Source organism: Pseudomonas sp. LS-2, from assembly GCF_003605735.1.
Lineage (GTDB): Bacteria > Pseudomonadota > Gammaproteobacteria > Pseudomonadales > Pseudomonadaceae > Aquipseudomonas.
The window spans coordinates 22,554-137,896 of the sequence record NZ_QXTJ01000039.1 but is presented as its reverse complement, the minus strand read 5'-3'; the positions used below and the strand labels follow the sequence as shown (position 1 = coordinate 137,896).

The following is a 115,343-nucleotide window of genomic DNA, read 5'->3' as shown; positions in this document are numbered from 1 at the left end:
CGAAAACGCTTTCGCCTACTGATTCACAATCACCAAAATTGCCTAATGTTGCTGATCGAATTCGGGCAAGGATGCGCTGATGTCCGGTCTTGTCCTTCAAGGACTTCAACCACTTCGAAAATAGGGTGGATCGTTCGAAAATAATCATACGGAAAAGGTATCCCTTGGGATACTTTTCCGATGTCAGGCGAAGCAGATCAAGACGATCGGAGCTTTCGACGCAATGTCGATGACGTCTCTTTACGTTTGGCTAGCGCGCAGAATTTACCCGCAGCTGCGACAAAACCTCTCCGACGCTCCAGAACTCCCGATCTACCTTCGCCAAGGCCGGCCGCTTCAGCACCAGCACCGGTACCCCCCGTTCCCGCGCCACTTCCAGTTTCGGCTCGGTGGCGCTGCTGCCGCTGTTCTTGCTGATCAGCACGTCGATGTTGCGGCGTTCGAACAGCTCACGCTCATCATCAAGATGAAACGGCCCGCGCGCGCCGATCACTTCGCAGCGTTTGTTGCCGGGGTAAACGTCCAGAGCGCGGAGAGTCCAGAACTGATGTTCCGGGATCTCGTGCAAGTGTTGCAAAGGCTCGCGGCCCAAGGTGAACAGCGGGCGCTGGAAGGGGGCGAGGGCGGTGGTCAGTTGGGCCCAATCGGACACCTCGCGCCAGTCGTCTTCAGGCCCGGCCTGCCAGGTGGGTCTGCGCAATGCCCAGCAAGGAATGTCGGTCAGCTTTGCGGCAGCGGCGGCGTTCTGGCTGATCTGTGCCGCGTAAGGGTGGGTCGCGTCGAGAATCAGATCGATGCCTTGCTCGCGTACGAACTGCGCCAGCCCCTCAGCGCCGCCGTATCCGCCGACGCGAACATGACAGCGCAAATCGCTGGGCACCCTGCCGACGCCCGCGAGGCTGTAAATGTGTGGCGCGTCCAGCGTCCGGGCAATCGCCAGCGCTTCGGTCACGCCACCGAGCAGTAATATGCGTTCTCGACTCAAGCAAAGCCTCCCGCGTGCCCGACAATGCCGCCTTGGCGATCAATGGCGAACACCTCCACTTGAACCTGCGCAGGCACCACGCTGCGGGCGAAATCCAGCGCGTGTTGGCAGACGGCACTCCCAAGCGCGATGCCAACTGCCGAGGCCATTGCCAATGCTTGTTGACTGGTATTGGCTTCACGAATCTTGTGCTGCAGTTGCGCGTCGGCACCAACCTCTGCTGCCCATTGCGCCAGTTGCTCCAGATTGATGCTGGAGTGGCGACTGTGCAGATCCATATGCCCGGCCGCCAGTTTGCTGATCTTGCCGAAACCGCCGCACAGGCTGAGTTTATCCACAGGCACCTTGCGCAGATGCTTGAGCACTGCACCGACGAAATCACCCATTTCTATCAGGGCGATGTCGGGCAGCTCGTACACCCGGCGCATGGTGTCTTCGCTGGCATTCCCGGTACAGGCCGCGATGTGTCGATAACCATTGGTTTTCGCGACGTCGATGCCTTGATGAATCGACGCGATGTACGCCGCGCAGGAAAAGGGACGAACGATGCCGCTGGTGCCGAGAATGGATAAACCACCCAGGATGCCCAGACGTGGATTCATGGTCTTGAGCGCCAGCTCGCTGCCGTTAACGACGCAAACCGTGACTTCAAAGCCTCCCGTGTAACCGCGCTCGCTCGCCAGATGCGTCAAGTGCTCGTTCATCATTCGACGCGGAACCGGATTGATGGCGGGTTCTCCGACGCCCAGCACCAGGCCGGGACGGGTCACGGTGCCCACGCCGGGGCCCGCGACGAAGCGCACGCCTGGCGCCGTGATCAGACGCACTTGCGAGTACAGAAGCGCACCATGAGTGACGTCCGGATCGTCACCGGCATCCTTGATCGTGCCTGCCTCAGCCCCACCCTCGATGGGCCTGCAGAACTCCAGACGCATCTGCACCTGTTTGCCCTTGGGCAGGGTGATTTCAATAGCGTCGTTGACTTCGCCTGTCAGCAGCAGCCGGGCTGCCGCCAATGAGGTCGCCGTTGCGCAGCTGCCGGTGGTCAAACCGCTGCGCAGGGGGGTGGGTTGTTCGGCGGTCTCTTCGCGCATCAGGGCTTGGTCGCTTCAAGCAACGTGATGGGCAGGGCCTGGCGCCAGGTGTCGAATTCACCAAGGGGTTTGGAGTGGGCCACATGAATGCGGGTCAGGTCGCCGCCGTGTTGTTCACGCCAGTTGACCAGCATCGCCTCGCTTTGCAGCGTGACGGCATTGGCCACCAGCCGACCGCCGGAACGCAGTCGCTGCCAGCAAGTGTCCAGCACACCAGCACGGGTTACCCCCCCTCCGATGAAAATCGCGTCGGGCTGCTCAAGACCTTCCAGTGCGTCAGGCGCCCTGCCGCGTACCAGTTGCAGACCAGGCACGCCGAGCGCGTCGCGGTTGTGTTCGATCAACTGCTGGCGATCTTCGTGGGATTCAATTGCCAGGGCCCGGCATGTCGGGTGCGCACGCATCCATTCGATGCCGATGGAGCCACAGCCCGCGCCGACGTCCCACAACAGCTCGCCGGGGACCGGGGCGAGGCGTGCGAGCGTGATGGCCCGCACGTCGCGCTTGGTCAGTTGCCCGTCATGGCGGAAGGCTTCATCGGGTAACCCGCCCAGTGGCGATAACAGGAGCGTGCCTGGCGCGGCGCGGCAGTCGATGGCAACCAGGTTCAACGCCGCGATGTCAGGGTCGGACCATTCATTGGCTATGCCTTCGACTCTTCGCTCAAGTGCACCGCCCAGGTGCTCCAGAACAGTCATGTGGCTGAGTCCGAAACCCCGCTCACGCAACAAAGCCGCAATCGCCGCCGGGCTATTACCATCGTTGCTCAGCACCAACAGGCGCAGACCGTGATGCAACTGCGCGTTCAAAGCCGCCAGAGGGCGGGCGACGACGGACAGCGTGACCACATCCTGCAGCGCCCAGCCAAGCCGTGCCGCCGCCAATGAATAAGAGGACGGTGCAGGAATTACCCGCATCTGCTCGACAGGCACTTGACGCGACAGGCTCACGCCCACGCCGAACAGCATGGGGTCGCCGCTGGCAATCACACAGACCGGTTCGCCCCGCTGTTCCAGTACAGCTTGCAATGAGAAGGGGCTCGGCCATTGGCGGCGTTCAGCGCCGATGCACGGCGGGAGTAAATCGAGCTGGCGCGAACTGCCGAACACCTGGCGGGCCTGCAACAACGCGTGCCGGGCATTCCTGCCCAGCCCTTTGTAGCCGTCTTCACCGATTCCCACGACTGTCAGCCACGGCGACATGTATTGCCCTCAGACCCAATGCTTGCGACAGGCCGATAAGTCGACCTGTGGATGTGGATAAGGTCGGCATGATACAGCGCTCGTTCGGACTCGTCGTCGGCACTGCTCATCAGTCCATGGGGGCATATAGTCGTTCGAGGTGATGGCAGTGGCTATCTCCAAACCGTCACCGCCGGCAAGCCGTGCTGCCAAAGAGCGTCGGCTGCGCGACTGCATTTCATTCCATCCGACAGAGCGTCTTTTCATGCCGCGCGCCAAAGCAGGCATAATACGGCGCCTGCAGACACCCACATCTGCTCTCCCGACCCCGATTACACCTGGTGACCCCTTGACCGAGCCGCTGTCCGCTCGACCGCTCGCTACGCCTTTGCGCCCCTCGGCCTGTCCGGGGTTGTTGCGCATCGTCCCGGCGCTGGACGGAGGAATCTGTCGGATAAAGCTGCCAGGTGGCGTTCTTTCGGCCGATCAGGCTTTTGCCGTAGCCGCTGCCGCCGAACGCTTCGCAGGGGGCGTGATCGAGGCGACCAATCGGGGCAACCTGCAGATCCGCGGTATCGGCGCCAGCCATGACGCACTGATCGCGACCCTGCTGAATGCGGGCCTGGGTCCGAAGAATCCCGCCAGCGACGATGTACGCAACCTGATGCTCAGCCCCTGCGCCGGTGTCGATGCTCTGCAACTGTTCGACGCTCGCCCCCTTGCAGAACGCATTCTGCATACCCTCGAAAGCCATCCCCGTTTTCACGAACTCTCGCCCAAATTCGCCCTGTCGCTGGATGCTGGCGAAGGTCTGGCGATGCTTGAGCACCCCCATGACCTTTGGCTGTCGGCGCTGAGGGTGGAAGGCGAGGTCCTGCTGGGGTTTGGGCTGGCCGGGTGCCCTGGGGATGATTCGCCAATCGCGGCCGTAACGCTGGATGCGGGACTGGATCTGGTGATCGGGGTGCTTGAACTGTTCCTCGAACATGCCCGACCCGAACAGACACGCATGCGTCATCTGCTTCAGGAGATGCCAGTGGCGCAATTTCTCGATTGTCTTGGCGAACGCTTATCGGTGCCGCTGAAAATTGATCAGAAAATCACCACCTGGCGTCGGTCGCCGATTCAGGCGAATGCCCATGTCGGTCTTTACCCACTGGCTCGGCCGGGGCTTACCTGCGTCGGAGGGGTTGTGCCTCTGGGGCGTCTCGATCCGTCGACGCTGCGCAGAGTGGCGCAGCTGTCGCTGGACATCGGCGACGGTGAGCTGGCAATGACCCCTTGGCAAAGCCTGATGCTGCGCAACGTCCCCGCCGAACGATCTGCTGTTGCCCTCGATGGGCTGCAAGCGGCGGGCCTGCTGTGTGATGCCGACCAGGCCCTCTCGCAGATGATCGCCTGTACCGGCTCCGCTGCCTGTGGAAAAGGCCAGGCCGACACCAAAGCGGACGCGTTGCAACTGGCCGCCTATCTGCAGAAACACGGGGTCAGTCAGCCTGTTCACCTTTCCGGCTGCGACCGTTCCTGCGCCGCCGCTCACGTGGCGCCGATCACACTGCTTGCGGTCTCTACCAGCCGTTACAACCTGTATATTCGCCACGCCGATCAGCCGGGTTTCGGCGAGTTGCGTGGACGTGACCTCACTATTGAAGCAGTTGGTGCGTTGTTGACCGCCGACTCACGGAGCTACACCGATGATTGATTACATCCGCGACGGCCAGGAGATTTATCGCAACTCCTTCGCGATCATTCGCGCCGAGGCCAACCTCGACAGCATCCCGGCCGACCTGGAAAAACTCGCCGTGCGCGTGATCCACGCCTGCGGCATGGTCGACGCGGTCGATGGGCTGCGTTTCTCCCCGGGCGCCGGTGCAGCCGGGCGCAAGGCGCTGGCAGCGGGGGCACCGATCCTGTGTGACGCGCACATGGTTGCTGAGGGCGTGACCCGTGCTCGTCTGCCTGCCAACAATCAGGTGATCTGCACCCTGAAGAGCGAAGGCGTACCCGAGCTTGCCCGTGAGTTGGGCAACACCCGTTCGGCAGCGGCGCTGGAGTTGTGGCGTCCACATCTGGAAGGCGCCGTGGTGGTCATCGGCAACGCGCCTACTGCGCTGTTCTATCTGCTGGAAATGATCGACGCCGGTGCGCCGAAACCGGCATTGATTCTGGGCTTTCCGGTGGGTTTCGTGGGGGCCGCCGAATCCAAGGACATGCTCGCCGCTGACAGTCGCGGCGTGCCTTACGTGATCATGCAAGGGCGTCGTGGTGGCAGCGCCATGGCAGCGGCTGCGGTCAATGCCCTCGCCACGGAGGTCGAATGATGCAGGTTCGCGGTCGTCTCATCGGTCTGGGTGTGGGCCCCGGTGATCCTGAGCTGATCACCGTCAAGGCGCTGCGTCTGCTGCGCGAATCGCCGGTAGTGGCGTATTTCGTCGCCAAGGGCAAGAAGGGTAACGCCTTCGGCATTATCGAGGCGCACCTGCAAGAGGCGCAGACCCTGATGCCGCTGGTGTACCCGGTGACCACAGAAGCCCTGCCGGCGCCAATGTCCTACGAGCAGATCATCAGTGATTTCTACGACACCGCCAGCGTTGATGTCGCTGCGCATCTGGACGCAGGACGCGATGTTGCGGTCATCTGCGAAGGCGATCCGTTCTTCTATGGCTCCTATATGTATCTGCATGATCGGCTCGCCGGCCGCTACGACGCTGAAGTGGTGCCGGGAGTCTGCTCGATGCTGGGCGGGGCTTCAGTGTTGGGCGCTCCTCTGGTGTATCGCAACCAGAGCCTCTCGGTGCTGTCGGGCGTGCTTTCATCGGACGAACTGAAGCGCAAGCTGATCGACGCCGACGCCGCCGTGATCATGAAGTTGGGTCGCAACCTGCCGAAGGTACGACAGGTGCTGGTTGACACCGGTCTGGCCGAACGAGCGCTGTATGTCGAACGGGCCACCATGAGCAATCAGAAAATCGTGCCCTTGGCCGAGGTCGATCCCATGTCTTCGCCGTACTTCTCGTTGATCATCGTTCCTGGTGAAAGGTGGCAAGGCTGATGGGCGCTTCGAACATCAAGGCGCCGGCCATCGTCATTCTCGGCAACGGTGCGCTGGCGACGGCAAAACGCATACAGCAGATGTACCCGGACGCGCTGATTCACGGGTTGGCTGAACGTGTGGAAGGTGCTGACCGCAGCTATGCGGAGTTTGGCGCGACCCTGCGGCTGTTGTATCAGCAGGACACCCCGATCATCGCTCTGTGTGCGGCGGGCATCGTGATTCGAACCCTCGCCTCGGTGTTGCTGGAGAAGGGCGCCGAGCCACCCGTACTGGCCGTGGCCGAAGACGGCAGTGCCGTGGTGCCACTGCTGGGCGGGTTGGGCGGGGTGAATGTCATGGCCCGGGAAATCGCTGCCGGCCTGAACACCGCGGCGGCCATTACCACCAGCGGTGAACTGCGTTTCGGGACATGCCTGCTCAATCCTCCTTCCGGCTACGCGCTGGGCGATCTGGAACTGGGCAAGCGTTTCGTTTCAGATCTGTTGTCCGGCGAGAGCGTACGGATCGAAGGCTCCGCGCCCTGGCTTGCTCAAGCGCAGTTGCCTGAAGATGATCGCGCTCAACTGGCCATTCACGTGGGCTATGCCGAGCGCGAGCCGTCGGCCAACGAATTGCTGATCTATCCGCGCAATGTGCTCGTGGCGGTCGATGCGTCAATCGCCAACGTTGCCGATGTCGTCAGAGCTGCGCTGCATGATTCGCGCATTGCCTCGCAGTCGCTGGCCTGTCTGCTCGCCAGCGAAACCGATATGGCGAATCCTGCGCTTCACGCGGCTGCAACGGACCTTGGGGTGTCAGTGCGTTTCACCTCGCAGGCCTCGGCGATTGATATGGCGCAGCAGGTGCTCCCGCAACTGTTGCCACCAATCAGCCCGGTGGATGGCGTCGCTATCGCCGTGGCACCCGGGCCGCTGGATATCGACCGTATCGGCCGCGCTCGCGGACGTCTGGCCGTGGTCGGCCTCGGTCCTGGTGCTACAGCGTTCATGATTCCAGCTGTAAAAACCGAGCTCGCTCGCGCCAACGACGTACTCGGTTACGAAACCTACGTGCGCATGGCGGGTCCGTTCCGCGCTGATCAAGTGCTGCACTGCACTGACAATCGCGAAGAGATGCAGCGCGCTCGCCATGCATTCGAGCTGGCCGCTCAGGGACGTTCGGTGGTGGTGGTTTCGTCGGGCGATCCCGGCGTGTTTGCGATGGCAGCGGCAGTGCTGGAAGCGCTGCACGATTCCGATAATGCTCATTGGCACGCTGTCGATCTGGAAATCCTGCCCGGTGTTTCGGCGTCGCTGGCGACTGCGGCGCAAGCGGGCGCGCCGTTGGGCCACGACTTCTGCTTGATGTCCCTTTCGGACAATCTCAAGCCGTGGGGCCTCATTGAAAAGCGTCTGGATCTGGCTGGCCAGGCCGACCTCGCGCTAGCGTTCTACAACCCGATTTCCCGTTCACGCCCCTGGCAACTGGGACGAGCACTGGAAATCGTTCGCCAGCATCGTGGCCCCCAAACCCCCGTGACGCTGGGTCGTGACATCGGTCGGCCGGGGCAGACCCTGCGCGTCACCACTCTTGGCGACTTGACGCCGGAGCAGGTCGACATGCGGACCATGGTTCTCATCGGGTCGTCTACTACCTGTGTATTCGACCGAGCCGATGGCCGTCAGTGGGTTTACACGCCGCGCTGGTATGGCGAGAAACCTGAGAAATAAGTAGGCAGGGTTGATTGAAGGTTCGGCCACCTGTGTTGGAATCATCTGGGCATTGATGGAATTCATCTCCACGCCTGGTTTGAAATTTCCTGACTGTCTTGAGGAAGGTGTCTTTGCCGAGCGACGGTCGAAGTGGTCTCTTTCGTTCTTCTTCTGGCAGGCCAGCTAAATAGCGAGTTTCGATGCGCTACTTCATCGTTATCTCTGGAAGGCTTTGTAGGAACGGCGTTTTGCCCGTCACATCCGGCGCTCGTTAGACGCCCATTTTCCCGCCTTCGATTTTCGTTATTCTCGGTTGGGTCCATGAAGGACATGACTTGTTTAAGGGAGTAATCGAAATGAATTTTGAAATAGGCAGGCGTGAAAACGATGTACGGACTTTTATCGCCGAGGTTGAGCTGGCGGACTGTTCCCGTCCATTGATCCAGCAAACCCGAAACATCGACGCTTCAAGCTGGAGGACGCTGGTCTCCGAGTCAGCAGGCGCCGCGGTCGTCGGCAGTAGCCTGTTGACCTTTACCGGTGGGGTATCGCGGCAAAACCGAGAAGACATCATGGATTCCTTCCTGTTCGCGACCCTGGTGGCGAACAAGGCCTTCAATCCTGAAACACACAGCCCCGAGTGGTACGCCAGTTTCTACAATGTGTTGTCGAAGGTGGGTTGGCTTTCGTCGAGCTGGAGTTACGAGCGCCACCAGTCGAGAGACAAGACATTTACCATGGAGCAAGTGGGTCTGGAGATTCTCGCTTCGGCGATTGCCGCCGCTGCATTGCCAGGCCCTGCTTCCGTCGCGATGCTCAAGGTCGCTGGAGAAGCGGTAAAAGCCCTTTCCGCGCAGGAAAAGCCACTGGGCCTTTTCGAGCGTCAGACCAAATCTCACAACGGTGCAAGCTTTCGTATCGGTACCTGCGCCGAGGCTGACGACGGCACGGTCAACCTGGCGATGGGGGCTGTCAACTTCCAGACCTCCTCCCGTGTCACCGATGTGTTGTTTTGGGAGTGGGTCAGTGCTGATGTCAAAACCTTTAGAGGCGAAGACAATCTGGTTCTGAACACGCGTCTGTACGCGGGGCATCGAGAGCTCATCCAGAAACGCTTGAGCAGTAACGCCCAATCCGCCATCGCAGAGTTCGATATCTAAGGAGTGACAAAGGGGCGCCTGGCGTCCCTTTTCACTTGGGAGGTCGTTGTGAATCAAGAAAGCCTGGAAGGGCAGGTCAATGCGGGTTGCCTGCTCTTCATGCATCGCGAATGCCCGGAGCAGCTCAGAAAAGACACTGCCGATTGCATTCTTTACACGCAACTGGCCGCGAGCAAAAAGCATGACCGTTTCAGCGCATCCGTGCAGTGGAACGACACCTGGCGGGATGCGCTGGTCAGGTTCGGGTATGCACTGGAGACCAGCGAGACCTTGAGTCTGCCTGCGAGCGAGAGATTGGACGGGTCGATCTGGGAGTGGCTTGCCGAAAAGCTGCCGCCGTTCATGTCGGCCGCTTTGCTCGCTGAAAGCCAGTCGCTGGCGAGAAGGTCATTGCTCGACTGTCCAGATCCGCGAGCAAACGCTCTGTTCGCTCGGCAGGTACTGCAGCCAGTACCCCAAGTCGAACACAAACTGCTGCAGCGTCACCAGAAGGTCGTGATCCAGATCGGCATGCTTGGGGCGTCATCCGAACTCATGGTCGCGGCGCTGACGCTGACCTGTCGAAAACCCCTCGAGCCAGATTTACTGTTTCAGCCTCTGGCACCAGAGAGCGTCGTCGGCAACATCGAAATGCGCTTCTACTCGATGCAACTGATGGAGAGGGTGTACTCGCAACTACGCGCTGGGGTGCAAGACGCGTTGGCACAGAAGCGTTCAGAACATAGTTGTGCATTGCAAGGAGGCAAGCCATGAAACGGTCGGGTGCACTTGTAGGTAACAGTCTGGTGTCCTTTTCGGCTGATGTAGCTCAACAGGATCGTGAGGATATGGTCGACTGCCTGCTGAGGGTGGATCGACTCGCAGGACAGGTCAGTCGGGAGGCCAATTTTTCCTACTGGACTTATCGATATGGCAAGGGGCTGGAGCAGCGAGGTTGCATTAAATCCTGCGCCATCATTCATCAACCCATCGTGATCACCAGTGCTAACGCGTTGGAAAACATCACATTCGAGGTCATTCGGGCGACGGGGGCTAGCGACCTTGCCAGGCAAGCCGTTGCGTCGTTGCGAGCATTGAAGGTTCAACAATCGGCCAGGTACTTCTTCGAAAGCGGGAGTGGTCAGGGTGACTTCGCCCGCTTTCAGGTCGTGCCGTGCCTGATGAGCGATGACGGGGAGTTGATCGTGCTGGTCTCCGGCATTCAGCTCAGCGGGGAAGTGAGCATCAGGGACTTCGATTTCTGGACGCAGGCTTCACCGGACATGGTGCTACGCATCAGCGGCGGCGCTTATCGCTTTGATCGTGATGCATACGCCGGTCACCGCGCCAGGATCAAACGGGAACTCGGCGAGGCTGCCGAGCAGTCCATCGAGACATTCAGCCTCTGACGGTACGGCTCAAGTTACCAGATAGCCCTTGATGCCTGTGAAGATGATCTGTGCTGCCAGAGCACAGACAAACAGCCCCATCAAGCGACTGACGATCTGCAAGCCCTGTTCACCCAAAATGCGCTCGATGCTATTGGACAGATACAGCACCACGCCAACGGTGAAGCTGGCCAGGGCAATACTCAGAATCGCGGTGAGTTTATCGTCCCAGTGAGGCTGGCTGACCCCCATGACCAGCAATGCACCGATGGTCCCTGGGCCGACGGTGATGGGAATGGTCAGAGGAACGATAGCGATGTCCTGCTGAACGTTGTCGGTTTGTACGCCGGATTTTCCCTGCGCCATGCCGAGCGCGGAAATGAACAGCACGCTGCCGGCACCAATGCGGAAGGCATCGGCAGTGATGCCGAAAACCCCGAAGATCACCCGACCGAACAGATACAGCAATACGCTGGAAACCAGCGTCGCGAAGGCGATCTTCCACGCCAGATAACGGCGTTCCTTGCGCGAGTAACCGCGGCTCAGACTGATGAAACACGACAGGACGAAGAACGGGCTATAAAGCACCAGCATCTTCAGATAAACGCTGAACAGCACATGTAGCATGGTTTGAGCTCGTGGCGGCAGACTCGGACGGGGCAAGTCTATCAGGCGGCGCAGAGGGCGCAGGATCAGTTTTGCTGATAGCGGTCCTGATCGTCCGTTTGGACGCCGGATTGATTACGCGCCCGCTGTTCGACCCAGTACTCCACCAGCTCGCGTAACTGCGACAGCTCGACAGGTTTTGACATATGACCGTCCATGCCGGATTGGCGAGCACGGTCCTTGTGTTCAGCCAGAATGTGCGCGGTGAGCGCCACGACCGGCGTGCGCGCGCGCTGGCTGCCCACTTCCCAGGCACGCAATTGCTGGGTCGCGGAGAAACCATCCAGGATCGGCATTTCACAGTCCATCAACACCAGGTCGTAACGCTGCGCTTTCATGGCTCGTAGCGCTTCCTCACCGTTGCTGGCGGTATCCGGTTGCAGGTTGAGCTTGCCAAGCATGCCACGAATGACCTTGGTGGAAATGCTGTTGTCTTCGGCGACCAGAATGCGGAAATCGTTGGGGACGTTGACTTCAGCGTTGATCGCAGGCGACGCAGGAAACGGCGCCTGACCCTTGTTGCGCTGGTTCAGTTCGTCGGCCAGCGTGGTCTTCAAGGTATAACCCGCCACGGGCTTGGCGAGGATGCGTTTGACCCCGGCGTTACGCGCAATGACCTTGCTCGGCGCGTTGCTGATACCGGTGAGCATGATCAACAGAATGTCGTGATTGAGGCTTGGGTCTTCCTTGATCTTTGCGGCCAGTTGCATGCCCGTCATGCCGGGCATGTTCTGGTCCAGCAGCACGATATCGAAGTAGTCGCGCAGGTGCGCCTTGGTGCGCAGCAGGGCCAGCGCTTCCTTGCCGGAGGGCACGGCGCTGACGTTCAGCCCCCAGGCGCTGCATTGCTGGACCAGCACCTTGCGGCAGGTGTCGTTGTCGTCCACCACCAGTACGCGCGCGCCCTTGAGCGGGCTGTCGAGATCAGAGGGTGGTTGCTCCACGCGCTCGGGATCCAGCGGCAGGCTGAGCCACAGCGTGCTGCCCTGATTGCTGCCGCTCTGAATGCCAAACTCGCCGTTCATCAACAGGATCAGTTGGCGCGCGATCACCAGACCCAAGTGACCGCCCACCTTGCTTGCGGCCAGGAAATTCTTGCTGTGCAGTTCAGCGTGCAGCAGGGCGTCGCGCTCCTTGGCGGTCAGCGGTGTGCCGCTGTCTTGCACGGCGATACGCAGTCGCGGTTTGCCGCCGCGGGAGTCGAGGGCGACGACCAACAGAATCTCGCCCTCGTCGGTCTTCTTTAAGGCGTTCTCAAGCAGGCTGAGCAGGGTCTGTCGCAGGCGGGTAGGGTCGCCGCTGATGACGCGTGGCACCTGCGGCTGGATGAAACTGATCAGCTCGACGCTTTGCTGCTCGGCCTTGGCGCGAAAGATACTCAGGCAGTCTTCGATCATGGCATTGAGGTCGAACTGCACATCATCCAGTTCGATCTGCCCGGACTCCAGCTTGGTGATGTCGAGGATCTCGTTGATCAGCGTCAGCAGCTCGTTGCCGGCGCTGTGAATCGTTTGCACGTAGTCGCGTTGCTTGACCGAAAGCGGCGTGCCCAGCAGCAGTTCGGTCATGCCCAGAACCCCGTTCATGGGCGTGCGGATCTCATGGCTGATCTTGGCAAGGAACTCGGCCTTGGCGTTGATCTCGGCGGTGCTGGCGGCCAGTTCCCGGCTGATGCTGAAGTTGTCTTCGGTGATGCTGCGATGCCGTTCGCTCAGGGCAATGCTCATCAGCAGGCCGCACAGGCAGAACATGCCCATCACTGCGCTGATCAGGGTTTGCGCCGGGACCGTCGTCAGCCAGAGCATGGCAGGCAAGATCACCAGATTGCCAAGGTTGAACACGATCATCGCGATCACGAAAGGGCGCGCAGGGGCGTAACCCTTTTGCAGATGATAGATCGACACCAGGGTAATGGTCAGCGTGGCAAGGGCTACTAGCAGGAAGGTCAGGATGTTCAGCGGCAGTGTGTCAACGAACAGCACCAGCAGGGCGCCAAACCCTACGATCAACAGGATGCTCATCAGGAGGCGGTTGAGCACTTCGATGCCGCGCTGCACGAAGAAGCAATACGTGAACATCAGGCCTGTCGCTGCTGCCAGGAGCAATGCCAAATGAGCGCTTGGGGTTTGAGCGAGGTGCCAATGCGGAAGCAATGGCGCCTGCAGGTTGAGCAGCAGCAGGGCACTCAGACCAAGGAACGCCTCGCACGCCGCCAGCCAGAGACTGCTGACCGAGCGTGATTGAGCGAAGCGGGTGATATTCTGCACGATCAGCATGAACAGCGAGCCGAAGAACAGCCCGAGCAGCAATGGTCGGCGCTCATCGGCCGCGCTGGAGACGGCCGATTCCAGGGAGATGTTGGGGCGTAGTTCCTGTTCGGATTTCAGACGCAGGTACAGGTCCAGCGGTTTGGCGCTCTGGGGCACCGGCAGCAGAAAGTCGATAGAGGGCAGCGGCTGTGAAGCGCGCGGCACCTTGTTCCCGGAGCGAGAATGGTCGATCAGTGTTTCGCCATCGAGGACGTACATGTCCACGGTAGCCAGATCCGGTGCGAAGATGCGCACCAGTTGTTCATGATCGGTCGGGGCCAGGCGGTAGTGCAGCCAGAGCGCGGAGTCGCGACTGGTGGCGCGAACCTTGTCGAGTTCGACCGGGCTGAACTGGGTGTCGTAACGAGGGGAGCGGATATCGCTGAGTTGCAGATTGGCCTGATCGTCGACAAGGGTCGACCATCCTGCGCTGACCTCGGCAGATGCCGTAGGGACACAGAGCAGGGTCATCATGGCGATGATCAAACAAGTGGCAATCCTGAGCCAGCGCACGGCGAAATCCCTTCGTGAATGAAGCCAGTTGACTCTGGGCGGCACCGGATGATCGGCCAATCCTCCAGGAGGAGAATCAGCCGGTTCCAGACTTACTCCAGATGTTCGCCGCGTTCCCGGGCAATGGCACGATAGCCAATGTCCTTGCGGTAGAAACAGCCTTTCCAGTCAATTTTTGCAGCCAGTTCGTACGCGTGCTTCTGTGCATCACCTACGCTGTCACCCAGCGCGGTGGCACACAGAACACGACCGCCCGATGTCACGACCTCACCGTCCTTCAGCGCAGTACCGGCGTGGAAGACTTTACCCGGCAAGGCCGCAGCAGCGTCCAGACCGTTGATCGCATCGCCTTTGGCGTAGTCGGCGGGATAGCCGCCAGCTGCCAGCACGATGCCCAGGCTCGGACGCGGATCCCATTGGGCTTCCACTTTATCCAGAGCGTGTGCCAAAGCGGCCTCGACCAGCAACACCAGGCTCGATTGCAGACGCAGCATCACCGGCTGGGTTTCCGGGTCACCGAAACGGCAGTTGAACTCGATGACCTTGGGGTTACCCGCCTTGTCGATCATGAGACCAGCATAGAGGAAGCCGGTATAAATGTTGCCTTCCTCGGCCATGCCTCTGACGGTCGGCCATATCACCTGATCCATGACGCGCTGATGCACGTCGGCGGTGACCACGGGCGCCGGGGAGTAGGCCCCCATGCCACCGGTGTTCGGGCCGCTGTCGCCGTCGCCGACACGTTTGTGGTCCTGACTGGTCGCCATCGGCAGAACATTCTTGCCGTCGACCATGACGATGAAACTGGCTTCTTCGCCGTCGAGGAACTCTTCGATCACGACGCGAGAACCCGCGTCGCCGAAGGCGTTGCCCGCGAGCATGTCACGTACGGCTTCTTCCGCTTCTTCGAGGGTCATGGCGACGATCACGCCTTTACCGGCGGCCAGGCCATCGGCCTTGATCACGATCGGTGCGCCTTTCTCGCGCAGATACGTCAGCGCAGGCTCGATCTCGGTGAAGTTCTGATAATCGGCGGTCGGGATTTTGTGGCGAGCTAGAAAATCCTTGGTGAAGGCCTTGGAGCCTTCCAGTTGGGCAGCGCCTTTGGTCGGACCGAAGCAGTCCAGGCCTCGGGAGCGAAACAGGTCAACCACACCGGCAACCAGAGGAACTTCCGGGCCGACGATGGTCAGGGCAACGTTCTTTTCGGCGAAATCGGCCAACTGCTCAAGGGCCAGCACGTCGATGGCAACGTTCTCGCATTTGGCTTCGATGGCGGTACCGGCGTTGCCTGGTGCAACGAAGACCTTCTGGACGCGCGGATCCTGCGCGACCTTCCAGGCCAGAGCGTGTTCACGGCCACCGCTGCCGATGATCAAAACATTCATTTCAAAAACCTCGATGACGCTAATTCTGTGAGTGTCGCTGGCGCTGAGCGCCATGCCGCTGCATCCATGATGCTGCGTTGTGTCTGTAGCAGTCCGGCTTGCCGGCGGTGGCGTCAGTGAGATCGCAACCGTCGGCAAGCCGGACTGCTACAAGGGCTGACTGAGTCAGCCCACCGATGAATCAATGACGGAAGTGGCGCATTCCGGTGAACACCATCGCAATACCAGCCTCATCGGCGGCTGCAATAACTTCAGCATCACGCATCGAACCGCCTGGCTGAATCACCGCGGTGATACCGACCTTGGCAGCGTTGTCCAGACCGTCGCGGAACGGGAAGAACGCATCCGATGCCATCACCGAGCCGGCGACCTGCAGGCCAGCATGCTCGGCCTTGATGGCGGCGATGCGCGCCGAGTTAACGCGGCTCATCTGGCCGGCGCCGACACCGATGGTCTGGCGGTTTTTGGCGTAGACGATGGCGTTGGATTTAACGTACTTGGCGACTTTCCAGGCGAAGATCAGGTCGTTGATTTCCTGTTCGCTCGGAGCACGCTTGGTCACGACTTTCAGGTCGTCGGCAGTGATCATGCCGATGTCGCGGCTCTGCACCAGCAGACCGCCGTTGACACGTTTGTAGTCCCACGCCGGTGCGCGCTCGGCAGCCCACTGGCCGCTGGTCAGCAGTCGCACGTTGGCTTTGCTGGCGACGATGGCCTGCGCTTCGGCACTGACGCTTGGAGCGATGATCACTTCCACGAACTGACGCTCGACGATGGCCTTGGCGGTCTCGGCGTCCAGTTCACGGTTAAAGGCGATGATGCCGCCGAATGCCGACTCGCTGTCAGTAGCGTAGGCCAGTTCGTAGGCCTGACGGATGCCGCCTTCGGCGTCCGGACTGACGGCGACGCCGCACGGGTTGGCGTGTTTGACGATGACGCAGGCTGGCTTGACGAAGCTCTTCACACATTCCAGCGCGGCGTCGGTGTCGGCCACGTTGTTGTAGGAGAGTTCTTTGCCTTGCAGCTGGGTGGCGGTGGCGATGCCGACTTCGGCCGGTTTGGTCTCGACGTAGAACGCCGCACTCTGGTGCGGGTTTTCGCCGTAGCGCATTTCCTGGGCTTTGACGAACTGGGTGTTGAAGGTGCGCGGGAATTCGCTGCGACCTTCAGTGCTCAGGGTTTCGGCACTCTGGTCAACGCTGCCCAGATAGTTGGCGATCATGCCGTCGTAGGCCGCGGTGTGTTCGAAGGCCTTGAGCATCAGGTCGAAACGCTGTGCGTACGTCAGGCCGCCGGCCTTGAGGCTTTCCAGCACCTGGCTGTAGTCGCTGGCGTTGACCACGATGGCCACGTCCTTGTGGTTCTTGGCAGCCGAACGAACCATGGTCGGGCCACCGATATCGATGTTTTCGATGGCGGTCGGCAGGTCGCAGCCTGGTTTGGAAACGGTCGCTTCGAACGGGTAGAGGTTGACCGCAACCAGGTCGATCGGCTTGATGCCGTGCTCGGCCATGATCGCGTCGTCGGTGCCGCGACGGCCCAGGATACCGCCGTGGATTTTCGGGTGCAGGGTCTTGACCCGGCCGTCCATCATTTCTGCGAAGCCGGTGTAATCCGCGACTTCTACCGCTGCGACGCCGTTGTCCTTGAGCAGCTTGAACGTACCGCCGGTGGAGAGAATCTCGACGCCCAGCGCTTCGAGTTCACGGGCGAATTCAAGGATCCCGGTCTTGTCGGAAACGCTGATCAAGGCGCGGCGGATCGGCAGGCGGGTAGTCTGGTCGGTCATCTCAACTTCCATCAAAAGGTTCAGCAAAAAAAACGACCGCAGGTAACTGAGGTCGCTTTGTTTGGGGATGCTTACAGCAGGTCGTACTGCTTGAGTTTCTTGCGCAGGGTGCCACGGTTCAATCCCAGCAGCTCGGAAGCCTTGGTCTGGTTGCCCTTGACGTAGTTCATCACGCATTCGAGCAACGGAGCTTCGACCTCCGAGAGCACCAGGTTGTAGACATCAGTGACTGCAGCACCTTCCAGGTGGGCGAAATAATTGTGCAGCGCCTTTTCTACGCTTCCGCGCAGGGTCTGACCCTCTTCGCTCGGCGTGTTGAGGTGCTGTTTCAAATTGACGTTGTCGCTCACGGGTGTTGTTCCACTCACTAAAGTCTCTGTCATCATCGTCATGCGGCCACCTCTTGTTCGTTCCCTGCTTCCGGGCTTTTATCGCGTTCGGCAAAGAACTCCCGAACGTTGGCGCACTGTGCTTCCGTATCTTCCAAACGATTGAAAAGGGCGCGAAACTCCTTGGCGCCCGGCAAGGTTGCGAGATACCAGCCGACGTGTTTTCGGGCAATCCGCACGCCCATCACGTCGCCATAGAACGTGTGAAGCGCGGCCAGATGCTCTAGCAGAATGCGTTCCACTTCAGCCAGCGCGAGCGCAGGGAGTTTTTCCCCGGTGCGCAGGTAGTGTTCTATCTCGCGAAAAATCCATGGGCGCCCTTGAGCGGCCCGGCCAATCAACAGTCCATCGGCACCGGTCGCGTTCAACACGTGCCGGGCTTTTTCCGGTGAATCGATGTCGCCATTGGCGAAGACCGGAATCGACACCGCCTGCTTGATGGCAGCGATCGTGTCGTACTCGGCTTCGCCGGTGTAGAGATCCGCGCGGGTCCGGCCATGTACCGCCAATGCCTGAATACCCGCTTGCTCGGCGATTCTGGCGACTGTCAGGCCGTTCTTGCTCTCCCGGTCCCAGCCGGTACGAATCTTGAGGGTGACCGGCACATCGACCGCCGCAACCACCGCGTGCAGGATTTGGGTCACCAACTGTTCATCTCTCAACAGCGCAGAGCCAGCGGCCTTGTTGCAGACCTTCTTTGCCGGACAGCCCATGTTGATATCGATGATCTGTGCGCCAAGTTCGACGTTGGCGCGTGCTGCGTCCGCAAGCATCTGCGGGTCACCACCGGCGATCTGCACCGAGCGAGGCTCGGGATCGCCTTCGTGAATCATGCGCAACCGCGATTTACGGCTGTTCCACAGGCTCATGTCACTGGTGACCATTTCCGAAACCACCAGGCCTGCGCCGAGTTGGCGACAAAGCTGCCGGAAGGGCTGGTCGGTGACGCCCGCCATGGGGGCGAGGATCAAGCCGTTCTGCAATGTATATGGGCCGATGCGTACCGCCGACATAGGGGGTGACCTGTTGTGGGGCCGAATCACGAGGTCTGGTCCGAAAAGTGCTACCGAAAACGGCGCAGCGGCTCTTCAGACGGGACCCAGAGTATGAAAAAGGGTGGGCATGATACCCGCTCTCGATGACCGGATAAAGGCTGAATTGGATAAAATCTGAACAGTTACGTTCTTATCGCGAACGGTTAGGTTCGAGTACGCGCTGTCATAAAACTGTCGTCGGTTTTTCGCCCGTTGCGCGCTGCGACGTCGTGCGGTGCAAGGCGGCTGGTTCCAGGACTGCCCGCCTTGGAGTTTACTCCGGCGAACGGAAACTCAAACTGTAATTCACCGCCTTCGGACCAGGATCCAGAATGTCCAGCGCGATGTGAATAGGCGTCTGTGGCGGCATTTCGTCCTTACCGGCGAGTTCCCCGCTGAGGTACTCGCCGGGCTTGAACCGACGACTGGCAATCAACTGACCATTGGCGTCGGCGAATCGCAGTTCCAGGAGGGGAAATGGCTGTGAGAACGAAGCACGGTTATAGATGATGGCATCGACGATCAGGGCGCCCTGAAACTCGGGATGACTGCGCACCACCAGATTGCTGCTCTTGAGCAATTTGATGTCGACCCTGGAGGGCACCTTGCAGCCTAATTGCGGGCACAGCTCCTGAAAGTACGGCCGATACTGGTCCTGCCGTGCAAGTTCATCGAAGTGGTACCAGAGATACTGGCCGATCAGCGCGCCCAGTGCGATCACGGCCAGAATCAACCACAACATCCGCCGCCCCCAGCGCGGCTTGGGTTTTTGCCAGGCGAGCTGCAGCGGATCGTCCATCAGGTCCAGCAGGGCTTCATCGCGCAAGGCCGGTTCGTTGCGACCGCGCTTGCCGTTCGGTTGCGGCTGTTCGTCCTTCACGGCTTCATCGTGACTGTCGTGGTGGCGATCATCGTCATCGCCATCCAGCGCCGAGAAGCGTTCGTCGGCGTGTTGTTCGTCAGGATCGGCGTCGGCGTGCAGGCGGTGGGCCTTGGGCGATTCATCGTCGAAGTCGTCTGTTGCCAGCGAAACCGAAGGCTCGGTCCGATGGTGGTCGTGCGGGTCGAGCTCGTCGCCGACAGACGGCTCGTCAAGCGCCTCGTGCGGATCGTGTTCGTCGATGACTTCGGCGCGCAACTCCGGCAGCCGACTGACATCGTCATGACTCAGACCTTTATCCCATTGTTCGGTCGCGATTTCCGGCTCGTCACGACGTGCGCTGAAAGATTCGACTTCATCCCGATCGCGGGGATGACCGGCGTGACCAAACGATTTGGATAGCTGGATTTCCCGCTGTTCAAGTCGGGCCAGTTCTACGTCCAGATCGTCGAGGTCCAGGCTGTTGAGGTCGACGGTTCGATCCTCGCGCTTGACTGGCAAGGGCGCAGGCTCGGTGATCGCAACAGACTGCGGCGCAAGGATCTCGGGCCTGGGCTCGATCAGCTCGGGCGTTGCTTGCTGCGCAGGCCCGGATTGTGCGGCCTTGGCCCCGGCGCTCTGCTCCAGCAGTTGTTTCGCAGCATTGAACACCTGCAGGCAGGAGCCGCAGCGAACCATGCCTCGAGCGACGCTCAGTTGGGTGTGGCTGACGCGGAAACGGGTCTGGCAGTGTGGGCACTGGGTGACGAAGCTGTCGGTCATGCGAGTATCCGGGATTAGCGAGCGCCTAAAGGTTTGCGGCAGGTATCAGCGTCGACGGCCGGTGATCCGCACCCAGCCATCACGATTGGCGATCGGGTCCAGATCGAATGCATCGGCGTAGGCGCCAGCCACTTCATCGCCTTGCTCGGCCAGGATGCCGGACAGGGCGAGGCGTCCACCGGGTTTGACCAGGCTCGCCAACTGAGGTGCCAGCGAAACCAGAGGTCCGGCCAGAATATTAGCCACCAATACATCGGCAGGTTCTTTTGGCAGGTCTTCTGGCAAGTAAAGCGGGAATTTGTCTGCCGGCACGTTGTTGCGCCCGGCGTTGTCGCGCGAAGCTTCCAGCGCCTGCACATCGATATCGGTGCCGACTGCGTGACGGGCGCCCAGCAGCAATGCCGCGATGGCGAGGATGCCCGAACCGCAACCGAAATCGAGTACGTTGCAGTCGCTCAGATCCTGACCGTCCAGCCACTCCAGGCACAACGCGGTGGTCGGATGTGTGCCGGTGCCGAACGCCAGACCCGGATCGAGCAGCAAGTTCACGGCATCAGGCTCAGGGGCCGCGTGCCAGCTTGGCACGATCCACAAGCGCTTGCCGAAACGCATTGGCTGGAAGTTATCCATCCAGCTGCGTTCCCAGTCCTGGTCTTCGATCACTTCATGCATGTGCTCAGGCAATTCAGCGCCGGTCAGCAGTTTCAGGTGGGCGAGCACATGATCGGCATTGGTGTCGGCTTCGAACAGGGCCAGCAGGTGGGTGTGTGACCACAGGGGCGTGGTGTTCAGTTCCGGCTCGAAGATCGGCTGGTCTTCAGCATCCATGAAGGTCACGGATACGGCGCCGACTTCAAGAAGTGCGTCTTCGTAGGTTTCGGCTTGTTCTGGGCTGATGGCGAGACGGACTTGCAGCCAAGGCATGGCGGATTACCTTCGAATTAAAAAATGACAGGCGGCACGACACCGCTAGAGACGGGCAAGTTTACGGGGTTCGGGGAGAAACAACAAAGAGGGTATTGCGTCTGATTCTGGCCGCAGGCCGTAGAAGTCCAGCTTGCTGACGATTGGCCGGGAACCGGCCGCAAACGCTATGAGCGGCGGGTCAGGCTCATTCGGGAAAACTCATTCCACGACTGCTGTGCAGCCGATCGTCGGCAAGCCAAACTCCCACGCCCTCCGGGCAGAAGCGAATCGGTGGAACCTTCGGAAAACAACAAAGCCGCTCGAAAGCGGCTTTGTGGGTCTGTAGCACTTACTGGGGAATCAGTGTTTGTCACCGGCCAGTTTGTGTTCCAGGTAGTGGATGTTGACGCCGCCTTCGCAGAAGCCTTCATCGCGGGTCAGGTCACGGTGCAGCGGGATGTTGGTCTTGATCCCGTCGACCACGATTTCGTCCAGCGCGTTGCGCATGCGGGCCATGGCTTCGTCGCGAGTAGCGCCCCAGGTGATCAGCTTGCCGATCAGTGAGTCGTAGTTCGACGGAACCTTGTAACCGCTGTACAGGTGGGAATCGACGCGAACGCCGTTGCCCCCCGGTGCGTGGAAGTGCTTCACCAGGCCTGGGCTCGGGACGAAGGTTTTCGGGTCTTCGGCGTTGATCCGGCATTCCAGCGCGTGGCCGTGGATCTTCACGTCGTCCTGGGTAAACGACAGCTTGTTGCCAGCGGCGATGCTGAGCATCTCCTTGACGATGTCGATACCGGTGACCATTTCCGAAACCGGGTGCTCTACCTGAACACGCGTGTTCATCTCGATGAAGTAGAAACGGCCGTTTTCGTACAGGAACTCGAAGGTGCCTGCGCCACGGTAGCCGATGTCCACGCAGGCTTTGACGCACGCGGCGAACACGTCTTGACGGGCTTTTTCATCGATGAACGGCGCCGGTGCTTCTTCCAGAACCTTCTGGTGACGACGCTGCAGCGAGCAGTCGCGGTCGCCGAGGTGGATGGCATTACCCTGGCCGTCGGAAATGACCTGGACTTCCACGTGACGTGGGTTGGTCAGGTACTTTTCCAGGTAGACCATCGGGTTGCTGAACCAGGCAGCCGCTTCGGCGCGGGTCTGCTTGGCGGCTTCGATCAGGTCTTCTTCCTTGTGCACCACGCGCATGCCGCGACCACCGCCGCCGCCAGCGGCCTTGATGATCACCGGGTAGCCGACTTCACGGCCAATGCGCAGCGCGGTTTCTTCGTCTTCCGGCAGCGGGCCGTCAGAACCCGGAACCGTCGGCACGCTGGCCAGCTTCATGGCGTCCTTGGCGGAAACCTTGTCGCCCATCAGGCGGATGGTTTCAGCTTTCGGGCCGATGAATGCAAAACCGGATTTCTCGACCTGTTCGGCGAAGTCGGCGTTTTCCGCGAGGAAACCGTAGCCTGGGTGAATCGCCGTGGCGCCGGTCAGCTCGGCAGCCGAAATGATGGCCGGGATGTTCAGGTACGACAGGTTCGCTGGCGCAGGACCGATGCAGACGGTTTCGTCTGCCAGGCCCAGGTGCATCAGCTCACGGTCTGCCGTGGAATGTACCGCAACGGTCTTGATGCCCAGTTCTTTACAGGCACGCAAGATGCGCAAGGCGATTTCGCCGCGGTTGGCGATCAGGACTTTTTCCAACATCGCAGGCTCTCCCCGGTTCAAACGATGGTGAACAGCGGCTGGTCGTACTCAACCGGCTGACCGTTTTCTACCAGGATGGATTCGATGACGCCGCTGACCTCAGCTTCGATGTGGTTCATCATTTTCATCGCTTCAACGATGCAAATGGTGTCGCCTTTCTTGACGGTCTTGCCGACTTCGACGAACGCTGGCGAACCAGGCGCCGGAGTGCGGTAGAAAGTACCGACCATTGGCGATTTGACGACGGTGCCATTGAGCTTCGGTGCCGAAGGGGCTTCTGCTGCAGCGGCAATGGGTGCGGCAGCTGGAGCAGGTGCGGCCGGCGCGGCCATTGGAGCCGGTGCGTAGTACTGCTGCGCTGGAGTCTTGCTGTGACGGCTGATTCGTACGGACTCTTCGCCTTCACGGATTTCCAGTTCGTCGATGCCGGACTCTTCCAGCAATTCGATCAGTTTCTTGACTTTACGGATATCCATTAATCATCAACTCCCAAAGGACGGTCAGGGGTATTCGGTAGCCGGTTCAGGCTGTGTGGCTCAGTACGAAACTGCGCCGCTCACGCCTTCGAACGGGTGGCCAGTTGTTCCAGGGCAGCCTCCAGGGCCAGTCGGTATCCGCTGGCGCCAAGGCCGCAGATCACTCCCACAGCGACATCTGAAAAGTAGGAGTGATGGCGGAAAGGTTCGCGCTTGTGCACGTTCGACAGGTGCACTTCGATGAATGGGATGCTCACTCCCAGCAATGCGTCACGTATTGCGACACTTGTGTGAGTAAAAGCAGCCGGATTGATCAGGATGAAATCCACGCCTTCATCGCGCGCAGCGTGGATGCGGTCGATCAACTCGTATTCGGCATTGCTTTGCAGGTACATCAGATGGTGGCCGGCTTCGCGCGCGCGCTTTTCCAGGTCCTGGTTGATATCGGCCAACGTGATCGAGCCATAGATTCCCGGTTCGCGGGTGCCCAGCAGGTTCAGGTTAGGTCCGTGAAGAACCAGAAAAGTCGCCATCGTGTGTTCCTTGTTGTGTGCGTTGTCGACGCCCGTATCGGGGGCGACCGGTGAATGCGCAGCGACTATGCCGGAAAGCGCAATGGACTGTCCAGTTACCGACCCAGATATCGACAATGTTCAGCACGATGTCCGATGTTCGCGCAAAGTTTGTGACTAAGACGCTAAATTTGGTCATTTGCTCTAGAAAGGCGCTCGGAGAAGCCTTCCACGTCGATTTCGCCGACGACCCGGGCATTTGTCAGCTCGTTCCCGTCTTTTCCGAAAAACAGCAACGCCGGAGGCCCGAACAATTTGTACCGATCCAGCAACGCGCGCTGTTGCGGGGTGCTGTCGGTCATGTCGAAGCGAATCAGGCGAAACCCTTTGAGTTGGCTGACAATTTCAGGATCGGGCAACACTTCATGCTCGATGACTTTGCAACTGATGCACCAGTCCGCATACCAGTCGACGAGCACCGGTTGAGCGGTTTCTTTGGCTTGCGCGAGGATGCGATCGAGTTCGGTGGGCTGGGTCACTGTCTGCCATTGCTCCGTGGGCTTGCCGTCGCTTTCACTGGCCATCTGCGTGGTTTGTGTCCGGCCCAAAGGACGCAACGGGTCTGTCTGGCCGCTGAATGCGCCATACCAGCAGGAAAGAGCGTAGACCAACAGAAACAGACCGAGCAGTTGGGCGAGCCGAGCGCGCGTGGTCTTCTGCGTGAACTCCAGTGCGCCGAGGAACAATGCGACTCCCGCCCACAACAGGCCGATCAGCACAAGGGTGGCTTGTCCCGGAATGACGCGGCTGAGCAGACCGATCGCCAAGCCCAGGAGCAATACGCCAATCGCATTCTTGACCGTGACCAGCCACGGCCCGCTTTTCGGCAGCCAGGCGGCGCCGCCCGTGGCCACCACGACCAGCGGAGCGCCCATTCCAAGCCCCAGCGCGAACAGCTTCAGCGCACCGCCGATGGCGTCCCCGCTGGCGCTTATATAAAGCAGCGCTCCGGCCAATGGCGCGGAAACACAGGGCGAAACAAGCAGGCTTGAAACGACGCCCAGTACCGCCGCGCCCCACAGAGATCCGCCTTGAGTGTTGCCGGCAATGCGGTCGAGCCGGTCATTCAGTGCTCGCGGCAGGCGCAGTTCAAAAGCACCGAACATCGCAATGGCGAACACCACGAAGAACAACGAAAACGGCACGAGCACCCAAGCCGACTGCAGTCGCGCCTGCAAGTTGAGACTGGCGCCGAACATGCCCATCAGCGCGCCGAGCGCCGCAAAACAGATGGCCATCGGCAACACGTAGGCCAGCGACAGCGAGAAGCCGCGTAGCCCTCCAATCTGCCCGCGCAGCACCACGCCGGAAAGAATGGGCAGCATCGGCAGTACGCAGGGGGTGAAGGTCAGTCCGACGCCTGCGAGGAAGAACAGCGCCAGTTGTTTCCAGCTCAAGGGGGTTTTGCTTTCCGTTGATCCCAAGGCGGCATCGGCTGCATCGGTTCTCGAGGAACCACTACCGCCAATGCTCAACCGCTCGGTTTCCGGCGGATAGCACAGGCCTTTGTCGGCGCAGCCTTGATAGGTGACCACCAGTGTGAAAGGGCGTGTATCACCGGACTTGCGCGGCAGATTGACGTCGAGAATGCCGTGATACACCTCGACATCACCGAAGTATTCGTCGTGCTTTTTTTCGCCGTCGGGCAGTTGCGCAGCGCCCAGTCCGACGTCGGCAGGCTCGGTACGGAACTGGAAGCGATGTCGATACAGGTAATAGCCCTCGGTGGCGACAAACTGCAGCTTGATCGATTCGGGCGACGTGTCGATCAGGTTCAGCTGGAAAGCCTGGCGAACCGGCAGGAAGTCCTTGCTGTTGTCGATGGCTGCGCCGCCCAGTGTCGATCCGCCCAACGTAGAAGCCGGCCGATTGTCCAGCAGACTCGCACTGAAGGCGGGCAGGGCAAGCGTCAGCAGTATCAGACAAAGCAGGCGGCGCATGGCGGTCTCGCATCACAAAGGTCCGCGCATGATAGCGGAGTGGCCGATGGCGTGCAGGCAACGCCGATCACGTGCCAGCAAAAGCCCCCAACAGGGATCGGGTTGTGGCATCGATCTGTCGTTCACCGCAAAAGTTGTGGGAGCTGCATCAGTTCACTGGGTCCGGTGTCGAGTGCTTCGACGTGTGGGCAAGATCATCCGCCAACCCGTGCACTTGATTGCGTCCGGCCTTCTTTGCGCGGTACAGCGCATTGTCCGCTTGCGACGCCATCATCAATGCGTCGTCATGCTGGCCTAGCTCAACGACGCCTGCGCTGAATGTGCAGAACAGGTCAGCTGGCTGTGCGGGGTAGTGGATTTCCGCGAAGCGACGACGGATTTCGTCGAGTACGCCGTGGGCCGACTTGAGGTCGGTGTCGGGCATGACCACTGCGAATTCTTCGCCGCCATAACGGCCGATGTAATCGGTCTTGCGAAGGCGTTGCTTGAGAAACAGCGCCAGGCTTTTGATCACTCGGTCACCCATGGGGTGACCGTGGCCGTCGTTGACCTTCTTGAAGTGGTCGATGTCGAGCATCGCGAAACTCAGCGGCTTGTTTTCGCGTCGAGCGCGAAAGCTGCAGTCTTCGAGCAGTTGCAGGATGTGCGTGTGGTTGTACAGCCCGGTCAGGCTGTCGCGCACCATCCGCGCCTTGAGATTACGTGCCCGTGCCGCACGGTTGCGCACGGTGGTGATCAGGTGGCGTGGCTTGATCGGCTTGGTGAGAAAGTCGTCGCCGCCTTCGCTCATCGCATCCAGCTGTTTATCCAGATCGTCTTCGGCGGACAGGTAAATGATCGGCACGCTGACGTAACGGTCGTTATGACGAATCACTTTGGCCAGTTCCGTGCCCGTGCAGCCGGGCATGTACATGTCGAGGATGATCAAGTCAGGTTGAAAATCGGCCAGCTCGGCCATGGTCTTGATCGGATCGAACAGCGTGCGCGTGACGATCCCGGCGCTGTTGAGCAAGCGCTCGGTGTGCGTGGCCTGGGCGCGGGAGTCATCGATGATCAGCACTTTATAGGGCTCGTACTGAGCGACTCGCGTGAGAATCTCGATTTTTTCCAGCAGGCTCGACGCTTCCAGCGTGCCAGTCAGAAACTCTTCGCCCCCGGCACGGACAGCGGCCAGGCGCGTAGGCGTGTCAGTCTCATGATGGCTGAAGAACAACAGCGGCAGCTTTTGCTCGAGCCCTTCCTGCATCTTTGTGGCCAGTTTCAGGCCTTCACCGATACCGCCGAAGTCCACGTCCATCACCACGGCGGCAGGCAACCGCTCGGCCAGGGTGGCGTGAAACGCGTGAATGCTGTCCAGCGATTGTGCGCTCAGGCCGAAGAATTCCAGCTGTTTGGCCAGCCGCTCGCCGCGCTCGTGATCCTGCAACATGACGTAAATGGGCTTGCGCAGCGGCGGCAGAGAGGTGTGTTCCAGTCGATCGCCGTGACGCAAACCGGTGCGCGAAAGACGCTGCATCAGACGGTTCAGGTCAGTGATCAACGCGCTGCTCAACCGCCCGCGATTGGCTTCCACGTCTTGCAGGGACTGACTGATGCCGCGGGCCAGTTGAGCATGGTCAGCCTGCTCAAAGCGCTCGGCGAAACGCAGCAGGCGCTGATTGGCCTCGATGAGTTCTTCCATGTCGACTGCCGACCATTCGCTTTGCTGCAGACGCTGCCAGACCTCCAGGATCTGCCGGGCCTGGTGGATGACGCGTTGGGCGAAATGGTGCTTGAGACGGTCTCGGCTCGGATCTTCTGGTTCGGTCATGTCCTGACTACTTATAGGGGAAACCCTGATCTAGATGCTGGCGCTATGCTAGCACTACTTCTGTTGTCGAAGTGCACCGCAAGTCATTTTGTTGTCATTTTTTCCGGGCTTTTTGCGTCAATTTTTCATCTTTTCAAACGCGTGTCTGTACCGATTTGTCAGAAATATGGAGGGTCGGTTTGTGACTGCTTCGTCAGGAAAAGCCTTAGTCCCGCGTAGGGCGCATCGAGGGTATCTGCCCAAGTGCTGGTATCGATGTCGCCGGGCATGGCGCACATGGACCCGTCGATTACGCAAATGGACCACCCGCTGCGTTCCTGCCAAACGCACCTTGCTGTAAGGTTGCGGTCCTAAGCACTGAATTCCGTGATTGAAAGGACAAGGCCATGCTGGATTGGAAGAAGCGCTCGGGCACTGCGGGCGAGGGTGAGCGTGTCGATGCGAAGCCGGTAGGCAAAGCGCCTCGGGGTTACTGGAGCGGTCTGTTCTTCAGCCGTGCCGTTGGTGCCGTGGTCGGTATCTATCTGGTGGTCACCGTGGTGCTCGGCATCTGGTGGAGCAGCGAGCCCGCGATGTTTCCGGTTCAGCAGCAGGCTCAGGCCGCGGCTGAGCGTGAAGGCAAGCAGATGGTCATCGGCTACACCACCATCGAAACCCTGAAGACCGTGGCCTCGACCCTGGTCGACAAGCCCGGCGGCTATATCTCCAACGACCGTTTCCCGCCAGGCCTGTGGATGGACAACATGCCGAGTTGGGAATATGGCGTGCTGGTTCAGGTTCGCGATCTGAGCCGTGCGCTGCGCAAAGATTTCGCCCGTTCGCAATCGCAATCGACCGAAGACAGCGATCTGGCCCGTGCCGAGCCGCTGTTCAACTTCGACAACAAGAGCTGGATTCTGCCTTCCAGCGAATCTCAGTATCGCGAAGGCATCGCCGCCCTGAGCCGTTATCAGGCGCGCTTGTCCGATCCGAATCAGAAGAACGCCCTTTTCTATACTCGCGCCGATAACCTGAATAACTGGCTGGGCGATGTCGGTACGCGTCTGGGCTCCTTGTCTCAGCGACTGTCGGCCAGCGTTGGCCGGGTCAAGCTCAACAGCACCCTCAAGACCGAAGCCGCTTCCACAGTGCCAGTGAAGCCGGGTGAAGTGCCGCAGGTTGACGAAGAAATCGTCGAGACTCCATGGATGCAGATCGATAACGTGTTCTATGAAGCACGCGGTCAAGCCTGGGCACTGTCCCATCTGCTGCGTGCCATCGAGGTCGATTTTGCCGATGTGCTGGCGAAGAAGAACGCGACCGTGAGCGTGCGTCAGATCATTCGTGAACTGGAAGCCTCCCAGGAGCCGATGTGGAGTCCGGTGATTCTCAACGGTAGCCCGTTCGGTGTGTTCGCCAACCACTCGCTGGTCATGGCCAATTACCTGTCGCGTGCCAACGCCGCGGTCATCGACCTGCGCCAGTTGCTGTCCCAGGGTTGATCGATGTCCGTCTCTGAAAATGAAGTCGCGCATCGCGCGGCTTCCGACGCCGAACTGATTGCCTGGGTCGATCGTCAGGATCAACTGCTGGGTTCGTTGCCTCGTGCCGAGTTGCGCGAGCGTGGCCTGATCGGGCGGGGCACATTCATCCTTCTGTTCAACTCGGCCGGCGAGCTGTGCGTGCACCGGCGCACGCTCAGCAAGGCGATCTACCCCGGATACTGGGACGTTGCTGCGGGCGGAATGGTCCAGGCCGATGAGACCTATGCTGAATCGGCGGCGCGTGAACTCGCAGAGGAACTGGGCGTGTCGGGTGTCGAGCTGACTGCCCACGAGCGGTTTTTTTTCGATCAGCCGGACAACCGGTTGTGGTGCGCGGTATTTTCGGCGGTCTGTGACGGGCCACTGAAACTGCAACCTGAAGAGGTGCTGGAAGCGCGCTTCATCGCGGTTGATCAGGTGCTGCGTGAAACCAGTGAAAAGCCTTATTGCCCGGACTCTCTGGCCGCGTTGAAGCGCTATTTGGCCAACGTCGCAAATGCTCCCTAAATTGGCGCATATTTGCACTTAGCATCGACGCTTTTTGCCGTTACACTGCGCGACCTTTTAAAGCTGGACTGCCGTGTGGTCCAGTAGCGCTGCCCCTGCCTGAGTGGGGCTTCGCGGTCGGCTCCGCAGAGTGGTATTACCCAGCCTGCCCGACCAGACTTTTGGTCCTCAAGAAGAGGATTGCCGGTGGCAAAAAAAGCCGCATCCTTCGCCGCCCTCGGTGGCCTGGTATTTTCAACTGACGCAGGTCGGCATTGTCCCGAATGCCGTCAGCCCGTCGATGCCTGCATCTGCAAGAAGTCCGTTATCCCCGAAGGTGACGGAATTGCCCGCGTACGTCGCGAAAGCAAAGGTCGTGGCGGCAAGACAGTGACCACCGTTACCGGCGTGCCGTTGCCTGAAGATGCACTCAAGGAACTGGCGACTACGCTCAAACGTCGTTGCGGAACCGGTGGTGCGCTCAAGGATGGCGTGATCGAGATTCAGGGCGATCACGTCGAGACACTCTTGGCGGAGCTGGTGAAGCAGGGCTTCAAGGCGAAAAAGTCAGGCGGTTGAGCGGTCCTTTCCACTGCGCCTCACGTTTCTTTGTCGGTCGGGCGCTGGTCCGTTAAACCAAACTCTACAAGGTGTTGCAGGTCTACTGCCGCACAGCGAGCTGGCGCCAAACCGTCATTTCCACTCTATACACTGCGCCCAGCCGGTCAGGCCGGGGCTTTATGACTTCTATACAGGGGACTTCGATGTCCGTACGACGCACACGCAAAGACGATGGCAGCCAATGGACCGTTGCGGACAGCCGCAGTGTCTATGGGATTCGTCATTGGGGGGCTGGTTATTTTGCAATCAACGAAGCCGGCCGTGTTGAAGTTCGCCCCAACGGGCCAGGCAGTTCGCCTATCGATCTCTACGAGCAGGTAGACGAGCTGCGCAAGAGCGGCTTGTCCCTGCCGTTGCTGGTCCGTTTTCCGGACATCCTGCAGGACCGCGTGCGTCAGCTGACCGGTGCGTTCGATGAGAACATTGCGCGCCTGGAGTACCAGAGCAAATACACCGCGCTGTACCCGATCAAGGTCAACCAGCAGGAAGCGGTGGTGGAAAACATCATCGCCACGCAGAACGTTTCCATCGGTCTGGAGGCCGGTTCCAAGCCTGAGTTGATGGCCGTGCTGGCGTTGGCGCCGAAAGGCGGGACCATCGTTTGCAACGGCTACAAGGACCGCGAGTTCATCCGTCTGGCCCTGATGGGGCAGAAGCTGGGCCACAACGTTTTCATCGTCATCGAGAAAGAGTCCGAAGTCGAACTGGTGATCGAAGAAGCCGCCGAGCTCAAGGTCGCGCCACAGGTGGGCCTGCGCGTTCGTCTGTCGTCGCTGGCGTCCAGCAAGTGGGCCGACACCGGTGGTGAGAAGTCCAAGTTCGGTTTGTCGGCCGCGCAACTGCTGTCGGTGGTGGAGCGCTTTACCAAGGCCGGTCTGGATCAGGGCATTCGCCTGCTGCACTTTCATATGGGCTCGCAGATTGCGAACCTGGCGGACTACCAGCACGGTTTCAAGGAAGCGATTCGTTACTACGGCGAGCTGCGTAACCTGGGCCTGCCGGTCGATCACATCGATGTCGGTGGCGGCCTGGGCGTCGACTACGATGGCACGCATTCGCGTAACGCCAGCTCGATCAACTACGACATGGACGATTACGCCGGTGTCGTGGTGGGCATGCTCAAGGAGTTCTGCGATGCGCAGGGTCTGCCGCATCCGCACATTTTCTCGGAAAGCGGCCGTTCGCTGACCGCGCACCACGCGATGCTGGTGATTCAGGTCACCGACGTCGAGCGTCACAATGACGAAGTCCCGGAGATCACCGACAAGGAAAGCCTGCCGGAAACCCTGCAATGGTTGATCGACCTGCTCGGCCCGACCGATATCGAGATGGTCACCGAGACCTACTGGCGCGCCACGCACTACATGAGCGACATCGCCTCGCAGTACTCGGACGGCAAGATCACCCTGGCGCAGAAAGCCTTGGGTGAACAATGCTACTTCGCGGTCTGCCGTCGCCTGCACAACTCGCTAAAGGCGCGTCAGCGTTCCCACCGTCAGGTGCTGGACGAACTCAACGACAAGCTGGCCGACAAGTACATCTGCAACTTCTCGGTGTTCCAGAGCCTGCCGGACACCTGGGCCATCGATCAGGTTCTGCCGATCATTCCGCTGCATCGTTTGGACGAGGAGCCGCTGCGCCGGGCCGTATTGCAGGATCTGACCTGCGACTCCGATGGCAAGATCAACCAGTACGTCGACGAGCAAAGCATCGAAACCAGCCTTCCGGTCCATGCCTTGAACGAAGGTGAAGACTACCTGCTGGGCGTCTTCCTGGTGGGTGCCTACCAGGAAATTCTGGGTGATATGCACAACCTGTTCGGTGATACCGACTCGGTGAACATCTATCAGAATCAGGATGGCAGCGCTTATTCGGCCGGTATCGAAACCCACGACACCATCGAAGACATGCTGCGGTATGTGCACCTGTCGCCCGAAGAACTGATGACCCATTACCGGGACAAGGTCGCCAGTGCCAAGATTTCCCCGCGTGAACGTACCCAGTATCTGGATGCGCTGCGCCTGGGGCTGACCCGCTCTTCGTATCTCTCCTCCTGATACCTGAGCCGGCGTGAACGAAACGGGCCTGAGCGGGCCCGTTTCTTTTTCTCCTACAGATTTTCCTTATCCATCAGTCCACGGCTGTAGGCCATTTCCTGTTCTGTATTTGCCCCCTCTACTTGCTGCACCTTCTGCTCCAGAATCCCGGCCGCCTGAAACTGTCAGCCGAGGTCACACCACACCATGTCACTGTTCGCCAACGCCACACATATGCGTCTGGACATCAGTCGTCCTCACAGCTCATTCCGGGTTCTGAGTTGCAACGCGAATGAAGCCTTCAATCAGCCGTACTCCTTCGAACTGGAGATTCTCAGCCCGGCCGGTCCGCTGGACGCCCATGAGTTGTTGTTCAGTGCTGCATGGCTGTATTCCGAAGGGAGCCGTGCCGGGGTTCACGGCCATATCCAGAGCATCGTGCGCGGCAGCAACGAGCCGGCATCCCGTAACCTCCTGCACCCCTCGGCCACGCGCTATCAGGTCACCCTTGGGCCTCGCCTGGGATTGATGGCCTATCGGCACAATCAACGAATCTTCCAGGAGATGAGCGCCCATCAGATCATCACGCAAGTTCTGGGCGAACACGGGATCGATGAGTCGACTTACCTTTGGCAACGCACGCAACCCTGCGTCGAGCGCGATTTCTGTGCCCAGTACCGTGAGAGCGATCTGCAGCTGTTGCAGCGGCTCTGCGATGAAGAGAACGTGCACTACTACTTCCTGCACACGCGTCATCGGCATGTCGTGGTGTTCGCCGATAGACCGGTTGCGCCTGCGCAGATCGTGCCGCTGGATACAGATGATCCAGTTTCGAAGCCTGCGTCATCCTGCGCCACGGCCGCGACGTCCGCAGGCCTGAGCATGCAACGGGCCCTGTGTGGTCGGTGCCTTGTTCGAGCCGCTGAAGCTCGATCCCAAGGGACGGCTCAAAGTGCGCCTCGATTGGGGAAATCAAGGCGACGGGGCACGCTTCAATGATTGCTGGATCGCGGTCGATGTTGCCCTGTTGCAGGGGAGCAACCAGTGGTGGGGCGGCATGGAAGTGGTGGTGAGCTTTCGAGACGGCGATCCTGGCAGACCCTACATCAGCGACCGGCTGTGGGATCCGGACATCAATCCTGAATTGCAGAGCGAGCCCTTGCAACTGCCGCGCAGAGTGATCACCACGCGTATCGACAGAGAGGCGTTTCTCGATGGCTCTCAGCAGTTTTCGGTCGACGATCAACTGGTCGTGCGCATGGCGCAGAACAACGAGATGCACTTCAGGGTAGGCACGAGCCGCGTGACGATCGATGCAAGGAGTGTTTCGTTGAGTGGCCTGAAGATCATGCTCTCATCGATAGATGAGGCCGAAAGCGAAGAGAATCGAAACGCCCTGAATTCGGGACGCCAGGAAGAGTCGTAGTTAGGCGGCCAACTTTAATGGCGGGCTGGCACATCACCTTCTGGAAGGCCGTAGATGATCAGGATTGCACTGCGAGTATGGGTTGTCGGCGGGTTGTTGAGCCTGTTGATGGGGTGTTCGCCGTTGAAGGTGCTCAATGCCTTTACCCCAGAGGATTCCTTCCATGAGACCCCTGACCTGAGCTACGGCAGTGATCCTCGCAATCGGCTGGATGTCTACACCCCGGCCAGCGGCGCTGCCAGTGCACCTGTGGTGGTCTTCTTCTACGGCGGCAGCTGGAACAGCGGCTCTCGCACCGACTACGGTTTTGTGGGCGAAGCGTTGGCCTCCCGAGGAATCGTTGCCGTGCTGGCAGATTATCGGCTTTATCCGCAGGTGCATTACCAGGGCTTTCTGGAAGACAGTGCGGGAGCGGTGGGCTGGGCCCGGGCTCATATCGCTCAATACGGCGGCGACCCGAGTCGCTTGTATGTGATGGGGCACAGCGCCGGAGGCTACAACGCGGCGATGCTGGCGCTCGATCCGAAGTGGCTGGCCCAGGTCGGCATGAAGCCTTCAATGCTCCGCGGTTGGATCGGTCTCGCCGGGCCTTACGATTTTCTGCCAATCGAGAACCCTGAAGTGAAACCGGTGTTTTTCTTCCCCGACTCGCCGCCGGACTCGCAGCCGATCAATCACGTCAGCGCTGCGTCGCCCCCTGCGCTGTTGATCGCGGCGAAGGACGACACGCTGGTCAATCCTCAGCGCAATACCGGCGGCATGGCGAAACGGCTGCGCGCAGAGGGGGTGTCGGTGCGGGAGTTGTATTTCTCAAGACCAGGACACGCGACGCTCGTCGCTGCGTTTTCCCGACCCATGCGCAGTCTGGCGCCGGTGCTGGATGAAGTGGCGAACTTCGTTCATGCGCAGGATCAGGGGCAGGCGGATCTCACACCGAAGTAGCTGAGTGCTCCAGGCCTTGGGCCAGAATCCAAAACGGATCGGTCTCCACCGCCCTGCATCGGCTCAGCCGTGAAACCATCCCTCACTGCGGTTCAGCCGCCTGGCGATGAACCCCAGGGTCAACGCCCGCAACGCCATGAACAGCAGAAACACCATCCACAAGCCATGGTTGCCGAACGCGCTGGACAGCCAGGCGAACGGCGCTGCGATGAGTGCAGTGACCACCATTGCATTGCGCATCTCGCGCGCGCGCGTGGCGCCGATGAACAAGCCGTCGAGCAGATAACTCCAGACTGCGACCAGTGGCAGCAACGCCAGGTACGGCAGATAGACGTAAGCAATCTCGCGCACTTGCCAAATGTCGGTCTGCATGTCGACGAACACATGGCCGGCGAACAGGAACAGCACCGCGAAGGCCACACTGCAGAGCAGCGACCACCCGCCCGCCACGTTCAGCGAGCGGCGCAGGGCTTCGCGGTTCCCTGCGCCGATGGCGTGCCCGCAAAGCGCTTCCACTGCATGGGCCAGCCCGTCCAGCGCGTTGGCCGTGAGCAGCAACCCGTTGAGCAGCAGTGCATTGGCCGCGACGGTAGCATCGCCTAGTCGTGCGCCTTGTACGGTGATCAGGAAAAACACCGATTGCAGGACCAGACTGCGAATGAAAATGTCGCGATTGACGCCCAGCAGCGGCTGCCAGTTTTGCCAGCGTTTGAGCGCTGCCAGCGCCAGATGGCCGGGGTATTCGCGCAGTCCTTTGTGCGTCAACGCCAGTCCCAGCAGCGCGCCGATCCACTCAGCCACTACCGAGGCCCTTGCGCTGCCGACGACGCCCCAGTCTAGCCCGATGACGAACCAGAGATTGAGCGCGATGTTCACCAGATTGGTGGTCAGCAGAATCGCCAACGGCGAGCGCGCGTTCTGCAATCCCAGGAACCAGCCCACCAGCGCATAGCTCGCCAGCGCTGCCGGAAGGCCGAACAGGCGGGTGTGGAAGAAGTCGCGGGTCAGGTCATTGAGGACGGCGGAGGGTTGCATCATTTCCAGCGCCAGGTGCTGGAAGGGCAGGCCGATCAGTCCCAGCACTACAGAAAACCCGAACGCCAGCAGCAGCCCTTGCAACAGCACCTGACGCAACGCCGCACCGTCGTTGCGTCCAGCGGCCTGCGCGGCAAATCCGGTGGTGCCCATGCGCAGAAAACTCATGGCCCACGCCAGAAAACTGTAGAGCGTGCCTCCGACCGCCACTGCACCCAGTTGATGGGCGTGGGGTAAATGGCCGATGACCGTGCTGTCGACCAGAGTGACGAGCGGAACCGAGATGTTCGACAGAATCATTGGCGCGGCCAGCGCCCACACTTGCCGGTGGGTGGCACGCTGGCGCCAGTCGGTTAAAAAGTTGGACATGAACACTCGGCGGATTGAAGGGCGAGGGAAGGGCGGCATTGTAGCCAGATGAAAGCCACGCCGCCGATCCCATTGTGCAAGCCGGCTTGCTACAGGCGTGACAATAGCGAATGAAGCGGTGCGAACAAACGCATAAAGGCACGGTCTATTCCCGCGCCGCGCTGTGCGATCAGGCTGGCGGTGCTATAACTGCTGCTCCTCATAACAACTGCCGCCAATGAGTGCCTCATGCTTAACAAAGGATTGTTCCTGGCCTGCGCGCTGGTACTGCTCAGCGCCTGTGATTCCTCCACGTCCGATAAACCTGCTCCTGCCCCGGCAACCCCTGCCGCGCCAGCGACGCAGCCGGTAGCAGCAGAGACTGCCAAACCCAAACCCGCGGTGGATATTCCCGCGCTGAGCAAGCGATACGCTGGACGCGAGCTGACGGTGGCCGATGTCTCGGAAATCCAGCTCGACGGCGCGAGTACGCTGTCGCTGAGTTTCTCCGTCCCCTTGAACCCGGATCAGAAATTCGCCGAGAAAGTGCATCTGGTCGACAGCGTCAATGGCAAGGTCGATGGCGCGTGGGAGCTTTCGGACAACCTCATGGAGCTGCGCCTTCGGCATCTGGAGCCCAAGCGCAAGCTGGTGCTGACCATCGATCCGGGCTTGGTGGCCGTGAACGACAATACCCTGGCGGCCGAATATTCGGCGCGTCTGGAGACCTCCGATCTGCAAGCCACGGTCGGCTTCGCCAGTCGTGGCAGCCTGTTACCGACGCGTCTGGCTGAAGGCTTGCCAGTCATTGCGCTGAACGTCGACAAGGTCGATGTCGAATTCTTCCGCATCAAGCCCGACTCGCTGCCTGCCTTCCTCAGTTCATGGGAGGGGGCCTCAAGCCTGCAAAGCTACGAATCCAAAGTACTGCTGCCCATGGCCGATCTGGTCTACGGGGGGCGTTTCGATCTGAACCCGGCGCGCAACACTCGCGAAACCGTGCTGTTGCCGATTGCCGGACTCAAGCAACTGCAACAGCCGGGTGTGTATCTGGCCGTTATGCGCGCTTCAGGCACCTACAACTATTCGCAGCCGGCCACGCTTTTCACCCTCAGCGACATCGGGCTGTCGGCGCACCGCTACAGCCACCGGCTGGACGTTTTCACCCAGGCGCTGGACGGCGGCAAAGCGCTGAGCGGTGTCGACCTCGAACTGTATGACGACAAGGGGCGGGTGGTCGGCCAGGGCAAGACCGATAACGCCGGTCACGCCGAACTGCCACTGCCCGCCAAGGCCGAAGTGCTGCTGGCGCATCAGGGTGAACAAACGAGCATGCTGCGCCTGAACAGCGCCGCGCTGGATCTGGCCGAGTTCGACATCACCGGCCCGCAGGCTCATCCCTTGCAGTTCTTCATCTTCGGGCCACGGGATTTGTATCGCCCGGGCGAAGTGGTGCTGCTCAACGGCCTGCTGCGTGACAACGACGGCAAAAGCGTGAAACCGCAGCCAATCACCGTGGAAGTGCGTCGACCGGATGAGCAGGTCAGTCGCAAATTCGTGTGGGACGCTGAAGCGACGGGGCTGTATCAATATCAACTGCAACTGTCGGATGAAGCACCGACCGGTCGCTGGCAACTGGTGTTCGATCTGGGGGATGGCAAGCCGCAGCTCTATGAATTCCAGGTCGAGGACTTCCTTCCCGAGCGCATGGCCCTCGAACTCAAAGGCAGCGACACGCCGCTGGCGCCCGACGCGCCGTTCGACATCGCCATCAATGGTCGTTACCTGTACGGCGCTCCGGCGTCGGGCAATCGCCTGACCGGCCAGTTGTATGTGCGCCCGCTGCGTGAAGCGGTTCCCGCCCTGCCGGGTTACCAGTTCGGTTCGGTGACCGAAGAAGACCTCAAACAGGATCTGGACGTCGAGGACAGCACCCTCGATGCCAATGGCGAACTGGATCTGAGCATCGACAGCCAGTGGGCCAAGGCCCGTTCTCCCCTGGAGCTGGTGCTGCAGGCCAGTCTGCAAGAGTCCGGTGGCAGGCCGATCACTCGGCGTCTGACGCAGCCGGTCTGGCCTGCGGACAAACTGCCGGGCTTGCGCGGGCTGTTCGACGGCGAGGCCACCGATGGCGATGGCCCGGTGGAGTTCGAAGTGTTGATGGCTGACGCTGAGGGCCACAAACTGGCCGCCGACAACCTCAAGGTGCGGCTGATCAGAGAGCGTCGCGACTACTACTGGAACTACTCCGACAGCGATGGCTGGAGTTACCACTACAACGAAAAATTCCTCAATCTTTCCGAAGAAACCCTCAGCGTGAAGAAGGACTCCACGGCGAAGATCAGCTTCCCGGTGGAGTGGGGCCCGTATCGCGTCGAGGTTGAAGACCCGGCCACCGGCCTGATCAGCAGCGTGCGTTTCTGGGCTGGCTATCGCTGGCAGGACAACGCCGAAGGCGGCGCGGTGCGTCCCGATCAGGTCAAGCTGGCCTTGGACAAACCGGCCTATGCCGATGGCGACACGGCCAAGGTGACAGTCACGCCGCCGAGCGCAGGTAAAGGCTATCTGCTGGTGGAATCCAGCGACGGCCCGTTGTGGTGGCAGGAAATCGACGTTCCGGCCGAAGGCAAGACCTTCGACATTCCGATGGACAAGAAATGGGCGCGTCACGATCTGTACGTCAGCGCGCTGGTGATTCGTCCGGGCGAGCGCAAGGCCAACGTCACGCCCAAACGTGCAGTGGGCGTGCTGCATCTGCCGCTTGATCGTTCGCAACGCAAGCTGGCGCTGACGGTCACGGCGCCCGGGAAGATGCGACCCAAGCAGCCGCTGAAACTCAAGGTCAATGCGAAGAATGCCGACGGCTCGGTGCCCAAGGACGTGCACGTACTGGTCGCAGCGGTCGATGTCGGGATTCTGAACATCACCGAATACGCGACGCCCGATCCGTTCGCCAGCCTGTTCGGGCGCAAGGAGTACGGCGCCGATCAGCTCGACATCTACGGTCAGTTGATCGAAGCCGGCCGCAACCGCCTCGCCAGCCTGGCCTTCGGCGGCGACGCGGCGCTCGCCAAGGGTGGCAAGCGTCCGGAAACCAGCGTGACCATCGTTGCCTTGCAAAGCGCGCCCGTGACGCTCAACGACCAAGGCGACGGCGAAGTCAGTGTGGACATCCCTGACTTCAACGGCGAGCTGCGGATCATGGCGCAGGCCTGGACCGACGAGCGCTATGGCATGGCTGAGGCGAAGACCGTGGTGGCCGCTCCGCTGATTGCCGAGTTGTCGGCGCCGCGCTTCCTCGCCGGTGGCGACCAGACCAAGGTGGCGCTGGACCTGTCGAATCTGTCCGGCAAGGCGCAGAAACTCGACGTGCACGTCCACGCCGAGGGGCAGTTGAGTCTGGCAGAGGGTGATGCCGCCAAATCGGTCAGCCTGACTCAAGGCCAGCGCACTACGTTGCAAATCCCGGTGAAGGCGCAGGGCGGGTTTGGTCAGGGCGTAATCAAAGTCACGGTCAACGGCCTGGACCTGCCGGGCGAGAACCTGCCTGCGTTCAGTCGTGAGTGGACCATCGGCGTGCGCCCGGCATATCCGGCGATGCTCAAGCAGTATCGCGCGGTGCTGAAGGATCAAGTCTGGAGTTTGCCCGAGGGCGCGCTGGAAGCCTTCGAGCCGGCGGGCCGCGAAGCCTTGCTGTCGGTTTCGAGCCGTCCGCCGCTGAACCTGGGCGAGCAGATCCGTGCGTTGAAGGCCTACCCTTACGGCTGTCTCGAACAGACCGCCAGCGGGTTGTATCCGTCACTGTACGCCGATGCTGCGACGCTTAAGCGTCTGGGGTTGGAGGGTGAGCCGGACGAAGTACGCAAGCGCAAGATCGAGGTCGGTATCGAGCGCTTGCTGGGCATGCAGCGCTACAACGGCAGTTTTGGTTTGTGGGGCGCGGACGGCGAGGAAGAATACTGGCTGACGGCGTACGTTACCGACTTCCTGCTGCGCGCTCGCGATCAGGGCTACACCGTGCCGCCTGATGCGTTGAAGAAGGCGAGCGAGCGTCTGCTGCGTTACTTGCAGGAGCGCAATCAGATCGAGGTCAACTACAGCGAGAACGCCGATCACACCCGCTTTGCGGTCCAGGCGTATGCAGGGCTGGTGTTGTCCCGCAGTCAGCAGGCGCCGTTGGGGGCGTTGCGCAGTGTGTTCGACCGTCGCAGCGATGCGCGTTCCGGGCTGCCGTTGGTGCAGCTGTCCATCGCGCTGGAGAAAATGGGTGACAAACCCCGTGCCGATCAGGCGCTGTTGGCAGGACTTGCGGCGGGTCGCAAGGCCAATGACTGGCTGGCGGACTATGGCAGCCCGTTGCGTGATCAGGCGTTGATTCTTTCGCTGCTGGAAGAGAACAAACTGGCGTCCGACAAGGTAGAGGAGCGGCTGTTTGCGCTGTCCGATCAGGTGGCGGCGAGCCGTTATCTCTCGACTCAAGAGCGCAATTCACTGTTCCTCGCCGGACGTGATTTGTTCGGCAAGCCGGAAGCCAAATGGGCGGCGACCTTGAACAGTGGCAGCAACAACCGGGAGTTGAGCAACGATCAGCCGGGCGTGAGACTGGACAGCTCGGTGCTGGCGTCTCCATTGACCGTGCAGAACATGGGCGGCGAATCCCTTTACCAGCAGATGACCATTTCCGGGTATCCGTCGCAACCGCCTGTGGCCGGGGGCGAGAACCTGAGTATCCGTCGCGAGTATCTGGGCATGGACGGCGAAGCGCTGAACCTCAATGCCCTCAAGAGCGGCGAGTTGGTGCTGGTGCATCTGGAAGTCAAAGCCAAGGAGCGGGTGCCGGATGCCTTGGTGGTGGACTTGCTGCCAGCAGGTCTTGAGATCGAAAACCAGAACCTGGCGCAGAGCGCGGCGAGTCTCGAAGACGCCAGCGAATCGGTGAAACAGTGGCGTGAGTCGATGGAGAACGCCGGAGTGAAACACCAGGAGTTTCGTGGCGATCGGTATGTCGCGGCGTTGGATTTGCAAGGGTTCAACACGGTGCACCTGTTGTACCTGGCCCGTGCCGTGACACCGGGGACATACCGCGTACCGCCGCCGCAGGTGGAATCGATGTATCGGCCGAACTGGCAGGCCCTGGGCGAGGCGCCTGCGCAGTTGGTGGTGAAAGGCAAGAAGTGAGGAATGGTCTCGCGTTCCCTGGTCGGAACGCGGTCCCCAACTTTAGGAGCGCGCCTGCCCGCGATTTCGGTGGGTCAGTCGACTCCAGGTCACAGACAGACTGGGTTCGCGGGCAACCACGCTCCTACAGGACGTAGCGTTTCCGCATGTCCGGTCAATGAATAATCCAGCTCAGCAACCACAACCCCAGAAACAGCCAGATGATCCCCATGATGATCGAAGCGCGCATGAAGGCACGGATCGCCGAGTACAGCAGCATCAGGCCAATGATCAGCGCGACGATACTGATCAGTGAGGTGTCCATGCCGAGCGTGCGCGACAATCCCTCGACGAAATTGCCACCGGCATGAGTGAACATGTTGAACAACCAGCTTAACCCGTCGACGACGAAGCGGATCACGGCCCCGATTACCTGGCCGAGCCATTCGAAAACGCTTTCTACCTGCATGTCTGCTTCCTGATGAGGGGTGTGGAACGAAAATGGGACTGTTCGCTTTGGCTATCAATGGGCGGGGCGAGTTCCCTGAAGCATAAAGGCTGTTTGGCATGACACGCGGATTTCTTGTGGGCAAATGGGGGCGTTTTCTGCGCTGGCTCGTCGGTAGCCTGCTGTCGCTCTGCCTGCTGATCTGGCTCGCTGACCGAATCTGGCCGCTGCCGTTGCCCAAGGACGATCTGGCCCGCGTGGTACTGGCCGAGGACGGCACGCCGTTGTGGCGCTTTGCCGATGCCAATGGCGTGTGGCGCTATCCGGTCACGGTCGACCAGGTCTCGCCGTATTACCTTCAGGCGCTGCTGACCTACGAAGATCGCTGGTTCTATCAGCATCCCGGCGTAAACCCCATGGCGCTGATGCGGGCAACGTGGCAGAACCTCAGCGGCGGCCATGTGGTGTCCGGTGGCAGTACGCTGTCGATGCAGGTGGCGCGGCTGCTCGATCCGCACTCGCGCACGCTGCCAGGGAAGTTGCGCCAGTTGTGGCGAACGGCGCAGTTGGAGTGGCATCTGAGTAAAGCCGAAATCCTCGGTCTGTACCTCAATCGCGCGCCGTTCGGTGGCACATTGCAAGGTGTCGCTGCCGCCAGTTGGGCGTATCTGGGCAAGTCCCCGCAACAGCTGACCCGCGCCGACGCTGCGTTGCTGGCCGTACTGCCGCAGGCACCGAGTCGCTTGCGCCCCGATCGCCATCCTCAACGGGCTCAGGCGGCGCGGGACAAAGTGCTCAAGCGGCTGGCCGAGTTTGACGTCTGGCCGCAACAGGCGGTCAACGAAGCGCTTGAAGAACCGTTGTTACTGGCTCCCCGTCAGGAGCCGAGCCTCGCGCCACTGCTGGCCCGGCGTTTGAACCGGCCTGACAGCCCGCCGTTGATTCGTACCACCCTGGATGCGGGGTTGCAGCGACGGCTCGAAGACCTGTTGCTGGGCTGGCGTGCACGACTCCCAGAGCGTACGTCCGCCGCGATCCTGGTGGTTGAAGCGCAGAACATGGCCGTGCGTGCCTACGTGGGGTCCGTCGACATCGGCGACGCCCGGCGCTTCGGTCATGTGGACATGGTCAGTGCGCTGCGCTCGCCTGGGTCCACGCTCAAACCGTTTCTGTATGGCAAGGCGATGGATGCCGGTCTGATCCATTCCGAGTCTCTGCTGCAAGACGTCCCGCGACGTTACGGCGATTATCGTCCGGGCAACTTTTCTTCAGGCTTCAATGGCGCCGTGGCGGCGAGTTCGGCGTTGTCGATGTCCCTTAATCTTCCCGCCGTGCAGCTGCTCGAAGCCTATGGCCCGAAACGCTTCGCCGCAGAACTGCGCAACGGTGGCGTACCGTTGACGCTGCCGCCGTTGGCCGAACCCAATCTTGCGTTGATTCTCGGCGGGGCGGGCAGTCGTCTGGAAGACCTGGTGGGTGGCTACAGCGCGTTCGCACGGGGAGGGCGTAGCGCCGATATTCGCTTGCAGCCGGATGACCGACTGCGTGACCGACCGATGATGTCGCCGGGGGCCGCGTGGATCATCCGACGCATCCTCAGCGGCCAGTCGCGACCTGATCTGGATCCTCACGCCGAACTCGTACAGCGTCCGCAACTGGCGTGGAAAACCGGGACCAGTTACGGCTTTCGCGATGCCTGGTCGATTGGCGTCGGGCCACGGTTCCTGATCGGGGTCTGGATCGGCCGCCCGGACGGCACGCCGGTGCCGGGACAGTTCGGGCTCGCCTCCGCAGCACCGCTGATGCTGCAGGTCCACGACCTGCTGGTGAACCGCGACGCCCAGCGCAATATCCCGCCGCCGGTCTTGCCCGTGCCGCTGAACGTGGGGGTGGCAGCGATCTGTTGGCCGTTGGGGCAGCCCATGAGCAAGAACGATCCCAACTGCCGCAGACAGCGCTTCGCCTGGACGCTGGACAGCACCTCGCCACCGACCTTACAGGCCACCGATCAGCCTTTGGGGTTGGGACTGCTGGAAAAAATCTGGATCAACGACAAGGGCCTGCGAGTCGCCGCCAATTGCCCGCAGGCACAGCCTCAAGACGTTGCGCTGTGGCCCGCACCGCTGGAGCCCTGGCTACCTAAAAGCGAGCGGCGTGAAGCACGTTTGCCCGCCGTCGATCCCGCTTGCCCGCCTCAAGGGTTGGGCCTCGCATCGCCGCTGTCCATCGTCGGCGTGCGCGAGGGCGACCAATTGCGTTTGCCCGCTGGCAGTCAGCAGCAACTGCGCTTGAAGCTGTCGGCCCTGGGCGGCAGTGGTCGACGCTGGTGGTTCATCGACGGCGCCCCGGTTGCCGACACTGCCAATCAGGACAGCTACAGCCATACCTTCACTCGCTTGGGGCGCTATCAACTGAGCGTGCTGGACGAAAGCGGACAGACCGCGCGGGTCGAATTCAGTGTGGTCGATTGAATGGAAACTTCCTGTGGTACATGTCCCCCACAGCCGTCCGGTTTGCCAGCGGTAGCGATTCTGAGTCCGTCGCCGCCGGCAAGCCGGACTGCTACAAGGAATGCGCAGCGGCAGCGGTTGCATGGAATCATGACCGGCTGGGCGGGGGGCATAAGGGCGTGCACGCTGGGTTCAGAACGGTTTAATACCAATTGATGAATTGCGCCGATGCCGGGGAGGGGGTCATATGACAGCCAGCGGTTTGCAGTTTTCGGCAGGTTGCCGAACCCGTTACAGGCGTCTTGGGCGGAAGTCGGGTGCGAACGCGGCTGGCGTCGGCAAGCAGTGCCGGGCAGTGTGGGAACTATCGCGAGTGCGTTGTCCGCGATGCAGTGTTCCTTCTCCAGCGCGCCGCCAGCCGGAGCGTTTCATCCAGCGCCAACGCCTGTTTCAGGCAGGGGAGTCGATGACCCCCTGCCTTTTTTATGCGCGCGAGAATGGAAGTAAGTTACTGCCCGACCTTGTACACCTTGGGCTCTGGAAACAGGTTGTTGAGCGTTTCCAGCAGGCGGACGTGGTAGATCGGTTTGCGGAATAGATCCAGCACCTGCAGGCGCAGCAGATCGCTGACATCCTCCATGTCANCGTGTGCTCGCGCAGTCGCTTGATCAACGAGATACCGCTTTCTTCCGGCATCCGTAGATCGGTGATCACCAGCGCGATGTCCGGGTGTAGGGTCAGCTGCTTAAGCGCCTCCTTCACCGAGGGAGCGGTAAAGCAGCAAAACCCCTCGCCTTCGAGGAGTTCGGCGAGTTCTTCGTTGGCGTCCTCTTCGTCGTCAACGAGTAATAATTGTTGGCGTGTCGGGTGGACGGGCATGTTGAGTACCTTGCCGAATGAGCGTGACCAGTGATGTCTTCATACGGTCTCACCGCAGGAATTCTCAAGGTATGTTGGGCAGATTCAAGGCGGTGAACAGCGCGTTGAACAACCGCTTGACCTCCGTAGCAAGATTGGTCATGAACAGAGCCGCGACAGCCGCAGCCATTGCGACAACGATCGCGTATTCGATAGCGGAGGCGGCTTCTTCATCTTTGACGAAACGGCGGATCATCACTGACAGGAAATTAAGGAACATCTGACTTCTCCTTGCGCAAAAAAAGCGCCTGTATCGAGTAATGCATTAACAATCCTTCGTGCCCACAGCATTGACCCCATTCTCCGACTCCACAATCACAAGAAAGCATTAATCACAAAGTATGAGTGGCAAGCGAAGTCACGCTTGCGTGCGCGACGCTCGGTTGAACGCGTCGTTCGGAAATTTCCGACAGCTGATGGCGTTTTGAATGACCTCGACTACCTTCATATAGCGAAAAGGGTGAATGTTCACAGCCACCTGAATGGCAGGTTGTCTCGTAGCGTTTTCGAGGTTGTAGTCAGGCATGGGAGGGCCGTCATGAGCAGTCGCGTCACAATGGGGCTCGCTGTGCTTTTTTTGCTGGGCGCCTTGTTCGCCGGCTATTGGGGATTGGTGTTGAGCCGCACGCCAGCACCTGCGCCTGTGGCCCCCGTGACCCAGACCGCCACGCCTGCGGCCGCTCCCGTCATCGCTGAACAGCCGATGGAAGATCCGACTCGGCAACCTGTGTTGATCCTCGCCAAAGACCTTCCCGCCCACCAACCCGTCAAGGCTGACGACCTGATCGTCGAGCGCCTGAAAGTCGCACCCGCTGGAAGCTTCAGCAAGCCCGAGGACGCCGTGGGGCGTACATCATGGCGTCCACTCGCGGCGGGCACATGGTTGACGGACAGCAGCTTCGAAGCCGGCGGAACGCTGGCCCGCATGATTCACCCCGGCGAGCGCGCGCTGGCATTGTCCATCGACGAAATCATCGGCGCGGGCGGGCAACTGACCCCCGGCGATTACGTCGATGTTCTGCTCTATCTGCCGCCTGACCAGAACAACACGGACCGCAGTGCGCAAACCGTGGTCCCGGCCCTGCGTGTACTCAGTGTTGGCGCACTGCTGGGGCCGGTGAATCAGGGGCAGGACAGTCTGGGCATCAGTCGCGAGGATCGCGAACAACAACAAAAGCTCAGGACCAATGCGCGCAGCGTCGTGGTCGCAGTGCCGGAAAAACTCCTGAGCCGCTTGATGCTGGCGACCCAGGCCGGCCCGCTGCGCCTGGCGGTCCGCAGTGCCGAAGAGAAAAATCTGGAGCGTTACTGGGCCGGCGACAGCGACATCGCTTTGCAACTGGACACGGCCAATCGCAACGTCACCCACTTCAGCCAGTTGAGCCTCGGTGGCGGGCGCAGCAGCCAGATGAGCACTGGCGCACCTCGCATGGCGCGGACGATTGAGGTCATCCGTGGTAACCAGGTCACGCAGCAAACTCCCTGATCGAGCAAGGACTGCACATTCATGAGTAACCGTTTCAAGCCGGTATTGAATCGTATCGTGTTGGCCATGCTCTGCGCCGGTCTTTATCAGGGCCTGGCGATGGCGGCACCTGCCGGGTGCGCGTCGCTGGCGGCGATGCCTGCCGCCGTGGAGATCGGCCAGGGCGTGCAGCAGGACATTCGCTCGCCGGTCGCGATCACGCGCCTTGCGGTGGGCGATCCGAAGATTGCCGACGTGCACGTCAACGGCGATGACAATGGCGGCTTTCTGCTGACCGGTGTAGCGCCAGGGACCACCAGCCTGATGGTCTGGACGGGCTGTTCCTCTTCGCCTCGTCAAAGCATGGTGTTCGTGCGCGGCGCCGCCAAGACCGCCATGACCGACGCGCTATTGCCGCCGTCAGAAGACCCGTTGCTGCCCAGTCAGGTGCAGACCGACATCCGTTTCGTTGAAGTCAGCCGCACCAAGCTCAAAGAAGCCAGTACCTCTATCTTCGGCAAGGGCTCCAACAACTTCCTGTTCGGCTCGCCAGGCACCGTGCCTGGGGTGACGGTGTCACCGGGAACGGTGGGCGGCACGCGTCCGGCGATCCCGCTGAACAACAATAACTTCAACATCGTCTGGGGTGGCGGCAGCAGCAAGGTGCTGGGCATGCTCAACGCCATGGAAAGCAGCGGCTTCGCCTACACGCTGGCGCGGCCGAGTCTGGTGGCCCTGAGCGGGCAGAGCGCAAGCTTCCTGGCCGGAGGCGAGTTTCCGGTGCCGGTGCCCAATGGAGAGGGCAACGGCATCTCCATCGAGTACAAGGAATACGGCGTGCGCCTGACCCTGACGCCGACCGTGGTGGGGCGTAACCGCATTGCACTGAAGGTCGCGCCCGAAGTCAGCGAGCTGGATTTCACCGCAGGCGTGACGATTGCCGGCACCACGGTTCCGGCCCTGAACGTGCGCCGTACCGACACCAGCGTTTCCCTCGCCGATGGCGAAAGTTTCGTCATCAGTGGCCTGATCAACACCAGCAACATTGCATCGGTGGACAAGTTTCCGGGCCTGGGTGACATCCCGATCCTCGGTGCGCTGTTTCGCAGCTCTCAGATCAACCGCGACGAGCGCGAATTGCTGATGATCGTCACCCCCCATCTGGTCCAGCCCCTGGCAGCGAATGCGCCATTGCCCTCGCTGCCGGGCGAAAGCCTGCGTAACTACGATCCGAATTTCCTGAAGCTGTACTTCCTTGAGAACGGCAATTTCGACCGCCGTAGCGGGTTATCGCAATGAGCCAGGGCCCTAGTCTGAGCCAGACTTTTCTGGCGATCACTCGCAACACTACCGACCTTGAATGGCTGCAAGGCGCGCTGGCGCCGCTGGGGCAGGTGGTCAGTGCCGGAACCGGCAGCCTCGACGAGTTGCTGGCGCTGGTGGACGTGACCTTCGCCAGCGTGGTGTTCGTGGGGCTTGATCGTGAGCACCTGATGAACCAGAGCGCTCTGATCGAAGGGGCGCTGGAGGCCAAGCCAATGCTCGCCATCGTTGCCTTGGGCGATGGCATGGACAATCAGTTGGTGCTCAACGCGATGCGCGCTGGCGCACGGGATTTCGTCGCCTATGGCTCGCGTTCCAGTGAAGTCGCGGGGCTCGTACGCCGCCTGAGCAAGCGTCTGCCGGCGGTGGCGCCCAACCCGAACATGGGTGGCCTGACGGTGATTTATGGCTCTCAGTGCGATGGCGACGGCGCGCTGGTGTCAGCGCATCTCGCACTGGTCGCGCAGCAGAAAGGCCAGCGCACGTTGCTGTTGGATCTGGGCCTGCCGCGCGGCGACAGCCTGGCGATGCTCAGCCTCGAATCCACGTTCAACTTCGGCGACGCATTGCGGCACCTGCGCAGGCTGGATTCGACCCTGATCGACAGCGCTTTCACCCTTCATCCCACCCAGTTACGCATCTTGGCCTATGCCGAGGACGACACGTCCCTGGAGCACACCAGCGCGGCCGAGCTGTACATGCTGCTCAGCGCCTTGCGTCAGCATTTTCAGCACGTGGTGGTGAATCTGGTCGGGCAACCGGACAGTGAGTCACTGCGTACCTTCGTCGCCCATTGCGATCAACTGCTGTGGTACGTGGACCAGAACGTCATTGAATGCCGACGCAATCTGGCGATCCTCAATCTATGGCGCGAGAAGGGCCTGAAACTTCAGCACGCCGGGCTTCTGGTGGACAAGTACCTGCGTCAGGTCACGCCCAATGCCGAGACACTTGAAAAGACGTTTGGGCTCAAGGCCATGGCGGTATTGCCGCTGAGTCCCGAATTGCGCCTGAACGCCAAGAATCAGGGTTTATCGCTGTTCGAGCTGTCGTCCAGGGAGTCGCTGACCGCAGGGCTGCGCCACCTCGGCGAACGTCTGGCCAGCCACTCCGAAGACAGCAGCAAGTCCGCGGGTGGATGGCTCACTCGATTGTGGGGGCGCAGATAAATGAAAGGCGAGAAACTCTTTGGCGTGTCGTCCCGTCCTGCCGAAAGCGGGGGTGACGGGCAGGGCCTGAAACTGGTGTTGCACCGCTACATCATCGACGCCATCGAGGAAAGCGGCCGCAACCTGCTGGAGGGCACGCGCCCGGCTCTGGCGCAGTTCGTGACCGACAAGGTCGCCGAGTACGTCGCCCGGTTGCGTCTGGCGATTTCCCGTTACGAGATGGAGCGTCTGGCCGAAGAACTGGTGGACGAACTCACCGGTTTCGGCCCGCTCGAAGTGCTGTTGCGGGACAAGTCAGTCACGGAAATTCTGGTCAATGGCCCGAACAAAGTGTTCATCGAACGCGAAGGCGTGCTCCATCATTCGGACCTGCGCTTCATCGATTCGCACCACGTCGAGCGCGTCATCCAGCGGATTCTTGCGCCACTGGGCAGGCGTCTGGACGAGTCCTCGCCGATGGTCGATGCCCGTTTGCCCGACGGCAGCAGGGTCAACGCGATCATCCCGCCGATTGCGCTGGACGGTCCCTGCGTGTCGATCCGCAAGTTTCGCAAGGACATGCTCAAAAGCTCGGATCTGGTGGCGATGCAGACCATCGATCAGCCCATCTACGACTTTCTGGAAAGCGCCGTCAGCAAGCGCTGCAACATCTTGATCAGCGGCGGTACGGGCACAGGCAAGACCACCATGCTCAACGTGCTCAGCCAGATGATCCACAGCCAGCAACGGTTGGTCACCATCGAAGACGTCGCTGAACTGCAACTCGGACACCCTCATGTGGTGCGTCTGGAAACCCGCCCACCCAACGCCGAAGGCCATGGCGAAGTGCGTGCCAGCGACCTGATTCGCAACGCCCTGCGGATGCGCCCGGACCGGATCATTCTCGGCGAGATTCGTGGTGTGGAAGTGCTCGACGTGATGACCGCGATGAACACCGGCCACGACGGCTCCATGAGCACCGTCCACGCCAACAATGCGCAGGATGCCCTGTTGCGCCTGGAGACTCTGGTGGGGCTGACCGGGCGGCAGATCGCCGAGAAAACCCTGCGACAGATGATCTGCGCCGCACTGGACGTGATCATTCAACTGACCCGCATGCCCGACGGGCGGCGCTGCGTCAGCGAGGTGGTGGAAGTGGTGGGCACACGTGATGACGTCTACGTCACCAACACCCTGTTCCGGCTGGATCGCCGCACCGGCTTCGGCTTCCTGCGCGAGGCGATCAATCCTGCCGGTGACAAGCTCCGGCAACTGGATTACTGAGCGCGCAAAGGGAGGAAGGCTCACGGTGAGAGGCGCCATTGTTCTGGGTCTGGTTTTCATGCTGCTGATGGGGCTGTCGCTCTATCTGTTCTATCGCGGGCTGAACAAGGGCGCGAACGAGCGGATCATGGCGCGTCTGGTGCTGGGGCAGCCCGATCCCGTGAGTTCAAAGCCTGTATTGGCGATGGTCGAGCGAGCGTTCTTGCGCGCCGGCCTCGGACGACCGACCGCACGCTTGCCATTGGCACTGACAATCTGGTTGACCGCGATGCTGCTGGGGTATCTGGCCTATGACGGGATTGGCCTGGGCATGGGGATCGTACTGCCGATCATCGCGCTCCGGTTCTACGTCAGTTTGCGCTATCAGCGCCGGGTGCGGCGCATGATCGAGCAGCTGCCCCAGTTGCTCGACCACACAGTGCGCAGCCTGAAATCTGGACGAACGTTGGGGGACGCGGTCCTGCACGGTATCGATGCCGCGGGTCAACCGCTGAATGAGGCGATGTCACGTATCAGGCGCAACGTGCATATGGGTGTCGCGCTGCCAGACGCGGTGAAGGACTTCGCCGACCTGTATGAACGTGACGAGTTTCAGCTGTTGGCTTTGGGTTTGAGGGTCAATCACCGGTACGGCGGCAATGCCAGCGAACTGCTGGAGAACCTCATTCGACTGATTCGCGAACGCGAGCAGGGGGCTCGCCAGCTTCGGGCGATGACCGGCGAGACCCGCATGACAGCGGTCGTGCTGGCGCTGCTGCCAGTGAGTATGGTGGGGTATTTTCTGGCCGTGAACCCCGCCTATCTGCTGCACATGTGGAATGACGAGTCGGGTCAGCAAATGCTGATGTTTGCCTTTGCCATGCAGACCCTGGGTTGTTTGGCGCTATGGCGCATGCTGAGGAGTATCTGAAGTGGTCCTGATACTTGGATCGATCCTTTTCGCTGCCGCCGGATTTTTTCTACTGTTGACTATGGCCCGCCAACGCCGGGCGGAGCGAATCGTCCTGTCTCGCTTGCAGGGCGGTAATGCGCGCGACGGTCGCGTAGGAAGCCTGCTACGTCTCTTGGGTGACAGCCGATTCGGGCAACGCTCGGTCAGTCTGGACAGTGAAACGCAGACACTGCTTAACCGTATCGGCTGGCGTCGGGCAAGCCAGCGCTCTCTTTTCGCGGCGTGCCAGATCGGTGTCCCGCTGGTGTCGGTTGGGGTGGCAGTGCTGATTCAGACGCTGTTCTACAACGATGCGCAGTACCCGTGGCTGGTTCCGGTGTTCGCGCTGGGTCTGGGTTATCTGGCACCTAAACGCGTGTTGGCCGCCGCTGCCAGCCGTCGTCAGAAACAGGCGGTGGCTGAAATCGCGACCTTCATTCCGTTGCTGCGCATCCTGTTCGAGTCCGGCATGGCGGTTGAGCAGGCCCTGCGTGTGCTGAGCAATGAAGGTCGGCGGTTGCTGCCGGTGCTGTCTTCGGAACTGAGGGTCATGCTGGTGCGCGTGGATTCAGGCCTTGAAGTGGGCGAGGAACTGAACAAGGCCGCCCTCCAGCTTGGCGTCGATGAGTTCAGCGACACCTGCGTGATTCTCAATCAGTTGATTCATCAGGGCGGCGGGGCGATGAAGTCGCTGCTCGCGCTCAAGCAACTGATCGACGACCGCCGACTGACGCGGTTGCAAGAATACATCTCCAAACTCTCGGCGAAGATGTCGGTGGTGATGATGGTGTTCCTGTTCCCTGCGTTGCTGATCGTGTTGGCCGGCCCCGGTTTCGTCGCCATCAGCAAGGCCTTGAGTTCGCATTAGGGAGAACGCATGAAAGCAGTCATCGCAGTATTGGGGCTTGTTCTGCTCAGCGGTTGTGCCAGTGATGGCAGCGCACCGTGGCTGGCGCAGGCGAACGGCGCCAGTTGCGCCAAGCCGACTTCGGATCAGGAACTGGCGCTGAACATGGCGCAGGACATGGCCGACGAAGGTCGACTGCACGCCAGCCTGGCGCACCTTGAGGGTCTGCCGCCGAATCTGGCGGAGGTTCGACTGCGCAAGGCGCGGGTGTTGCGTCTGCTGGGCAGCAGCGAGGCCGAGCCGCTGTACAAGAGTCTTCTGGGAACCTGCCGAGCCGCCGAAGGTGAGCATGGCCTGGGGCAACTGGCAGCCGCGCGTGGGGACAACAATCAGGCACTGGCACATCTGCAGGCGGCGGTGAAGCTTTCGCCCACCGACGAGAAGATCCGCAATGACCTTGGCGTGGTTTACCTCAATCAACTGAAGCTGGAACAGGCGCGGTTCCAGTTCCTGACCGCCATCGAACTCAAGCAGTCCGACACCCTGGCGGCACTGAATCTGGTGACGCTGTTGATCTATCAGGACGACTGGACTCAAGCGGCAGAACTGGTCTCTCGCACCGGGCTGACACCGGATCAGGTCAACGATGCCCAGGCCCGCGCCGACAAACTCAAGAACGCCCCCGGCAGCTCGCCGATCAGGGCTGACAAGGTGGCGGCCGTGATCGATCCATCCGTCGTTGCTGGGAGACAACCATGAACCGCACATTGCTGACCGGACTCGGTGTGCTATTGGTCAGTGGCACTGCCGCTGCCATCGAGCCAGGCCCGTCCTCTGCCACACAGCAACAGACCGAAACCTGGCTGCAGCTGCAAGTCAGCGGCAAGGCCGCTTCATCCATCGCGCAGCCCTCAAGCCCTATCGAGCGCGACCTCAGCATGCAGCGCTGGCTCGACAGCTATCAGCATCCGATTCCGGATTTCTATGAGCAGAAGAAAGGCGGCAGCGTGTCGAGTGGCAGTTCGGGGGGGAATTGATCGTGGCGGTTCTGCTTCTGTCCGGAGGACGCAGGAGCGCAGCTTGCTCGCGATCTGCCGGGAACCGGCAGCAAGTCCTGAACACTCTCGATTATCCAGTACCCCGCAGGTGCTGGTTTTACTGCCGCTACGCGCCAGATCGCCAGCAAGCTGCGCTCCCACGCCCTCCGGGCAGAGTCAAAAGCTACAGCGATCTAGCTGGGCCCATGCAGTTTCAATGCGCAGTCACACGCCCTCGCGCCGCTGCACTGTTCGGCGACAATGCGAGCGCCAGTTGGGTGCGGTTGTGCATGTGCGTCAGGCGCAGGACCTGTGAGACATAGAGCTTCACGGTGTTTTCGGTGATGCCCAGTTCGCAGGCGATCTGGTAGTTGGTCTGGCCCTTGCTCACTAGCTTGGCGACGTCCAGTTGGCGGGGGGACAGATGTTCGAAGATGGCCGGAATTTCAAACTCTGCTTCGGCGTCAGCAGCCGGTTGAGCGAATTGACGCGATTTGTCCAGGTCCTGACAAAGGTCGTCGATGGACGCCGCCAGAAACTGCAATTTGTCGTTGAGGTGCCCCAGATGCTGAACGTTCTTCACGCGATCCTCAAGCGACTCTTCCTGACGTTGCACGCCCAGAAGCAGTTCGTTGAGATCGACAGGTTTCTGGTAGTAATCGGCAATGCCTGCGCGCAGGGCCTTGATCACGTCCTGCTTCTCGGCGCGACCGGTCAGCATGATGGATTCAAAGATACGCTTCTTGCCCGCCAGCAACTTCATGGCTTCGACCAGCTCGATGCCGTTGAGCCCCGGCATGTCCAGATCGCAGAGTACGATGGCGATGCTGCTGTCATCGCGAAACTGCTCCAGTGCCTCGCGGCTCGAATAGCAAGGCACGCAGCGATAGCCGCTGCCTTCGAGAAACTCGCTGATCTCGTCGACGATGAGGGGGTGATCGTCAACCACCAGAACTTTTATTGCCGAATGCTTGTTCACTCGCGACTCCCTGCTGCGACGACTGCTGAACCGGGCCCGGTGTCATGTGAATCCTTCACGGCAACCCACTGTAGGACTGTGAATGGCCGGGCGTAGGACTAAACCTAGTCTCACTTTCTGACTATGTACATAGCGTGTGATGGCGATTCGACTAGTGGAGCCAGACGACCGTCCCGATAAATCCCAGGAACAGAAAGGGCACGAAAGGCTGTTTGCTTGACGCCTGTGGAGCGAGGTTGGGATAGCGATCTCTAAACCCTTGAGTTACATGAATCCAGATTTTTTGACGCGTCAGCAGCCAGATCACACTGGTCATGCCCGCGCCGATAAACGTCCCCAGTATGTGCAAATGATCACTGGCCAGCGCTACCGCCGTCATGAGCTTCACATCGCCCGCGCCAAGCCGGTTCAGTGCATAACCCGGCAGCGTCAAGACCCATGTCACCGCCAATGCCCACCACGCAAGTTTGGTTGGAGCACCCAGCCAACTGGCGCCTTCGATCAGCAGATACCCGAGCGCTAGCAACGCTCCGCCGAATGTCAGCCAGTTGGACACCTTTCTGCGCCGGGCATCCTGATCGGCGCAGACGGCAAACCACAGCAGTATGAAAAGTAAATTCATCGGGTAATAAACGTCCTGTTTTCCGGAAAGAATCTATGCTCCATGCACGGTAGCACTGTCAGGGTAGACGTCGGCATGCGCAGGTTCCCCCGCAATTTTTCCCCTCACACGCAAAAAGGCGCCGCCGCCATCGAGTTCGCGCTGGTGTTCGTGGTTTTCTTCGCGGTGTTCTACGGATTAGTGAGTTACAGCCTGCCCCTGCTGCTCATGCAATCGTTCAATAACGCCACGGCCGAAGCGGTACGTCAGAGTGTCGCCATCAGCCCCAGCACCGCCGGTTATCAAACCGTGGTCCCCGCTCAGGCCCGGCTTGCCCTGAGCTATCAACTGTCGTGGATACCGCCTGCATTCGCCTTCAACGTGGCCTCGGATGCAGACGTCGTCTTCGACGGCAAACTGCTGCGGGTCAGGATCCGATACCCCAAGAGCAAACTGACGCAGGTCCTGCCTGTCCTGACGCTGCCCGGTATCGGTGACGTGCCGAATCTGCCGACCTACCTCACTGCCGAAGCGAGCCTGCAACTTGCCCCTTAAAAATGAAATCCTCAATCGCTGGCTCGGTCGCGCCGATGCGCCTGCCGAGCCCCAGCCCCTGATCGCCGAGCCCGTGTCGCTCAGCGCCGAGTGGCACATGCAGCTGGACGAGGAGGGCCGTGTCACCGCTATCAGCAAACCATTGGGTGGCGCGCTGGGTATCGCTGCTGCACTGACTCCTGCGCAGCGTCTGCTTGGCTATCTGATGCCCAGTAGCGCGATGGTGGTCGAGGGCGTGCCGCAGGACTGGCTGGGGCACATGCTGGATCTGGATTTCAAACGCCCCAACGGCCATGTGCTGCACACCCGTGGGTGGGTTCAGGCCCAGGGAGACAACTGGCTGTTGCAGTTGCTGGACATCGGCGATCTGATGGAGGAAGCCAATGTCGCCCAGAGCCGACAGCAATGTCTGCGCCTGGCCGGGCAGATCGCTGAGAAGGTGCGCGGGTGTCATGTCGAGCGTTTGCAAGCCGTCACCGCCGAACAACTGGAAGAACTTGCGCAGCAGTATCGCGTGCCCTGTCTGGCGCTTGCACTGGCCGAACCGGGCGGTAGCGGCTGGCGGGTGTATGCGCATTGCAACGCGCACACGGCGCCGCAGTTATGGCAGGACGGCCAGCGCCTGGGCACGGATCTGGATTCACTGAATGCCACGGTCACCCACCAGATCGACTTCAGCGCGCCCAGCCGCCAGGTCCATCTTCAAAGTGCGTTCGGCAATGCCGAAGGTTTTCTGTTGCCCCATCACAAGGAGGGCTCGGTCAAGGCATGGCTGTTGTTCGGTTTTTACAGGGCGGCGCAGCAAGTGCCCGAACTGGGCGACCGCGAATGGATGAACCTGTGTTCGGCGCTCGCGGGGCCGATTCTGTACCGTCATGCCGATCAGGCCCACCGCCATCAGCTCGAGCGACTGGCCGTCTTGCAGGACTTGCTCGGCACCGGCTGGTGGGAGTTGTTGCCGGATACCGAAGAGGTGCAACTGGCGCCGCAGTTGGCGCGCACCCTGGGTTTGCCGGAAAACCATGACGTACTGCCCCTGACGACCTGGCTGCAAATGATTCACCCGGCAGACCGACATGAACTGGACACTCGCCTGAGCCTGTTGCGCCACCACGGCACGCCGATGCTCGCGTGTGTCAGGCTGCTTCAGGAGGATCCGGCTCAGCCAGCGATATGGCTGCGCATTCAAGGCCAGATGCTGGTCAGCGGTCAGGCGCGGCGGGTGCTGGGCTTCATGCTTGATGTCAGTGACATCAAGAATCAGGAAACCCAGGCGGCGGCGGCCCATGCACGGCTGGGTAACCTGATCGCGAGTTCGCCGGCGGTGATCTATGTACTCGAATACGATCACGGCAGCCTGAAACCATCGTTTTTCAGCGCCAGCCTGACGCCCTTGCTGGGCTGGACGCAGGCCGAATGCGGCGACGGGCTGCTGACTCAATACATCCACCCCGAGGACCATGACATCTGGTTTCAGCGCACTCGCCAGCTTCTGCGTGAAGGCGTGGTGAGTTGCCGCTATCGCCTGCGCGACAAAAAGGGCGAATACCACTGGCTGCTGGATGAGGCGCGTCTGTTGCGCGATGACCTCGGCATGCCCGTGGAAGCGGTGGGGCTGTGGCTGGACGTGACGGAAGCGACTCAGGCCACCGAGCGCGTGCGCGAGAGCGAGGAGCGCTACCGGATTCTGGTGGAAGATTCGCCTGCGATGATCTGCCGCTACACGCCGGATCTGGTGCTGAATTTCGGCAACCGCCCGCTGGCCGATTATCTGGAATGCACGCCGGCGCAGTTGCCCGGCGTCAATCTGGGCGAGTGGTTTTCCGTTGAGCAGAAAGAGGCTTTTTTGCGGCGCATCGACGAGCTGACGCCGGAGTCGCCCATGAGCACGGCCGAGATCTGTCTGGAGTTGCCGGGCCGCGAACATGCCTGGTGGATCTGGGCGGATCGCGGGGTATTCGACGACAGCGGCAAGCTGGTCGAGATTCAGGCCGTGGGCCGCGACAACACCGAAATCCGCCGCACCCGCATGCAGCTCAACCAGAGCGCGAAAATGGCCACCCTAGGCGAAATGGCGACGGGCCTGGCCCATGAAATCAACCAGCCGCTCAACGTCATGCGCATGGCAGTGGTCAACGTGCTCAAGCGGCTGAGCAACGGCGACATCGAGATCGATTACCTGACCGACAAGCTCAACCGCATCGACGCTCAGGTGCAGCGCGCAGCAAGGGTGGTCAACCACATGCGCGTGTTCGGGCGGCGCTCGGAGATCGAGCAACAGTTGTTCGACCCCATCGACGCAGTGGACGGCACGCTGAACATGCTCAGCGAGGGCATGAAAGGCAAAGGCGTGGGGCTCAGGATTGGCGAGCCAGGGCCGCGGGTGCAGGTGCGCGGGCATGTGGATCAGCTCGAACAGGTGCTGATCAATCTGATGGTCAACGCCCGCGATGCACTGCTCTCCAAGCGGGAAAAGGATCGAGACTTCGAGCCCTGGATCGCGCTGCATGTCGAGCAGGACGAACAGAGCATCTGGCTGGTGATCGAGGACAACGGCGGCGGGATCGACCCGCGTCTGCTGGAGCGCATTTTCGAACCCTTCTTCACCACCAAACCGGTGGGCGTTGGCACAGGGCTGGGGCTGTCGGTGAGCTATGGCATCGTCGAACAGATGGGCGGGCGACTGAGTGTCAGTAACTCCAGCGAAGGGGCGTGTTTCCGCATTGCATTACCCATCGTGCGGGAGTGATTTGCTCGTCCCACGCAGGGCTCCTGTAGCAGTCCGGCTTGCCGGCGGAGGCGGTCTCGAATAAGGCACCGCCGCCAAGCCGGATTGAGGGTAGGCCTGTGTATCAGATGACCAACTGCGCCTGAGCGGGATGGCAGCTGAGGTTGGCGCCGACATCCACAGTCGCCAGGTTGATCCCCAGACTGACCAGCACCTGGTTGAGCAGGGGGTCCAGAATCGGGCTCAACAGCCCGCCGATGGCACTTCCCAGCAGATCCAGAACGCTGCTCAGGGCACCGGTCAATATGCCAAGCAGCAGGCCGATCAATGAAGCGCTTGCCGGAGGATGGTTGATCAGATGAATACTGCCCAAGGTGTTCTGCAGGCTGCCCACCAGATTGTTGCTGGTAAATGAGTGGTAGGGATCAGGCGCCATTTTAATTGCGGCAGGCTTGGGGAAGACGTAAGCCTGAGTCGCGCCCAGCACCGCGCCGTCCGTGGGACCTGTTCCGCCGATCAGCAGGCCCAGCCCGCCCGCGCCGTAAGGCACCCGTGGCTGACAGCCACCGAAGGGTTTGCAACTGGTAATGCCGAGGTCGAGGATGGGCAGCTCCTGAACCACCAGATCGGTCGAGGCAGAGGTCCAGTCTGAACTGTTGGTGATTTGCCCGACCTTCACCTTCACTGCCGCAGTGGTCGTGGAGGCGGTCAGCGTCTTCGTGTCGTCGCTGGCGCAGGTGAAGTCCGTGACTCTGCTGCTGGCGCTGGCAGCCTCAAGGCTGACATCCAGGTTCGCACCGTTGGGCAGCAGCTTTACATCCACATTGAGCCCCAACGCATTGAGCAGGCCAATGACGGTTGATAACAGGCCATTGACCAGGCTAAGGGTGGCATTGACTGCTCCCAAGTCCACGCTGATCAGCGTTCTGACCTGGGCGGTTCTGACGTAGATCTGATTGGGCCCGGTCGGGTTGGCTTTTGCCAGCGCCGGATTGCCCAGCGCAGAGAGTTGGGGCGGCTCGATGACCTTGAGTTTGATCGTGACCCCGACCAGGCCGAGGACGTTGCCGGGGATGGTGGCGAAAGCCGCACTTTGACTATTGGCAACTTGCACGAACGCTTCGACCAATTGGAACAGATTCAGCTGGGTGTCCAGCGCTGCGGCGGGCAAGCCGGTCTGAAGGGTCAGTAAATCCTTTAGCTTGATTTTCGTCCCGCTGGCGATGGCATTGACGCTCAGCAAGCTGTTGATGGCCGCCTGCACTGCCGGACTGCTTTGGGCCAGGACCTTGGTAGATGTGTTCAACAGTTGTGTCACGGAAATGTCCGTGCCCAGCAGCGATGTGTAATCCCCTGCCTTTACACCGACGTCCACGGCCAGTTGATCGAGATAACTGAGCAGGTTGATGTTGGCATTGGTCAGGCCGTTCCATCCCGCCAGCGAAATATTCAGCGTGCCGCCCAGCAGGCCTCCCCAGATCGCGTTCAGCAGATTGCCTTTGTTGCTGTCGATGGTCGCCAGGGTGCTTTTGATCGTCAGCTGCGCCAATGGCGGTAGCGGCGGGGTGGCTACGGCGACGGCAGTCAGTTGCGCCTCGGTCGGTGTCGGGTTGGTCTCAAACATCGCGCCGATGCCTGCGGCGATGCTGCGCGCAATGGAATGGCTCACGGTGACCTGAATCGCGTCTGCTTTCGTGGCATCCACCGCGAAGCTGCGTCGACCGTTGGCGCCGGTCGTGAGGATGCCGCAACGGGTGATCAGGGTGCGGGTATTGTCGGTCACGGTGAAGCCATTGCGCGTAGCGCTCTGCGTCGCGTACGCGTTGGCGGTGCTGGCGCCGATGCAGTTGCCGTTAAGACTTGCGGCTTCCAGGGCAGCCATGTCGGCGACCCGCTGCAGCGTGCGCTTTTCCATGTACAGCCGACCGCTGTCGACCACGACCAGCATGCACAACAAAGCCAGGGCCATGGTCAGCGCAGCCATCAACCCTATGGCGCCACGCTGCCGATCCCGTCGGGCGCAGGGGTACATCAGGGGAGACATCCAGCACTCCTTCGGCAACGCCGTCGCTACTCACCCGAGATGCAGGGGAGTGTAGTCGGCCTGGCGAATGGCTGGATGAAAAACACCTGTAGGCGCATTCCGAGGTTACGAGGGTCGCGAAGGAGCCGTTACATCCACTGCATCTCGGCCAACCAAGCGACCGCATTCGCCACCGTCGTAACCTCCGACAGCTCCCACATTTTTTTGCGGTGCAGTCCAGACAGATGCCACAACACAATCCCTGTAGGAGCAATCCGAGGTTACGAGGGTCGCGAAGAGGCCGGTACATTCACTGCATCTCTGCCAGCCAAGCGACCGCATTCGCCCACCGTCGTAACCTCCGGCAGCTCCCACATTTTTTGCGGTGCACTACAGATAGATGCCACAACACAATCCCTGTAGCAGTCCGGCTTGCCGGCGGTGACCTCCTTCAGATCGCTACCGCCGGCACGCCGTGCTACAGGCGGTTTGTCAATGCGGCGGATACTGCTGCAGGATTTTTTGTACGGTCTGACGCAACGCCAGTTCCCGAGCAGCCGGGTTGGCGTTGCTGTCGCTCATGACCTGTTCGGTGCTGCCACGCCACACCAGTTTGCCGTCCTTGCCGTCGAGCATGTCGATCTGCAGGGTCGAGACCTTGTAATCGACATTGCGCGTTTCGGTGCCGATCGGGCCGCCCCAGTACCCGCCCCACGGGTTGCCCCAATAGCCGCCACCGCCGTAGTTGGTGGTCACCAGCTGCTGACGATTCTCGACGATCAGCCAGGCTTGTACCTGCACGTCAGCCTTCACGCCCGGGGCGGCCATGCGCAACCCGCGCTGATCGAGCTGCTCACCGACCGATTGGCGAATGCGTTGCTCGGTCAGGTCGCTCTTGATCCTAGGATCATTGGGCTGATACTGCAGAGCCGGTTCTTTCCAGGCCCAGGTTCTATACCCGCCGAAGTCGCGCTGTGCGTCGAAGTCACGATTGACCCGATCGGTCTGGCAGGCGCTGAGCAGCAGGGCAACACACACGACAGCGATGCAGCGGAACATGATGGCTCTCCAGACATGTCAAAAATCGACGCAGCGGGTGCTACGACGGTGGGTAGGCGGTCAAGGCGCGCTGCACGGCCTGGCGCAACGCCTTGGCGCGATCCGACTGATCGCCGCCACTGCCGGTTTCGGCACTGGCGCTCCATACGGGCTGGCCGCTGCGTGCATCGAACATGCTGATGCTCACCACGACCACTTGTTCTTGATAGGTCCGCACGATGGGAACGGTGGCATAACCCCCGTAACCATTGCGGTAACCGTTGCCCCCGTAATAACCGGCCCCGACGCCGGAGCCACCGTAGTACGGGTCGTAATAATCGTCTCGTACCTGGCGTATACGGGTTTCGGTACGGGTGTTTGCGGCGACCTGCAAGTCAGCCGCTTGCGGATTCTGCGACGGCCGCAAGCCTCGCTGATCCAGCCCGTTGCTGACTGCTTCGGCCACCTGCGCCGAATCGGCCCATTGGGTGCCCGGCGGCAACTGGCCGTTGAGCCAGGTCCAGTTACGATAGCGCCCGTAGTCTCGGGGCGCTGCGGGGTAGGCACTCATGTCGATCGCGTTGGCAGCCTGTGGCGGGGCAGGTGGGATCGCAGCAGAAACGGCGGTGTAGGGATTGGGGCTCTGACAGGCGGCAAGGCCCAGGCAGAGGGGCAGCAAAGCGAGGCAGCGTTTCATGATGGTCTCCGCAGATAGCCTCAAACAGGTCGGCACATCCAGTGCAGATAACGTCCCAGTCCGGCAAAACTCGGGTGGCGACGATGCGCGAGTTCCATTTCCAGCAAGTCTGACAGTTCAGCTTTAGTCTGAAACTCCACCGGCATGTAGTCGTGGAAAACCCGAACGCCACTCTGGGTTTCGACTCGCCACAGACCCTCAAGTTGCGCCGCTAATTCGCGCGGATCAAGAGGTTGTTGCGGGGTTAGACTCTGTTTTTCACCCGCCAGGTTGTTTCGGCGCATTTTCTTGAAATGGCCCTTGAGCAAATTGCGATAAATCAGCGCGTCGCGGTTGTAGAACGCCAGCGACAGCCAGCCATCGGCTTTGGTCAGTTGGTGCAGCGCAGGGAGGATCGCGTGGGGTTCGGCCAGCCATTCCAGCACTGCATGACACAACACCAGATCGTAAGGCTCGTTCAACTGACCTGGCAGGTCTTGCCAGGGCGCCTGGATGAACGTCCCGGACTGTCCGGCTTCAGCAAAGCGCTGTCGGGCGCCTTCCAGCATGGGTTCGGCGGGCTCGGCGAGGGTGACGTCATGGCCGCGTTCGGCCAGCCACAGCGACATGTGGCCCAGCCCCGCGCCGATGTCCAGTACGCGCATTGGGCGATCCGGCAGCGACTCTTTCAGGTCCGCCTGTAACACTGCGAGTCGAATCGCGCCTTTCGCGCCGCCGTAGATCTTTTCAGCGAAGCGCGTCGCCAACTGGTCGAAATGACGGTCGCTCATTTGCTGAACCGCCGCTCGCTGTCGGCCAGTTTGGCGCGAACCACTTCATCCATGTCCAGACCCAGTTCGCTGCACATCAACAGCAAATACAACACGATGTCCCCCACTTCCTGACCGGCATGGGCCAGTTCGTCTGGCGGCAACCGGCGCGATTGTTCCTCGGTTTTCCACTGGAAGATTTCCACCAGCTCGGCCATTTCAACGCTGGCGGCCATGGCCAGGTTCTTGGGGCTATGGAATTGCCGCCAGTCGTTGGTATCGCGGATGCGGTGCAGGCGCTGGGTAAGTTCGTCGAGGTTCATGTGCGGGTCTCCTGAAGGTGCGTAGCTTCAGGGGGATGAGCGATTGAAGCAAGCGCTCACGAACGTTGTAGGAGCGCGCTTGCCCGCGATGGCGGTGTGTTTGCTACGACGATGACGGCGCAGTCGCCCAATCGCGGGCAAGCGCGCGTCTACAATGCCTGCGCAGCCGACTCATCACTCCGACGCCGGCTGCCAGCTTCCGAGCATATGCACGATCCCTTCCTTGCCCTCCAGCTTGAGCTGGCCATGGGACCCTGCCGCACTGGCCGACAGTGTCACTTCACTGGGCAGGCGTACCGGCTTTGGAGACTCCCCCGAGATATCCACGTTCGACGCCGGTAGATGATCGTCCAGCGCGGCCAGTGTCCGGCTTTTTATCCACAGGCCATGAGCGATGGCTTTAGGGAAACCGAAGAGCCTGGCGCTGCTGTCACTCAGGTGAATCGGGTTGTAATCGCCGCTGACCCTGGCGTACTGCCGACCGATGTCGGCGGGCGCATACCATGTCGCCAATTCGGTCATGGGCAGCGGTGCAGGTTCATAGGCGCCCTCCGGCTCACCTTCGATCTGCACACCTCGGCAGAGCATGGTGCTGTCTTCTTCCCATAGCAGCCCCAAGGCGTCTTCGATCTGAGTGATCAGGCTGAACGTCGCGCCCTTGGCGTGGGGCTTGAGATTGTCCACCCGCACGCTGACCTGCGCCTTGATCACACTCCCCAGCGGGCGCCGGATGCTGATGCGATTATTCAGATGCACCAGCCCCAACAGCGGAAACGGAAAGTCCTTGTCGGTCAGCAGTTTCATTTGCAGCGGAAACGCCAGCACATGTGGATAAGTCGGCGGCAGCAGACTGCCTGGGACGAAACCACAGACCTTGGCGAACCCGTTGACCTTTTCCGGATCCACCGACACCCAGCAACGCAGGCCTTGATCGGGCAAGTGCGTGCCACTGACCTTGCGCCGCAGCGCGGCCTGCATGAACAAACCTGGCAGGGCCGGGGGAGCATCCAGATAACGCCAGTGTGCACTCATCGAGGTTTCTCCTGTTCTCACCTTCACGTCGTAATCGCACATGCGTTTTTGTTCACTCTGTAGCAGCACGGCTTGCCGGCGGCGACGGTCTTGAAATCGCTGCCGCCGGCAAGCCGCACTGCTAGAGAAAGCAGCGTGGCTTCTTACGCGCCAATGACGCTTTGTCCACAGACCCGCAATACCTGACCGCTCACCGAGCCGGTGCCCGGTTGGCTCAGCCATGCCACGGCCTCGGCGACGTCTTGGGGCACGCCGCCCTGTCCCAGCGAGCTCATGCGACGCCCGGCTTCACGCAATGCGAACGGCATGTGTGCGGTCATGCTGGTTTCGATGAAGCCCGGCGCTACAGCGTTGATGCTGATGCCACGCTCTTTCAATGACGGTGCCATGGCCCGCGCCAATCCGATCAACCCGGCTTTGCTGGTGGTGTAGTTGGTTTGCCCGCGGTTGCCCGCCAGTCCACTGATGGACGCCATGAGAATCACGCTGCCGTTGTCGTGCAGTGCGCCGCCATCGATCAGCGCTTGCGTCAGTACCTGCGGGGCGTTGAGGTTGACGTTGAGTACGGAATCCCAGAAGTCCGCGGTCATGTTCGCCAGCGTCTTGTCCCGCGTGATGCCTGCGTTATGCACCACGATGTCGAGCCCGCCAGGAATCTGCTCGATCAAGCGCGCTGCGGCATCCGGCGCGCAGATATCGAGCACCAGCGCCTGTCCTCCCAAGCGCGCAGCCAGGGCTTCGAGATCGGATTTGGCCTGTGGCACATCCAGCAACACAATCTCCGCGCCATCCCGTGCGAGGGTTTCGGCAATCGCCGCGCCGATCCCGCGAGCGGCGCCGGTCACCAGCGCCTTGCGGCCAGCCAGTGGACGGCTCCAGTCCTGCACCTTGGCGGCGCAGGCGCTCAGGCGAATCACCTGGCCGGAGATGAACGCGCTCTTGGGTGAGAGGAAGAAGCGCAACGCGCCCTCGAGTTGATCTTCGGCGCCTTCTTCCACTTGCAGCAGTTGAACCGTGCCGCCGTTGCGCATCTCTTTGGCGAGCGAACGGCTGAAACCCTCGACGGCCTGCTGGGTGCTGGCGGCGAGCGGATCGGCCTGCGCCTCAGGTGCGCGGGCAAGGATCACAATGTGGGCGCTGTGATCCAGATTGCGCAGGATTGGCTGGAAGAATTCGCGTAATTGGCCTAGCTGGCTGGTGTGCAGTAGGGCGCTGGCATCGAACACCACGGCCTTGATTTTCGAACCCTGTTCGGCTGTCCAAGGGTGCGCGCCGCTCACCTCACTGCCGAAACTGAACAGCAGGTCGGTCATGCGCGGAGCAAAGCCGCTGACCTGTTCGGCCAAAGGGCCGCCACTGAGCAGCAATGCGCCTTCCACGGGACGCAGACGCCCGGCCTGCCAGCGCTCCAGACGAACCGGTGCCGGAAGCCCCACGGCTCCAACCAGTCGGCGACCGATGTCCGAGTTGGCGAAGTCAATGTAGCGATCAGATGCCATGGAACACTCTCCTTGAGTCGGGGTTCAAAGAGTGGACCACATCAGCCTGCAATAAGTCCTACGCTCTTCAGTCGAGCTATTCACACAAGAAAGGGAGATTTCAATGAGTCAGACACGCCGCGTGGCCATCATCGGGGGGAATCGAATTCCTTTCGCCCGTTCCAACGGCGCGTACGCCACTGCCAGCAATCAGGAGATGCTGACCGCAGCGCTGGAGGGCCTTATCGAGCGGTTCAATCTCCATGGGCTGCGCATGGGGGAAGTGGCGGCGGGGGCTGTGCTCAAGCACTCCCGGGATTTCAACCTGACCCGCGAATGCGTGCTCGGCTCGCGGCTGTCGCCACAAACTCCGGCCTACGACATACAACAGGCCTGTGGCACCGGGCTTGAAGCGGCGTTGCTGGTGGCCAACAAGATCGCGTTAGGACAGATCGAATGTGGCATCGCGGGCGGCGTCGACACCACGTCTGACGCGCCCATCGGTGTGAATGAGGACTTGCGACAGATTCTGTTGCAGGTCAATCGCAGCAAAACCACCGGCGACAAAATCAAGGCGCTCAGCCAACTGCGCCCGCACAACCTCAAGCCCGAACTGCCACGCAATGGCGAGCCGCGCACAGGGCTGTCGATGGGTCAGCATTGCGAGTTGATGGCTCAGACCTGGCAGATCCCTCGCGATGCGCAGGATCAACTGGCGCTGGAAAGCCATCAGAAAATGGCGGCGGCCTACGCCGAAGGTTGGCAGAGCGATTTGATGACCCCGTTTCTCGGGCTGACTCGCGACAACAACTTGCGTGTCGATGCCAGCCTGGAGAAGCTTGCATCCCTGAAACCTGCATACGAGCGCAGCGCCAAAGGCACGCTGACAGCGGGCAACTCCACACCGCTCACCGACGGCGCGTCACTGGTGTTGCTCGGCAGTGAGGAGTGGGCGCGCGAGCGCGGTCTGCCAGTGCTCGCTTACTGGCGCGACGGCGAGGCAGCGGCCGTGGATTTCGTTCGAGGGGAAGAGGGACTGCTGATGGCGCCGGTCTACGCGGTGCCGCGTTTGCTGGCCCGCAACGGCTTGACGTTGCAGGACTTCGACTATTACGAAATCCACGAAGCGTTTGCTGCGCAGGTGCTCTGTACGTTGAAAGCCTGGGAAGATGCGGACTACTGCAAGACCCGGCTGGGCCTCGACGCACCATTGGGCTCAATCGATCGCAGCAAGCTCAATGTCAAAGGCAGTTCGCTGGCAGCCGGTCACCCGTTCGCGGCAACGGGCGGTCGCATCGTCACCAACCTCGCCAAGCTGCTCAGTGCCGCAGGGCAGGGACGCGGGTTGATCTCCATCTGTGCGGCGGGTGGGCAGGGCGTGACGGCAATCCTGGAGCGGTAGATGGATGCGGGACGGAGGTTGTTGGCAATTCGCATGAACTTGGCGATCACCTGTAGGAGCGCGCTTGCCGGCGACGGCGGTGGGGCTGGCACGTAAAGGTAATCTGACACACCGCCTTCGCGGGCAAGCGCGCTCCTACAGGTTTGATGTCGTTCTGGATAAACTGCCGTCCACACCACCCAAGGCCCGCCCATGCCGAGCAACGGACATCCTTCGCGCAATCCCGAGACGCTGCGACTCGTTCCCAGCCTCACCGATCTGCCGCGCCCGCTGTACGCTCGCGCCGAAAGCCTCAGCGCAGGGTCATGGACCCCAACCCATCGCCATGACTGGGTGCAGTTTTCCTACGCCATCAGTGGCGTTCTGGGCGTCCATACCGAACAGGGCAGTTTCTTCGCGCCGCCGCAGTGGGGCGTGTGGATTCCGGCCGGGCTGGATCACGAAGTCGTGACCTCCACCCGCGCCGAAATGCGCAGCCTGTATGTGCGCACGCAGGATTCTCTATGGGCACCGGACCGCTGCCGGGTGCTCGAAGTCACGCCCCTGGCTCGCGAACTGATCAAAGCCTTCTGCCTGCTGCCCGCCGATTATCCTCAGCAAGACAGCCATGAAGCGCGCCTCGTTCAGGTCCTGCTCGATCAACTGGCGAGCCTGCCGGAAGTCGGTTTCTCCCTGCCGTTGCCACGTCATACAAAGTTACTGGCCCTGTGCAACGAACTGGTCGAAGAGCCGAGCCAGTCGATCACGCTCACTGACTGGTCACAACGCCTGAACATGTCGGAAAAGACGCTCATGCGCCTGTTCCAGCGCGAAACCGGTCTCAGCTTTCGGGGCTGGCGGCAGCGTGCGCGACTGCTGGCCTCGCTCAATGCATTGGAGGAGGGCGACAGCGTGACCACCACGGCGCTCAACTGTGGATACGATTCCACCTCCGCGTTCATCGCTGCCTTCAAAGGCCTGTTCGGGTTTACGCCCGGAGAGCTTTTCCGCGCCTGATACCAACACCTTGGCCTCGGTCGAGAAAGGTGGACTGCGGGCCCACCTTGAATTCATCCGCAATCAGGCGACAGTGCCCTCGATCGTGACCGAGGTGTCTGTCGTTGATCCTCTGTCGGGGATGGTGATCCCCTTCGAGTCTTTAACGTTGGTAATCGTAATGGTAACGACGGCAGGCCCATTACTGATCGCATAGCTCGTTACAGGAAACGCCTGTCGCGTCGCGCCATTGTCGAACGACACTTCAAGTATCAGGCGCAACGTTGACGCGTCGGCAAGGCCCTGAAGATAGCTGAGCGGAACCTTCGCCGTCTGCGGCCCTGTGCCGGTGATGGGAAACGCCTGCCATGCAGGAAGATCCAGATTGTTCGAGCCCTCCAGGCGCAGCCACAATCGTTGCCCTGCAAGCATCAGTGGCCATGCCGCGACTGTCACGTCGGCATCTGCGGTCAATCCCGAAACGTTGAGCTCGGCCCCTGCAGCCTGAGTAATCTGTGGTGCGGGAAGCTGAGCTGCCGGGATTGGCTGGACCTGAAGGCTCAGCGTCTCGGAAATCGTAGTGCCGTCCGGGCGAATGACCGCATAGAGGACCGGGACGGTCTTGCCGATGGTTGCCGCCACATTGGCAACCGGCACATTGAACGTGACCTTCTGAAAAATGCTTCCGTTCACGGGGGGAAGCGTCTCGTCACCGTTGAAGGACAGTCCGATGATGTCTGAAGTCACCATTGATGGGTAGGTGACTTCCACCTGCACGCCGCCCGAACCCAGTAATGGATCAAGGATGCCGGCGGGGGCCTGGGTTACCGTTGGCGCAGCAAAGTTCGGGTTTTGCAACGTGCTGGTTGAACGGGACAATGTGGCCAATGCAAACGCGGCCGACAAGGCTTGTTTGTGTACTTCGGTTATTTGAGTCATGAGGTTCTTCCCTGGTGAGGTGCAGGCTAAATGCCTTTCATTAGAAAGTTGTCCCACAGCGTCCAGTCATTGTTCTGGCTGGTGATTTCCATATAACGAACCGCATTTCCGGTACTCGTGTAACTGACCTGTTGGTTAGTAAGCTTCTCCAACAGCTGTGAATGCAGCGGTGTCTTGTTGGTGTCCAGATAGCGAATCGCCGTGCTGTTGGCTTCCACTCCATGCACATCGCACACGATGGCCATGCATTGTTTGACGAACTCGATTTCGATCACCTGGGCGCCTATGTTGGCGTAGCTGACCTGAAATACGGGATTCACGAAATTGGCCGACGCCTCCGGAGGAAGAACGTACCCCGGCGCAAAACCCGCTCGTCCTGTCCCTGAAACGAATCGGATCGTCATGTTCGGTGTGCTGACCGTCCCGCCTGCGGTAATGAGATCCCCTGTATGAGTCGAAAAATCGTCGATGATGTCGGCGACGCCCGTCACGTCGTACGTCGTGGCCGGGGAATCGAGACTGCTGGTGCCCCCGCTCGGGGTGACCTGATATTTGATGGTCAGTTTGCTGTCCAGAAGAGGGTCGAGATTGGTCCGGTCCACTTCAAAAGCGTGATCGCGGTTGTCTTCTCCCGGCTGGACGAAATAGTCCTCGGCGTAATTAACGGGCGTCCCGTTTTGTGTGACGCCAGTCCAGATCAGGCTGATCTTGTCACCCGTATTCTTGCCCAGCCAGGGCTTCACGATGACGTGGACCTTGCCATCAACGATGTCCTTCAGATCAATGACTCGTGTGCCATTGGCTTCACGGACGCTAGCCGCCTCCAGCACGATCCCGGTCAGCGTGATGGCGGCCCTCCTGGAGCGACGTGTCAGACCGTTGAGTTGCAGGACGACATAACTGGTTATCGCCGAACCGCCCGCAATCGATTTGAGGTGGGCATTGGGGATGTCGAAGACAGGTTTGGGGTCGAAATCCGGATCACCGACCGGTTCTGGGCCAAGGGTCAGAACAGTCTCTGTAGCCCCAAGCTTGCCCGTCCAGGTGAGGGTGATCAGGTCGCCCTTGGCGGCGCTTGAATAGTTTGGAATCAGCACATGCGCGTCAGCGGTGCCCAGCGCAGTCAAGTCAAGTTCAAGAGTGTCCGGGTGGGCTTCGCGAACACGAGGGGCTGTCAAGGCAGCCGGATCGATATCCACGTCAGCGAACGATGGCAGCGAAGGCAGCGAATAGTTGTCTACGATGTCGCGAATTTCGTAGCTCACTGGCAAGTTCGGATTACTACCGCCTTGTTCCAGCGCTGCTCGAGGGATGAGAACCCGCTGAGGCGCGCCGATTGACGTCAACTTTGGGTGATCGACGCGCACCCCGCTCCAGATCACCGTCAGCTCGTCCCCGATCGCCATGTGTTCCCAGACCGGCACTTCGACATTGACTGTCGTGTCGACGCTGCTGATGACGCGCGGATCAATGATGGCCAGCGCCAGGTTTTCGTTCACGCCTGTCAGGGTGTCGGGGTCCAGCCCGCCCGGTACCAGTCGATTGACCGCAATGGTGCGCACAGGAGAAGTTCGTGTCTCGCCAGCGCTTGGATCATAAAGCGTGTAATACGCCTCGCCCTGATCGTTGCTTCCACTGATCTGTAAGGGAGGCACGCTGAAACTGAGCCAGCCTTTGTCGATTGTCGGTTGATCGAGCAGATACTGTTGGACCTGCACGCCATCCCAGAACAGCGTGACAACGTCATTGATGCGTTTAACATCAGGCAGATGGGCAATCAACGGCACCGGGACCGAAGGGTCGTAGAGCTGGTGGTATCCCAGCCCCCGTCGGGTATTTTCCGGCACGTCATTGATGGAAGTGAACACCAATGGCTGAAGTTCATCGGCCCTCAGATTTTTGCGAGAGGTGTTGATGTCCATGACATTCATCCTTGAATCGGCAAGAAGACCGTCCAGTACTGCATGTTCTGGACGGTGGGTTGTACGGATGGCGCTCTTGTGTGCTGGCTGTCAAGGCAGCGTGCATGTTCCCCCGGAAATGTTGAGTGCGAACAGGATCAGCGTGTCCGGAGCGTTTTTGCTGATGCCTGCTGCGTTTCGGATCGAGTACTTCGTGACGGCCAGGTTGCGGCAGACGTAGTACGACTTGGAGTACGGCAGCGAGATTTCGTAATACCCCCTTGTCATGTCTGCGGCGAGGATGACGTAATCGACCACCGTGATCCGCGATTCGGGGATGATCGGCCCGGAGGGGTCGTTATCGTGACCTGGGCCATCGAGAGGATCGTTCACACCGTAGAAATCGACCGAGATGAAATCGCCGGCCGCCACGTTTTCCAAAGCCGTGCCGGCAGCGTTGACCAACGGGATTCGGAACGTTGTTCCGTCGATCCCCCGAGCGCGTTGAAGCACCCGATAAGGCGATCCGTTAATGGGAGCAACCGTCTCGGGGAAGTCTGCCACCGCCAGAGGGTTCGTGCCCCCCGGAGCCTCACCGGGCGATTGAACCGTGACAGTTTGCAACGGTGATCTGGCAGTGACGAGATTGCCGTTACCCAGGTCGCGAGTAAGCTCGTAGTAGACAGGGATTTCACCAGTGCCCTTGCTGTCTATGAACGCTGCGGTGACCGGGACGATGATATTCGAGGGCTCGTTAGCCGCCGTGATCGGGATCGGGGCCGGGTCAGCTGGAGGGGTTGTACCCCAGAAGACCTGTAGCGTGTCACCCACTTCCCAGATGACGTTGTTGTCTACGCCCGCGCGCGAAACGGTCAGTTTGGCGGCTGATGCATAGGCCTCGGGTGGAATGAGATTGTTTTGGCTGCCCGGAAAGTCACTGAGCACGACCGGCGGCCGCATATTCTCGTGTTCTGGCGTTTCCGGAATTGGATCGGGGTCAGGCCCGCCGGGTGTTTCCAGGTTAACGTTGATGTACTGGATGGGCGACGTCACCGCCGGGTTGCCACTGGCGGGGGATATCCGGTAACTGATCGGAATATTCGGGCCCGGCGTGCCGGCAATGATGGACTGGAAGGGGACTTCGATGTGCAACAGATAGCCGTTTGTAGGCGCATCATCGATGTCATCTTGAGTGACTTGCACGGGCGCCAGTGTCTGGCCGTTCCACAGGACGTATATTCTGTCGCCCACCGCGACGTTGAGGTACGTCGGGATGTGCACGGTCGTTTCAGGATTGGCTTCGGTCCAGATCAGCAAGCCGGTCCCGGGAGGTGCGCCGCTTCCGTCTTCGGGGTTGTAGGGAGCGGCCTCGGGAATCAGCGGTCGTTCGACATCGCCGGGCACTCCTGCCAGGTACACATTGATTGCGGTGGTTTCGGACAAGTTACTGATGTTTCCGGCCCAGTCCGTTACCCGATAACCGAAATACACCGGGTTCGATCCCACTGCCAACAGATCGGCTCGTGGAAATGTCGCATCAAGCCCTGCGCTTGGGTCTGTGATTGCCGGGGGGTTGGAGGTCAGGTAGCTACCCTGCGCCGCGTTGGGGCCTGTTCCGAGCCAAAGCTCTACCTGATCGTCGTAGTCATCGTCGAACCATGCCGAGATATGGACGATCAGTCCGTCCTCTGTCAGATCAAGTTCATCCTCGGTGATGCCATCGAGTTGCGCCGGGGTGAATGCGATTGCTGGCGGCGTGGGCGGGGTTCCACCAGGTGCATGTCTATCGATGATCAGCTGAATGGGTTTTCCTGACGCGTTATCGTTACCGGAGAAGGGGTCGAAATAGCTGTAATCGACCTGCAGGACATCGAACCGCGCAGCGCTGATCGGGGGCAGATCAGTCGGGGATATCTGAAGGATGAATTCACTGCCCGAGGGATCCACCTCGACGGTCGGTCCAACCGGGACGCCATTGAACGACAACTGAGCGACGTTTCCCTCAATGGGAAGCAGCGGCGTGTTAACGATGAAATCGATAGGGGCGGTCAGTCGATCTATCGTGATGCGCCCGTCCCGAGGTCTGAGGTTTTCAATTCGTCCTTGAAACAAATCCGGATTCTGTCTGCGTCTCACCACGCGTGGGAACCAAGTCGCCCTCGTTTTTTTGGGGGGGCGAACGGAAGTCTTGCCCTTTAGATGCACCTCAATCCTGCGAGCGGGCGAAACGGCCGACGTGTTACCCAGTTTGTCCTTGAGTTGATAGCCAAAAAACTGCGGGATATCGCCCAACGCTCCAAGTGCGGTTTGTGGAAATTTGACAGTAACGGGACGTCCGACGTCGTCGGGCTCAATGCTGATGATTGCATCATTCACTAGGCCGCTGGCCGCATTGTTGTCGTCGGGAGGGGTGCTGGCCAGCCAGGGTGTCAAGCTATCCCCAGGCGCCATCTTTTGCCACGGGGAGAGGTTCACTTCCAGATGGCCATCAATGATGTCGGCGGGATAAATACCTTGTAATTGATCCGCGGTGAACCCGAGATAGGGCAACGTGTTACCACCGGGTGGCTCTTTATCGAAAAGCAGAACATACCGGTATTGAGAGATGGTGGTCAGGTCGTTAATCGGGTCATGCACTTGGTAGTTGAGGTCATAATGACCCAGCGGATTGCCGCTGGGGAAGTCACTGCTGGCAATCGTGAATTCATATTTGACGCTGAGGTCACCGGCTTCTGCGGCAGAGACCGTATGCGGATTCCCGTAGCCCACAGTATTGACCATCAGCGTGATCGTAAAACCTTCCAATATGGCAGAGCTGTTGGGTACTAGAACCTGCAAATCCTCGTTCCACTTGTCGTGGGGCAGCGTGCGGTCTTCATCGGCAACGGGTACTTCAAGCTCCAGAAGCGGGTCAGCCTTAGACGTGGGAATGCGTTGAGTCTTCATTACATTTGCTTCCTGCAAGAGTGAATGAAGTTTGAGTATTGGGGTTATGACCACGCGCTGCCACCTGTAATAGTTAACAGGGGTCAGAAGTGTCGACCGAGGTTACACCCCATTTTTCAATGGCTTGGATAGGCTAGTAGCGATTCGCAATAACCGTTATTTCGAATGATTCTAATCTAGTAGTGACTCGCGTTTTAGTATTACAACAACTTTCGAAGTGGTCGACGTTGGTTAAATGCTGTTCATTGATGTGGCTCTGGGTACACACGTTATCCTGCTATTTTTTATGCGGACCGGTGCCTGAGGGATGTTTATTTTTCATAGTTCTCATGGAGAGAGCCTGATGACCGCCAAGCGCAATTTAGTGGTACACGCGTACGAAGGGATTCTCGGTTTAGTCATTGTGATGCTGGTATCCAACGGGGCGAAGGGGGCCGTTCTGGGGGCGGGTCAGACAGCCACTGTCGTGGCAGGAGCGCCCGCGGAACGCTGGTCGATGCAGGCCGCTACGCTGAATGTCCTGCCAGGAGGCGTAACACTGGGGGTTAGCGCGCTGAACCGGTCAATCCTTAATTTCTCGGGCGCTACCACCACCGGGGGTGTTTCCATTACAGGCGGCACGGGCACCTTTCTCGATTCCACGATCACCTCTGCAACAGGTATCGGACTCAACGCTGCAGCCTTGGGATCAATCGCGGGCGCCGGTTCAACGGTGCAGGTCACCAACGGTGTGATCAGTGGTTTTGGTCGCGGAATCAATGTGTCGACCGAAAGCAACGCCACGCTTACCAGCACTCAGGTAACCGGATCAGGTGTTGGCGCAACCGTGGCAGACAACGGCTATGGCGCGGTCGTGATCGGCAGTACGTTGACCGTTCAAGAGGGCAGCGTCATCACTGGCAGTAACCGCGGTGCATTTGTCGTGGACAATGGAGCCGCTTTCCCAAACACCGGCCTAGTGGTGGATAACTCTACGATCACAGGCGTGGATGGCAGTGGGATCTTCGCCAATTCGGTGAGAGGCATTTCCACATCGACAGTCACGCTGCGCAACGGGGCTGTCGTCAACAGCGGCAATGGCCAGTTGCTTCAGGTGGGTGAGTCGGCGACCGCCAGCCCCTTCCTGACCACCGTGAACCTGCTTGTGGAGAACAGCACATTGACCGGCGATATCAGTGTGTTCGGCGGCAATGTCGCGAATGTCGCCTTGACCAACGACAGCAGTCTGACCGGGAACATGACCGATATCAGCCGCCTGGACCTGGACGCCAGTCGGGTGACCGGCAATCTGGATGTGGCGGCAGGATCCACGGTGCCTGTGACTTTGGGGGGCGGTTCCAGTTACACCGGCAATATGTCCAACATCGGCAGCTTGAGCATGGACAGCAGTACCATGACCGGTAATGTCATCCAGGCCAGCGGTTCGGTGGCGACCGTGGCACTGGCAAACGGCTCGACCCTCACCGGCTCGTTGAACAATGTTGGCAGCGTGACTCTGGACAACAGTGAGATCACGGGCGACATCACTCAGGACGCGGGCACACCCGGGACGATCAGTCTGGTCAACAACGCCCGGATGACCGGGACTATCACCAATGCTCAGAACACCACGCTGGAGGGGACGTCTACCTTCAACATGATCAATGACTCTTCCGTAGGCAATCTCACGCTCAACGGTGGCACGGTCAACCTGAGGGCAGCCAACGCCGGGTTTCGAACCTTGACGGCCAGCAGCCTGGCGGGCGCCGGTACCTTTGCGCTGGGAACGGATCTGGCGGGCCACTTGAGCGATCTGGTGAACATCACCGGCAATGCCAGCGGGAACCACACACTGGCTGTGCAGAACACCGGGGTCGACCCCGTCGAGGAGAGCCACGCGCAGCAGATCGTTCATACCGGTAGCGGCGATGCAGTCTTCGCGGTAGCGGGCGGACAGGTGGATGTCGGTACGTTTGTCTATCGCCTGGAGCAGCGAAATACCGATTGGTATCTGGTCCAGCAGACCACCGGCGGCGGTGAGAACCCTGGCGGCGGTGGCGAGAATCCCGGTGGCGGCGGTGAGAACCCTGGCGGCGGTGGCGAGAATCCCGGCGGCGGCGAGAACCCAGGCGGCGGTGGTGATAATCCCGGTGGCGGTGGCGAAAATCCAGGGAGTGGGGGCGAAGACCCCGGCGGCGGCACGCCCCCCGGCAATGGCGGCGGCGAAAGCCCAGGAGACGGCGGGCCTCCGGTGATCAGCCCGAGCGCCCGAGCCGTGATCGGCGTCTTCAGCGCGGCACCAACTGTTTGGTATGGCGAGATGTCGTCGTTACGCAGCCGTATGGGGGAGTTGCGTAACGGTCATGAGGCAGGCGGCTTCTGGGCTCGAACCTATGGCAACAGATACCGTGTATCGGCAACCGATCAGGTGGATTACGCGCAAAACCAATCGGGCGTTTCCTTTGGTGTCGATACACCTGTGTCCAATCAGGACGGGCAATGGCTGCTGGGTGTGATGGGCGGATACAGCAACTCTGACCTGGATTTGCGTCGTGGTACGGATGGGCAGGTCGACAGTTACTACCTTGGGCTTTACAGCACCTGGGTTTCACCGTCGGGCTATTACATCGATGCCATCATCAAGGCGAACCGTTTTCAGAACAAGACGGACGTCCGCATGAGTGATGGGGTCAAGGCGGAAGGGGATTACGACAATTATGGCGTCGGCGGATCAGTTGAAGTGGGCAAGAACATCAAGTTGGGCGATGGCTGGTTCATCGAACCTTACACCCAGGTTTCCGCGTTGTGGGTTGAGGGTGACGATTACGGTCTGGATAACGGACTTGAGGCGAAAAGCAACCATGCCGACTCTTTCGTCGGCAAGGTAGGCACCTATGTCGGGCGTACGATTTCCCTGGACCGTGGCGGTTTCGTTCAGCCCTATGTAAAAGTTGCCGCCGCACAGGAGTTCGCACGCAGTAACAAGGTAAAGGTCAATAACACTACATTCAGCGATGATTTGTCGGGCTCACGGGGTGAAGTCGGCACGGGCGTCGTTGCACAGCTGACTGATGTGTTCCAGGTACACGCGGACCTGGACTATGGCACCGGACAGAACATCGAGCAGCCATGGGGCGTCAATATCGGACTTCGGTATGCGTGGTGATCCACGCGAATGCGGTCCTACAGACTGGTTAGGGAGGTTGAAGACTGAATCAATCTGAATATAGGAAAGTTCCTACAGCGCTGTAGGACGCTCCTTACCGAGATTTGTAAGATTTTGCGATCAAATGGCCCCCCTATTTTTCTCGGACGCATTCGCGGACGAGACGACAGGGTGCCAGATAATCATGAAGTTCAAGTTCAACTCTCTCCCCAAGCGACGTTTGTCGTTAACGCTTTTCGGGGCAATCCTCTCGACACCTGCGGCGCATGCAGTCGTTGAAGTGAAACCGGGGCAGACTTATATCGTCGGACCGGACGACAGCGTCAAAGATTACAGAGTATCGGGGGGCACGCTCATCGTGCGCGAAAACAGCAAGACCGGATCCATCGAAGCGCGCTCCGGATCTACCGTGAGAATCGANGGCGACCGTCAATGACAGCGTCATCATCGGTGGCGATGGTGCCCCTGCTCCAGGTGTCGACCGTTCCGGGATCGCGCTCAACGGTACGCAGAACGGCTCACACGTCTACGTCACCAACAGTGATGTCTCCGGTATCGGACGGGGCATCAATGTCGCCGGCAACAGCAAACTGGTGCTTGATGGCACCCACGTCACGGGGCACGCTGGTGGAGCGCTCATAGGCCCGATCCGCGCAGATCTGGGCATTGGCGTCTTCGTTGCAGGCTCAGGTGCTGACTTGCGCAATGGCAGTTCGGTCACCGGTGATTACAACGGCGTCATGATGATCGCTGCCGCGCCGCCAATGGGCCAGTGGGGTCAACCCTATGTGAGCATCGATGGATCGACAGTGACCGGAACCCAGTCAAGTGCATTGCTGGTATCGGGACGGGACGCTACGGATTTTACCTTTGCGCAGATCGATGTGAAGAATGGCTCCTCTCTGGTAGGCGGTAACGGCGTTATTCTTGAGGTCCAGAACGCGGCCGGCGCTCGCTTTAACGTCGATGACAGCCGTCTCGTTGGCGATATCGTCGTAAGCGACGGCTCCACCGCAGATATGAATCTCAACAACAGCGCCAGCCTGACAGGCAATATCCGTAACGCATCCTCGTTGAATATCGATAGCTCTTCGCAATGGGTCATGGAGGGCGACTCCAGCGTCGCCAGTCTCGGATTGAGCGGCGGCACCGTCGATCTGCGCGGGACCACGCCTGGTTTTCATACGCTGACAGTGGGCGAATTGTCCGGCACAGGGACCTTCGCGCTCGGCACAGACCTTGCGACTCGCAGTGGCGATTTCCTCGATATCACCGGTAACGCCACCGGTAATCACCAGTTGCTGGTACACAACAGCGGCATTAATCCAGATCAGGGTGCGGAGCCTTTGCAAGTCGTTCACACCGGATCGGGTGACGCTCAGTTTTCATTGGTGGGCGAAAAGGTCGACTTCGGTACCTTCGCCTATCAGTTGGAGTCCGGCCAGAATGGTACGGGCGGTTCCGATTGGTCGCTGGTACAAACCGGTGATCTGTCTGCCGGATCGCGTTCGGTGATGGGTTTGTTCAGCGCTGCGCCAACCGTCTGGTACGGCGAGTCCGCGACCCTGCGCAGTCGCATGGGTGAATTGCGCAATGGTCATGACCAGGGCGGTGGCTGGATTCGCAGTTATGGCAACAAATACTACATGTCGGCCGGTGGTGGTGTGGCTTACAAACAAGTCCAGCACGGGATTTCCTTCGGTGCCGATGCGCCTTTACCGAGCAGCGACGGCCAGTGGCTGGTGGGTCTGATGGGCGGTTATAGCAAGTCCGATCTTGACCTTCAGCACGGCACCTCCGGTACGGTCGACAGCTACTATGTCGGCGCTTACAGCACCTGGCTTTCGGACGACGGCTTGTATGTCGATGTGTTGATCAAGGCCAACCGGTTCCAGAATGCTTCCGATGTCACGATGCGCGACGGCGCTAAATCCAAAGGCAAATACAGCAATCATGGTGTGGGGGCATCGGTTGAAGCTGGCAAGCATATCAAGCTGGAGGATGAGTGGTTCGTAGAGCCGTTCGCACAGGTTTCCGGGTTGTTGGTCAGTGGCCAGAACTACGAACTGGACAACGGCATGCGCGCCAGCAGCAACAAGGCCGATTCCCTGTTGGGCAAGACGGGGACGTACCTGGGACGCAGCTTCACCCTGGAGGACGGGGGCTTCGTTCAGCCCTATGTGAAAGCGGCCGCCGCTCACGAGTTCGTATCGGGCAACCGGGTAAACATTAACGGCGATCGATTCACCAACGACCTTTCAGGTTCGCGCATCGAGGTGGGCACAGGGGTCGCTGCTCAACTGAATGATGTGCTGCAACTCCATGCCGATTTCGATTACATGAAAGGGCGTAACATCGAACAACCATGGGGCGTGAACGTAGGCCTGCGCTACATCTGGTAGTAAAGACGCAACGATTTATCTCAATGAAAGGGGTCCCGACAGACCCCTTTCTCGCCTTTGCGCTCAGCCTTCTTCGACCGCGCGCCGCCATTCGTCGTTATATCCACTCACAGCCAACCCGCCCTGGAGTTAAAGGTTTGGTCTATGCTGCGCCCCGGCATGAAAGGTGCTTGGATCAATTCAGGGAACATATGGTCTGCAATTGAATCCATGACTGCAGTCCAAATGCCCCTACTCGTTGGCAGAGGATTGCCGTATAACGAGCAACGATCGCGTGTTTGGCAACGAAGGACCCACAATAAAAGCTGATGAAGACTCCAAAACGCATTGAACCCCTGATCGAAGACGGTCTGGTAGACGAGGTGCTGCGCCCACTGATGAGTGGCAAAGAGGCAGCTGTTTATGTGGTGCGCTGTGGCAAAGAGCTGCGGTGCGCGAAGGTTTACAAGGAGGCGAATAAACGTAGTTTCCGTCAGGCTGCGGAGTACCAGGAAGGCCGCAAGGTGCGGAACAGCCGTCAGGCTCGCGCGATGGCCAAGGGTTCGAAGTTCGGCCGCAAGGAAACAGAAGACGCGTGGCAGAACGCCGAAGTGGCTGCGCTGTTTCGGCTTGCCAATGCCGGCGTGAGAGTCCCCAAGCCGTTCGACTTTCTCGAAGGCGTGTTGCTCATGGAAATGGTCACTGACGGCTATGGCGACGCGGCGCCGCGCCTGAACGATGTGACGCTGGAGCCCGATCAGGCCCGCGAATTCCACGCGTTCCTGATTCAGCAGATTGTGCTGATGTTGTGTACCGGTCTGGTGCACGGTGACCTTTCCGAGTTCAACGTACTGCTGTCCCCCGACGGGCCCGTGATCATCGACTTGCCCCAGGCAGTGGATGCGGCCGGCAATAACCACGCCTTCAGCATGCTGGAGCGAGACGTTGGCAACATGGCGTCCTATTTCGGTCGCTTCGCCCCGGAGCTCAAAAAGACGCGTTTCGCGAAAGAAATGTGGGCGTACTACGAGGCTGGCACGCTGTCGCCTGCCACGGTCTTGACCGGTGAGTTCGCCGAACCGGATGACGTCGCCGACGTGAACAGCGTGCTGCGAGAGATCGAGGCCGCTCAGCGCGACGAAGCTCGGCGTCAGGCGGCGAAGGTTGCAGACGATGCGCCGCCGAACAAGACCGAAGAACCGCCTCCGCCCTGGATGCAGTGACAGAAACAGGAAAAAGCGCTGAAGAGTATTTTCTCAGCGCTTATTTCTCGCCTTGTCGAACCTGCTTTTCACTGTCAGTGATAAGCAGGGTCCGGGTCTGGTTCAACGGGATTGCAACCGGCAGCGAGGGTCTTGCTGTAACCCACGTACGGTCTCCACGGCTCCAGATTCCACTCGGGTTTCTCCCGTGCCGCAAAGAGATGACACGTCAGTTGGTTGATCATGCCGCGGTTGTTTGTCCAGTATTTGCTCTGTCCGGCTTTTTTAACGATTTCGTAGAACATGTACGCTGTTTCGCTGGCGTCGATATAGCGGCCGCAATTAGTGGGGACGAGGGACAACATCCACTCGTTGAACGGGTAGTCGCTGCTGTATCGGTAAACCCAGGTGACGCTCTGAATATACTCGGGACAGCTCTGCGTAATGGCGGGTTTGAGGCGCTGGCTCAAGGGCTTTACAGAGGCTGGGGGGGCTGCTGCAGCTGCATTTACGGTAAGCAGCAGTCCAGCCGTCGCTAACGTCCATGTTTTCATGAGAAGTACCCTTTCGTGGGTCAGCGTTTGAATAACTGTTTGATCAGTCTGTAGCCGCTGACGATGAAGGTGTAGAGAGCGTCGAGCGTTTATGGGTCGACCTGTGCGATGCCAGCATCGGCAGGCGCTGATCTTAGATTGTTGACTCTTAGAACCTGAGAGTAGTAAATCTTGCTGTCATCAAAGCGTTTAAGGCTGTAGTTAAACAGTACAGGAAGGCCTCTGTTTTGATCGGCCCACGCCGTGTCGATGGTGAAGTTTATATAATCGCCATGAAATTCGCGGATGGCACTTTCGACGGTATTGATTCCGATAAAACGAACTTGTGCGGTGTAGTACCCCTCCCTGAATTGCACGCGAATGTTATTGTTGGTCGGGGAGTTTATAGTGGGCGCTTCAATGGCGCCCACGTGTCCGGAGACAGACAGAATCAGGCTGTCCGAGGTATAAACCTGACCCCCTCGGCCAACGGTGTAAGTGATGGTTGCGTTAACGCCAATGCAATCGATCAGTTCATACATGGAGATCTTGAACTCCAAACCAACGGCGGGATTGACCACGGTCTGGGTTTCAGAGTTAATTGTGATTCTGCGACCTGCCCAAGAAACACGTACGGTATCGCCCACCTGGGCATGGTAGTCAGGGATTTGCACAAAGCCGTCACCCTCATGGGCGTAGTAGTTAATCTCTTGTCTATTGCCACCTGCCGCCGTCGCATTTTTGAAGTTCGGCCTGACGAGGTTCATCTGATCGTCCTGCACATTCACGGTCCATTGGTTGGAAACGGTATTCCCCACGTGTGCAGTGAACACATGTTGGCCGGGGGAAAGTCCGGTGGACGTATAACTCCATGAACCGTCAGGTAGGCTCGTCACGCTGCCAATTGGAGTGCCGTTGTCCCGGAGCTGCACGGATTCAATACGTCGAACGTTGTGGCGAGCCATGTTCAAGTTCCTTCTTGAAGAGTGTTTTAATTCCTGGAAGTTAAGATATAGATCATCGCGCTGTTTATGTCTGCAGGCGCTCATACCCATTTGCGATAGGGATTATCGCGAAGTGCGTTAACACCTGTGGATTTATCATTAACCGGAAGTGCAACACCCGCCAGACTCCAGATCCTTTAATATCGGGCAGTCCGGTCGATCATTGCCCTGGCAATGCTCGACCAGATCCTGCAGCGTATCCCTCAACCCCGCGAGCTCTTCGATCTTCTGATTCAGCTCGACGATATGCTTGTGCGCCAGTGCCTTTACATCCGCACTGGCGCGCGCTCGGTCCTGCCACAAGGTCAGCAGCTTGCCGACTTCCTCCAGTGAAAAACCCAGATCGCGGGAGCGTTTGATGAAGGCCAGGGTGTGCAGGTCGTTGGCGCTGTAGAGGCGATAGCCGCTGTCGGTGCGCGTTGCAGGGTGAAGCAGGCCGATGGATTCGTAGTAGCGAATCATCTTGGCGCTCAGTCCACTGCTTTTTGCGGCTTGGCCAATGTTCATTGCGCGTCTCCTCCATCATGCTTTTGCTCAGCCGGCTGCCAGGTTTTGAGCAGCAGCGCATTGCTCACCACGCTGACACTGGACAGGGCCATCGCGGCGCCTGCCAGGACCGGATTGAGCAGGCCGAACGCCGCCAGCGGGATACCGATCAGGTTGTAGACGAAAGCCCAGAACAGGTTCTGGCGGATCTTTGCGTAGGTCCTGCGGCTGATGTCCAGGGCAGCAGGAATCAGCCGAGGATCGCCGCGCATCAGGGTGATGCCCGAAGCGTGCATGGCGACGTCGGTGCCGCCGCCCATGGCAATGCCGATGTCAGCCGCCGCAAGGGCAGGGGCGTCGTTGATGCCGTCGCCGACCATGGCGACTACGCCGGATTTCTTGAGCTGGATCACAATGGCGGCCTTGTCAGCGGGCAGAACTTCAGCGTGAACATCGGTGATGCCCAACGCCTCGGCCACGACTCTGGCGCTGCCGCGATTGTCACCCGTTAGCAGATGACTGCTGATGTTGCGTCCTTTCAACTCATTGATGGCCTGTGCAGCGCCGGCCTTGAGCGTGTCCCCAAAGGCAACGAGCCCCAGCACCCGGCGCTGGGGTTTGAGCTCGATCAGCCAGGACAACGTGCGACCCTCGGCCTCCCACTGCTGCGCGGTTTCGGCGAGCGCGCCCATGTCCAGGTCGCTTTCTTCGAGCAGGCGTTTATTGCCCAGTGCCAGTTCCCGTGCATTCAACGTGCCGGCAATGCCGCGCCCGGCGAGCGAACGACTGTTGCTGACGTCTTCGAGTTTGAGGCCGCGTTCGTCGCACGCATCAAGCACGGCTTTGGCGAGTGGGTGTTCACTGCCGCGCTGCAATGCGCCGGCCAGTTGCAACAACGAGCCCTCATCGCCATCTATAGCGGTCATGTGAGCGATGCGTGGCGATCCCGAGGTCAGCGTTCCTGTTTTGTCGAACACAACTGTGGTGACTTCGTGGGCACGTTCCAGTGCTTCGGCGTCCTTGATCAGAATCCCGTGGCGAGCGGCCACCCCGGTCCCGGCCATGATCGCGGTTGGCGTGGCCAGGCCCAATGCGCAAGGGCAGGCGATGACCAGAACCGCCACCGCGTTGATCAATGCAGCCTCCAGCGAAGCGCCCGTGAGTAACCAGCCGATCAGCGTGACAACAGCAATCAGCAACACAACGGGCACGAACACCTGACTGACTTTATCCACAAGCTTCTGGATCGGCGCCTTGGCCGATTGCGCGTCTTCGACCAGGCGGATGATGCGCGCCAGCACCGTCTCGGCGCCCAAGGCCTGAGTGCGAATAAGCAGGCGACCTTCGCCGTTGATCGCCCCACCGGTGACCTTGTCGCCGGGCTGTTTGGGGATTGGCAGGCTCTCGCCACTGATCAGGGCTTCGTCGGCGTGGCTCTGGCCATCGATGACTTCGCCGTCCACCGGAAAACGTTCTCCGGGTTTGACCAACACCTGATCGCCGACCTTCAGCGCGCTGATCGCCACGTCACGTTCCTGGCCATCGATGACCTGAATCGCTCGCTCCGGACGCAGCGCCTCGAGTGCCCGGATTGCGCCGGCGGTCTGGCGCTTGGCGCTGCTCTCCAGGTATTTGCCGAGCAGCACCAGCGCGATGACCACCGCCGAGGCTTCGAAATACAGATGAGGCATGCTGCCAGGCATTGCGATCAGCCATTGATAGAGGCTCAGGCCGTAACCGGCGCTGGTGCCCAGCGCGACAAGCAGATCCATGTTGCCGGCGCCTGCGCGCACCGCTTTCCAGGCGGCCACATAGAAGCGTGCTCCGAGTAAAAATTGCACCGGTGTTGCCAACAGAAACTGCACCCAGGCTGGCAGCATCCAGTGCACGCCCAAGGGTTGAAGCAGCATCGGCAGGATCAGCGGCAGGGCCAGAGCAATGGCCAGAATCAGATGCCAGCGCTCGTTGTCGTGGCGCTTCTTCTGGTCGGCTTCCTGTACGGCGTGATCCTGCTCAAGGCTGGCGCCATAACCTGCTTTGTCCACTGCGGCGATCAGGTTTGCGGGGTCGATCTGCTCGAGCACTTCGACGTGCGCGCGTTCGTTGGCGAGGTTGACCGTGGCGTTCTTCACGCCAGGGACTTTGCGCAAGGCGCGCTCGACACGACCCGCGCAACTGGCGCAGGTCATGCCGGTAATTGGCAGGTCGAACGTATCGGGACTGGGCATTCCGGGCACTCCTTGAAGGCGATTGCCAGCAAGGATCAACCTTGCCACGTTGGTAAGGTCAAGTCTCGATTTTCGTGATTAACGGTTTCCGCGATCTGTCGCAGTCCGGCTTGCCATCGGTGGCGGATTCAAGGGCGCCACCGCCGGCAAGCCGGACTGCTACAGAAGGATTGATTCAGGGTTCAGGATTCGAGGGCGCCGCCGCCGGCAAGCCGGGCTGCTACAGAAAGGGTGATTCAGGGTTCATGATCGGATGTCGAGGTGGTCCAGCGAGCGGTCGACCACGGCCTTGGCCATGTCGATCAGATGCACGACGGAAAACGCCAGGTCGCGTTTGCTGCCGCTCAGGCAATCGGCGCTCTCGTAAGCGGTGGCTTTGGCGCAGCGCAGCAGATCGGAAAGGTGGGCCAAGGATTCTTCGAGGGTTGGGGCGGGTGGGTCGGGGGTGATTTTGAGCATTCTGCTTACCTTGATGAGTAAGGTCACCAAAAGTCGCTGCTAAACAACGGTGGGTGACGGCTTTGACACGGGTTAGCAGACTGGTCACCAAGGCAAACCCAGCGCACGCGAACGTGCCCCGCGCAAAGCCGCCATATAGCGGTTTTGCGTGCCTTGAGATTGATTCAGGCTGCTAAACCCGGTCGCTGATATGCAGCGACCGACGCAGCCTAGAGAGACACGTCACGAGGCACAAGCGGGTTGGAGTTTCTAGGAAATGTCTCTCGCAATAAAGAGAGAAGGCTGTAAGAAAGGGGCTACAAAGGGGGAGATTTGTTGCAGGAAATGGCCCCCATTGCAATCACGATGGAGGCACCACTGCCAATCAGTAATTAAGATCGGCCTTCTTCAGATACATGCCATTGGGTCCCGACGCAATCCGGTACTTGAGCACGTCGCCGGCATTGATGTGCAGTCGCGTATTGTTCTGCGCTTCGATACCTGGCGAGCAGCCCGGCATCTGACCCGGCAACACGCGCAGTCGTACGGACAGGTCGCCCGCTGGCAGATTGAAGGAGCGAGATTCCTCCTGGAACAGTCGCCCGACCAACTGATCCTGCATATAGATGCCGATCTCGCAGGATGTCGCGACTTCCAGCCGCTCGCGGGAAATGATGAGTACGCCGTAGTCCTGGTCGGCCTGAGCCCAGGATGCGGAAGCCAACAGGCCGATAAAACCTGCGATGCGAAAGGCTGACCAGCGCATTGCCGATTCTCCTGATGTTCGTCGATGAAACACTTTGGCGCAGAGACTCAAGGAATACCAGCCCGGCAGATTCTCGAGAAACTTGACCTTGCCACGGTGGGAAGGTCAAAGATGCACGCATTCAACGATTTCCACCCAAGCGAGGAGTCATCTCATGCAGGTATTCAACGTTCAAGGCATGACCTGCGGACACTGCGTCCGCGCCGTTACCGACGCGATCAAAGGCGAAGATCCGGCGGCCGAAGTGCAGGTCGATCTGAGCAAAGGTGAGGTCAGGGTGCAGAGCCAGTTGGCGGCGGAGCACATCATCGGGCTCATTGTGGAGGAAGGTTACAGCGCTGATGTAGCTGGATGACACAGGCTTCTGCCCGGAGGGCGTGGGAGCCAGGCTTGCCAGCGATCTGACGCGCAGCGGCAGTGAAATCAGACACATCGTCATGTCAGGCACATCGCGGTGACAGGTTTTGCTGCCAGTTCCTGGCAGATCGCTGGCAAGCTAGCTCCCACGCCCTCCGGGCAGAATCAAAAAAAGCAGATCTGAAAACTCAATAGTGATACCACTTCAACTCAAGCATCACTTCGTTGACGGGCGAGCTCAACTGGCTGAACTCTCGCTGAGCACTGAGCCGCAGCCCCAGATTACGTGACAATTCCCACTGCTGATTCAGACTGATCTTGCGCCGCACTTCGCCGTTGGTGAAGTAATCACCCGTTGTTTCCAGGCTCAAGTTGCCCAGCGGATTGCGCCAGAGAATCCCGGTATCGAAACCGGCAGCCGGTGAAGCAAACGCATCGAAGTCATTGTTGTGCTCGACGCGCACGGTACCCAACGCAAAGCCCAGCACATCGTCGCCCAGTTTCCATGTTCCTCCCGCGCCGCCGTTCACATGGCTGACCAGGTTTTCGTCACCATGCTTGCCCAGCACGCGCTCAAGGCCCCCCGCCACTTGCCATGACCACGGCTGCAACAGCTCGTTGCGCGGCGTCAGCGAGCGAATGGTCGCCAGGTCCAGCCGCTGCACCTGCCAATGGCTGTCCTCGTACTGACGAAGCTTCAATTGAAGAATTTCGATCTGCGCCCCTAGCGGGAAGCCGTACGCGTTGTCGTTCAGATCGTGATACGCCATGCGCAGGCCGTATTCGGCGAATGCCTTGTCATCCCGCGTGCCCGCGCCCAGTTGCCAGGTGCGCGATTCGTGGCCGTCTTCCGGCAAGCCCGGACGTTCTATTTCCAAAGCAGGCGGCGGATTGGTGCTGATTGCCCGCAGCAAATCGTAACTGCGCTGCGAGCGCGCAGCATCACGCTCCTGGCCATTGGCGCGATAACGCTCCAGGCGATACGACGCGTCCTGAATCAATGCCCGACGATCCTTTGGCAGTGCCAGATAGTCAGGGCTTTGCATCTGTTGCTGATCGGCACTGACCTTCAATACCCATTGCTTCTCGTCGTGGTTGAGCGGTTCTGCGCGGCTGAGCAACTCGCGCTCCTTGGACGGCCGGTAGTCGATCTTCTCCACCAGCCCCGCGTCTTTAACAGCACGCACGGTGTCGGTCGGAATCGCGGTCAGACGAAACTGCGGCGTCAGGTTCAGGCTCGGACGCGCGACCTGCAACAGCTCCAGCAACCGATAAGAGCAGTTTTCGTCGAAGAAGAAATAGCCGAAGCGAATCTGTTTGAGTTCCCACACATGCTCGACCATGCGCTGGGTTTCTTCAGGCGTCAGATTGAGGCGGTACTCCCACAGGTCTCGGTTCTCGAGACTACGGTATTCGGAGAGCTTTTCCTGATACGGCACCAGCGCGAACAGCCCTGGGTAGCCGCCCATCAAGCCTTTCCAGGCATACAGAATGCTGTTGTCCGAGCCTTCGATATAAGCGCCGAAGTTGATCGCGTAACTGAGAAGCGCAGTGTTGTTCTTCTGTACGTCCGCCTGATCGATGCGCAGCAAGGTGTGGCCGAACATTGAAGAGGGGCTGTTCAGGTACGCGGCCGGGAAAATCATCACCGTGCTGTCCGGCGCCACGTCAGAAAACCACTTGTTGAACTCTTTGCAGTCCACGGCGGGCAGATCGGTCAGTTTCAGTTCGTCCCGCAGAAATCGCGTGCGCGAGGGATAGACGCATTGCGGGTGGGCGTCTTCCTTGCCTTGGGCCACGGGCCGGTAGATGGCTTCGAGGGTCGCTGCCAGCTCGGCCTTGGGGTCGTGGGCACCATCGACCGCGAGGAAGAATTTCGGGTCATCGACATAGCTGCGCCAACCACCGAGCTTGCCAGCTTCATAGTGGCCGATGGCAATCCAGAATCGGGAATTGGCCAGTTGCTGCAAACGATCATCTTTGACGTGAGGCGCGGCATACAGCGGGGCGCAGACACAGAGCGCCAGCCAGGCAAGGCGTTTGAGCATAGAGTGGCAACTAGTCAGGGGTCGTCAGGAACAGTGAAGTCCTGCCCTCGATGCAGAGGGCAGGTTGGTTCGACTTTAAGCTTGGGTTGCGTATTTGGCCAGAGTCGGATCGTTTTTCAGTACGTCGAGGGTGTTGGTGTGAACGTCTTCAGCGGTGGCGTCTGCCTTGGTGAAGATCTGTTGGTAGTGCTCGTGGGTGACTGCGGCGAAATGCGCACGGTCTTCCGGTGCAACGCCCAGCACGACCGCGTAGGTCGTCAGTGCTTCGCCTTGGCCCATGGCCATGTCTTTGGAAAGCTCGTCCATCATGCCATTCATGGCAAACCAGGACTTGCCGCCATAGGTCAATGCACTGTTGGTGGAGCAGCCGTTGGTGCCTGAGGTCATGCCGAACGTGGCGTTACCGGAGGTGCCGTTGGTGGTGGATGCCAGGAAGTGGGCGGGAGTGCCGCGCTGGCCTTCGAACAGCATGTTGCCCCAGCCGCAGTCCGGGCCGCCCGGGGCTTGCGCCATGGCGTTGATGGACACAGCGGCGAAGAGAGTACCAAGAAGAATCCGTTTCATAGCTTTAGTCTCTGTTGTTTCAACCAAGGGTCGGTTCCTGGCCGGTAGCGCGCCAGGGAGGGCCAGCATTCTTAATTTGTTACTGACCGCGCAGCTTGGAGTTTAGGCACGATCTGAACGTTCCGTGATTTATTACGGTTTGTTGTATGCAGGTTGGCTCGTAAAAGCCCGTAGGAATGTTCAACAGGCAAAAAAATATTCCGATGGTTCTTGCCTTGCCAGTCTGGTGCGGCGAGCGCCAGAATGCCCCCATCTGCCCCGCCTGATGTAAGGATGTCCGATGCCCGATCCTGTTGCTGCCAGCTTGCGACTTGCGCCTGAGGCGCTTACCCGTCCCTTTTCCGCTGAACAGTTCAGCTTCACGACAACCAACGATCTGGAACCCTTTCGCGGCGTGCTCGGCCAGGAACGAGCAGTCGAGGCTCTACAGTTCGGGGTCGCCATGCCGCGCCCCGGTTACAATGTGTTCGTCATGGGAGAACCCGGCACCGGTCGCTTCTCCTTCGTCAAGCGCTACCTCAAGGCCGAAGGCAAGCGCATGCAGACCCCATGCGACTGGGTCTACGTCAACAACTTCGATGATCCTCGCGAACCGCGCGCCCTTGAATTGCCACCGGGTCGCGCGAGTTCGTTCATCGCAGACATAAACGGACTTATCGACAACTTGCTGTCGACTTTTCCGGCAGTGTTCGAGCACCCCTCCTACCAGCAAAAGAAAAGCGCCATCGACCGCGCTTTTAACCAGCGTTATGACAAGGCGCTGGATGTGATCGAGCGCCTGGCGCTTGAGAAGGATGTGGCGCTTTATCGCGATAGCACCAACATTGCGTTCACCCCGATGCTGGAAGGCAAGGCACTGGACGAGGCTGAGTTCTCGCAGTTGCCAGACGCCGAGCGTGAGCGGTTCCACAGCGATATTTCGGCCCTGGAGGAGCGCCTGAACGAAGAGCTCGCCAGCCTGCCGCAGTGGAAGCGCGAGTCCAATAACCAGATGCGCCAGTTGAATGAAGAGACCATCATTCTGGCCCTGCAACCGCTGCTGGCGCCGTTGTCGGAGCAATACGCCGAAAACGCGGCGGTCTGCGCTTACTTGCAGGCGGTGCAGGTCAATCTGCTGAAAACCGTGGTCGAGCAACTGGTCGACGACAGCAAGACCGACGCGCAAGCACGCAAGCTGCTGGAAGAACAATACTGCCCCAGCCTTGTGGTCGGTCATTCGGCCAGCGGCGGTGCACCGGTGGTTTTCGAGCCGCATCCGACTTACGACAACCTGTTCGGCCGCATCGAATACAGCACCGATCAGGGAGCGCTCTACACCACCTATCGCCAGTTGCGCCCGGGGGCGTTTCACCGTGCCAACGGCGGTTTTCTGATTCTCGAAGCCGAGAAAATGCTCAGCGAGCCGTTCGTGTGGGATGCCCTCAAGCGTTCGCTGCAGTCGCGCAAGCTGAAAATGGAGTCGCCGTTGGGCGAGCTGGGCCGCATCGCCACCGTGACCCTGACACCGCAGACCATCCCGTTGCAGGTCAAGGTCATCATCATCGGTGCGCGTTCGCTGTACTACACGCTGCAAGACCTGGATCCGGACTTCCAGGAGATGTTCCGGGTGCTGGTGGATTTCGACGAAGACATCCCGATGGTCGACGAGAGCCTGGAGCAGTTTGCACAGTTGCTCAAAACCCGAACGTCGGAGGAGGGCATGGCGCCGCTGACCGCCGATGCGGTGGCACGTCTGGCCACCTATAGCGCACGGCTGGCCGAGCATCAGGGGCGCTTGTCGGCGCGTATCGGTGATCTGTTCCAGTTGGTCAGCGAGGCGGATTTCATTCGCAGCCTGGCCAATGACGAACGCACCGACGCCGGCCATATCGAACGTGCGCTCAAGGCCAAGGCCACGCGCACCGGACGGGTGTCGGCGCGGATCCTGGACGACATGTTGGCGGGCATCATTCTGATCGACACCGCAGGCGCGGCGGTCGGCAAGTGCAACGGATTGACCGTGCTGGAAGTCGGCGACTCAGCCTTCGGTGTGCCGGCGCGGATTTCCGCCACGGTGTATCCGGGCGGCAGCGGCATCGTCGACATCGAGCGTGAGGTCAACCTCGGTCAGCCGATCCACTCCAAGGGCGTGATGATCCTCACCGGTTATCTCGGTAGCCGTTATGCCCAGGAGTTCCCGCTGGCGATTTCCGCGAGCATTGCACTGGAACAATCCTACGGTTACGTCGATGGTGACAGCGCGTCGCTGGGCGAAGTCTGCACCCTCATTTCGGCGCTCTCGAAAACACCGCTCAAGCAGTGCTTCGCGATCACGGGCTCCATCAACCAGTTCGGTGAAGTGCAGGCGGTGGGCGGGGTCAACGAGAAGATCGAAGGCTTCTTCCGACTCTGCGAAGCGCGAGGTCTGACAGGCGATCAAGGCGCGATCATCCCGCAAGCCAACGTTGCCACGCTGATGCTCGACGAACGTGTGCTGCAGGCCGTGCGCGCCGGGCAGTTCCACGTATACGCCGTGCGTCAGGTGGACGAGGCGCTGAGCTTGCTGGTGGGTGAGCCTGTGGGCGAAGCCGATGAGGACGGGCAGTTCCCGGAAAACTCGGTCAATGGCCGGGTGGTTGATCGTCTGCGCGACATCGCTGAAATGCTCAGCGAAGAGGACCTCAAAGAGCTCGAAAAAGAGGCGCCACAATTACAGCCGGAACTGAAAAGTTGACTGTTTGACGTCAACTAAATGGGGCGTCTGATGGCCAAATGACCATTCGGCGCCCTTTTTGTTTTCACTCTTTTCTTGTGGGGTATTTCTTCGATATTGTCGCCATGCAGCAGTTGTCAAATGGACTGACGCATTTCCGGAGCTGTTCGAGGGAATGAATACTGCAATCAATGAGGAGCTCGCCATGCCGCGCAGCCTCTGTCTTACTCGCCAATGCCTGGGTCTGGTGACCCGTATCGAATGTGTGATTCGCCCGCTGTCCGGGGATAACGGTATGTGGACTTTGCTGTTCGCCGCCGGGATGTCCGGAGAACAACCCTCTGCGCTCAAGGCTCAAGGACCTTTCCATGGTCCGGTGGCTGCCGAATCGGTGCTGGACGCTATTGCCGAGAGCCTTGCGCTCCACGGTTATCAGACCGCCGAGGAAATACCGATCTGGAGTGTTCATCTGCAAGGTGAGCTGCGAAGGATCAATGGCGACGCGTCTTATGGTCAGCGAACTTCCCCGGCCAACTGACTTGCTCTAATACCTCGACGAAAACCGCGTCTGTTTTCCTGATACCAGGGTTGTTGCGTGGTGTTCGTTGAGTGTCTTCCTCCTGGAAATAATTGTTTCAAGCCTTGTCGTTATGGGTTGTGCTGCACGGCCTTCGCCCTATACTCGCGAGCTTTCAATCAACTGTGAGCTTCAATGGAACGTTTTATCGAAAATGCCATGTACGCGTCGCGCTGGTTACTGGCGCCGATCTACTTTGGCCTGTCTCTGGGGCTGCTTGCGCTGGCGCTGAAGTTCTTTCAGGAAATCTTTCACGTCATTCCCAATGTGTTTTCGCTCGCTGAGTCCGATCTCATTCTCGTGCTGCTGTCGTTGATCGACATGGCGCTGGTCGGTGGCTTGCTGGTCATGGTGATGATCTCCGGCTATGAAAACTTCGTCTCGCAACTGGACATCGACGAGGACAAGGAAAAGCTCAACTGGCTGGGCAAGATGGACTCGTCTTCCTTGAAGATGAAAGTCGCCGCGTCCATCGTTGCGATTTCCTCCATTCACCTGCTGCGGGTGTTCATGGACGCCAAGAATATCGAGCCTCAATACCTGATGTGGTACGTGATCATTCACATGACCTTCGTGGTCTCGGCGTTTGCGATGGGTTATCTGGATAAGCTGACCAAGCATTGATTTTCCGAGTTTTTTGACTGTAGGAGCGCGCTTGCCTGCGATAGCCCTCTGGCCTGATGACCATTGGTAGCTGATACATCGCAATCGCGGGCAAGCGCGCTCCTACAGTGTTGATGGGTCGGGGCGAGGCCGAATAGACCAACGGCACCGCCCGCACCTTGTACTCCGGCCAGAGTGGACGAGACTTGTGTTTCGCTCACTGAAGTCCGGAACCTGCTCATGAATCTCCAGGAACTCACCACCCACGCCCATGCCGGTCGGATTGACGAGCTCAATCTGATATCAATGGAAGGCGGGATTTACCTGCTCGAAGCGCGCATGCATGGCGCAGCCCATCCACTCAACGACGCTCAGGGAAAGACTCTGCATTTGCGCTCGGTCGAACACGCGCGGGATGTGCTGCATTCGGTTACCCCCATGCCCTTCAACCTGGTGCACGCCGTGGTGCACGACGAAATGTGCGGTCTGCATGAAAGCGAGGAGCAGACCGTCCGGGTGCCGATGTCGATTCGCTCCGCCTGGGGCTGAGAGATCGCCCGCCTAGGGGGGCGTGACCAGATGTGCTAGGCTGCTCGGCCTTTTAGTTCAGGGCGCCTGCGGGCGTCCTTACAAGCGGAGCAGTGTCATGTCCGAAGTCAATCTGTCCACCGACGAAACCCGCGTCAGCTACGGCATTGGCCGTCAGTTGGGCGACCAACTGCGCGACAACCCGCCACCGGGCGTCAATCTGGACGCGATCCTGGCCGGTCTGACCGACGCGTTCGGCGGCCAGCCAAGCCGTGTCAGCCAGGAAGAAATGGCGGCGAGCTTCAAAGTGATTCGTGAAATCATGCAGGCCGAAGCGGCTGCCAAGGCTGAAGCCGCCGCTGGCGCTGGCAAGGAATACCTGGCCGAGAACGCCAAACGTGAAGGCGTGACTACGCTGGAGTCGGGTCTGCAGTTCGAAGTGATCACCGCTGGCGAAGGCGCTCAGCCAACCCGCGAAAGCAACGTTCGCACTCACTACCACGGCATGCTGATCGACGGCACTGTATTCGACAGCTCCTACGATCGTGGCGAACCGGCTGAATTCCCGGTCGGCGGCGTGATTGCAGGCTGGACCGAAGCGCTGCAACTGATGAAAGCCGGCAGCAAATGGCGTCTACACGTTCCTAGCGAACTGGCCTACGGCGCGCAAGGCGTTGGCAGCATCCCACCGCACAGCGTTCTGGTGTTCGACGTCGAGCTGCTGGACGTTCTGTAATTTGCGCCAGCTGTAAGCGACAAGCTTCAAGCAGATTGTTGCCGAGTGGACTCTCGAGGTTCACTCGGCAATGTCGGTTCTCTGCCGATCATCAGTGCAGTTCACACGCCGGGCGCAATGCTCGCGCATAGCAGAACAGAAACAGACTGCGCACCATCTCCTTCTGAATTCCCGGCTCGCATGAGCTCAGGCTGTGCACGTCCAGATCGCCTTGATCCCGCAACTCGTCCAGCGCATCTTCTTCCAGCACGGCACATACCTCGCCGGTTTCGCGATGCAGAATCCGCAGATAAGGGTGTGGCCGATCCAGCCAGGCGTCGATCAGATAAGTCATGTTCATGCTCCTTGAAAGTTTCAATGAGAATAATTCTTATCTGAGGAATAGCAAGGATCTATTTGAGATTAATTCGCATTTTGCGTGACGTAGAAGTCTGGCCGGCATTGACCCCCGTAGCAGTCCGGCTTGCCGGCGGTTGCGTTCACCGACACGCCACCGCCGGCAAGCTGGACTGCTACGCGGAGTTGCGAATAAAAAAGCCCGTCACATGGACGGGCTGCTGCTTGAGCCAGGAGTCGATCAGTGCGTGCGGGCCACTGCGAATTCGCTCAGCTCGATCAATGCATCACGATACTCACTGGCTGGCAGTGCATCGAGGCAGGCAATGGCACGGGCCGCATAGTCGCGGGCCAGTTGGGCGGTGTAATCCAGCGAGCCGGATTTTTCCACGGCCTCGCGGATACTTTCCAGGTTTTCCAGGCCGCCTTTCTGAATCGCCTGACGCACCAGAGCAGCTTGATCGGCCGTACCTTCACGCATGGTGTAGATCAACGGCAGGGTGGGTTTGCCTTCGGCAAGGTCGTCACCGATGTTCTTGCCCATGGTCTCCGCGTCGCCGCGGTAGTCGAGCAGATCGTCTACCAACTGGAATGCGATGCCCAGATGATCGCCGAAGGTGCGCAACGCCTCGCTTTGCTCAGGGCTCGCCTTGGCCAGCGCCGCCGCGCTGTGGGTCGAGGCCTCGAACAGCATCGCTGTCTTGCCGCGAATCACTTCCATGTAGGTTTCTTCGGTCGTGCTGGCGTCGCGAACTTTCGACAGCTGCAGGACTTCACCCTCGGCAATCACACGGGTCGCTTTGGACAAAATCTGCATGACCGGCATGGAGCCCAACTCGACCATCATTTCGAAGGAACGCGAATAGAGGAAGTCGCCGACCAGGACGCTTGGCGCATTGCCCCACATGGCGTTTGCGGTCGAACGGCCCCGACGCATGCCGGACATGTCGACGACGTCGTCATGCAGCAGGGTGGCGGTGTGCAGGAATTCGATGGTTGCCGCCAGTAGCCGCAGGTCATCACCGCCGCTGCCCAGTGCCTTGCCGCACAGAAGCACCAGCAATGGACGCAGGCGCTTACCGCCAGCGGAGGTAATGTAGTCGCCGATTTTCGAGACCAGCGGCACGCGCGATGTCAGCTGCTTCTTGATAATGTGGTCGACGGCTGTAAAGTCGTCCGCCACAGCGGTGTAGAAGGCTTGGGGTTGCATCAGCGAGACGTGCTCCAGAAGGGTTGCGCGGCATGCTAGGTTGCAGGCCCCACCCTGTCAAGGCGTGACGTAAGGCCGCTTGCAAGGCGATCACGGCTTGCGTACAATCGCGCACCCTAACTTTCCTGGGCAGCACCTGCCTTACGCAATTGCATGGGAGCCTTTCCAGCCTCATGCAGCCATGCCAGCCAATACCTCTTCCTATAAAGAGCTGGGTGAGCAGGATTTTCGGAGAAATACCATGTCTTATGCAGTAATCGTTACTGGCGGCAAGCAATACAAGGTCGCCCCAGGTGAATACCTGAAGATCGAAAAGCTGGAAGTCGCCACTGGCGAATCCGTTACTTTTGATCGCGTTCTGTTGGTCGCCAATGGCGACGACGTGAACATCGGCGCTCCAGTTGTTGCCGGCGCTACCGTTGTGGCTGAAGTGATCTCCCAAGGTCGTCACGATAAAGTCCGCATCATCAAGTTCCGTCGCCGTAAGCACCACATGAAGCGTATGGGCCACCGCCAGTGGTACACCGAGATCAAAATCACCGGTATTCAGGCTTAATTTCAGCCTAATTCCTCACTAGGAGAATTGAACTCATGGCACACAAAAAAGCTGGTGGTAGTACCCGTAACGGTCGCGATTCAGAAGCCAAACGCCTTGGCGTGAAGATGTATGGCGGCCAGGTTATCGTTCCGGGCAACATCATCGTGCGTCAGCGCGGCACCCAATTCCACGCTGGTTACGGCGTTGGTATGGGCAAGGATCACACCCTGTTCGCTAAAGTCGAAGGCGTGATCAAGTTTGAAGTTAAAGGCGCCTTCGGTCGTCGTTATGTAAGCATCGTGCCGAAAGCAGTCGCGGCGTGATCTTGCGTTCAGGTGGTGTGAGGGCGTAGCGAAAGCAGCGGCCTGCGCATTGCCTGAGCTGAAAAGCCCTGTCGTCGACAGGGCTTTTTCGTTTGTAAAAGGTCTGGTTTGGTGAGTCTCTTGCAAAGCTGTTTGTGTGGGCCGTTGTGGTGTGAAGTCGCTGGTTTTTGATCGGTATCGCAACGCTCATCTTTGCAAGAGCCTTATGAATTTATGTTGTTTGCTCGTCTTTGTGACGGGAGGCGTGCGTTATGAAATTTGTTGATGAAGTATCCATTCGGGTGAAGGCCGGTGACGGCGGTAACGGTTGCATGAGCTTCCGTCGCGAAAAATTCATCGAAAACGGTGGTCCTAACGGTGGTGATGGCGGTGACGGCGGCTCGATCTATATGATCGCCGACGAAAACCTCAACACCTTGGTTGATTACCGCTATACCCGTCACTTCGACGCTGAGCGTGGTTCCAATGGTGGCAGCACCGATTGCACCGGGCGTAAAGGTGAGGATTTGGTGCTGCGCGTCCCGGTCGGTACTACCGTCATCGACGCCAGTACCCAGGAGATCATCGGTGACCTGACCAAAGCCGGTCAGCGTCTGCTGGTTGCTCATGGCGGCTGGCACGGTCTGGGGAACACTCGTTTCAAGTCCAGTACCAACCGTGCGCCGCGTCAGACCACGCCGGGCAAGCCGGGCGAGCAGCGTGACCTGAAGCTTGAATTGAAAGTGCTGGCGGACGTCGGTCTGCTGGGCTTGCCAAATGCTGGCAAGAGCACCTTCATTCGTTCGGTTTCGGCTGCCAAGCCGAAAGTCGCGGATTATCCGTTCACTACCCTGGTGCCGAATCTGGGTGTGGTCAGTGTCGACCGTTGGAAAAGCTTCGTCATCGCCGACATTCCGGGTCTGATCGAAGGGGCTTCCGACGGCGCTGGTCTGGGTATCCGTTTCCTCAAGCACTTGGCCCGTACGCGTCTGCTGCTGCACCTCGTCGACATGGCTCCGCTGGACGAAAGCAGTGCGCCGGATGCCGCTGAAGTCATCGTCAACGAGCTGATGAAGTTCAGCCCGGCGCTGGCTGATCGTGATCGCTGGCTGGTGCTGAACAAGTGCGACCAGATCCTCGAAGAAGAGCATGAAGAGCGCAAGCAGGAGATCATTGATCGCCTGGGTTGGACCGGTCCTGTGTACGTAATCTCGGCCATTGCCAAAGAAGGCACTGATCGTCTCAGTCACGACATCATGCGTTATCTGGAAGATCGTGCCGATCGCCTGGCCAATGACCCGGCTTACGCCGAGGAGCTGGCCGAGCTGGATCAGCGCATCGAAGATGAGGCGCGCGCGCAGTTGCAGGCGCTGGATGATCAGCGTGCCCTGCGTCGCAGTGGTGTGAAGAGCGTCCACAATCTGGGTGATGAAGACGATTGGGATGAAGATGACGAGGACGATGAAGATGGTCCGGAAATCATTTACGTCCGTGAGTGATCCACTGAAGTAAACTACAACGCCGCTAAATTAGCGGCGTTTTAGTATCTTGAATTTGTACCTCTGGCTTAAGGTTGAAAGATCATGCGGAGCAAGGTGACAGGTGCCCAGCGTTGGGTTGTGAAGATCGGAAGTGCGCTGCTTACGGCGGACGGCAAGGGTCTTGATCGCAACGCAATGGGTGTTTGGGTCGAGCAGATGGTGGCGCTGCATGAAGCGGGCGTCGAACTGGTTCTGGTTTCGTCCGGCGCAGTGGCTGCCGGGATGAGTCGCCTGGGCTGGGCTGCGCGACCGAGTGCCATGCATGAGCTACAAGCGGCGGCGGCGATTGGTCAGATGGGCTTGGTGCAGGCCTGGGAGTCCAGTTTTGCTGAGCATGATCGGCACACGGCGCAGATTCTGCTGACCCATGACGATCTGTCTGACCGCAAGCGCTACCTGAATGCCCGCAGCACCCTTCGCACGCTGGTCGAGCTGGGTGTGGTACCGGTCATCAATGAAAACGACACCGTTGTGACCGATGAAATCCGTTTCGGTGATAACGACACGCTTGCGGCACTGGTTGCTAACCTGGTCGAGGCTGATCTGCTGGTCATCCTGACCGATCGCGACGGCATGTTCGATGCCGATCCGCGCAATAACCCTGAAGCTCAATTGATCTACGAAGCGCGTGCCGACGATCCGGCGCTCGATGCAGTGGCGGGCGGTACTGGTGGCGCGCTGGGGCGTGGCGGCATGCAGACCAAGTTGCGTGCTGCGCGGCTGGCTGCGCGCTCTGGCGCTCATACGGTGATCGTAGGTGGCCGTATCGAGCGCGTGCTGGCGCGTCTGAAGGCGGGTGAGCGGTTGGGGACATTGTTGTCACCTGAGCGCGGCATGCTGGCTGCTCGTAAGCAGTGGCTGGCAGGGCATCTGCAGACGCGTGGCACGCTGGTGCTGGATGACGGTGCGGTCAAGGCGCTGACTGAGAGTAACAAGAGCCTGCTCCCGGTTGGTGTGAAGCTGGTCCAGGGCAGTTTCCGCCGTGGCGAAATGGTGGTGTGCGTTGCTGCTGATGGTCGTGAAGTCGCCCGCGGTCTGAGCAACTACAGTGCGCTCGAGGCGCAAAAGATCATTGGTCAGCCGTCCGATGCCATCGTCAGAGAGTTGGGCTACATGGCCGAGCCTGAGCTGGTTCATCGAGACAACCTGATTCTGGTTTGAGTCGGTTCTTTATTGAAGGAAGTGGTATGAGACTCGTGAAGGGGATAGTGGGCGCGCTGTTGATGTTGCCTGTGCTGGCGGGGGCTGAAGAGATCGGCCAAGTGTCGACGGTGTTCAAGTTTGTCGGGCCGAACGATCGGATCGTGGTCGAGGCCTTCGACGATCCCAAGGTCGATGGTGTGACCTGTTATCTCTCTCGTGCCAAGACGGGCGGCGTGAAAGGTGGTCTGGGTCTGGCAGAGGATCGCGCCGAGGCATCCATCGCGTGTCGTCAGGTTGGGCCGATCCATTTCAAAGAGCAGCTCAAGGATGGTGACGAGGTGTTCAAGGAGCGTACCTCGCTGGTGTTCAAGACCATGCAGGTGGTGCGCTTTCTGGACAAGAAGCGCAACACGCTGGTGTATCTGGTCTATAGCGATCGTTTGATCGAAGGCAGTCCGCAAAATGCGGTGACGGCGATTCCGATCTTGCCGTGGGCGCCAGCGCCTGCGCCGTAGTGGGTGTTGGTGTGATCGTTCCACTGCTGCGTGTGGGGCGAGGGTGGCTAATGGTGATGTTTCTGTAGCCGTCCGGCTTGCCGGCGGTGGCGCCTGAAAGATGGCTGCCGCCGGTAAGCCGGATGGGTGCAGCGTTATGTGCAGTGGCCTAATCGCAGGCAATAAAAAACCGACCCTGGGGTCGGTTTTTTAACAAGCGGGACGCTTAGGCAGCAGCAGCAAGGTTCAGAGCCTTGATGTGGCCATTCAGGCGGCCTTTATGGCGAGCAGCTTTGTTCTTGTGGATGATGCCTTTATCGGCCATACGGTCGATAACAGGAACAGCCAGAACATAAGCAGCTTGCGCTTTTTCAGCGTCTTTTGCGTCGATGGCTTTAACTACATTCTTGATGTAGGTACGAACCATGGAACGCAGGCTGGCGTTGTGGCTGCGACGCTTCTCAGCCTGTTTTGCACGTTTTTTGGCGGAAGGTGAGTTGGCCACCGTCGAGCTCCTCGAAAGACTTGGGAAATAGCTAACAAAATAGGCCGCGAATCATGCCGATGAGTTTGATGCTTGTCAAGGGCAGTTGATGCGTTCCGCTGAGTGGTCGCCGTGTGGTGCCGTGGATATTTCTTTCCGGCGTGCGACCTGTAAACTCGCGGGTTTTGGCTCAGTGCTGTTTTGCGGCGCGGAGTATCGCATAAATGGAACGCGCTTTGGCGCTTCCTTTGGTCGGGCGCACAACCTTTAGATGAATCTACTCAAATCGCTTGCCGCCGTCAGCTCTATCACAATGCTTTCGCGGGTTCTGGGTTTTATCCGCGACACCATCATTGCCCGCGCTTTCGGCGCGGGAATGGCAACGGACGCATTCTTCATCGCGTTCAAGCTGCCCAATCTGCTGCGCAGGATTTTCGCTGAAGGCGCCTTTTCTCAGGCCTTCGTGCCGATTCTTGCTGAATATAAAAGCCAGCAGGGCGAAGAGGCGACCCGCACCTTTGTCGCTTATGTCACCGGCCTGCTGACGCTCGCCCTGGCGTTGGTCACTGTGCTCGGCATCATCTTCGCCCCCTGGGTGATATGGGCCACGGCGCCGGGCTTTGCCGACACGCCGGAAAAATTCCAGCTCACGTCTGATCTGCTGCGAGTGACCTTTCCTTATATATTGCTGATCTCTCTGTCATCGCTGGCCGGCGCGATCCTCAATACCTGGAACCGTTTCTCCGTGCCGGCGTTCGTGCCGACACTGCTCAATCTGGCGATGATCTTCTTCGCACTGTTTCTCACGCCGTACTTCCATCCGCCTGTCATGGCGCTGGGCTGGGCTGTGCTGGCGGGCGGGTTGTTGCAGTTGCTCTATCAACTGCCACACCTGAAAAAGATCGGCATGCTGGTCCTGCCGCGCCTCAATCTGCGCGATACCGGTGTCTGGCGGGTCGTGAAGCAGATGTTGCCGGCGATGCTCGGTGTCTCGGTCAGTCAGATTTCGCTGATCATCAACACCATTTTTGCCTCCTTCCTTGTGGCCGGCTCGGTGTCGTGGATGTATTACGCCGACCGCCTGATGGAGTTGCCGTCGGGTGTATTGGGTGTGGCGCTGGGGACGATCCTGCTGCCGATCCTGTCGAAAACCTACGCCAGCCGGGATCGCCACGAGTATTCGCGGATTCTCGACTGGGGTCTGCGTCTGTGTTTCGTGCTGGTGCTGCCCTGTACGCTGGCGCTTGGGCTGCTGGCCGAGCCGCTGACCGTTTCGCTATTTCAGTACGGCAAATTTGATGATCACGATGCCGCCATGACTCAGCGTGCGCTGATCGGCTATGCGGTGGGTCTGCTGGGCATCATCGTGATCAAGGTGCTGGCGCCTGGCTTTTATGCGCAACAAAATATCCGCACCCCGGTGAAAATCGCGATCTTCACCCTCATAGTCACTCAATTGTTCAACGTGCTATTCGTTTATGTCGTCCACCTGGCGCACGCGGGTCTCGCGCTGGCGATCAGCATGGGGGCGTGCATCAATGCGATGCTGTTGTACTGGCAGTTGCGCAAACAGGATCTGTTTCAGCCGCAGCCGGGCTGGCCGGTTTTCCTGATCAAGCTGGCGATTGCCGTGTCGGTGATGTCCGCCGTACTGCTGGGGCTAATGCACGTCATGCCTTCCTGGTCCGATGGCCAGATGCTCGAACGTTTCATCCGTCTGGGCGCTCTGGTGGCGGCTGGCGTGGTGGCGTATTTCGGGATGTTGCTGTTGCTGGGCTTTCGTCTGAAAGATTTTGCCCGCAAGGCGATCATGTAGGATCAATCGTCGGTTTTTGCCGGTTAACGCCGATTGTTGTGTTTTGCCTGGATGTGTCGCCTGTCGTTGACGGCGGTGTGTGGTTATAATCGGCCACTTTATGAGCAAGAAGCGCGTTATGCAGCTGGTTCGAGGCCTCCACAATCTGCGCCCCCAGCATCGGGGCTGCGTCGCCACCATTGGCAATTTCGACGGTGTTCACCGTGGTCACCAGGCTATCCTGGCGCGACTGCGCGAGCGCGCCGTCGAGCTCGGCCTGCCTAGCTGTGTGGTGATTTTCGAGCCGCAGCCGCGGGAGTTCTTCGCCCCCGAGACCGCTCCGGCACGACTGGCGCGTCTTCGTGACAAGCTCGATCTGCTGGCGGCCGAAGGTGTCGATCAAGTGCTTTGTCTGGCATTCAATCAGCGCCTGAGCAAGTTGAGCGCCGCTGAGTTCGTCGACACCGTATTGATCGACGGCCTTGGCGTGAAACATCTGGAAGTCGGCGACGATTTCCGTTTTGGCTGCGACCGGATCGGCGATTTCGATTTCCTGCAAAAAGTCGGCGCAGATAAAGGCTTCACGGTCGAAGCCGCACAGACTGTTGAAATCGACGGCGTACGTGTAAGTAGCACCAAGGTGCGTAATGCGCTGGCGGCTGCCGACTTCACTCTGGGTGAACATCTGCTGGGGCGACCGTTCGCGATTTCCGGGCGGGTGTTGCATGGTCAGAAGCTGGCGCGTCAATTGGGTACGCCCACCGCCAACGTGCAACTCAAGCGTCGCCGTGTTCCGCTGACCGGTGTGTATCTGGTCAGCGCCGAGATCGACGGCAAGGTCTGGCCCGGTGTTGCCAACATCGGCGTGCGGCCGACGGTGGCGGGCGATGGACGCCCGCACCTCGAGATTCACCTTCTGGACTTTGCCGGCGATATCTATGGCCGGCGTTTGACGGTGGTATTCCACCAGAAGCTGCGTGATGAGCAGCGTTTTGCCTCTCTGGAGGCGCTCAAGACGGCGATCGATGCGGATGTCGCTGCCGCCCGTGCCCATTGGGGCATGGTCAACCGCTAATTTAGAGCCTGAAATGACCGACTACAAAGCCACGCTTAATCTTCCGGACACCGCCTTCCCGATGAAGGCCGGCCTGCCCCAGCGCGAGCCGCAAACTCTGCAGCGCTGGGACAGCATTGGCCTGTACCAGAAGCTGCGCGAAATTGGCAAAGATCGTCCCAAGTTCGTCCTGCACGACGGTCCTCCATACGCCAACGGCAATATTCACATCGGTCATGCGGTCAACAAGATTCTCAAGGACATGATTGTCCGCTCCAAGACCCTGTCGGGCTTCGACGCGCCTTATGTTCCGGGCTGGGACTGCCACGGCCTGCCGATCGAGCACAAGGTCGAAGTCACCCACGGCAAGAACCTGCCTGCGGACAAGACTCGCGAACTGTGCCGTGCCTATGCCGCCGAACAGATCGAGGGCCAGAAGGCCGAGTTCATCCGCCTGGGCGTACTTGGCGACTGGGCCAATCCGTACCGCACCATGGACTTCGCCAACGAAGCCGGAGAAATCCGAGCGCTGGCGGAAATGGTCAAGAACGGTTTCGTGTTCAAGGGTCTCAAGCCTGTGAACTGGTGCTTCGACTGTGGTTCGGCGCTGGCAGAGGCCGAAGTCGAATACCAGGACAAGAAGTCCTCGACCATCGACGTCGCCTTCCCGGTGGCCGACGCTGACAAGCTCGCCGCTGCGTTCGGTCTGTCGAGCCTGAGCAAGCCTGCCGCCATCGTGATCTGGACCACTACGCCGTGGACCATCCCGGCCAACCAGGCGCTCAACGTTCACCCTGAATTCAACTACGCACTGGTCGATACCGGCGACAGGCTGCTGGTCCTGGCTGAAGAGCTGGTCGAAGCCTGCCTGAAGCGCTGGAATCTCGAAGGTTCGGTGCTGGCCACGGCGCCGGGTTCGGCACTGGAACTGGTCAACTTCCGTCACCCGTTCTATGAGCGTCTGTCGCCGGTCTACCTGGCTGAGTACGTCGAGCTGGGCGCAGGCACCGGCGTGGTTCACTCCGCGCCAGCCTACGGTGAAGACGACTTCGTGACCTGCAAGCGTTATGGCATGGTCAACGACGACATTCTGACCCCGGTTCAGAGCAACGGCGTGTATGCACAGTCGCTGGAGTTCTTCGGCGGCCAGTTCATCTGGAAGGCCAATCCGGCCATCGTCGACAAGCTGCAGGAAGTCGGAGCGCTGCTGCACACCGAAACCATCACCCACAGCTACATGCACTGCTGGCGTCACAAGACCCCGCTGATCTACCGCGCCACCGCGCAGTGGTTCGTGGGCATGGACAAGCAGCCGACTTCCGGCGATACGCTGCGCAACCGTGCAGTCAAAGCCATCGAAGAGACCAAGTTCGTTCCAGCCTGGGGCCAGGCGCGTCTGCATTCGATGATCGCCAACCGTCCGGACTGGTGCATTTCCCGTCAGCGTAACTGGGGCGTGCCTATTCCGTTCTTCCTGAACAAGGAAAGCGGCGAGCTGCACCCTCGCACCGTCGAGCTGATGGAAGAAGTCGCGCTGCGCGTCGAGAAAGAAGGCATCGAAGCCTGGTTCAAGATGGACGCCGCCGAACTGCTGGGCGATGAAGCGCCGCAATACGACAAGATTTCCGACACGCTGGACGTCTGGTTCGACTCGGGCACCACGCACTGGCACGTTCTGCGCGGCTCGCACCCGATGGGCCACGAAACCGGTCCTCGCGCCGACCTGTATCTGGAAGGCTCCGACCAGCACCGCGGCTGGTTCCACTCGTCGTTGCTGACCGGCAGCGCGATCGATGGTCACGCGCCATACCGCGAACTGCTGACCCACGGTTTCACCGTGGACGAGAACGGCCGCAAGATGTCCAAGTCGCTGGGCAACGTCATCGCGCCGCAGAAGGTCAACGACACCCTTGGCGCCGACATCATGCGTCTGTGGGTATCGGCCACCGACTACTCGGGTGAAATGGCGGTTTCGGAAACCATCCTGCAGCGCAGCGCTGATGCGTACCGTCGTATCCGTAACACCGCGCGCTTCCTGCTCTCCAACCTGAGCGGTTTCAATCCGGCCACCGACATCCTGCCTTCCGACGAAATGCTGGCACTGGACCGCTGGGCCGTGGATCGCGCCTTGTTGCTGCAGCGCGAGCTGGAAGAGCATTACACCGAGTACCGCTTCTGGAACGTCTACTCCAAGGTGCACAACTTCTGCGTGCAGGAGCTGGGCGGTTTCTATCTGGACATCATCAAGGACCGCCAATACACCACCGGCGCCAACAGCAAGGCACGTCGTTCCTGCCAGACCGCGCTGTTCCACATCTCCGAAGCGCTGGTTCGCTGGATCGCGCCGATCCTGGCGTTCACCGCCGACGAGTTGTGGCAGTACATGCCAGGCGAGCGTAACGAGTCGGTCATGCTCAACACCTGGTACGAAGGCCTGAGCGAGCTGCCGGAAGGCTTCGAGCTGGACCGTGCCTACTGGGAGCGGATTATGGCGGTCAAGACGGCCGTCAACAAGGAACTGGAGAACCAGCGTGCGGCGAAAGCCATCGGCGGCAACCTGCAGGCCGAAGTGACGCTTTATGCCGAAGACGATCTGACCGCCGACCTGAACAAGCTGGGCGATGAGCTGCGGTTCGTGCTGATCACTTCCAAGGCCGGTCTGGCCCCGTTTGCCAGTGCTCCTGCCGACGCCGTCGTCACCGAAGTCGCTGGGCTGAAGCTGAAAGTGGTCAAGTCCGGCTACACCAAGTGCGCACGTTGCTGGCATTTCCGTGAAGACGTCGGTGTTCATGCCGAGCACCCGGAAATCTGCGGTCGTTGTGTCGACAACATCAGCGGCGCTGGCGAGGTTCGTCACTATGCCTAACGCGTCGGCTGGCCGTATGGGCCGTCTAAGCTGGCTGTGGTTGAGCGTGCTGGTCGTGGTCATTGACCAGGCCAGCAAGTTCTACTTCGAAAACTCGCTGAGCCTGTATCAGCAGATCGTGGTCATCCCCAGCTATTTCAGCTGGACACTGGCGTACAACACCGGCGCGGCCTTCAGCTTCCTGGCCGACAGCTCTGGTTGGCAGCGTTGGTTGTTCGCACTGATTGCGGTGGTGGTCAGTGCGGTGCTGGTGATCTGGCTCAAACGTCTGGGTCGCGATGAAACCTGGCTGGCAGTCGCCCTGGCACTGGTGCTGGGCGGCGCACTGGGTAACCTGTACGACCGCATCGCTATTGGCCATGTCATCGACTTCGTGCTGGTGCATTGGGATACCCGCTGGTACTTCCCGGCCTTCAACTTTGCCGACAGTGCGATCACTGTAGGCGCGATCATGCTTGCGCTGGACATGTTCAAGAGCAAGAAAACCGGAGAACCCGTTCATGACTGAACACGCTACTCAGGAAATCCGCATCGGTCAGAACACGGAAGTCACCCTGCATTTCGCTCTGTACCTGGAGAACGGTGATACCGTCGACAGTACCTTCGATAAAGCCCCTGCGACCTTCAGGGTCGGTGACGGCAGCCTGTTGCCGGGCTTCGAAGCGCTGATCTTCGGTTTCAAGGCCGGTGACAAGCGCAAGATCGAAGTGCCGCCGGAGAATGCATTCGGTCAGCCAAATCCGCAAAACGTACAGATCATGCCGCGTTCGCAGTTTCAGAACATGGAACTGGCCGAAGGCCTGCTGGTGATCTTCAACGATGCGGCCAATACTGAGCTGCCGGGTGTGGTGAAGGCGTTTGACGACGATCAGGTGACCGTGGACTTCAACCATCCGCTGTCGGGCAAGACGTTGACCTTCGAAGTGGAAATCTTCGAGGTGAAGGCGCTCTGAGCAATCAGCTCGCCTGCGGCCCCGACCTGGCTCGGGGCCTTTTCGTTTTTATGTTTCATTGCGCGTAGATACGAGGCACATCATGCAAATCAAACTCGCCAACCCACGTGGCTTCTGCGCCGGGGTGGACCGTGCGATCGAAATCGTCAATCGCGCGCTGGAAGTGTTTGGCCCGCCGATCTATGTGCGCCATGAAGTGGTTCATAACAAATTCGTTGTCGAAGACCTGCGCAGCCGTGGCGCGATCTTCGTCGAAGAGCTGGATCAGGTGCCGGACGACGTCATCGTGATCTTCAGTGCCCACGGGGTTTCCCAGGCCGTGCGTACGGAGGCTGCTGGTCGGGGCCTCAAGGTGTTCGATGCGACCTGTCCGTTGGTGACCAAAGTGCACATCGAAGTGGCTCGGTACAGCCGCGACGGTCGTGAGTGCATCCTGATCGGCCACGAAGGCCACCCGGAAGTCGAAGGCACCATGGGTCAATACGACGCCAGCAATGGCGGCGCGATCTATCTGGTCGAAGATGAAGAGGACGTCGCCAATCTGCAAGTGGTGAACCCCGAGAAGCTGGCGTTCGTGACCCAGACCACCTTGTCGATGGACGACACCAGTCGGGTCATCGACGCGTTGCGTTCGCGCTTCCCGGCCATTGGTGGCCCGCGCAAGGACGATATCTGCTACGCCACTCAGAACCGGCAGGACGCGGTGAAGCAACTGGCCGATGAGTGCGACGTGGTGCTGGTGGTCGGCAGCCCGAACAGTTCCAACTCCAACCGTCTGCGTGAGCTGGCCGAGCGCATGGCGACCCCGGCGTACCTGATCGATGGCGCCGAAGACATGCAGCGTAGCTGGTTCGACGGTGTCGAGCGTATCGGTATTACCGCGGGTGCTTCGGCCCCTGAGGTGCTGGTGCGCGGCGTGATCCAGCAACTGCAAGCCTGGGGTGCCACGGGCGCTGACGAGCTGGCAGGTCGTGAAGAGAACATCACCTTCTCGATGCCCAAAGAGTTGCGCGTCAAACAGGTTCAGTAAGCGTGCTCAAGCGCAGGGTTCGCTGCTGAACCCTTCGCTTCGCAGACTCACCCTTCCGGTTACCGCTATCGCAATCTGATAGTGGCTTGCCGGTGAGTCCTTGAGACACACCGCCAGCGTGCCGTTGGCGTTATTCAGCAACCTGCCGTTACTGTCGAAACCTACGCGGTTCACCACCCGGCCATTGCCGACGACTCTGACGTTGCGGTGTGCGCCGCGTTCGGCCAACTGTGGTTCATCCGCGTCCCGACGCTGATTCTGGTTGGCATCGACGAAGATATTCCAGCCCCGCCTCCAGTCATTCTCCAGAGACTGCATGACCACTGGCTGACTTCGCAAAACGGCCTCGACCCGAGCCATCCGCAAACCGCTGGTCATCTGCAGAGCGGTGTCGTGTCTTCGCTGCGAATCGATCAGCGACGACAGTGCCGGCGCACCCAGCGCGATGACGATCGCCACCAGAACCAGTCCCGCCAGCAGTTCCAATAATGTCAGTCCGTGTTGCCTCATCTGTGGCCCTCCCTGATTCGACGCGCCTTAGGAAACGCCCATCAAGCCGAGGCTGACAAGGCCAACGATTGTCAGCCCGTGTGTCGGCAAGTTGCGGTTACACACCTGTCGGGCAGGCTGCAAATGCTCAGCTTCAATGGTCTCTGCACACGGATTTGCAGAGGTGTTCGATGGACGCAGGATCACGGCAGGGAGGTCTGACATTGATCGAGGTACTGGTTGCCTTGCTGGTGTTTTCGGTCGGTGCGCTGGGCGTCGCCCTGCTGCAACTCAACGCGCTGAAGTACACCGACAGCGCCCTGAGCAGCACTCAGGTCAGTTTCATTGCCCAGGATCTGCTCGAACGCATCCGTGCCAATCCCGGCGCCAACTACACGCTGACATCCTTGAGTCAGGCACCCGCTTCCGGCAATCCCGATGTGCCCCGCGATCAGGATCTGTTCGACTTCGCCGAGCAGTTGCGCGCAGCGGTGGGGGAGGACGTTCGGGCATCCGTCACCGCCAACGGCGACCGGGTGACCGTCACGCTGGAATGGAACGACTCCCGCGCACAGGGCAAGGACGCACAGTGGCAAACCCTGACGTTGAGCAGCCTTGTGAAAGCAGGCTCAGGTGTCCTGCCGTGATGAGGCTCGCCAAAGGCTTTGGTCTGGTTGAGATCATGTTGGCGCTGTTGCTGGGGCTGGTGATGTCACTGGCATTGACGCAGATTTTCATCACCACCAAAAGTACCTACCTGAGCCAGGCATCGTCGGCGAGCTTGCAGGAAGATGCGCGGTTCGTACTTGCGAAGATGGTGCAGGAGGTGCGTCTGGTGGGCATGTTCGGGTGCCTGGCGCGCGTAGAGGACAAGAGCGCTGGGGGGCGATTTACAAGAGCATTCGACAGGCCTGTCGAGTGGGATGTACAGCAGCAGTCGCTGACCCTGATAACAGCGGCCACCGACCTGGACAGGTCTTGGCACACTTGGGAGCTGCACACCGATTGTTCCTCGACGGCAACCGCCAGGACCCGAGGGAGTGCACCGAAAGCCGCGGAAGGTGAGACGAAGATGGCTGTCCATCAACTGATCTATCGCTTCAATGAGGCCCGCTCGGAGCTGGCACTCAACGGCCAGCCATTGCTCAGCAACGTTCGGGCATTCAACGTCCTCTTCGGCGTCGCGAGCGGGGCGAGCGGGCGTGACGTTGTTCGCTATACCGGTCAGGCGAATCCGGCGCTGATCCGCAGTGTTCGTCTGACCCTGACGCTGTTCGACCCTGTGGACCGCGCGAAGGAGCAGACGCTCACCGTGGTGGCCGCCATCCGTAACCAGCTTGGTTGAGGAGGCGGGATGAGCACTCAGCGCGGAGCGGTGTTGATCGTCAGCCTGATATTCCTGCTGCTGTTGACCTTGCTTGCCACCTCATCCATGCAGAACGCGACGCTTCAGGAAAAAATGGCAGGCAGTCTTCAAGCGAGGAGTGTGTCGTTTCAGCGAGCGGAAAGCGTGTTGCGAACGGCAGAGGCCAAGGTCATGACGCCGGGCTTCACGATGCCCGAATGCTCAGGTCTCGTCGCGTGTCTGCCGCCGCCGGAAGCGATGACGTTATCGGCCGGTGGCGCAGGCGGCGCCTCGGGCGTGAACTGGGTCGCCAGCGACGGTGGCTTCTACGGCATTCAGCATGTGGGGCAGACGGCTGAACCCGCTGGGGGCGATTCGTCTGCTTCGTGGCACAAATTATATCGCGTCACCGCCGTCGTCGTGCATGGCACGTCCCGGACGGTCCTGGAAAGTGTTCACACTCAGGAGCGCCGGATCATGTGGCGGCAACGTCAATGAACAGCGCTCAGGGGGCTTGGGGCGCAAGGCGAGGTTTCACGTTGATCGAGGTTCTGATTACCGTCGCGATAATCGCCATTCTGGCAGCGGTCGCGTATCCCCAGTACAGCGAATACACCCGCAAAGCCCGCCGCTCCGAAATTGCGGGCATGTTGGTAGAGGAGGCCCACAAGCTCGAGCGCTTTCATTCCCGGGCGGGGCAATACACCGATGCAGTCGGGCCGCCAGCGCTGGAACATGAAGTGGCTTCCGGCAACGGGTTCTACGCCATCAACGCCGAACGTGCCGAGCGGACGTTCGTGCTGGTCGCGATGCCCATCGGTGGCACATCGATGAGTGGCGATAAATGCGGCGGGTTCGTCCTCGACCAGACGGGGCGTCGGGATAATGCGGGCCTGTCGGACGATGCCAGCGTTGAGTTCTGCTGGGGCCGCTGACTTCAACCCGGCCTGCAACCCTGTAAGGACATCTGTGCTCGCCGGGCGCTCATCGGGCAAAAACAACCACACATCTCCCCGATAAATTTCGACACAATCTGGTGCCGTATAGTCTCGCTATTAAGGAGACGTTAAATGCCCAGACAGTATCGGGGTTTTACGCTAATCGAGTTGTTGGTCACGGTTACGCTGATAGGCATTCTGGCCGTCATCGCAGTCCCCAACTTTCGCGACGCCATTCAAAAATCCAGAGCAGACACCGAAGTCAGCGATTTCCAACGGGCACTCAACTACGCGCGGCTCGAGGCGATCACCCGCGGCGTGGGCACAACCGTGAGGCCGTCTGGGCTCAGCGCCGCCTGGACCACTGAGCTCAACGTAGTACTCGCAGCGGATAACACTCAAGTCTTGCGGGTCATCCCTGCCATGAGCACGGGCGCATCGCTGGATATCCCCAGTTCAGTGACGGCGATCAGTTTCAACAATCTGGGGGGGCTGATCACGCCGTCGGCGGCACTGACCATTACCTACACCCGTGGCACCAATACCCGGACGCTGGCTATCTGTCTGAACGGAAGAATCGTGTTGAATGGAGTCTGCAATGCGACCTGATCNGGTGCTGATTCTGGGCATCGGGCTGCTGGGTGCAGCGGCCATTCAGCTCAATGCCTTGAAGTACACCGACAGCTCGACGATGACCAGTCAGGCAAGCTTCATCGCCTACGACATGATGGACAGGATTCGCGCCAACGTTGATGGTAACTCTGCAGCCAACGGCGTCACCGACGTGCTGTCGACGTACGCCATTTCCGCCACCGGCGTGGCTCCCGCGGCCACCCTGGCCAACGCACGCGCCCAGGATCTGGCCGATTTCAAGGCAAACATTCTGGCATTTGGCGGAGCCACGGCCACCGGCAGTATCGTGGTGGTCAAACCGGTGGTGACGATCACCATCACCTGGGACGACACCCGCGCCACTAGCGCCAACGAGGCCGTGCGTGGGACTAACCCTGCGACAACGCGCACGTTCGCTATCAGCTCGCGCATCGGCGTTAATGCGGTGACCCCATGAAGAACAGATCCAGGGGCTTTGGCCTGATCGAAATCATGGTGGCTTTGGTGCTGGGGCTGGTCGTCGTGGCCGGAATCATCCAGATATTCATTTCCACCAAAACCACCTACCAGACCCAGAACACCGCCGGGCGCATGCAGGAAGATGCCCGGTTCGTGCTCAGCAAGCTCATGCAGGAAATTCGCATGACCGGGATGTATGGCTGCTTGCGGTTCGACACCCTTCCCGTGACCGGCGCTATCGCGCCACCTCCCAATCTGAGCTTTCCGATCCTGTGGGACGCCGCCAATTCGCGGTTGACGCTGGTGACCGCCGACGTCGGCACCACCGGTACGAGCCCGACCTGGACGGTGATTTCCGACTGTCGCACCTCCTCGCAGGTTTTTCTCGGCACCAGGGCTGCCGCCTTGGGCCAGATCGCCTTTCCGCTTCGGCAGCTCGTTTATACCCTCTCAGGAAATCAGTTGACGGTGAGGGACGGGCTGACCGGCGCCGCGCAGATACTGGCCGACAACGTCAGTGCATTCAACGTGACCTTCGGCATTACCGGCTCGCCAATGAGTTACACCAATACGCTGACCAACGCGTCTTCGACATCAGTGCGTAGCGTGCGCCTGACGCTCACCCTCAACGACCCCACGGGCCAGGTCCGCGCGCAGACCTATAACGTTGTTGCCGCGTTGAGGAACAGGTTTTGAAGAGAACAACCATCACCTGTGCAAGTCGTGTTGCCTGCGGGCCGATAGGCCGATCCGGGCAATCGGGTATGGCGCTCATTGTCAGTCTGGTGTTCCTGCTGCTCCTGACATTGCTGGGGGTGTCCTCCATGCAGAATGCCAGCCTTCAGGAGAAAATGGCCGGCAGCGTTTCCCTGCGTAACCTGTCGTTCCAGACGGCTGAAGCCGTTCTGCGTCTGGGCGAGTCCTCCATTCAGAACCCTACTTTTACCCTGGCGGTTTGCAACAACAACCTGACCTGCCTTCCTCCTCCTGAGTCGGCGAAAGTCACAAGCACCGGTGTCTATACAGGAACCGGGGCTAGTTCCGGACTTCCCTGGCTGGCTGCGGGCACTGGTTTTTATCTGGTTCAGAATCTGGGAACGACCGGTTCGCCCGTGACGACGCCGCCGTCATGCCAGTCCTCTTCGTCCTTTACCTTGTATCGCGTCACGGCCGTTGCTACCCAGGGAACGTCGACAACAGTGCTGGAGAGCATCTATGCGAAATGCAGTTCGTAGTCTTTTTCGCCGTAGTCGCCGGTATCTGCTGGGAGCGCTTTTGGCGCTGTATGTCACTGCGCCCGCTTACGCATTCACCCCGGCCCAGTTTCCGCTGCTGAGTGCCTCGGCGGTGGCGCCGAACCTGATGCTGCTGGTGGACAACTCCGGGAGTATGAACCACGTTTTGAGGGACGCTGCGTATAACAACAGTACCAACTATGGCAGCGTTTACGACAACGACTCTCGTTGCGGTCTTTTCGGTTGTAGTTACTCTCAGGGGAGCCAGTTTGTCGGCGAGAACATAGCCGTCTCCAGCTTTTCACGAGGCAATTGCTCCAGCGGTTATTACATGTTCTTCACCAACTCATTTACCAGCTACTGCGTGAAGTTGCCGACGCCTTCCGGCACCTCCACGCTTTACAGCTCCAACTACCTGGCCTATCTGATTTCAATCACGGGCATTCTGCGGGTGAGGGATTTCACCGTCAGCACCATCCCCCAACAGTCCCGGATCTCGGCGGCCATCGATGTCGCCACTGACCTGATCACCAACAATCGCTCCATTCGCACGGGGCTTGCGGTCCTCAACCCGACTTCCGGCAGCGTGATCAGCTACCCGGTGAGTGACATTTCCACCTCGGATACGACGAACAACTTCAACAAACTGAAGGCGGCCATCGCAGCGCTGAATGCGAATGGCGGAACCCCCCTCGCGGAAACCTACTACGACATCACGCGCTATTTTCGTGGCATGTCTTCGTTCTACACCCGGAACACCAATTACACGAGTCCCATTCAGTACCGCTGCCAGAAGAACTACGGCGTAGTCATCACCGATGGTCTGCCTTCCGCGGACTCTTCCTTTCCTTCAAAGGGACAGGATCCTGCCGACCCCGATGGCCGACTGCCTAACTGGGACGGCAACCTGGCCAATGACGGACCAAGAACAGGCTCGAATGCCGACGGTGACACCCTTTACCTCGATGACCTGGCGCTCTTCGCCTACGACACGGACATGCGCACCAACTCCAGCACACCGTCGCTGGATAACGCCGGCAAGAGTTGGGACAACGGTGGTTTCCTCAAACAGAATCTCTCGACCTACACCGTCGGCTACACCGTCTCCAACCAGATGCTCATCGATGCGGCGGCTTACGGCCGTGGCGCTTATTACCAGGCCAACGGCAGTGATGCACTGAGCGATGCCCTGAACGCGGCGCTCAACGACATCAACTCCAAAGCAGGTTCTGGCGGCGGTGGCGCGGCGAGTTCCAGCACGCTTCAGACAGGCACCCGTTTCTATCAGACGCTGTATGACCCGACGGACTGGCACGGCACGGTCCGGGCGTATACCCTCGATTCGACCACCGGCGCGCTCAGCACATCGCCGATCTGGACGACCGACAACAAGATTACCGCCGCTGCCACAGCGCCTGTTTACGAGTCTTGGAACACCAGCGGTTCGGGCTCGGTCATCCCGCTCAATTTCACGAGCTTCTCAGCGGCCCAGCAACTGGTGCTCACCACCAGCGCGCCGACCGTACCCTCAGGCATTACCGGTGCCGATCTGATCCAGTGGACCAAAGGGGTCAACAAAACCGGTCTGCGCCCTCGCACCCTGTTGCTGGGCGACATCCTCAATTCGCCACTGGCGACGGCGTTCCCAACGGCGCAATCGGCAACCGACCTGCACGGCGACAACACCTATACCAACTACCTGGCGTACAAGGCGCTGAACATGAGCTCCAGCCTCCTGGCGAACGCCAACGACGGCTTTGTGCATGTCATCAATGCCGACGACGGCACCCAGCGTTACGCCTTTATGCCGTCCTCGGTCCTGCCCTCGATTGCCACGATCGCTTCGACCGACTACGGCGTGTCGAAGCATAAGTTCACCGTGGATGGTCAGGTTGCCGTCTTCGATACCCAGGTCACGGCAGGTGGCACTTGGCAAACCATGGCCGTGGGCGGAATGGGCGCAGGGGGTAAATCCTTCTATGCCCTAAGACTTTTCGACGCCGGTGGGGGGGCGAACACTATCAAAGCGTTGTGGGAAATCAGAGCGCCCGACACCAGCACCCCCGCCAACGACTTCAATGATCTGGGTTACGCCTATGCCAAGCCGGAAGTGGCCCGCATGTCCGGCGGCACCGGTATCGTCGTCGTCGGCAATGGCTACGGTAGCTTCACAGGCACGGCGGCCCTGTTCGTGCTCAACGCGCAGACCGGTGCATTGATCAGGAAGATCACAGTGCCGGTGGCAACGGGTGAAACCGATAACGGGTTGTCTTCGGTGAAGCTTGTGGTCAATTCCCAGAACGTGGTTCAGGCGGCATACGCTGGCGATCTGAAGGGCCACCTCTGGAAGTTCGACTTGAGCGCGGCCAGCCCCACGGCCTGGAACGTGGCCTTCGGCGGCAGCCCCCTGTTCACTGCGCCTCGCGGCGCAGTCACCACCACCGTAAACGGTGTGACCACCACCGCCAATCTGCAACCAATCACGGTGCAGCCGCTGATACTGGATCACCCGCTCAACGGCAAACTGATCTACTTCGGCACCGGCAAATTCAACGAAATCGCTGACAAGACCACCACGGCCCAACAGGACTTTTACGCCATCTGGGATGCCACTGGCGGGACAGGTGCAATCGTGGAGGGCAACCTGCAGCAGCAGTCGGTCAGCGGCTCGGTCGTTCAGGGAGGCAACACCTACTACACAACGAGCAATAACGATGTAGATTGGGCGAACAAAAAGGGCTGGTACCTGCCGCTGGCGACCAC

102 protein-coding genes and 1 pseudogene (1 of these 103 only partly in view) are annotated in these 115,343 nt (G+C 59.9%); 57 read left to right on the top strand and 46 right to left on the bottom strand.

Going from position 1 to position 115,343, the window contains the following annotated elements; translation table 11 throughout:
* From D3M70_RS21940 to cbiE, 4 genes are all read right to left on the bottom strand, one after another.
* A protein-coding gene (locus D3M70_RS21940; protein WP_120127736.1) for a type II toxin-antitoxin system RelE/ParE family toxin crosses the window boundary here: on the bottom strand, nt 1-148 show its 5' portion. The gene continues 158 nt to the left of window position 1, outside the view; the window shows 148 of its 306 coding nt (coding positions 1-148); it begins with the start codon at nt 146-148; the stop codon falls past the left edge of the window.
* Nucleotides 149-250: 102 nt separating this feature from the next.
* Nucleotides 251-985 carry a cobalt-precorrin-6A reductase gene (locus D3M70_RS21935; protein WP_120127735.1) on the bottom strand — a complete coding sequence of 245 codons (735 nt, stop codon included), beginning with the start codon at nt 983-985 and terminating at the stop codon, nt 251-253.
* The gene (locus D3M70_RS21930) at nt 982-2,079 is read right to left on the bottom strand and encodes a cobalt-precorrin-5B (C(1))-methyltransferase (protein WP_120127734.1); all 1,098 of its coding nucleotides are present in this window, start codon (nt 2,077-2,079) and stop codon (nt 982-984) included. The genes D3M70_RS21935 and D3M70_RS21930 overlap by 4 nt, the downstream gene beginning before the upstream one ends.
* The gene (gene cbiE / locus D3M70_RS21925; protein ID WP_120127733.1) at nt 2,079-3,281 is read right to left on the bottom strand and encodes a precorrin-6y C5,15-methyltransferase (decarboxylating) subunit CbiE; all 1,203 of its coding nucleotides are present in this window, start codon (nt 3,279-3,281) and stop codon (nt 2,079-2,081) included. The genes D3M70_RS21930 and cbiE overlap by 1 nt, the downstream gene beginning before the upstream one ends.
* A gap of 328 nt (nt 3,282-3,609) precedes the next feature.
* Here cbiE and cobG point away from each other — a divergent pair, with 328 nt between their 5' ends.
* The 7 genes from cobG (at nt 3,610) to D3M70_RS21890 (ending at nt 10,554) form a co-directional block, all read left to right on the top strand.
* Complete coding sequence (cobG, locus tag D3M70_RS21920) at nt 3,610-4,962, top strand: precorrin-3B synthase (protein ID WP_256659952.1); 1,353 nt, start codon at nt 3,610-3,612, stop codon at nt 4,960-4,962.
* On the top strand, nt 4,955-5,581 hold the full coding sequence (locus D3M70_RS21915; RefSeq protein WP_120127731.1) for a precorrin-8X methylmutase: 627 nt from the start codon (nt 4,955-4,957) through the stop codon (nt 5,579-5,581). Before cobG ends, D3M70_RS21915 begins: the two co-directional genes overlap by 8 nt.
* Nucleotides 5,578-6,312 (top strand): precorrin-2 C(20)-methyltransferase, encoded by a 735-nt coding sequence (locus tag D3M70_RS21910; protein WP_375233011.1) that lies wholly within the window; start codon nt 5,578-5,580, stop codon nt 6,310-6,312. The genes D3M70_RS21915 and D3M70_RS21910 overlap by 4 nt, the downstream gene beginning before the upstream one ends.
* Nucleotides 6,312-8,024 carry a precorrin-3B C(17)-methyltransferase gene (gene cobJ, locus D3M70_RS21905; protein ID WP_120127730.1) on the top strand — a complete coding sequence of 571 codons (1,713 nt, stop codon included), beginning with the start codon at nt 6,312-6,314 and terminating at the stop codon, nt 8,022-8,024. Before D3M70_RS21910 ends, cobJ begins: the two co-directional genes overlap by 1 nt.
* Nucleotides 8,025-8,362: 338 nt before the next feature.
* Nucleotides 8,363-9,166: a hypothetical protein gene (locus tag D3M70_RS21900; RefSeq protein ID WP_256659951.1), complete on the top strand. Its 804-nt coding sequence runs from the start codon at nt 8,363-8,365 to the stop codon at nt 9,164-9,166.
* A 48-nt stretch (nt 9,167-9,214) separates the two neighbouring features.
* Complete coding sequence (locus D3M70_RS21895) at nt 9,215-9,919, top strand: hypothetical protein (protein ID WP_120127729.1); 705 nt, start codon at nt 9,215-9,217, stop codon at nt 9,917-9,919.
* Entirely contained in the window at nt 9,916-10,554 is a 639-nt protein-coding gene (locus D3M70_RS21890) for a hypothetical protein (RefSeq protein ID WP_120127728.1), read from the top strand. Before D3M70_RS21895 ends, D3M70_RS21890 begins: the two co-directional genes overlap by 4 nt.
* A gap of 9 nt (nt 10,555-10,563) precedes the next feature.
* On the opposite strand, the gene D3M70_RS21885 is transcribed toward D3M70_RS21890, so the two are convergent.
* The 13 genes from D3M70_RS21885 to D3M70_RS21825 form a co-directional block, all read right to left on the bottom strand.
* Nucleotides 10,564-11,160 carry a MarC family protein gene (locus D3M70_RS21885; RefSeq protein WP_120127727.1) on the bottom strand — a complete coding sequence of 199 codons (597 nt, stop codon included), beginning with the start codon at nt 11,158-11,160 and terminating at the stop codon, nt 10,564-10,566.
* 65 nt (nt 11,161-11,225) lie between these two features.
* Nucleotides 11,226-14,021, bottom strand: coding sequence for a hybrid sensor histidine kinase/response regulator (locus D3M70_RS21880; RefSeq protein ID WP_120127726.1), 2,796 nt, complete (start codon nt 14,019-14,021; stop codon nt 11,226-11,228).
* 92 nt (nt 14,022-14,113) lie between these two features.
* Complete coding sequence (gene purD, locus D3M70_RS21875) at nt 14,114-15,409, bottom strand: phosphoribosylamine--glycine ligase (protein ID WP_120128389.1); 1,296 nt, start codon at nt 15,407-15,409, stop codon at nt 14,114-14,116.
* A 181-nt stretch (nt 15,410-15,590) separates the two neighbouring features.
* Nucleotides 15,591-17,198, bottom strand: a complete 1,608-nt coding sequence (gene purH / locus D3M70_RS21870; RefSeq protein WP_120127725.1) for a bifunctional phosphoribosylaminoimidazolecarboxamide formyltransferase/IMP cyclohydrolase — start codon at nt 17,196-17,198, stop codon at nt 15,591-15,593.
* A 71-nt stretch (nt 17,199-17,269) separates the two neighbouring features.
* Complete coding sequence (gene fis / locus D3M70_RS21865; protein WP_007907419.1) at nt 17,270-17,590, bottom strand: DNA-binding transcriptional regulator Fis; 321 nt, start codon at nt 17,588-17,590, stop codon at nt 17,270-17,272.
* A complete protein-coding gene (dusB, locus tag D3M70_RS21860) occupies nt 17,587-18,600 on the bottom strand; it encodes a tRNA dihydrouridine synthase DusB (RefSeq protein WP_120127724.1) in 1,014 nt (337 codons plus the stop codon). The genes fis and dusB overlap by 4 nt, the downstream gene beginning before the upstream one ends.
* A gap of 295 nt (nt 18,601-18,895) precedes the next feature.
* Nucleotides 18,896-20,263, bottom strand: a complete 1,368-nt coding sequence (locus tag D3M70_RS21855; protein ID WP_120127723.1) for a DUF3426 domain-containing protein — start codon at nt 20,261-20,263, stop codon at nt 18,896-18,898.
* Between the two features lie 45 nt (nt 20,264-20,308).
* On the bottom strand, nt 20,309-21,187 hold the full coding sequence (prmA, locus tag D3M70_RS21850) for a 50S ribosomal protein L11 methyltransferase (protein WP_120127722.1): 879 nt from the start codon (nt 21,185-21,187) through the stop codon (nt 20,309-20,311).
* A 342-nt stretch (nt 21,188-21,529) separates the two neighbouring features.
* Complete coding sequence (gene accC / locus D3M70_RS21845; RefSeq protein ID WP_120127721.1) at nt 21,530-22,879, bottom strand: acetyl-CoA carboxylase biotin carboxylase subunit; 1,350 nt, start codon at nt 22,877-22,879, stop codon at nt 21,530-21,532.
* Between the two features lie 17 nt (nt 22,880-22,896).
* On the bottom strand, nt 22,897-23,355 hold the full coding sequence (gene accB / locus D3M70_RS21840; protein WP_120127720.1) for an acetyl-CoA carboxylase biotin carboxyl carrier protein: 459 nt from the start codon (nt 23,353-23,355) through the stop codon (nt 22,897-22,899).
* A gap of 80 nt (nt 23,356-23,435) precedes the next feature.
* Nucleotides 23,436-23,888: a type II 3-dehydroquinate dehydratase gene (gene aroQ / locus D3M70_RS21835; RefSeq protein WP_074751988.1), complete on the bottom strand. Its 453-nt coding sequence runs from the start codon at nt 23,886-23,888 to the stop codon at nt 23,436-23,438.
* A 164-nt stretch (nt 23,889-24,052) separates the two neighbouring features.
* The gene (locus D3M70_RS21830) at nt 24,053-25,867 is read right to left on the bottom strand and encodes a protein-disulfide reductase DsbD (RefSeq protein ID WP_120127719.1); all 1,815 of its coding nucleotides are present in this window, start codon (nt 25,865-25,867) and stop codon (nt 24,053-24,055) included.
* 148 nt (nt 25,868-26,015) lie between these two features.
* Entirely contained in the window at nt 26,016-27,677 is a 1,662-nt protein-coding gene (locus tag D3M70_RS21825) for a PleD family two-component system response regulator (RefSeq protein WP_120127718.1), read from the bottom strand.
* 386 nt (nt 27,678-28,063) lie between these two features.
* On the opposite strand from D3M70_RS21825, the gene D3M70_RS21820 reads away from it, so the two are divergent.
* From D3M70_RS21820 to D3M70_RS21790, 7 genes are all read left to right on the top strand, one after another.
* The gene (locus tag D3M70_RS21820; RefSeq protein ID WP_120127717.1) at nt 28,064-29,158 is read left to right on the top strand and encodes a DUF2333 family protein; all 1,095 of its coding nucleotides are present in this window, start codon (nt 28,064-28,066) and stop codon (nt 29,156-29,158) included.
* 3 nt (nt 29,159-29,161) lie between these two features.
* Entirely contained in the window at nt 29,162-29,707 is a 546-nt protein-coding gene (locus D3M70_RS21815; RefSeq protein WP_120127716.1) for an NUDIX hydrolase, read from the top strand.
* Nucleotides 29,708-29,893: 186 nt separating this feature from the next.
* The gene (locus tag D3M70_RS21810) at nt 29,894-30,265 is read left to right on the top strand and encodes a translation initiation factor Sui1 (protein ID WP_081563999.1); all 372 of its coding nucleotides are present in this window, start codon (nt 29,894-29,896) and stop codon (nt 30,263-30,265) included.
* Between the two features lie 185 nt (nt 30,266-30,450).
* Nucleotides 30,451-32,364, top strand: coding sequence for an arginine decarboxylase (gene speA, locus D3M70_RS21805; protein ID WP_120127715.1), 1,914 nt, complete (start codon nt 30,451-30,453; stop codon nt 32,362-32,364).
* Between the two features lie 186 nt (nt 32,365-32,550).
* Nucleotides 32,551-33,342 (top strand): contractile injection system protein, VgrG/Pvc8 family, encoded by a 792-nt coding sequence (locus D3M70_RS21800; RefSeq protein ID WP_120127714.1) that lies wholly within the window; start codon nt 32,551-32,553, stop codon nt 33,340-33,342.
* Nucleotides 33,296-33,769 carry a hypothetical protein gene (locus tag D3M70_RS21795; protein WP_120127713.1) on the top strand — a complete coding sequence of 158 codons (474 nt, stop codon included), beginning with the start codon at nt 33,296-33,298 and terminating at the stop codon, nt 33,767-33,769. Before D3M70_RS21800 ends, D3M70_RS21795 begins: the two co-directional genes overlap by 47 nt.
* 54 nt (nt 33,770-33,823) lie before the next feature.
* Entirely contained in the window at nt 33,824-34,711 is an 888-nt protein-coding gene (locus tag D3M70_RS21790; RefSeq protein WP_120127712.1) for an alpha/beta hydrolase, read from the top strand.
* A 63-nt stretch (nt 34,712-34,774) separates the two neighbouring features.
* Here the strand turns inward: D3M70_RS21790 and D3M70_RS21785 are convergent, their stop codons facing one another.
* Nucleotides 34,775-36,115 (bottom strand): MATE family efflux transporter, encoded by a 1,341-nt coding sequence (locus tag D3M70_RS21785; RefSeq protein WP_120127711.1) that lies wholly within the window; start codon nt 36,113-36,115, stop codon nt 34,775-34,777.
* A 228-nt stretch (nt 36,116-36,343) separates the two neighbouring features.
* Here D3M70_RS21785 and D3M70_RS21780 point away from each other — a divergent pair, with 228 nt between their 5' ends.
* Nucleotides 36,344-41,272, top strand: coding sequence for an alpha-2-macroglobulin (locus D3M70_RS21780; protein ID WP_120127710.1), 4,929 nt, complete (start codon nt 36,344-36,346; stop codon nt 41,270-41,272).
* 154 nt (nt 41,273-41,426) lie between these two features.
* Here the strand turns inward: D3M70_RS21780 and D3M70_RS21775 are convergent, their stop codons facing one another.
* On the bottom strand, nt 41,427-41,720 hold the full coding sequence (locus D3M70_RS21775; RefSeq protein ID WP_093464803.1) for a hypothetical protein: 294 nt from the start codon (nt 41,718-41,720) through the stop codon (nt 41,427-41,429).
* A 98-nt stretch (nt 41,721-41,818) separates the two neighbouring features.
* Between D3M70_RS21775 and pbpC the strand changes: the two genes are divergently transcribed.
* Nucleotides 41,819-44,170 (top strand): peptidoglycan glycosyltransferase PbpC, encoded by a 2,352-nt coding sequence (gene pbpC, locus D3M70_RS21770; RefSeq protein ID WP_120127709.1) that lies wholly within the window; start codon nt 41,819-41,821, stop codon nt 44,168-44,170.
* Between the two features lie 487 nt (nt 44,171-44,657).
* Here the strand turns inward: pbpC and D3M70_RS33535 are convergent.
* The 3 genes and pseudogenes from D3M70_RS33535 to D3M70_RS21760 all read right to left on the bottom strand — a co-directional run.
* Nucleotides 44,658-44,793 (bottom strand): annotated as a pseudogene (locus D3M70_RS33535) (response regulator); the annotation flags it as partial.
* A gap of 1 nt (nt 44,794) precedes the next feature.
* A partial coding sequence (locus tag D3M70_RS33530) for a response regulator (protein WP_256659950.1) occupies nt 44,795-45,028 on the bottom strand: 234 nt, incomplete at its 3' end.
* Between the two features lie 64 nt (nt 45,029-45,092).
* Complete coding sequence (locus D3M70_RS21760; RefSeq protein WP_120127708.1) at nt 45,093-45,287, bottom strand: Flp family type IVb pilin; 195 nt, start codon at nt 45,285-45,287, stop codon at nt 45,093-45,095.
* A gap of 318 nt (nt 45,288-45,605) precedes the next feature.
* Here D3M70_RS21760 and cpaB point away from each other — a divergent pair, with 318 nt between their 5' ends.
* The 8 genes from cpaB to D3M70_RS21720 all read left to right on the top strand — a co-directional run bounded on the left by cpaB (nt 45,606) and on the right by D3M70_RS21720 (nt 53,102).
* Complete coding sequence (gene cpaB, locus D3M70_RS21755; RefSeq protein ID WP_120127707.1) at nt 45,606-46,553, top strand: Flp pilus assembly protein CpaB; 948 nt, start codon at nt 45,606-45,608, stop codon at nt 46,551-46,553.
* A gap of 66 nt (nt 46,554-46,619) precedes the next feature.
* A complete protein-coding gene (locus D3M70_RS21750) occupies nt 46,620-47,831 on the top strand; it encodes a type II and III secretion system protein family protein (RefSeq protein ID WP_256659974.1) in 1,212 nt (403 codons plus the stop codon).
* Nucleotides 47,828-49,024 carry a pilus assembly protein gene (locus tag D3M70_RS21745; RefSeq protein ID WP_120127705.1) on the top strand — a complete coding sequence of 399 codons (1,197 nt, stop codon included), beginning with the start codon at nt 47,828-47,830 and terminating at the stop codon, nt 49,022-49,024. The genes D3M70_RS21750 and D3M70_RS21745 overlap by 4 nt, the downstream gene beginning before the upstream one ends.
* Nucleotides 49,025-50,287 carry a CpaF family protein gene (locus D3M70_RS21740; RefSeq protein WP_081563957.1) on the top strand — a complete coding sequence of 421 codons (1,263 nt, stop codon included), beginning with the start codon at nt 49,025-49,027 and terminating at the stop codon, nt 50,285-50,287. It abuts the gene before it with no gap.
* Between the two features lie 25 nt (nt 50,288-50,312).
* Nucleotides 50,313-51,197, top strand: a complete 885-nt coding sequence (locus D3M70_RS21735) for a type II secretion system F family protein (RefSeq protein ID WP_120127704.1) — start codon at nt 50,313-50,315, stop codon at nt 51,195-51,197.
* A 61-nt stretch (nt 51,198-51,258) separates the two neighbouring features.
* Nucleotides 51,259-52,086 carry a type II secretion system F family protein gene (locus tag D3M70_RS21730; RefSeq protein WP_375233028.1) on the top strand — a complete coding sequence of 276 codons (828 nt, stop codon included), beginning with the start codon at nt 51,259-51,261 and terminating at the stop codon, nt 52,084-52,086.
* Between the two features lie 9 nt (nt 52,087-52,095).
* On the top strand, nt 52,096-52,824 hold the full coding sequence (locus D3M70_RS21725; RefSeq protein WP_120127702.1) for a tetratricopeptide repeat protein: 729 nt from the start codon (nt 52,096-52,098) through the stop codon (nt 52,822-52,824).
* Nucleotides 52,821-53,102: a DUF3613 domain-containing protein gene (locus D3M70_RS21720; RefSeq protein ID WP_120127701.1), complete on the top strand. Its 282-nt coding sequence runs from the start codon at nt 52,821-52,823 to the stop codon at nt 53,100-53,102. Before D3M70_RS21725 ends, D3M70_RS21720 begins: the two co-directional genes overlap by 4 nt.
* 214 nt (nt 53,103-53,316) lie before the next feature.
* On the opposite strand, the gene D3M70_RS21715 is transcribed toward D3M70_RS21720, so the two are convergent.
* Nucleotides 53,317-54,081 (bottom strand): response regulator transcription factor, encoded by a 765-nt coding sequence (locus D3M70_RS21715; RefSeq protein ID WP_120127700.1) that lies wholly within the window; start codon nt 54,079-54,081, stop codon nt 53,317-53,319.
* 151 nt (nt 54,082-54,232) lie between these two features.
* Nucleotides 54,233-54,703 carry a prepilin peptidase gene (locus D3M70_RS21710; RefSeq protein ID WP_120127699.1) on the bottom strand — a complete coding sequence of 157 codons (471 nt, stop codon included), beginning with the start codon at nt 54,701-54,703 and terminating at the stop codon, nt 54,233-54,235.
* A gap of 75 nt (nt 54,704-54,778) precedes the next feature.
* On the opposite strand from D3M70_RS21710, the gene D3M70_RS21705 reads away from it, so the two are divergent.
* Together D3M70_RS21705 and D3M70_RS21700 are read left to right on the top strand one after the other, a co-directional pair.
* On the top strand, nt 54,779-55,237 hold the full coding sequence (locus D3M70_RS21705) for a TadE/TadG family type IV pilus assembly protein (RefSeq protein WP_120128388.1): 459 nt from the start codon (nt 54,779-54,781) through the stop codon (nt 55,235-55,237).
* Nucleotides 55,227-57,986 carry a PAS domain-containing sensor histidine kinase gene (locus D3M70_RS21700; protein ID WP_256659949.1) on the top strand — a complete coding sequence of 920 codons (2,760 nt, stop codon included), beginning with the start codon at nt 55,227-55,229 and terminating at the stop codon, nt 57,984-57,986. The genes D3M70_RS21705 and D3M70_RS21700 overlap by 11 nt, the downstream gene beginning before the upstream one ends.
* 103 nt (nt 57,987-58,089) lie before the next feature.
* On the opposite strand, the gene D3M70_RS21695 is transcribed toward D3M70_RS21700, so the two are convergent.
* The 7 genes from D3M70_RS21695 to D3M70_RS21665 form a co-directional block, all read right to left on the bottom strand.
* The gene (locus D3M70_RS21695; RefSeq protein ID WP_256659948.1) at nt 58,090-60,009 is read right to left on the bottom strand and encodes a pilus assembly protein TadG-related protein; all 1,920 of its coding nucleotides are present in this window, start codon (nt 60,007-60,009) and stop codon (nt 58,090-58,092) included.
* Between the two features lie 471 nt (nt 60,010-60,480).
* Nucleotides 60,481-61,047: a DUF4136 domain-containing protein gene (locus D3M70_RS21690; RefSeq protein WP_120127698.1), complete on the bottom strand. Its 567-nt coding sequence runs from the start codon at nt 61,045-61,047 to the stop codon at nt 60,481-60,483.
* A gap of 40 nt (nt 61,048-61,087) precedes the next feature.
* Complete coding sequence (locus D3M70_RS21685; RefSeq protein WP_120127697.1) at nt 61,088-61,723, bottom strand: DUF4136 domain-containing protein; 636 nt, start codon at nt 61,721-61,723, stop codon at nt 61,088-61,090.
* Between the two features lie 20 nt (nt 61,724-61,743).
* Nucleotides 61,744-62,493, bottom strand: coding sequence for a methyltransferase domain-containing protein (locus tag D3M70_RS21680; RefSeq protein WP_120127696.1), 750 nt, complete (start codon nt 62,491-62,493; stop codon nt 61,744-61,746).
* Complete coding sequence (locus D3M70_RS21675; protein ID WP_120127695.1) at nt 62,490-62,795, bottom strand: nucleotide pyrophosphohydrolase; 306 nt, start codon at nt 62,793-62,795, stop codon at nt 62,490-62,492. The genes D3M70_RS21680 and D3M70_RS21675 overlap by 4 nt, the downstream gene beginning before the upstream one ends.
* Nucleotides 62,796-62,969: 174 nt before the next feature.
* The gene (locus D3M70_RS21670) at nt 62,970-63,827 is read right to left on the bottom strand and encodes a MaoC family dehydratase (protein ID WP_120127694.1); all 858 of its coding nucleotides are present in this window, start codon (nt 63,825-63,827) and stop codon (nt 62,970-62,972) included.
* Nucleotides 63,828-63,970: 143 nt separating this feature from the next.
* Nucleotides 63,971-65,326, bottom strand: a complete 1,356-nt coding sequence (locus D3M70_RS21665) for a 3-oxoacyl-ACP reductase (protein WP_120127693.1) — start codon at nt 65,324-65,326, stop codon at nt 63,971-63,973.
* A gap of 103 nt (nt 65,327-65,429) precedes the next feature.
* On the opposite strand from D3M70_RS21665, the gene D3M70_RS21660 reads away from it, so the two are divergent.
* Together D3M70_RS21660 and D3M70_RS21655 are read left to right on the top strand one after the other, a co-directional pair.
* Nucleotides 65,430-66,707 carry an acetyl-CoA C-acetyltransferase gene (locus D3M70_RS21660; RefSeq protein WP_120127692.1) on the top strand — a complete coding sequence of 426 codons (1,278 nt, stop codon included), beginning with the start codon at nt 65,430-65,432 and terminating at the stop codon, nt 66,705-66,707.
* 192 nt (nt 66,708-66,899) lie between these two features.
* The gene (locus D3M70_RS21655; RefSeq protein WP_120127691.1) at nt 66,900-67,703 is read left to right on the top strand and encodes a helix-turn-helix transcriptional regulator; all 804 of its coding nucleotides are present in this window, start codon (nt 66,900-66,902) and stop codon (nt 67,701-67,703) included.
* 63 nt (nt 67,704-67,766) lie between these two features.
* On the opposite strand, the gene D3M70_RS21650 is transcribed toward D3M70_RS21655, so the two are convergent.
* The 3 genes from D3M70_RS21650 to D3M70_RS21640 form a co-directional block, all read right to left on the bottom strand.
* Entirely contained in the window at nt 67,767-68,621 is an 855-nt protein-coding gene (locus tag D3M70_RS21650) for a hypothetical protein (protein WP_120127690.1), read from the bottom strand.
* A gap of 26 nt (nt 68,622-68,647) precedes the next feature.
* On the bottom strand, nt 68,648-70,543 hold the full coding sequence (locus D3M70_RS21645; protein ID WP_120127689.1) for a hypothetical protein: 1,896 nt from the start codon (nt 70,541-70,543) through the stop codon (nt 68,648-68,650).
* Nucleotides 70,544-70,633: 90 nt separating this feature from the next.
* The gene (locus tag D3M70_RS21640) at nt 70,634-73,468 is read right to left on the bottom strand and encodes a hypothetical protein (protein ID WP_120127688.1); all 2,835 of its coding nucleotides are present in this window, start codon (nt 73,466-73,468) and stop codon (nt 70,634-70,636) included.
* A gap of 343 nt (nt 73,469-73,811) precedes the next feature.
* On the opposite strand from D3M70_RS21640, the gene D3M70_RS21635 reads away from it, so the two are divergent.
* From D3M70_RS21635 to D3M70_RS21620, 3 genes are all read left to right on the top strand, one after another.
* Nucleotides 73,812-76,613 carry an autotransporter outer membrane beta-barrel domain-containing protein gene (locus D3M70_RS21635; protein WP_165869864.1) on the top strand — a complete coding sequence of 934 codons (2,802 nt, stop codon included), beginning with the start codon at nt 73,812-73,814 and terminating at the stop codon, nt 76,611-76,613.
* 740 nt (nt 76,614-77,353) lie between these two features.
* A complete protein-coding gene (locus tag D3M70_RS34295) occupies nt 77,354-79,015 on the top strand; it encodes an autotransporter outer membrane beta-barrel domain-containing protein (RefSeq protein ID WP_165869878.1) in 1,662 nt (553 codons plus the stop codon).
* 308 nt (nt 79,016-79,323) lie between these two features.
* Nucleotides 79,324-80,217: a PA4780 family RIO1-like protein kinase gene (locus D3M70_RS21620; RefSeq protein WP_120127684.1), complete on the top strand. Its 894-nt coding sequence runs from the start codon at nt 79,324-79,326 to the stop codon at nt 80,215-80,217.
* A gap of 74 nt (nt 80,218-80,291) precedes the next feature.
* Here the strand turns inward: D3M70_RS21620 and D3M70_RS21615 are convergent, their stop codons facing one another.
* The 6 genes from D3M70_RS21615 to D3M70_RS21590 all read right to left on the bottom strand — a co-directional run bounded on the left by D3M70_RS21615 (nt 80,292) and on the right by D3M70_RS21590 (nt 85,651).
* Nucleotides 80,292-80,750: a DUF2599 domain-containing protein gene (locus tag D3M70_RS21615; protein ID WP_120127683.1), complete on the bottom strand. Its 459-nt coding sequence runs from the start codon at nt 80,748-80,750 to the stop codon at nt 80,292-80,294.
* 89 nt (nt 80,751-80,839) lie between these two features.
* Nucleotides 80,840-81,694, bottom strand: a complete 855-nt coding sequence (locus tag D3M70_RS21610) for an Ig-like domain-containing protein (RefSeq protein ID WP_120127682.1) — start codon at nt 81,692-81,694, stop codon at nt 80,840-80,842.
* Between the two features lie 138 nt (nt 81,695-81,832).
* Nucleotides 81,833-82,240 carry a Cu(I)-responsive transcriptional regulator gene (gene cueR, locus D3M70_RS21605; RefSeq protein WP_120127681.1) on the bottom strand — a complete coding sequence of 136 codons (408 nt, stop codon included), beginning with the start codon at nt 82,238-82,240 and terminating at the stop codon, nt 81,833-81,835.
* A complete protein-coding gene (locus D3M70_RS21600) occupies nt 82,237-84,447 on the bottom strand; it encodes a cation-translocating P-type ATPase (RefSeq protein WP_120127680.1) in 2,211 nt (736 codons plus the stop codon). The genes cueR and D3M70_RS21600 overlap by 4 nt, the downstream gene beginning before the upstream one ends.
* 243 nt (nt 84,448-84,690) lie before the next feature.
* Nucleotides 84,691-84,906, bottom strand: a complete 216-nt coding sequence (locus D3M70_RS21595; RefSeq protein ID WP_120127679.1) for a DUF6124 family protein — start codon at nt 84,904-84,906, stop codon at nt 84,691-84,693.
* Nucleotides 84,907-85,270: 364 nt separating this feature from the next.
* Nucleotides 85,271-85,651 carry a hypothetical protein gene (locus D3M70_RS21590; RefSeq protein ID WP_120127678.1) on the bottom strand — a complete coding sequence of 127 codons (381 nt, stop codon included), beginning with the start codon at nt 85,649-85,651 and terminating at the stop codon, nt 85,271-85,273.
* A gap of 154 nt (nt 85,652-85,805) precedes the next feature.
* On the opposite strand from D3M70_RS21590, the gene D3M70_RS21585 reads away from it, so the two are divergent.
* Nucleotides 85,806-86,006 carry a heavy-metal-associated domain-containing protein gene (locus D3M70_RS21585; RefSeq protein WP_120127677.1) on the top strand — a complete coding sequence of 67 codons (201 nt, stop codon included), beginning with the start codon at nt 85,806-85,808 and terminating at the stop codon, nt 86,004-86,006.
* Nucleotides 86,007-86,196: 190 nt separating this feature from the next.
* On the opposite strand, the gene D3M70_RS21580 is transcribed toward D3M70_RS21585, so the two are convergent.
* A complete protein-coding gene (locus D3M70_RS21580) occupies nt 86,197-88,056 on the bottom strand; it encodes a DUF4105 domain-containing protein (RefSeq protein ID WP_120127676.1) in 1,860 nt (619 codons plus the stop codon).
* Nucleotides 88,057-88,131: 75 nt separating this feature from the next.
* The gene (locus D3M70_RS21575; protein ID WP_120127675.1) at nt 88,132-88,620 is read right to left on the bottom strand and encodes a DUF3015 domain-containing protein; all 489 of its coding nucleotides are present in this window, start codon (nt 88,618-88,620) and stop codon (nt 88,132-88,134) included.
* A 280-nt stretch (nt 88,621-88,900) separates the two neighbouring features.
* Here D3M70_RS21575 and D3M70_RS21570 point away from each other — a divergent pair, with 280 nt between their 5' ends.
* The 5 genes from D3M70_RS21570 to D3M70_RS21550 all read left to right on the top strand — a co-directional run bounded on the left by D3M70_RS21570 (nt 88,901) and on the right by D3M70_RS21550 (nt 93,756).
* Nucleotides 88,901-91,333 (top strand): Lon protease family protein, encoded by a 2,433-nt coding sequence (locus tag D3M70_RS21570; protein ID WP_120127674.1) that lies wholly within the window; start codon nt 88,901-88,903, stop codon nt 91,331-91,333.
* A 184-nt stretch (nt 91,334-91,517) separates the two neighbouring features.
* Nucleotides 91,518-91,850 (top strand): hypothetical protein, encoded by a 333-nt coding sequence (locus D3M70_RS21565; protein WP_120128385.1) that lies wholly within the window; start codon nt 91,518-91,520, stop codon nt 91,848-91,850.
* A gap of 174 nt (nt 91,851-92,024) precedes the next feature.
* Nucleotides 92,025-92,513 carry a TIGR00645 family protein gene (locus D3M70_RS21560; protein ID WP_037015447.1) on the top strand — a complete coding sequence of 163 codons (489 nt, stop codon included), beginning with the start codon at nt 92,025-92,027 and terminating at the stop codon, nt 92,511-92,513.
* Nucleotides 92,514-92,732: 219 nt separating this feature from the next.
* Nucleotides 92,733-93,041: a DUF6482 family protein gene (locus D3M70_RS21555; RefSeq protein WP_120127673.1), complete on the top strand. Its 309-nt coding sequence runs from the start codon at nt 92,733-92,735 to the stop codon at nt 93,039-93,041.
* Between the two features lie 97 nt (nt 93,042-93,138).
* A complete protein-coding gene (locus tag D3M70_RS21550; protein WP_120127672.1) occupies nt 93,139-93,756 on the top strand; it encodes an FKBP-type peptidyl-prolyl cis-trans isomerase in 618 nt (205 codons plus the stop codon).
* Nucleotides 93,757-93,847: 91 nt separating this feature from the next.
* Here the strand turns inward: D3M70_RS21550 and D3M70_RS21545 are convergent, their stop codons facing one another.
* Together D3M70_RS21545 and D3M70_RS21540 are read right to left on the bottom strand one after the other, a co-directional pair.
* Nucleotides 93,848-94,090, bottom strand: coding sequence for a hypothetical protein (locus tag D3M70_RS21545; protein ID WP_120127671.1), 243 nt, complete (start codon nt 94,088-94,090; stop codon nt 93,848-93,850).
* A gap of 243 nt (nt 94,091-94,333) precedes the next feature.
* The gene (locus D3M70_RS21540; RefSeq protein ID WP_120127670.1) at nt 94,334-95,302 is read right to left on the bottom strand and encodes a polyprenyl synthetase family protein; all 969 of its coding nucleotides are present in this window, start codon (nt 95,300-95,302) and stop codon (nt 94,334-94,336) included.
* Between the two features lie 241 nt (nt 95,303-95,543).
* On the opposite strand from D3M70_RS21540, the gene rplU reads away from it, so the two are divergent.
* The 5 genes from rplU (at nt 95,544) to D3M70_RS21515 (ending at nt 99,341) form a co-directional block, all read left to right on the top strand.
* On the top strand, nt 95,544-95,858 hold the full coding sequence (gene rplU, locus D3M70_RS21535) for a 50S ribosomal protein L21 (RefSeq protein WP_007950961.1): 315 nt from the start codon (nt 95,544-95,546) through the stop codon (nt 95,856-95,858).
* Nucleotides 95,859-95,893: 35 nt separating this feature from the next.
* Nucleotides 95,894-96,163, top strand: coding sequence for a 50S ribosomal protein L27 (gene rpmA, locus D3M70_RS21530; RefSeq protein WP_081566677.1), 270 nt, complete (start codon nt 95,894-95,896; stop codon nt 96,161-96,163).
* 251 nt (nt 96,164-96,414) lie between these two features.
* Nucleotides 96,415-97,641, top strand: a complete 1,227-nt coding sequence (gene cgtA, locus D3M70_RS21525; RefSeq protein ID WP_120127669.1) for an Obg family GTPase CgtA — start codon at nt 96,415-96,417, stop codon at nt 97,639-97,641.
* 84 nt (nt 97,642-97,725) lie between these two features.
* Nucleotides 97,726-98,844, top strand: a complete 1,119-nt coding sequence (gene proB, locus D3M70_RS21520) for a glutamate 5-kinase (protein ID WP_120127668.1) — start codon at nt 97,726-97,728, stop codon at nt 98,842-98,844.
* A gap of 26 nt (nt 98,845-98,870) precedes the next feature.
* Nucleotides 98,871-99,341, top strand: coding sequence for a CreA family protein (locus D3M70_RS21515; protein WP_120127667.1), 471 nt, complete (start codon nt 98,871-98,873; stop codon nt 99,339-99,341).
* A 205-nt stretch (nt 99,342-99,546) separates the two neighbouring features.
* Here D3M70_RS21515 and rpsT read toward each other — a convergent pair whose 3' ends face one another.
* On the bottom strand, nt 99,547-99,825 hold the full coding sequence (rpsT, locus tag D3M70_RS21510) for a 30S ribosomal protein S20 (RefSeq protein ID WP_007924739.1): 279 nt from the start codon (nt 99,823-99,825) through the stop codon (nt 99,547-99,549).
* A gap of 250 nt (nt 99,826-100,075) precedes the next feature.
* Between rpsT and murJ the strand changes: the two genes are divergently transcribed.
* The 6 genes from murJ to ispH all read left to right on the top strand — a co-directional run bounded on the left by murJ (nt 100,076) and on the right by ispH (nt 107,502).
* On the top strand, nt 100,076-101,620 hold the full coding sequence (gene murJ, locus D3M70_RS21500) for a murein biosynthesis integral membrane protein MurJ (protein WP_120128384.1): 1,545 nt from the start codon (nt 100,076-100,078) through the stop codon (nt 101,618-101,620).
* A 118-nt stretch (nt 101,621-101,738) separates the two neighbouring features.
* The gene (gene ribF / locus D3M70_RS21495) at nt 101,739-102,674 is read left to right on the top strand and encodes a bifunctional riboflavin kinase/FAD synthetase (protein WP_120127666.1); all 936 of its coding nucleotides are present in this window, start codon (nt 101,739-101,741) and stop codon (nt 102,672-102,674) included.
* 13 nt (nt 102,675-102,687) lie between these two features.
* The gene (gene ileS / locus D3M70_RS21490; RefSeq protein ID WP_120127665.1) at nt 102,688-105,519 is read left to right on the top strand and encodes an isoleucine--tRNA ligase; all 2,832 of its coding nucleotides are present in this window, start codon (nt 102,688-102,690) and stop codon (nt 105,517-105,519) included.
* Complete coding sequence (gene lspA, locus D3M70_RS21485; RefSeq protein ID WP_120127664.1) at nt 105,512-106,027, top strand: signal peptidase II; 516 nt, start codon at nt 105,512-105,514, stop codon at nt 106,025-106,027. Before ileS ends, lspA begins: the two co-directional genes overlap by 8 nt.
* Nucleotides 106,020-106,472, top strand: a complete 453-nt coding sequence (gene fkpB, locus D3M70_RS21480; protein WP_120127663.1) for an FKBP-type peptidyl-prolyl cis-trans isomerase — start codon at nt 106,020-106,022, stop codon at nt 106,470-106,472. Before lspA ends, fkpB begins: the two co-directional genes overlap by 8 nt.
* Nucleotides 106,473-106,554: 82 nt before the next feature.
* Nucleotides 106,555-107,502 (top strand): 4-hydroxy-3-methylbut-2-enyl diphosphate reductase, encoded by a 948-nt coding sequence (ispH, locus tag D3M70_RS21475; RefSeq protein WP_120127662.1) that lies wholly within the window; start codon nt 106,555-106,557, stop codon nt 107,500-107,502.
* A gap of 6 nt (nt 107,503-107,508) precedes the next feature.
* Here the strand turns inward: ispH and D3M70_RS21470 are convergent, their stop codons facing one another.
* On the bottom strand, nt 107,509-108,012 hold the full coding sequence (locus D3M70_RS21470; protein ID WP_120128383.1) for a GspH/FimT family protein: 504 nt from the start codon (nt 108,010-108,012) through the stop codon (nt 107,509-107,511).
* Between the two features lie 170 nt (nt 108,013-108,182).
* Between D3M70_RS21470 and pilV (D3M70_RS21465) the strand changes: the two genes are divergently transcribed.
* The 9 genes from pilV (D3M70_RS21465) to D3M70_RS21425 form a co-directional block, all read left to right on the top strand.
* Nucleotides 108,183-108,638: a type IV pilus modification protein PilV gene (gene pilV, locus D3M70_RS21465; RefSeq protein WP_120127661.1), complete on the top strand. Its 456-nt coding sequence runs from the start codon at nt 108,183-108,185 to the stop codon at nt 108,636-108,638.
* Nucleotides 108,638-109,336 (top strand): PilW family protein, encoded by a 699-nt coding sequence (locus D3M70_RS21460; protein WP_120127660.1) that lies wholly within the window; start codon nt 108,638-108,640, stop codon nt 109,334-109,336. Before pilV (D3M70_RS21465) ends, D3M70_RS21460 begins: the two co-directional genes overlap by 1 nt.
* Nucleotides 109,337-109,345: 9 nt before the next feature.
* Nucleotides 109,346-109,834, top strand: a complete 489-nt coding sequence (locus tag D3M70_RS21455) for a PilX N-terminal domain-containing pilus assembly protein (protein ID WP_120127659.1) — start codon at nt 109,346-109,348, stop codon at nt 109,832-109,834.
* A complete protein-coding gene (locus D3M70_RS21450) occupies nt 109,831-110,271 on the top strand; it encodes a type IV pilin protein (RefSeq protein WP_120127658.1) in 441 nt (146 codons plus the stop codon). The genes D3M70_RS21455 and D3M70_RS21450 overlap by 4 nt, the downstream gene beginning before the upstream one ends.
* Nucleotides 110,272-110,406: 135 nt before the next feature.
* The gene (locus D3M70_RS21445; protein ID WP_120127657.1) at nt 110,407-110,883 is read left to right on the top strand and encodes a GspH/FimT family pseudopilin; all 477 of its coding nucleotides are present in this window, start codon (nt 110,407-110,409) and stop codon (nt 110,881-110,883) included.
* A gap of 4 nt (nt 110,884-110,887) precedes the next feature.
* Nucleotides 110,888-111,343 carry a type IV pilus modification protein PilV gene (gene pilV / locus D3M70_RS21440; protein ID WP_256659947.1) on the top strand — a complete coding sequence of 152 codons (456 nt, stop codon included), beginning with the start codon at nt 110,888-110,890 and terminating at the stop codon, nt 111,341-111,343.
* Complete coding sequence (locus tag D3M70_RS21435; protein ID WP_120127655.1) at nt 111,340-112,041, top strand: PilW family protein; 702 nt, start codon at nt 111,340-111,342, stop codon at nt 112,039-112,041. Before pilV (D3M70_RS21440) ends, D3M70_RS21435 begins: the two co-directional genes overlap by 4 nt.
* Before the next feature lie 68 nt (nt 112,042-112,109).
* Nucleotides 112,110-112,580, top strand: coding sequence for a PilX N-terminal domain-containing pilus assembly protein (locus D3M70_RS21430; protein ID WP_120127654.1), 471 nt, complete (start codon nt 112,110-112,112; stop codon nt 112,578-112,580).
* The coding region (locus tag D3M70_RS21425) for a pilus assembly protein (RefSeq protein WP_256659973.1) at nt 112,561-115,343 on the top strand (2,783 nt) is incomplete at its 3' end. The genes D3M70_RS21430 and D3M70_RS21425, both read left to right, overlap by 20 nt.

Coding starts and splice junctions, on each gene's coding strand:
- D3M70_RS21930 (WP_120127734.1), bottom strand. CDS start 2,079: ATGCGCGAAGAGACCGCCGAACAACCCACCCCCCTGCGCAGCGGTTTG.
- cbiE (WP_120127733.1), bottom strand. CDS start 3,281: ATGTCGCCGTGGCTGACAGTCGTGGGAATCGGTGAAGACGGCTACAAA.
- D3M70_RS21915 (WP_120127731.1), top strand. CDS start 4,955: ATGATTGATTACATCCGCGACGGCCAGGAGATTTATCGCAACTCCTTC.
- D3M70_RS21910 (WP_375233011.1), top strand. CDS start 5,578: ATGATGCAGGTTCGCGGTCGTCTCATCGGTCTGGGTGTGGGCCCCGGT.
- cobJ (WP_120127730.1), top strand. CDS start 6,312: ATGGGCGCTTCGAACATCAAGGCGCCGGCCATCGTCATTCTCGGCAAC.
- D3M70_RS21900 (WP_256659951.1), top strand. CDS start 8,363: ATGAATTTTGAAATAGGCAGGCGTGAAAACGATGTACGGACTTTTATC.
- D3M70_RS21890 (WP_120127728.1), top strand. CDS start 9,916: ATGAAACGGTCGGGTGCACTTGTAGGTAACAGTCTGGTGTCCTTTTCG.
- D3M70_RS21885 (WP_120127727.1), bottom strand. CDS start 11,160: ATGCTACATGTGCTGTTCAGCGTTTATCTGAAGATGCTGGTGCTTTAT.
- purD (WP_120128389.1), bottom strand. CDS start 15,409: ATGAATGTTTTGATCATCGGCAGCGGTGGCCGTGAACACGCTCTGGCC.
- purH (WP_120127725.1), bottom strand. CDS start 17,198: ATGACCGACCAGACTACCCGCCTGCCGATCCGCCGCGCCTTGATCAGC.
- fis (WP_007907419.1), bottom strand. CDS start 17,590: ATGACGATGATGACAGAGACTTTAGTGAGTGGAACAACACCCGTGAGC.
- dusB (WP_120127724.1), bottom strand. CDS start 18,600: ATGTCGGCGGTACGCATCGGCCCATATACATTGCAGAACGGCTTGATC.
- D3M70_RS21855 (WP_120127723.1), bottom strand. CDS start 20,263: ATGACCGACAGCTTCGTCACCCAGTGCCCACACTGCCAGACCCGTTTC.
- prmA (WP_120127722.1), bottom strand. CDS start 21,187: ATGCCTTGGCTGCAAGTCCGTCTCGCCATCAGCCCAGAACAAGCCGAA.
- accC (WP_120127721.1), bottom strand. CDS start 22,879: ATGTTGGAAAAAGTCCTGATCGCCAACCGCGGCGAAATCGCCTTGCGC.
- accB (WP_120127720.1), bottom strand. CDS start 23,355: ATGGATATCCGTAAAGTCAAGAAACTGATCGAATTGCTGGAAGAGTCC.
- aroQ (WP_074751988.1), bottom strand. CDS start 23,888: ATGGCGACTTTTCTGGTTCTTCACGGACCTAACCTGAACCTGCTGGGC.
- D3M70_RS21830 (WP_120127719.1), bottom strand. CDS start 25,867: ATGCGCCGCCTGCTTTGTCTGATACTGCTGACGCTTGCCCTGCCCGCC.
- D3M70_RS21825 (WP_120127718.1), bottom strand. CDS start 27,677: ATGACCGAACCAGAAGATCCGAGCCGAGACCGTCTCAAGCACCATTTC.
- D3M70_RS21820 (WP_120127717.1), top strand. CDS start 28,064: ATGCTGGATTGGAAGAAGCGCTCGGGCACTGCGGGCGAGGGTGAGCGT.
- D3M70_RS21815 (WP_120127716.1), top strand. CDS start 29,162: ATGTCCGTCTCTGAAAATGAAGTCGCGCATCGCGCGGCTTCCGACGCC.
- speA (WP_120127715.1), top strand. CDS start 30,451: ATGTCCGTACGACGCACACGCAAAGACGATGGCAGCCAATGGACCGTT.
- D3M70_RS21800 (WP_120127714.1), top strand. CDS start 32,551: ATGTCACTGTTCGCCAACGCCACACATATGCGTCTGGACATCAGTCGT.
- D3M70_RS21790 (WP_120127712.1), top strand. CDS start 33,824: ATGATCAGGATTGCACTGCGAGTATGGGTTGTCGGCGGGTTGTTGAGC.
- D3M70_RS21785 (WP_120127711.1), bottom strand. CDS start 36,115: ATGTCCAACTTTTTAACCGACTGGCGCCAGCGTGCCACCCACCGGCAA.
- D3M70_RS21780 (WP_120127710.1), top strand. CDS start 36,344: ATGCTTAACAAAGGATTGTTCCTGGCCTGCGCGCTGGTACTGCTCAGC.
- D3M70_RS21775 (WP_093464803.1), bottom strand. CDS start 41,720: ATGCAGGTAGAAAGCGTTTTCGAATGGCTCGGCCAGGTAATCGGGGCC.
- pbpC (WP_120127709.1), top strand. CDS start 41,819: ATGACACGCGGATTTCTTGTGGGCAAATGGGGGCGTTTTCTGCGCTGG.
- D3M70_RS21760 (WP_120127708.1), bottom strand. CDS start 45,287: ATGTTCCTTAATTTCCTGTCAGTGATGATCCGCCGTTTCGTCAAAGAT.
- cpaB (WP_120127707.1), top strand. CDS start 45,606: ATGAGCAGTCGCGTCACAATGGGGCTCGCTGTGCTTTTTTTGCTGGGC.
- D3M70_RS21750 (WP_256659974.1), top strand. CDS start 46,620: ATGCTCTGCGCCGGTCTTTATCAGGGCCTGGCGATGGCGGCACCTGCC.
- D3M70_RS21745 (WP_120127705.1), top strand. CDS start 47,828: ATGAGCCAGGGCCCTAGTCTGAGCCAGACTTTTCTGGCGATCACTCGC.
- D3M70_RS21740 (WP_081563957.1), top strand. CDS start 49,025: ATGAAAGGCGAGAAACTCTTTGGCGTGTCGTCCCGTCCTGCCGAAAGC.
- D3M70_RS21730 (WP_375233028.1), top strand. CDS start 51,259: ATGGCCCGCCAACGCCGGGCGGAGCGAATCGTCCTGTCTCGCTTGCAG.
- D3M70_RS21725 (WP_120127702.1), top strand. CDS start 52,096: ATGAAAGCAGTCATCGCAGTATTGGGGCTTGTTCTGCTCAGCGGTTGT.
- D3M70_RS21720 (WP_120127701.1), top strand. CDS start 52,821: ATGAACCGCACATTGCTGACCGGACTCGGTGTGCTATTGGTCAGTGGC.
- D3M70_RS21710 (WP_120127699.1), bottom strand. CDS start 54,703: ATGAATTTACTTTTCATACTGCTGTGGTTTGCCGTCTGCGCCGATCAG.
- D3M70_RS21705 (WP_120128388.1), top strand. CDS start 54,779: ATGCGCAGGTTCCCCCGCAATTTTTCCCCTCACACGCAAAAAGGCGCC.
- D3M70_RS21695 (WP_256659948.1), bottom strand. CDS start 60,009: ATGTCTCCCCTGATGTACCCCTGCGCCCGACGGGATCGGCAGCGTGGC.
- D3M70_RS21690 (WP_120127698.1), bottom strand. CDS start 61,047: ATGTTCCGCTGCATCGCTGTCGTGTGTGTTGCCCTGCTGCTCAGCGCC.
- D3M70_RS21685 (WP_120127697.1), bottom strand. CDS start 61,723: ATGAAACGCTGCCTCGCTTTGCTGCCCCTCTGCCTGGGCCTTGCCGCC.
- D3M70_RS21680 (WP_120127696.1), bottom strand. CDS start 62,493: ATGAGCGACCGTCATTTCGACCAGTTGGCGACGCGCTTCGCTGAAAAG.
- D3M70_RS21675 (WP_120127695.1), bottom strand. CDS start 62,795: ATGAACCTCGACGAACTTACCCAGCGCCTGCACCGCATCCGCGATACC.
- D3M70_RS21670 (WP_120127694.1), bottom strand. CDS start 63,827: ATGAGTGCACACTGGCGTTATCTGGATGCTCCCCCGGCCCTGCCAGGT.
- D3M70_RS21665 (WP_120127693.1), bottom strand. CDS start 65,326: ATGGCATCTGATCGCTACATTGACTTCGCCAACTCGGACATCGGTCGC.
- D3M70_RS21660 (WP_120127692.1), top strand. CDS start 65,430: ATGAGTCAGACACGCCGCGTGGCCATCATCGGGGGGAATCGAATTCCT.
- D3M70_RS21655 (WP_120127691.1), top strand. CDS start 66,900: ATGCCGAGCAACGGACATCCTTCGCGCAATCCCGAGACGCTGCGACTC.
- D3M70_RS21650 (WP_120127690.1), bottom strand. CDS start 68,621: ATGACTCAAATAACCGAAGTACACAAACAAGCCTTGTCGGCCGCGTTT.
- D3M70_RS21645 (WP_120127689.1), bottom strand. CDS start 70,543: ATGGACATCAACACCTCTCGCAAAAATCTGAGGGCCGATGAACTTCAG.
- D3M70_RS21640 (WP_120127688.1), bottom strand. CDS start 73,468: ATGAAGACTCAACGCATTCCCACGTCTAAGGCTGACCCGCTTCTGGAG.
- D3M70_RS21635 (WP_165869864.1), top strand. CDS start 73,812: ATGACCGCCAAGCGCAATTTAGTGGTACACGCGTACGAAGGGATTCTC.
- D3M70_RS34295 (WP_165869878.1), top strand. CDS start 77,354: ATGATGATCGCTGCCGCGCCGCCAATGGGCCAGTGGGGTCAACCCTAT.
- D3M70_RS21620 (WP_120127684.1), top strand. CDS start 79,324: ATGAAGACTCCAAAACGCATTGAACCCCTGATCGAAGACGGTCTGGTA.
- D3M70_RS21615 (WP_120127683.1), bottom strand. CDS start 80,750: ATGAAAACATGGACGTTAGCGACGGCTGGACTGCTGCTTACCGTAAAT.
- D3M70_RS21610 (WP_120127682.1), bottom strand. CDS start 81,694: ATGGCTCGCCACAACGTTCGACGTATTGAATCCGTGCAGCTCCGGGAC.
- cueR (WP_120127681.1), bottom strand. CDS start 82,240: ATGAACATTGGCCAAGCCGCAAAAAGCAGTGGACTGAGCGCCAAGATG.
- D3M70_RS21600 (WP_120127680.1), bottom strand. CDS start 84,447: ATGCCCAGTCCCGATACGTTCGACCTGCCAATTACCGGCATGACCTGC.
- D3M70_RS21595 (WP_120127679.1), bottom strand. CDS start 84,906: ATGCTCAAAATCACCCCCGACCCACCCGCCCCAACCCTCGAAGAATCC.
- D3M70_RS21590 (WP_120127678.1), bottom strand. CDS start 85,651: ATGCGCTGGTCAGCCTTTCGCATCGCAGGTTTTATCGGCCTGTTGGCT.
- D3M70_RS21585 (WP_120127677.1), top strand. CDS start 85,806: ATGCAGGTATTCAACGTTCAAGGCATGACCTGCGGACACTGCGTCCGC.
- D3M70_RS21580 (WP_120127676.1), bottom strand. CDS start 88,056: ATGCTCAAACGCCTTGCCTGGCTGGCGCTCTGTGTCTGCGCCCCGCTG.
- D3M70_RS21575 (WP_120127675.1), bottom strand. CDS start 88,620: ATGAAACGGATTCTTCTTGGTACTCTCTTCGCCGCTGTGTCCATCAAC.
- D3M70_RS21570 (WP_120127674.1), top strand. CDS start 88,901: ATGCCCGATCCTGTTGCTGCCAGCTTGCGACTTGCGCCTGAGGCGCTT.
- D3M70_RS21565 (WP_120128385.1), top strand. CDS start 91,518: ATGCCGCGCAGCCTCTGTCTTACTCGCCAATGCCTGGGTCTGGTGACC.
- D3M70_RS21560 (WP_037015447.1), top strand. CDS start 92,025: ATGGAACGTTTTATCGAAAATGCCATGTACGCGTCGCGCTGGTTACTG.
- D3M70_RS21555 (WP_120127673.1), top strand. CDS start 92,733: ATGAATCTCCAGGAACTCACCACCCACGCCCATGCCGGTCGGATTGAC.
- D3M70_RS21550 (WP_120127672.1), top strand. CDS start 93,139: ATGTCCGAAGTCAATCTGTCCACCGACGAAACCCGCGTCAGCTACGGC.
- D3M70_RS21545 (WP_120127671.1), bottom strand. CDS start 94,090: ATGACTTATCTGATCGACGCCTGGCTGGATCGGCCACACCCTTATCTG.
- D3M70_RS21540 (WP_120127670.1), bottom strand. CDS start 95,302: ATGCAACCCCAAGCCTTCTACACCGCTGTGGCGGACGACTTTACAGCC.
- rplU (WP_007950961.1), top strand. CDS start 95,544: ATGTCTTATGCAGTAATCGTTACTGGCGGCAAGCAATACAAGGTCGCC.
- rpmA (WP_081566677.1), top strand. CDS start 95,894: ATGGCACACAAAAAAGCTGGTGGTAGTACCCGTAACGGTCGCGATTCA.
- cgtA (WP_120127669.1), top strand. CDS start 96,415: ATGAAATTTGTTGATGAAGTATCCATTCGGGTGAAGGCCGGTGACGGC.
- proB (WP_120127668.1), top strand. CDS start 97,726: ATGCGGAGCAAGGTGACAGGTGCCCAGCGTTGGGTTGTGAAGATCGGA.
- D3M70_RS21515 (WP_120127667.1), top strand. CDS start 98,871: ATGAGACTCGTGAAGGGGATAGTGGGCGCGCTGTTGATGTTGCCTGTG.
- murJ (WP_120128384.1), top strand. CDS start 100,076: ATGAATCTACTCAAATCGCTTGCCGCCGTCAGCTCTATCACAATGCTT.
- ribF (WP_120127666.1), top strand. CDS start 101,739: ATGCAGCTGGTTCGAGGCCTCCACAATCTGCGCCCCCAGCATCGGGGC.
- ileS (WP_120127665.1), top strand. CDS start 102,688: ATGACCGACTACAAAGCCACGCTTAATCTTCCGGACACCGCCTTCCCG.
- lspA (WP_120127664.1), top strand. CDS start 105,512: ATGCCTAACGCGTCGGCTGGCCGTATGGGCCGTCTAAGCTGGCTGTGG.
- fkpB (WP_120127663.1), top strand. CDS start 106,020: ATGACTGAACACGCTACTCAGGAAATCCGCATCGGTCAGAACACGGAA.
- ispH (WP_120127662.1), top strand. CDS start 106,555: ATGCAAATCAAACTCGCCAACCCACGTGGCTTCTGCGCCGGGGTGGAC.
- D3M70_RS21470 (WP_120128383.1), bottom strand. CDS start 108,012: ATGAGGCAACACGGACTGACATTATTGGAACTGCTGGCGGGACTGGTT.
- pilV (WP_120127661.1), top strand. CDS start 108,183: ATGGACGCAGGATCACGGCAGGGAGGTCTGACATTGATCGAGGTACTG.
- D3M70_RS21460 (WP_120127660.1), top strand. CDS start 108,638: ATGAGGCTCGCCAAAGGCTTTGGTCTGGTTGAGATCATGTTGGCGCTG.
- D3M70_RS21455 (WP_120127659.1), top strand. CDS start 109,346: ATGAGCACTCAGCGCGGAGCGGTGTTGATCGTCAGCCTGATATTCCTG.
- D3M70_RS21450 (WP_120127658.1), top strand. CDS start 109,831: ATGAACAGCGCTCAGGGGGCTTGGGGCGCAAGGCGAGGTTTCACGTTG.
- D3M70_RS21445 (WP_120127657.1), top strand. CDS start 110,407: ATGCCCAGACAGTATCGGGGTTTTACGCTAATCGAGTTGTTGGTCACG.
- D3M70_RS21435 (WP_120127655.1), top strand. CDS start 111,340: ATGAAGAACAGATCCAGGGGCTTTGGCCTGATCGAAATCATGGTGGCT.
- D3M70_RS21430 (WP_120127654.1), top strand. CDS start 112,110: ATGGCGCTCATTGTCAGTCTGGTGTTCCTGCTGCTCCTGACATTGCTG.